Consider the following 115,343-nt stretch of genomic DNA (forward strand, 5'->3'; position numbering starts at 1 on the left):
GTCAAGATGAGGCTGATTAAAGGTGGTTATGCCTCTTCTGAGCATCTGGTAGGCGGCTGAAACGCTGGCGGGCGGTATATGCTCAACGGATGCGTTGCGTACGGTTCCATGCAAATCCAGCCGCAGCAGGTAATCCTGCGAATACCAACCCACATTCACCGCCGCCACTGTTCCCGAAGTGAACCTTGCCAAACACATGGCTGAATCCTCAAAATCCATCCCGTAACGGTGCCCAAACTGGCCTCTAATGTCTACGACTTCGCCTAGGAGCATGCGCATGAGGTTGATTATGTGGCAGCCTAAATCGATGAAGGCGCCTCCGCCCGTCTGTTTAGGGTTGAACCACCAGTCTGGCACGGGCGCGGGGGAGTGGCCGTCGGCGCGGTGCACAAACGGGCCAGCGCAAACGTAGGTTGCATGGGCGTTTTCTACGTCGCCGAGTACCCCGTTTTCTATGTCTTGTTTTAGTTTGAGGAAGTGCTTGTTGAAGCGCATAGGGTACCCAAGCATCAACTTCACCGAGTTTTGTTCTGCAGCGGCGATTACTTCTTTTGCTTCTTCGACGGTGGCGGAGATGGGTTTTTCGAGGAAAACATGCTTTTTTGCCTCTGCAACGTCTCTGGCGCATTTCAGGTGTAGATGTGTCGGTAAAGCGATTATTACTGCGTCAAGCTCTGGTGTTTTTAGCATTTCTGTGTAGTCGTTGTAGGTGTTTTTGACTCCGAGGGCTTTGGCTGCTTGCAGAGCAGATTTCGACGTGTCAGCCACACAATAAACCTCAGCGTTTCCAAGGCGAAGGGCATGTTTGAGGTGTAGCTGCCCGATGCCGCCTACACCGATTATACCCAGCTTAATTTTCATCGGCAATCTACTCCAGTCCCATCCTTGCACCGAGCCCAACTGCAACCAAAGTCCGCTTCACCCGCCTCTTTGTTTGCATCCTAAAAGTTGGCTTAGGATACAGCGACCTAAACGCTTCAAGCGGTTCGCCCACAGCCACGTACGCCCGTTTGCCGACGCCTTCCTTCTCCGCCAGTTTGAGGTAGGGGATTTTGTTGGGGTTTAGCCCCGCGATTTTTGCCGCCGCCGAGTCAAGGGCAACGGGGTCTTGGCTCGCCATAACTAATCCCATTTTTCGGGGTTGAACGCCTGCGGCGATGTTGTTGTCGATTAAGTGGAGGTTAAAAGGCATAGCTTTGTTTAGTGCCACGATTGCTTCCCCGAGGTAGGGGTGGTACTTGAATTTCTTCTGAATGGGGTTGCAGCCAAAAATGTTTTTCATCGCACAAGTCAACTTTACGGGGTCAATGGTGTATTTGATGTGGGCTACGTTGATTTTCAGGTCTGCTTGGCTGATGATTTTGGGCACTGAAAAAGTGTAAACGTTCCCGTCGAGCCCTACGTCTACGCTTGTGCTTTCTTGTTCAGTGAGGTTGATGAGTTGGACGTTTTTTTCTTTGGCGAGCTTCTCGTAACCCAGCATGCGAAACGCGTATTTGCATCGCATAGCCGAAGCATCTGACTCTACGACTGCAATTTCCACTTCGGGGGAGGTTTGCACGCGGATTAAGTCGATGAGTTCTGAAACGAACTGCGGCGAGGTCGTCTGCCCTGTAGTGTGGTCCCAGTAGTAGCACAGGTTGGGTTTGATGACTACTTTGCGAGCGGTTGGGTTGAATCTGTAGTCGACTCGTTGGATGGCCTTAGTAATGGCTTCTCTAAATGGGTATGAAGAGGCTGAGGGGATTTTCACAAGACTTACAAGACTCACAAAGTTAGCCTCCTATCGTAGCTATACTGTTATAGCGCGCTCGTAGCGCCGAACCGCTGAAGCGAAACATTCATCGCTCAACTTGGAAGGGATTAGGTAAAGAGCTAAGGGGAGGTTTAGGCGCTCAAACCGCGCCTTCAAGGCCTCAGGGGAGATTTGTGTTGCCCTCCAATGGGTTTGCCTGTTCCGCCAAAGGTACTTCAAGTTGCCAAGCCCCCACAGTAACCCACGAAGGTTGGCGTAAACGACGGGCAAATTCCGTTTTTTCAGCGCTAACAACGAATTGATTGCGGTGTTGGTAAAGTTCACAAAAGCCGCCCCCACCAACTCTCTCAACTTGAAATAAACGTCAAACATTAGACAGATTTTTGCCTTCAAAAGGTTAAAGGTCGTCCGCTCCAACGTCCACACGCTCGTCGCCCCCATCATGTGCCTGATCTGAGAGTTTTCTACTGTGACGATGCGTTTGTTTGCTAGCCAAACCTTAAACGACAGCAGCGTGTCGTCGTAGAAGAAGGGAATTTTGGCGTCAAACAACCCCACTTCATTGATGAGTGCACGTCGTGTAATCATGCTTGTACCAGAAGCCACCGAAACCTCAAAGGTCGACTGGAAAACTATTTTTTGGTCTCTGTTTTCGCCCACTGCCTGCTTACGAACCAGATAATTGCTAAAAAGCCAACCTGCACACTGAATTTTTTCGCCGTTTATCATCAGGATTTTGCTCTGCGCCAAACCAATCGACGGGTCATCTTCCATCGCCTCAATCAAGTTGACAAGCCAATCCCGCTCGACCACGGTGTCGTTGTTCAAGAAAACCACGTATTCGCCTTGAGAGTGCTCGAAACCGATGTTGTTGCCGCCACTGAAGCCGAGGTTGACGGAGTTTTGTACGGTTTTTAGGCGGGAGTTGCCCCCGAAGCGTTGCTGGACTGTTTTGAAGCTGTCGTCGGTTGAGGCGTTGTCGACGAGTATGACTTCAAAGTTTTCGTATTCGTTTGCCAAAACGGATTCTATGCAGTTGGCTAAGTAGTCTTTGCCGTTATAGTTCAACACGATCACTGAGGCAAGCGGAGCAGAAAAACCAACCAACTCCATGCTATGCTTTTTGGAATCTCGCCAAATCAGTCAGCGGCGAATATTCACATCCCAGCAGTTTGTAGAGCATCCACTTAGCGCCAATAATGTTGCCCAGCAGTATGCCTTCGAGTTTGCGAAGGTTATATGGTACATTAGAGGGCAGATACTTCAAGCTGTGCACCAGGCGGAGTAGGTCAGATTCCAATTTGCTAATTACAGAAAGCTGCGGTTCGTCGTGGTATAGACGGTAGAACAGTAACTCCGCTTCCACTGACCATAAAAGGTCTGTTCGAGGCATCTGGTAGTCTCGGCTGGATGTTCTGCCATGAACGATGTGGTAGACTTTCACGTTTGGGCTGTAAATCATGCGGTACTCTCGCCGCCAAAGCTGCCACCCCAGCACCATCTCCCAAGCACAACCCAAAAGCCAATCCCCATTCAAATGCACACCACGCAGGACATCGCCCCAAACCGCCATCGACGGCCCCCGAAGCAACGCCTTTGCCGCGCCCCGATTTCGCCAGTAAGCGTTGTTGCCTCTTTCATAGATGAAACCTGAGTCTGCGATACAGTTCTTGTAGTCTTCAAGCCCCCGAAGAGGACGACCAAACAGGGCAAAATCGAGGTGTGTATAAACGGTTGGGGCTTCGTTTTCTTTTAGGATTTGGAAGCCGTCTCCGTTTAGCAGAACGGGGTATGAATCGCCAGTTACGCCTGTGACTTGCTGTGTCTGGAAGATTTTCACGGTTTGCATTAACCAGTCGTCGGCGGGGATTGCGTCGTCGTCAAGCAGGGCAACTATGTCGCCTGCTGTGTGTTTTATGCCCAAAAAGTAGGCGTCAACTATGTGTCCATGGGTCTGTTTTATCTGGGTTAAGTTGAGTTCTTTTTTGGCTTTTTCAAGGAGTTCTTCGGTGCCGTCTCCTGAAGGCTTAACAACGAAAACCACGTCAAAGTTTCGGTAAGTCTGGCGACGCAGCCCTGAAAGCAGGTGTGGCAGAATTGTGGCTCTTTTGTAGGTGGGAATAACCACCGAAACCGTCGGCTCGCCACGTTTTGTCGCCAATTAGCTCCCCACTTTTCGGTTCTTGATGAAACCCTCTTCACCGTTTAGCCACTTAACTAAGTCGAGGTATTTTTCGTATCGACGGTTACGCGTCGAATCATAAACATGCACTTCACAAGCATAATCCTCCACAAACACAGTGCAACTCGACTTTGGGCAGGGTTTTGATGAGAAAAAAATTTTGCGCTCAAAAGGCAGCCGCTCAAACCTCTCCAAAAGGTCGTCGTGGTATTCTTCGCCGTCAGAGAACATCACAAACAGGTTGCCTCTGTTTACGCGTTTTAGTCGGTTTGTCCATTTTTCTTGTGCTTGCTGCTCGGTGCGGTAGTGCATGAAGTGAATTTCTACGTCGCTGCCTAAGACGCCGATGGGGTATCTGCGTTTTGTTGCTTCATAGTGTTTGTGTGCCATCGGATGATGTGTTTCTGTTTTGAACGTTAGGGGTTGGTTTAGGTACCAGTCGAGCTTCTCTAAAAAGCGCAGGTAATCGTCAGGAAAAATGTAAGTCCAAACGGTTGGAGTGCGATATTGCAAGCCGAACTTGTGGTATATGCCGCCTGCGAAGCAGTTGTTGCCGATGATGGAAAAGTCGCGGTTCCTAAGCTTAGACCTCGGAATCCAAGAGAAGTATCGGTCGATTAGGTTCCATTTTAGTGGAGATTCGATTTTGTCGGCGTAGAATGCCTTTATGTAAGCTTTGACGCCCACAGAATTCACCGAATCGGAACTTGGTAGACGCTCGTTCCGCCATTTGAGTAGATTACATCGGTTTGGTTGACGTGTCTGGGCATGGTGCCGTTTGATGATTGCAACTCGTAGTTTATGCTGATGTAACTTAGAAACACAAATTCTCCTGACCGAAGGTACGTGTCTGGCAAGAGTTCACGCATGTAGCCTCGGTAGATTGGTCCGTAAGCTGTTAGCGAAGTGTAAAACGCGTTGTCAGCGGAAAGGTTGAATTTGTATGGAACGTTAAGTGCGGTCCACTGGGCGCCGTAGACGCTATAGGAATCAATCAATCCATACAAACCATACAGTTGGGTGGGGCGCATTCGGTAGCCGCTAAGGGGAATTGACCAGCTTTCTGTTCCAGCAACTTCATAAACCCAGTTGGTTTGGAAAAGGAAATACGGAACCAACACGCCGATGGCAAGCACTACAAACGCTGTTTCTCTTTTGTGCTTTGACAGATAATCCGCTGTTAACCATATGCCGACGACGCAGAATGGTGCTAGAATCATCAGCAGAATGTGGTAGAAGCGGGTCATTGAAAGGGTATTAGCTAAACCGGGAATCAGTGTGAGAAACACTAGAAAAATTGCGGTTATTATGCTAAAGACGATGTAGTCACGTCCGAATCGGAACGGCAGCTTTTTGGTGAATAAAACAATTACGCCTATTACGATGAAGATTTCGGTTAGGTAAGCAAAACCTCGACTGACTGTGTTAAGCATGGAAGGTGATTCAGCGAGTCCTAAGCCAGTGAGTACCGCTTGACCACGCGAGGCAGGATTAAAAAAGTCACCTAACTGACCAGCTATGTAACCTGTAAACGACATAAAACTCTCAAACACCACCGCGCCTGAAGTGTAGATGTACCACAGAAACATCGAAACAAAAAAGAATAGAATCATGCTGAGCTGCAAATTGAAGCTGGGACGTTTGAGGTAGAATTTTGAGGCAGCCCACGCAGCAAATATGAGAAAAAGAAAAATCTCTGCTAGCGCGTAGTGGCTGAAAATTAAGCCGAAACTGAGCAACGCGAACGTGATGAATTTGGTTTCTCTGCCGATTTTTTTACTTAAAATCGTCAACAATAACAGAACAAAGAACAGTTCACCGATCATCTGGCGGTTTAAGGCCAGCATTTCTGTGAAGAAGGTTGACTGAGCCATGAAAAAGAAGGCGGCGATGAAGCCCAGTTTTAAGCCGATGTAGGGTTGCCACAGCAAGAATAATGCCACGGGCACTACGGCGAATATCAGGGGGTAGATGATTTTGAAAACCCATGTTGGCTCTAACCCCAGCATGTTTGAGTAAACCGTGGGCAGAATTGTGATGCTGAGCATGGCGTTGTATCTGCCGTATGCTTGGTCGGAGGGCACCATGAAAACGGGTTCCCAACGCGAGTTGACTTGGGCGTCTTGGAACACGTAGAGCTCAACGGGTACATCGCCACCGTAGGGAATGATATAGCTGGAAACGAGCGATACATGCAGCAACAGCGCAAGTCCAATCATCAAGATGACAAGAGCGTAGGTTTTGGCCGGTTTCTCCCCTCTAGCAACGGCGAAAACGAACAAACCCGCCACCGCCAAAATCATCAGCATCAAAATCAAGTTGTTGCCTGTTGAGTTAACAAAAAACGCGCCCATAACGCTAAGTATTGGAAGCAGCACCAAGAGCAAAGTCGAGGGGTTCAGCGAGGGGCGCTGGTTTGGGGGTGGCTGTTGGGGTTTGCCTTGTCGTAGATAAGCAACAGCTGCGCCGACGAGAACAACTGTGTTTATAAAAAGGGAAAGCGGTAACGTCGCAAGCGGGAAGTTTAAACCGACAAGGTACCCGAATTGGTTGATGATCAACCCCGCAATCATTAAGAAGGCGACGCTGAACCCAACCGCGTACACAGCCGATTCAAGCTGACCTAACTTGTCCAGTTTAAGGAGTTTTACAAGAACTAAACCTGGAATAACTGTCAGGTAAGCGGTGCCGATTACGATTCTGGCTAAGGGCAAATCGAGGAACAGTGAAAGGTACATTACGACTTGGAGAATCACCACTATAGCCAAGAAATGACTGGAAAAATACTGCTGGCTCATTTTTATCCGCTGAGTTATTGGTTAGTTACTTGTTGGTAGATTGCCGACATTTTCGGTGCCACCGCGCCAATGTCGTAGTCCTGTACTGTTTTTGCGCCATTCAAAGTGAGGCGTTCGCGCAGCTCTGTATCTTTGATGATGCGTAACAGGTTAGACGTTAAGTCCTCTAGGTTGTGGGGTTCAAAAAGCAGCCCGTTATGTTCGTGGATGACGGTTTCTTTCATGATTCCGAACTCGGGTGCAACCACCGCCAACCCCGCTGCCCAAGCCTCCAAAGTTGCTATGTAGCCAAAGTTGGTTGCCACAAATACGTCGCTGCCCCATAGGAAGTTGCGCACATCAGTTTGCTTGCCCGCCATGTTGACGCAGTCTTCCAAGTGTAGCTCTTTGATTAAGAGCTTAAGGGTCTCGTTCATTCGTCCATAGCCGACCATCGTTAGCTTTGCGTTAGGCATTTCGTCGTGAACCCGTTTGAAGGCTTTGATTACCAAGTCAGGGGTTTGGAGCGGCTCGAACCTGCCGACATAGATAAGCGTTAAATCGTGGGGTTTGGCGGGGTTTGGGTTTTTGAATTTTGATGCATTAACAAAGTTGGTTACAAGGTGGCTTTTTTTGCCTACACCCAAGTCTTCAAGTGCGCCCAGAATCTCTTTGGAGTAAGTCGTTACTGCAGCCACGTCATCTTCCAGAATCGCCTTAACGCGGGGAGAATCCAAAGGCATACCCCCATGCACTGGGTTGCCGACGAAGCCGCCGTGCAAGGTCAACACTAACGGCTTACCGAAACGCCTGCTTAGGTAAATGCCTAAATCGATGTATTCAAGGTCGCTCCATATGCCGTGAATGTGGAAGACGTCAGCGGATTTGGCGCATTCTAAGCTGCATGCTTCTTGGTATAGGCTTGTGAACTTCATTTTCTGCAGCAGCATAGGCGCAGTAGTGGAGTGCGACGCATACAGGTAGGCACCGTTTAAAACATCAACAGGGTTTGGGCCCAGTCGGTACACTTTTAGGTAGCCTGAATCTTCGAATTTTTTGATTTTTCTCGGTATCCAGGTTAGTTTGGCGCGGCCTGTGATGAGCGAGAAATCTATGGCTTGCTTCTTTGCCAGATACGTGGATAACCAGAGGATGTAGCGTTCTAATCCACCTATTTCTATGGGCCAAAAACGTTCCCAGACATGACATACCTTCAAGAATCTAACCTCTCCAAACTGTTTTAGTTGCATCCAAAATACTGGTTAAATAGCGTCATAAACCGCAGAGAAAACTTTTCCAAAGAAAAACCTGCTGCAATCTGTTTTGCTTCTTCGCTTTTTTCAGGCGACCACGCAGCCATTTCGCTTGAGATTTTTTGCGCTGCCACTTCGATGGTGCTGTATCGGTATTGCTCTGGAACGAATTCGCGCATGCCGCCAGAATCGTGAACTATGGGCACGCATCCCAACGCCATGGCTTCGACGATGGAGATGCCGAAATGCTCCCCCACCATAGTGTGCAAGTAAAGTTTTGCTCGCTGCAGCAAACTGATTTTTTGTTCGGCTGAAGCGTTTGGGTAAAACTTGACGCGGTCAGCTAAGTTCAATTTTTTTACCAGCACCTGCAGACGTTCGAAGGTGTTTTGGCTGCATAAGCGTCCGATTACTGCGAAGTGTATGCTGCTGTCTGTTTGGTGGGCTATGTAGGGTATTCTTTTGAGGAGTTTGTTTTCATCTAAACGGGAGGTTGTGACCACAAGGTTTTCTTGAGGTTCTTTTGTGGTGTTTTTGCCGATTTCACCTATTTTGGATGCAAACGGGGGATACAGCACCTCAACGGGTTTCCCTGAGAACCTCTGAATTTCCTCTGCAGTGTAGTTGCTGTTGGCAAGCACCAACCGTTTACTGTAGTCAACCAAGTTTTTTTCCAGCAAAACCTCAGGGAAAGTGCCTGCTTGGGTGAGACGGGGGTGGCTTAAGTAGGGGAACTGCGGGTTGAAGGCGCTTCGGTTTAGGTGGGGGTAGTGTATGTAGCTGACATTTGTCCAGGGGTATACGCAGTTTGAGAAGGCGTCGATGAGGGTAGTGCATTTGTTTTTGGCGATGTATGAGTGGAGGATGGTTTGGTAGAAGTCAAGCAAGCCGCGGGGGGCAAAGCGGGTGGGTTGCTGGATGGTGCGGATTTTTGGGTGAAGTGGTTCACCGAAGAAGTTTCTGATTTCAACGGGTGCTATTTGGGTGCTGGAAAAGACTGTGACGGGGTGGTTGTGTTGGGCGAGGGTGTTTGCGATGGCTAACGCGACGTATTCTCCGCCTCCGTAGACGTTTAGGGTGGGGCAGAACACTCCGATTTCGTGGTTCATGGCTTTCTCGCCTGTTGGGCTGAAAAACAAACGGTATTTTGATTTAAGGCATGATTTTGCCTGAATTTGTAGCTGAATTGCTTGCAAACGCGACTTTGCAAGGTGCTTTATTTCGGTTTTCAAAAGCCTATAAAAATGATGCATCCCAGTAGGGTTTTCAAAATTCAGGAAGAGAGAGAAATGAATACATATGCAACAGCAAACAGACTGCACTCCCTAAACCGCAAACTAAAAAAGCCCACCGCACTGTTCATCGTCGCGCTTTTCGCCGCAGGCATCCTTTCAGCGTTTTCAGTGACGTCGGTTAGTGCAGCAACATCAACTTCTGCCCTCCACACATCAGGGTCCTATATCCTTGATGCAGATGGCAACGTCGTCTACTTGCGTGGTATGGGTCTCGCCGGTATGGTGCCTGACCTGCTTTTGTGGGGTCAAGGCCAAAGTGACAATTGGGGCAACCAATGGAACTACAACCCCACCTCTGTCATGGATCAAACCTTCGCGGAGATGAGAGACAAATGGCACATCAACATGATCCGCGTCTTCATCTACCCAAGCTGGTACTACCGAGACAACATCGTACCCGCACAGGAAGACCCCGCCAGCTACGGTTCATCGACAACGCCGATAAGCGTCAAAACTTACTTGCGAACGCTATGTCAAGAGGCAGACAAATACGGCATCTACGTAAACGTCGTTCCTTACATGCTGACGCCGTCAAGTAGCTCGTTTGGAGCTGACCCCTACGCAAGCAGTGGTTACGGATGGCAAGGAATGCCCATGTGTGGTTGGGATGAACCTGCACAAAGGTTCCTACGAGACGCAGGTTACGGCAACAACGAGTTAGGCTTCTGGAGCTGGTTCTGGACCGACATGGCAAACACATTAAAAGACTACCCCAACGCGATCTTTGAAGCTTGGAATGAACCAAACCTCGGCAGCGACGTAGACCCCATACCATCTGGATACATGTCCTACCTAACAACCATGTACAACGCTATCCGCTCAACGGGCGCAACTAACCTGATTATGATGCAGTGGCATATGGGTTGGTTCCCTAACGGTTACGGCAACGACCTCAGCTGGTGCAAACAAATCGCCACCGCCATCCCAACAGCAACCAACCTCGTCTACACCACCCACCTCTACTACTACGCGCCAACAGACTTAACATCGTACTGGGCAAAAGACTACGCTGGCCTCAAAGCGCAACTGCAAGCAGGCATCGCAACCATGGGCATCACAGCACCCTTAGTCATCAACGAAGAAGGCTCATGCCTACAGCGCTCACCCAACATACAAAACGACGTAAACTGGTGGACAAACCTACTCAAAGCACAATACGACCTCGGTGTCGGCGCATGCGCATACTACTGGCTTAGTGATTCAGGACTAGGCGGAGTCTACGCGGGAGAAACCATGCTTAGCAGCGGCTACACACCAAACGACATGGGCACCGCATTCATAAACGCCTACGTGCCTCAACAGAAAACCACCGTTGTAACCCCAACACCTACACCAGCACCCATAGAAACTCCTGAGCCAACTCCTGTAGCAACACCTGAACCGACTGCTGAACCAACCGCAACCCCCCAACCAACTACTGAGTCAACTTCAACCATTACGCCAGAACCCGCACAAACCAGCACCGCCACAACATCATCATCTGCCCCGAAACAAACCGCCACCTCTACACCAACCCCCTCGCCTCAGCCAACATCGACGCCGACTCCAACACCAGAGCCCACCGAATCAACCCAGCACAGAGACCCTGAACCCGCAAAGGTGCTGCAACCCACTTTCGAGTTTACCTACAAAAACTGGTTCATACTCTACTGGCCAAGGTTCAACATGTGGTTTGCATACCGCTACTGGTAAACCTGCAACAACCCTTTTTCTTTTTTTTTCAGTTAAGCTTTTAGTTGTCCTTTTATGAAACCCGCCGTCCACGCAGCATGCTTAAACCCGTAATGAAGCGGCAACAGAAACAGCTGTTTTTGACCAAGAAACCTGTAAGCGGGAAACGAGTACAGAACCCCCGTAATCAACCCCGCAAGAGGGGACATACGCAGAAAAGAGTACGCACCCAAAGTTTTCTGGAAACACTTTTGGCAGCCATATCCATACCAAAAATATTTCCGCCACAACCCTTCAGGCGACGACAACCCTCCATGCAACTCGTAGAATTCGGCGGTGTTAGGTTGAATAAGCCACCCCGCCCTCTTTATCCGCAGAACCAAATCCATATCTTCACCTGCACCGCTGATGCTCTCATCAAAGCCCTTAACCTGACGAATTGCTTCAACGCGAAACGTGGAGCCGCCTGTGCCGATGAGTTTCTCTGTTTTCCACACAAAACTCTTTGGTTTGCCATAGCTTTTTTGGTTAACGATGTGGGGGGCGACTTCAAGGTTGAGGATAAAGTTGTGTGGAACCGTTTTGAAGACCCCTGCGGTTACGCCAACTTTTGGGTTACCGTTTAGTGTTTGGACTTGTGTTTGGATATAGTTGGGTGTGAGGATTTCGTCTGCGTCTACAAAAAGGATGAATTCGCCGTCTGCTGAATCAACGACGATGTTTCTTGCGTGCCCCAGCCCTTGTCCATGCGTTTTGAAGGCTTTGGCTCGACTGTTGAGTAGGGTTGTGTAATGGCTGATTATTTGCGGGGTTCTGTCTTTGCTGCCATCATCAACGAATATGACCTGCGTTTTCTCTTTTGGGTAGTCTTGGCTTAGGATGCTTTCAACAGCGTTGGGCAACATGTTTTCGCCGTTTCGAACGCAGACCCCCACCGTGATAAGTGAACTCATCTTCAGCATCATCCAAAACGTTAACTTTCTCGCCTAAGCCATGCCCATAACCCCTTAGGTGAGCACGTAAAAAACCAACCAACCACGCAAGCCGCTTGTAAGTATAGTGAAAAGGCAAAAGAAAGAAAGACTTTTTATGAGTCAACAGGTAAGCGCCAGGCAGCCTCAAAACCCCTGCGATGAACCCCGCCATCGGCGACATCTGCAAGAGGTTTAATGAATTGGGGTCTTTATGAAAAATGAAATGCCCACCCTGGCCATACCATCCGTATTGGCTCCAAAGAGTCTGCCAGGTTGCGCGGGTTGCTTCAGTGAAGCTCTCTTTTGTAAAAGCGAGCGCCCATCCGTCGGCTTTAACCCTGTAGGCGATGTCGGTGTCTTCTGCGGCGCCGTTGATGCGGGTGTCAAAGCCGCCGACTCCTCTAACGGCGATAACACGGTAGATTGCTCCTTCGGCTCCAGGCAGGTACCCAAACTTAGAAACCTTACCGGGCTGCCCATAGATTGAATCTACAGCGTAAACGATGTTTTCTAAATCGGCCGCTAAACCGTAACCGACGTGGACGTTGAATTTTGCGCCTGCGATGCCTACTTCGGGGTGCTGCTCCATGAAGGCAACTTGGTTTGCTAAGTAATCGGTTGGGAGGGTCATGTCGGCGTCGAGCCAAACGATGTATTTTCCTTGGGCTTTCTGCACCACGGTTTGACGGGCGATTCCTAGGCCGCTGTTTTCTTTAATGAATTGGGTGTCTCTGAAGTTGCGTTTAAGGTTGTTTTTGATTACTTGGAGGGTGTCGTCTTGGCTGTTGCCGTCAACTACGAGTAATTCTATGTTTTCTGCAGGAAACGTTTGGCTGCATAAGCTGTCTACAGCGTTCTTGACAAGCGCAGCACCGTTCTTAACACATAACCCTACTGTGACAACGAAAGATTCAACCAAACAAACCAACTCCAACTGTTTCCATGGAAAACGCAACAGACGCCACGTTTTCACTGCGTTTGGATGCGTTTTTCTCCAACATAATAGGATGCAAATATCAGTTCTATGCAGAAACCTATAGGAGGAAGAGGACGCTGCGGCGAAACCGTGCGTTTAACGCACCGTTTGATCATTTTGGGCTTTATATAAGGGAGGGGAGGTCCGCTTTGAGACGTCGCGTGGTTCCAGCATGTGCGGATACGGAAGCGTATGCGCACCTAAATGAGAGGCCTATAGAAAAAATCGCAAGCCATTGCTCTTTTACTAAATCAACTGTTTTTCCCTTAACACTTCCTCACTCAACGTTGACCTTGATTCCTGGGATGGCTTCCAAAATGCAAAATTGCGCTTAGTAAAAAACGAAGACAACGCCGTTAGCAAGATAAGGTTGTTCTGTATGAGTTCAAGCGCCGTCACGCGAGTTTTTTTGGCAGCAAAAACTGCACCAACAAAAATCGCCATCGCCAACGCCAATAATGGATACTGAAACATCACAGCCACCGAAAAAACCGCGAAAACAACCAGCAGCACAGGATTGAAAATATGCAGCATTATCTCGGGGATAGCGATTCTTTTAGGCAGTGCCAATTTGCCGTGAACAAGCAGATTCAGCGAGCGCGCCCAAAGATGCTGCAAGTGGCTGGCACGCCGAACCTTAATCGCAACTTTGTTGACCCATTTTGTTGGGCTAAGAGTGAAAAAGCCAAGTTCAGGAATCAAAAGCGCTCTTCGCTTGGTTTGCACGATGTCTAATGCTGTTCCAGAATCGTCGGTGGCGTGATTGAACTCGGTTAGAGCACTTTTTTTGTAAGCCGCAAAGCCGCCTTGGAAAAAGATGGTTGAATGGATTTTTGATTCGCCGATTCTGACAGATTGAATGGTGCTGTCGTAGAATTGTTCACTAAGCGTCACCCACGTAGCCTGTGGATTAAGCAGCAACTCTCTTGCAGTTATGGCGCCGACGTTTGGGTCAGAAAGGTAAGAAACAGCTTTACTCAAAATGTCACTTGGCCAAAAACAATCCACATCAGAAATAATGACCACATCCGCATCAACGCCTTTCAGCGCATTGTTTAGGCAGCCTGCTTTGCCAAGGTGAACCTTGCTGTCGTAGAGGGAGATTTTCGGCGCGGAATGAGTAGAAACGTAGTTGTTAACCTCTTGTATGGTGCCGTCTGTGGAGCAGTCATTGATGACGGTGATTTGCATCTTGTCAGGTGGATAGAGCACTTTAGAAATGTTGTCCAGCTTGAGCCGAATCACTTTTTCTTCGTTATGCACCGGGATAAAGATGGCTGTTGAAGGCAAATAACTGCTATCTAAGTTTAGGTTCCAACCAGACTTAGCGCGTTTCTTCATGTACAAAAAGTACACTGCTGGAACACCAAAGAAAACCGCGCCGACCGCGACCCAAACAACCAAAACTAAACTCACACCTTCACCTCACTCAAAACAAAATCCTGCGGCAACTCGACAGAAGGTAGACCGCTTTTGAATAAGCGAAACGTCTCAGCAGCTTGTCGCTCCTTTGATACCCCAATCACCAATCCGCTTAAACCAGAAAGACCAGCCAGATAACCCACAGCCTCAGCAGGCTTAAGATAACCCGCGGCAAGAACACTCATGGCGATAACTTCAGCTTCGCAAGCGCGATTGAGGGCTTGTTCACATTCCAGCTTTGAGGGACACATCTGGAAGCCAACTTTGTTGAAGGCAGATGTCAGGGTTAGTTTGCTGAAATCTATGTTCCACTCTCTGAATTTGTTGACTAAGTAAGGGAAGTTGCGTGTTTCAAAACCAGGCCGAATGTTTCGTTCTTCAAGGAAATCAATGTAGGATTTGCAGAGACCCTCAAGGTTTAGGGCCAGCGCCATGTCCGTTACGAGTTCATGAAGCATAAACGATTCAAGAACCACGTTTCTCTTAGCCGCTGCCTTTATGCGGGAAAGCTCGTATGCCACATAGGTTTTTAGAAGCGCTGAAAGGTTCAACCTCAAAAGCCCAGCAACGTTCGACGCCACAACTTTGATGTTTGAGGATAAGAGTAGCTCTTTAGCTAAACTTTTAGCTAAACCCGAAACACCCCCGTTGTGGGTTGCTTTGCGCACGTACTCGTAAGCGTAAGGTGCAATCGCATACAAGCGGACGGGTTCACCGCTGTGGTTTTGGCTGACTTTTTCAATTATTGAAAGCGTGGTTTGATCAACGGAGAACATGAAGCCGTCCGCGCCGTTCTCCAAGCTAAGCGCCACCAAGTTCGCTGCGTGCTCGATGGTTTCTTGGTTTTGGTCAAAACGTGTGCGTGCTCTCTGCTGGGATAGGTGGCTGATTCCATGAAAAGGGTTGTCACCCACTAAAAGACTGAACTGAGCATTTGTCATCTACATTTCTCCCGTACTTGCTCTAAAAGATAATCGACTTTTAGGGCACTGCAGAAATCTGAAACGGCATGTTGACCCGAAGTCACCGCGTTAAAGAAGTGCAGGGTTTCACGGTAGTATTCTGGTCCGCCCAAGAGGAAGTCAACGTTGTCGTCCATGTCGTGACGATACCACTTTGCTGGCGGTGACTGGTTCAGTTCTAATCGCAGTTCATCGTCGTTTACATGCAAAGTACCCATCGTTCCATGTATGGTTAAGCCGAATTCGGGCATGCGATACCCACGTTTACGCCAAGACACCTCAAACTTGCCCTGCAACCCGCCAAAACCGTTCACATAAAAAGTTACGTCATCTTCCGAGAGGGGTGTGCATCGGTAATTGACGGTGGCAGACTCAACAGTTAAGTCTCCGAAAAGCCAAACTGCCATATCCACAACATGCGACCCCAAATCCTCAATTACGCCGCCTCGCAACATCGAAATTTTTGAGCCCTCAGGGATTTCAGCGAAATCAGAAGAGAACGCGTATGCCTCAAAAGAAACCAAATCGCCCAAAACGCATCTGTTTAGGAGTTCTTTGGCTTTGTTGAAGGTAACTGCGAAGCGTTTCATGTAGCCGACCATGTTAACGCCAAAATTATCTGCTGTTGCACAAAGCTCCTGAGATTGCTGAAAACTTGAGGAGAGGGTTTTTTCTGTGAATACGTTTGGCGCAATTTTTTGGTCGTATACTTCTTTGATTATTTGGTAGTGCACTGGTATGGGTGTGGCCACGTAAACCGCGTTAAGACTCAAATCGGCGAATCTGCCGAGGTCATCGGTGATTGTTGCGTTGGGGAAGGCTTTTTTTGCGATTTTCCGCATCAGGACGCTTTTGTCGCATAAAGCGGCAACTGTGATGTGCGGGAAGGTGTTTAGGATACAGGCATGCATAACACCCATTTTTCCTAACCCAATGACTCCGACCCTCAGTTTAGAACCATCAGTTGACATAACCTCCCTCCAAAAACATAGCTAGTTCCATTCCAGAAAATACGCATCCCATGACTATGTGTAGTTTAAAGTGAAACTCTCAGCCAGTATACGCTTCATTATCCCCAAACCATGCCGCAACTTGAGTTTTTTCTTCCCTAAACGATCACGATAATCAATCGGCACCTCAACGATTTGGTACCCTCTGCGCTCCACGATGGCGTTCATCTCCACTTCGACATCAAAACCTTTGCTCTTCGGCATCCAACCACGCAAAACCTCGCTGCGCACTACCCTCAAACCCGACAGTGGATCCTCAAGCTTAACCCCGTTCATTACTAACTGTGCGAACGCCAAAAGTTTGTTGCCTAAGTAGAAGGGGTTGGTGAGGGATTTTGAGTCGTTGTATTGACCTTTGAACCTGTTGCCGATTACCATGCCAACGTGGGGGTTTTGTTCCAGAACTTCAACCATGTGGGGAATGTATCCAGCTGGGTACGTGTAGTCAGCGTCAGTGAAAACCACGTACGGCGTCTGCAAATTAAGCATCCGTAACCCTTGGAACAACGCGTCACCTTTGCCTTTGCCTTCTTGGAACAAAACGTCTGCACCCCTGTTTTTGGCGATTTCAATGGTTCGGTCAACGCTGTTGCCGTCAACCACAACCATGTAGGGGTTGTTTAGGACGTGCTGCATCTCGTCGATTGTAGGTCCAATTCCTTGCTCTTCGTTAAGAGCCGCAATAACCACTGAAACATTAGAACGAAGATCAATCATCCCTAAAAACCGCCTAAAAACAAAGCAAGATTCTAGCGGTTCAAGCGTCTTTTAAAGCCCTAAGGAAGTTACATCTGGAAAACTTGGGCAGTAATATAGAACCTTGTTTTGTTTTTCTATAACTTTTGCCCCACAAAAACAAAGCGAAAGCAAACAATTAACTTAGTTTGCTACAGCAAAATAAGCCCTCAACAACTGCACAGTTTTTTCAACCACAAACAATGCGTCTTCATCGCACAGCGCAGCATGCATCGGTAACGTGATGGTTCTCGATAAAACGTCCTCAGCCACGGATAAGCTGCCAGCACCCAGTTTTTTGTAAACGTCCTGAAGATGGCAGGGCGGATAGAAAACCGTGCCTGTTTCTATGCCGAAATCCTCAAAAAGTGCTTGAGTAACTTCTTTTTTGTTTACTTTTTTGTCAAGAATCAAGGGATACTTGTAATAGCTACACCTGTTCTCTGTTGGGCAAGTTACCGTTTGGATGCCCTGAGTATCTCTGAACGCTTCATTGTAAATTTCAGCGATCTCGTTACGTCGTTTAATGAACTCTTCAAGTCGCCTCAACTGATAGATGCCCAAAACAGCCGAAACCTCAGGCAGCATCATATGTCTACCTAAATCTGCAAACTCCGTTTTTCCAAACCCTGAACCATAATATCGGTAGCGTTTAGCGAACGAGCACAGTTCACTGTTGTTTGTAACCAGCATACCGCCCTCGCCAGTCGTCAAAACCTTGGTTGGAGTGAAAGCAAAAACCGCCGCGTCACCGAAGCTGCCTACTTTCTGGTTGTTTACCTCTGCGCCGATGGCGTGGGTTGCATCCTCAATCAAGAACAGTTTGTGGTCTAGACAAATTTTTAGGATGGTTTTTAGGTCTGGGTTTGGAAAGCCTGCGATGTGCGTTACGATGACGCCACGCGTGTTGGGCGTTAGTTTTTGCAGGAGGCTCTCTGCAGTCATAGAGAGGGTGTCTGCTTTGATGTCTGCAAAGGCAACTTTACCGCCTGAATTGACTACACTGTTGGGCACGGAAATGAAGCTGTTGGTGCATACGACAACTTCCCCGCCAGATGGGTTGAAGAAGCGCAATGCGGTTTCGTATGCGCTGGAATCTGAATCAAAAGCCACTGCGCCGCCAACCCCGATGTAGTTAGCCACCTGCTCCTCGAAGGTTTTCACGTTTTCGCCGTTTCTAAACTGCCCTTCTTCGAGAATCCTGCGGATGTCTGCCAGTAATGGTTCTATGTCTTCTTGTGGGAAAAATGGTTTAGAGGAGCGGATAAGTTTGGGCATGATGGGTTCCTTTAGAAGTCATATCTCACAGTGAATAGGTGGAGTTTCTCGTCTAAAATTGCGTGTATGACTTGCCATGTCGGGTGGCGGTAGAGCTTGTGGAAAATGAAGCCCAACCGCAAAGAGGCTGAAGCACCTTTTAGGGGTTTTAGCAGCAGCTGATTTCTTTTTTTGAAAACAATCCAGCTGTGAACTGATTCACCATAAAAGAGTTCGTTGAGCCACGAGGGGCTTTGTATGTAGCCGTGCCGCGACACCCTCTTCATTTCATTAAACATAGTTCGTGGATACGCTAAATGTTCAATCAGGTAATAGCTGGTTACAAATTCAAACGCACAGTCCTTAAAAGGCAATGCGTAACAACTGCATAGAACAAACGGTTTGCCTGCAGTTTCAAGTTTTTTCATGCTTCTGTCTGGAACAGGCTCAACATAGAGGTCACATAGGACGTCGGCTTTGGGGAAAGGTTTTGCGCCGCAAGCAACATCCAAACAGAGACCAGCACCTTCTGCGCTCAAACCCACAACGCGATTGTATGCCTGTTTTCCGAATTTGAAACGGTCTAGTTCTGATTTTCGGATTGGACAACGCCTAAGCGGCAGGTTTTGCCCCTGAGCGGCAGTTCTGTTTTGGTTTTGCTGCATTAAACAGCACTACTTACCGAGATGGCTTCAAGAGGTAACTTGCTAAGTTTCGCTAAGAGCGCGTTTTTGATGTATTCAACGTTTTCTTTTGTTACGCCGCAGTGCATCGGCAAGCACATCACCTGCGGGAGCACCCGTTCCGCGGTCTGCAAATCCCCTGCTTTTTTACCGTAAGTTTCTTTGTAGTATGGGTGGAGATGGCAGGGAGGGTAGTAAACATGCCCTGTTTCTATACCGTACTGCTCCTTTAGGGTGCCTGCAAGTTTTATACGGTCGATTGTGTCTGCGAGTTTTATGGGGTACTTGTAGTAGCTATGCCTAAAGTTAGGTGGAGTATAAAACACCTCGATACCTTCCACGTCTGAGAGAGCTTCTTGGTACCAGCCTGCAACCTGATTACGCTTCGCAAGGAACTCGTCAAGGTGCGCCAGCTGATTTTTTCCCACAATCGCGGAGAGTTCACTCATGCGCCAATTGTGCCCAAGCATAACCATCTGCCGATCAGAGTTTTGGCCATTAGTACGGGTTATTCGTATTTCACTTGCGAGTTCGTCGTCGTCAGTTATGATCATGCCTCCTTCGCACGCGGTCATAACTTTAGTTGGGTAGAAAGAGAAGCAGCCTGCGTCGCCGAAGGTTCCAGCCTTCTTCCCGTCCAGCATTGCGCCATGGGCGTGTGCGCAGTCCTCGATTAGAAAGAGCCCTTTCTGCTGACAGAATTCTTTGAGTTCATGGATTTGGGGGCACACTAACCCTGCAATGTGAACTACAATGACGCCCGCCGTGTTGCTGTTAACTTTTCGTTTCACGTCTTCGACGTCTATTCCTAAAGTCTGGGCGTTCATATCAGCGAAAACTGGTTTTCCACCCGCAAAAATCACACCGTTGGGGGTGGCTATGAATGTGTTAGTTGGAACAATAACTTCTCGGCCATTAAGCTTAAAGTGCCGCAATGTTACATCAAGCGATGCTGAACCTGAACTTACCGCGATGGCATGTTTAGCGTTGTTGTATTGAGCAAATTTTTCTTCGAACTCTGCACCGTATGGGCCATCGGTTAATTTTCCGCTTTTTAACATCGCTTTGATTTCACGGGCGATTTCTTCTATGCTTTCTTCTGAAAAGTAGGGACAAGCCCCAGAGATGTTCATTTTTTACGCTCCTTTATGATTTTTTATTTCGTTACCGGTACAAAAAAGATAATCCACCACAGAGAGATTCGCAACAAACCCTCTGCGGGTCTGCGCATACACTGGGTGAGAAAAATTCTGAAAAACAAGTTTTATTCCTTCACGCTCAAACAACTGCTTGTCAATGTAGCCTTGACAGCCATTTCCCGCGAGTTGCGTGTCTGCCCCGACTTTTTTGCATTGCGCGACAATTAACTCTGATTTTTTTCCTTCCACGTTGAGCGATGAACTAAGGATTAAGGGGGTGTCGATTTTTAGAAACCGCATTAAGCCTTTTATGAGGTACATGTTGAGGTCGATTAAGTGGTTCCATTCCCGCTGATAAGTGTCCTCAAAGAAATCCGAGTAATCGCTCCAATAGGGTGCTTTGCAGTAGCCATGTTTGAGGGTTAACCAGTGTTTTCTGCCCCAATTTGGTTCTGCTTTGTTTGCGATTTTTACTTCGTTGATAAGTAAGGGTTTGTTTTCGTGTTCGATAGGCACAGTCAACCATCTCACGCCATCTGAAGTCAATATTCGATTCCTGTTAGTAAACCCTTGCCGCTCAAACTGAACATTATCCTCTATAATGAATACATCTGCACGTTTAATTTTATCGAAAAAGCCAAGGTAAGGCAGATAATTGGGTTGGTGACCAGCAACAATCATCGGCTAATCGCCGCTACAGGGGCAATCTTTCAACGTAACGCACAACTTCGAAAGCTTCAGCCGCAGGTAAACTAACTTGGCTACCTCGAAAAGAAGCCAAATTAACCATCGACTCATAGGTGATGTAACGTTTTGTTTTCTGCGAGAGATGGCACTTCAACGCTGACCATTTTTCATCGACACAATCGGAGATATCAACGAAGTATGTGGGGGAAAAAGAGGGGGTAACCCTCGGTGTTTCATACGCTAAGAGTTGAGGGGCGTTTCGGAAAGCCGAAATTGATGCCCAGCCAACTTGACGGTGATCCTGATGTATGTCGTTGACTGTGTGGGTGAGGATGGTTTCGGGTTTATGTTCGATGTAGAATGCTTCTAAGAAATCTATGGCTTTACTTGAACAAGGAATCTCCGTGTCGGGGAAATCTCCGAAGTGCACCTCTTTTGCGCCAAGCATTGTTAGGGCTGCGATGCTTTCTTTGGGTCTGACTTCGGGGTTACCGCTGTGTTCACCTTTTGACATGAAGACAGCTATGACTTTTTTACCCAGTTTAGATGCTACACGAACTGTTCCGCCGCAGCCTAATTCAATGTCGTCGGGATGGGCCCCTATGACTAAGATGGTGTTTGATTTAAGAACCAACTTTTTAGTCTCCAAAATTGTTGATTTAGAGGTTATTTTGATTGCTTGTTAGGTAGCCAACTTGAGCCACAACCCAACATATCTTTGATGATACTGGAAGGCACCTGTGGTCTCGTTAAGTCGCCAAAGCTCAAAAAACAAGTTCCCATAGAATCCAGCTTTAGCTATATCCCAATCGATTACGGTTGAATTATAACCTATAGTTACACCGTTTACTGTAACATTCTGCATGTTTAGGCGAAGAGGAATTTTGCGGTCAAGTTCATAACCTAAAGATATGTCCATTGGCAACTCGTATGTTTGGTTGTCGGCAACAAAAAAATTGAAGGCGCAAATCGAGGGTAAAGTGCTGTGTGTGTGGTTGAAGCTGTTGGGTTCAGATTGGGTTTGATTTCTGAATTTTACTTCCACACTGTAATAAGCGGACGAACCCAAATGATTGTTGACCACAACGTAAAGGCGCAAGTTTTCATCAGTTGTAGTGTTTGAGGGATACTCTACTTTATGGCTTGGTCCAAGTAGCCACATCTCACTGATCTTGTCGCCGACAGGAAAAACCAGCAGTTTCTGCAATGATGGCGAAGCTATAAGCAGCGACAGCGAAGCAGTAAGAACAAAAATAACTGTTCTAAACGAGTGTAGTTTCATGGCTGCGCCTCTTTTCTTGTTTGTTCAAAAAGGCCCAAACGCCTATGCCCGCAAAGAGAAACGAAACTGCGGCAGCTAAAGTCAAAAAAGTATGCAGATTGCTTTGTGAGGTGGCTATTAGGGTATCTTGCTGCAATTCAGATGCTTGTTGAGACACCCCGACGACTTTGCCTTGGCTTTGCTTTGCGTAACTGTAGGCTAAATCGTATTCTTTGCCTGCATAAGACAACTCAGCCTTAGACAACAAAACTGCAGCCTCGTTCAAGGGGGCTATTAATGATTTTACGTCTGCACCAGTGGATTCAGCTTGAGCAACCGCGCCGTAAGCGTTCAAGATTGCTTTTTTCGCTGCAATGATTGCTACTTGGGCGTTTTCTTGGCTTGCTAAAACCGAGGTAATAAAGAGAGTGCTGCACAACAGTGAAGCCAAAAGAAATCCCGCCGTTATGGTTAGTTTAGTCAAATTGTTTTACCTGCTACTTAGCAACTTTCGATGTAACCCTGAACTTGGACTTTGCTGGGACACAAGTTCTCCAGAATTTTACGTTTAACCGAGAAATCGTTTAGTCGTTTCTCCATGTTTTTGCTGCAACGTGCATAATCCTTGTAGGCATCTAAGTACTCGTGTCCTTTGCCTGTTAAGGTGTAGATTTGACTGTTGTCCTCAAACCGGATTAGTGATGCTTCAGCGATCTCGTTTAGGTAACGTTGGAGAACTTTGTAGCTTAAGTTAGCTTGATACATAATCTGCGTTTTTTTAGCTTCTCTAGCGACGACGTTTAGTATGTCTGCTATGATGTCTAGTCTATCACGATAATTTACCACGCCAAACAACTCACACGATTTAAAAAATTAAATGTGAAGCCAACCGCGGGTATTCTTTTTTATCTGTGGCGTTTCTTTTTTGGACTCTAAATACGCGGTTGCTCTTTTCTTGGTCGATTGTTTTGTTATGTTGTCTTTAACGAACTTTGTCCAGCCTCCAACTTTGGGGTCGGGGGGGATGTATCTTTCTGCGTTCATTACCTGATGTTGCTTTAAGATGTCTTTGAAAGTCAAAACTTTGAAGTCTCGAGTCGCATGGATTACGGTGCCTTTATCGATGAAAAGGGAGCTATAATCGTTTATAGCTATGCCTTCCGCGCGTACTTTATCGTCTATTCGTTCGCGCCAGAGACGTTTCCATTCAAGTTTTAGTTCATCGACGTATTCTTTTTGTGTTAGAGCCATAAATAAGTGGTCCCTTCCTGTTAGAAGAGGAGAAGAAAAACGGTTTTCGATGATTGTTCTCGTAAAATTAGTTTGAGGTTAGCCCTCAACTTATTACTGTCTTTTTTGGCTTATTTAAAGTGCAAGGATAAATTGTTCTAGTTTTAGCTATCACTAAAGAGGTTTTTCTGTATTACTTACAGGTTTAATTTGAATCAATTCCACCTTAGACATAGAACACGACGTTTTTTAGAATGCACAAAGTTTAGGTGGTTCTGCTTCAAAATCCACTAAACAGTTAATTGAGCTTTACTTAATAAGTGTTCAGAACTTTAGATGGCGTTTAACGTTTAAATTGTACTTGTGCCTATTGATTTGCAGTGAATTTTATGGCAGTATCCGCTACTGTTAAGGAAATCTATTCTCAGCAATTCAACACCGTGTTGGAAAACGATAGCGCATCTAGATGTCTAGAAGGCTTCAAGAAAGGATTGCCCCCTGTCTTAGCTGTCCTAGACGACCACGATAACTATGTGGGGATGGTAAGCCGCCGCTCAGTTCTACGCACAAGACTCGACTTAAGCCGCACCAAAGTCAAAAGTCTAATGACTGTTGCACCCGAGGTTAGTTTAGGCGATTCATTGAGCCGTGTTGCTAGATTAATGATTGGCAGCGGTGTACGGCAGCTTCCAGTTTTTGAAAAGAACAGAATAGTTGGTTTCGTGACCGACGAAGCGGTAATTCATGCAACGGTGGGTGCTGAATGGGGCAATAACCCTGTCGAGTCGATTATGACAAGGGCCCCTCACACCATGGACGCAAACCGAAGTGTGGGTGCAGTGTTGGGTTTGATGCGTGAATACGGCATATCTCATGTTCCAATAATGGAAAAAGGAAGGCTCGCAGGCTTGGTGAGTATTCAAGACATCATAGGCAACCTCTACTGGCCACTGCAACGTATAGGCAACACTGATGTCGTTGGTGAACGCATCGAAACTTTAGCGGTGCCCGCCAAAGGCATCATGAGTTCGCCAGTTATTACTGTTGAGCCAAAAAAGAGCTTGCGGGAATGCGAGCAACTGATGCATAAACATGACATCTCATGCCTCTGTGTTGTGGATTCTGACCGATTGGTTGGAGTGGTAACAAAGTTGGATTTCTTAGAGCCAATCAGCCAGATGGAAACCGCTGAACGCCGCTTGAGTGTACAGTTTGGAACAAAAGACGTGGAAATCAGTCCAGAGCAGCAGCAGTTTATGATGACCGAGTTCGATTCGTTTGCACGGCGCTTCCAAGACGCATTCCAGTTGGGGTCATTGTTCGTTTACATGAAAACCCACAAAGGCACCAACATGCGGGGAACACCCATGATTCACTGCAGACTGCAATTCCGTACAACAAAAGGAAGCTTCTTTGCCGCCAGCGAAGGTTGGGGTGTTGAACCCACATTCAAAGTGGCCCTAGATCGTTTGGAGCGCAGACTGCTTCGCAGTAAAGAGTTGCTTGCCTACAACCCGCGATTTGCAAAGGATTATCTGCGTAAAGTCGGGTTACCCCAAGAAGAAAGCTAACTCTCAAAAGGGGGCACGGGTTGCGTGTTCTTTCTTCTTATTTTTTTTTAAGTTAAAAGCATTTTTTCTTGAGTAAAGACTGGATGTTAAAGCGATAGTCTTAAAAGTAAAATCGGCGCCTAAGCTGTTAAGAGCGGCGTCTATGATCGAAAAATTACATCCATATGTAGTATTTCTTCCCATGGAGAAGAAAGACAAAATCCTAAGCGCAATATTTGGCTCCAAAGCAGGCGTCGACATACTACGCTTCTCTCTAAAACAAGGCATAAACAGAAACATCTACCAAAAAGACCTCGTGAACAAACTCAACTATTCCAATAAAACCATAATCGAAAACCTAAAGTCACTAACAGCCTTGGGCGTTTTGAACGAAAGCATGGAGAAAAACGAAAAAGAAGGCCGCATAATCTGGATTAAAGCCTACCAGCTTACCAACTTGGGCCGATGGTTTGCTCTGCTGCTTGCCGAAGAAGAGGAGATCACTGAAGCAGAAAAAACCGAGATACTTCAAAGCTTATTCCGCACCTACGTTAAGCAGGTTAAACGTTTAGCGGAAGAGATTGGGATTAACAAGAAGATGCTTGAGGAAACGTTTAAGGAAGAGATGAAAAATAACCCCTAAACGTGCTTTTGTTTAAGTTAGGTGGGTTTGAGGGTAATTTGGAAAAAATATTTTATACTACAACCCTGCATTGTTGGCGTTAAGTGAAAGAGGAGAAAAGGTCTTGAAAAACAAATTATCTGCATGTTTCTTATTACTGACCATTGTGTGTGGTTTATCACTGACTTCTTTTGGCGGGGTTTCCGCGCAAACCGAGAATGTAAGAATCATCAGCTACAGTTATTATATCGATATGTTGGGTAACTTGGTTGTTGTGGGCGAAGTTCAAAACGTCGGCAACACCGTTATCGATTATGTAGTGGTTTCTGGAGCGGTGACAGGTTCAGACGGCAGTTACGTAGAATCAGGCAACCGCGTCTGGGCACTCAACCTCATCCCTGGCCAGAAAGCGCCCTTCTACTTGGATTTCTTATCAAAATACACTAACAGCCAAACATGGTATGTCGGGGTCGCCGACGTAAGCCTAAGTATATACCAAGCACCTAGCACAACAAAATATCAGTATCAAGAAGTGAAAGTTTTAGATGACAAACCAGCACCTACTTCTGAAGGCGAATATTGGGTTAAAGGCAACCTAAAAAACAACGGTGCCCAAACAGCAACTGACGTAACCGTCCTTGCAACATTCTACAATTCTTCTGGAACTGTAGTTGCAATCGGGTACAGCACAACCATATCGAGTCTCGCAGCTGGAGCCACCACTTCCTTCAAAGTAGCAGCATTCGACCTAAACCAAACCCTCGTAAGCCCACCCCAAAAAATCGCGGGTTACAGCCTGCTTGTTCAAGTAAAATCTCCGATGCAAACAGGAACCGCGCCAGTTGCAAACACAACTATTATCCCTGTTCCGACTACAGCGCCCACAGCAAACAACTCCGATACAGAGGCGAACACTGACCAAAACGTGATCTACGTTGGGGTGGTGGTTGCGGTGGTTATTGCGGTTATCGTTGCATCTGTTCTGCTAAAGCGGCGTAAACCAGCAGATAAACCTGTTTCCCAAAAGCCATTGCCAAAAAAACAAAAACGCAAATGATTCAGGGGAGCGCGGCAATAATTTTTGGAAAATATTTTATACCCCCACCCTTGTTTTGTAGGCGTGAAGAAAACGAAGGGCATGTTAAAATGAAAAAAGCAATCGTTTGCATCCTGCTTGTTCTCGCCTTAACCTTACCTGCATTTGCAGTAACCCCCAACGCGTCAAGCCAAACGAGCGACGTAAAAATCCTTAGTTACACGTACCGTTTTGACTCCTCAGGCATACTAGTCGTGATTGGAGAAGTACAAAACCAGGGCCAAAATGTTGTTGGAACAGTAATCCTCTCAGGAACCGCCAAGTCAGGCTATGGCAACGAAGTGCTATCGGGCGACTTGGCTTGGGCTAACAATCTTCTACCTGGACAGAAAGCACCTTTTTACATGCAATTCCGCTCCAACTTAACTAGCAGTGGCGCTTGGACAGGCGGCATCTCAGAAATCAGCATAAGAGTAATTCAGGCAGAGCCAATAACGAGTTACCAGTACCAAGGCGTTGTTATTACATCTCACAAGGCTTCACAAACTTCAGGTACCTATTCTGTTAGCGGGGAAATCAAAAATACAGGTTCCCAAACCGCAACCAACGTCGCGGTAGTTGCGACATTCTACAACTCTGAAGGAAAACCGGTCGCGGTAGGTTACTCGACTAAGGAAGCCACGATGGCACCTGAAGGAATCAACTCTTTCACCCTTTCAGCCCTTAATTTTAACCAAACCTCTGCAGATGCAAGCAATAAAATCACTAAATACGAGTTGATGGTACAGGTAGAAGAACCCTTACTGACTGGAATGTTGCCTGCGGCTCCTGCGCCGGTAACTGGACCAGATTCTCAAATTGACACGCCGACGGGCAATAACTTGTCACCTGCTTTCATTGCAATATTTATTGTGGCGATTGTAGTTGTCATCGGTTTATGGGTTCTAATAAAACGGCGTAACTCTACAAAGATAAAGAGCCCCAAAAAATCAATCAAACATAACCATAATCGACGACGGCGACGGCGATAAACCAATTTAACGCGTTGCACTGTTGACAAAGTGGAGTTTGCGATTCTTTAAATATCTCCTGTTACCTCTGGATTGAGTATGAGTTTCAGATCACAAACAAGCCGCAAAGGTAGCGGAAGGCAATTTTCTAAAAACACCCATGAGAAAAAAGCCAAAGAAAAAAAGAAACGAACAGGCGCCAAATACCTCCAAGAAGAGAGCCCTGAGGTTTCCTCAAAAGATGTGGTTGAAAAAACCGTCACTGGATTAAACAGGCTTGGCAACCAAGTTTTTGCGCTTTCCCCATTTAGCCAATACTTTGACGATTGGCTTCTCAATCTTCGCCAAGTTGTCTCAGAATTCGAATCCCACCCAGCCATAACGATTGATGACCAATTCAGGAAAGAAAAGGAACAGATTTTCCTTGACGTCCAAGGGGCAATGGCAGAAAACAGACTCTCCGAATCAAACCTGACTCTGGAAGCAAAAGCCTTAGCAGACAATAACCACTTAATCGCGGATGCCGACAAAGAATACGCTGAGAAAACACGTGAATTAAGCAATAAACGAAACAGTGAAATCAGCCGGTTATCCAGCAGGGTCAACCAGGTAGAAGAAGAAATCGACGCATTGAAGAGTGTAAAATTCAAGTTCTACCAGATTAGCGAAAAAAAACGTAACCAAGAAAAACTTGAGCAAGCCCAAAAAGAGTTGGCAAAAGCTAAAAACGAGTTAGAAGTAACCATGCAGAATTTTACTGCTGAACAGGAAAAAATGCATGACAACTACGAAAAACGCAAACAAGAACTCACTGAAACCTCTGAACGCCTGCATAAAGAACTGGAGAAACTTGAAACGGACACGTCTGTGACGGCTAGACGAACTGCATGTGACGCGTTAATCGAAGCTATCCAAAGATTGATAACCAGAAACCCCCTACCAAACTAAGCTTTCCCCTTTTTTAGTTGATAGGCGCGAAATTTCAATCGGAATTAGAACTATATCTAATTAACAGTAAAGCGTAAGGAATATCGTGTGAAAATCAGATTGCTAAGTTTTGTTTGGGGCACCGTCGTTTTGGCCAATCAGAGTTTTAAGTGCTTTAATTTCGTCCCTTAAAGCCCCGACTTCGGTCTCTAATGTATTAGCTTTTGCATCTGCTTGCTTCTTAAGTCCTTCAAGTTCTGCTAAAAGATTCTTCTTTTCAGCCTCTAGATTTTTGATTTTTTCCATCGTATTTTTTAGGCTCATCCGATTTGTGGCTCCTTAGCTTTCATTAAGATGCGTGGTTTTTACACTTAAGACTTTTGTAGCTAAACTCAAAATTTACAATAAGTAAGCTAAATACTCGATAAATGCGCACGTGTAGGTCTTGGATAGATGCAGTTTTATATAGGAAAAAGCAGATTACTCTTAACTAAATTCGTCCGTATTATTGGATTGTGGCTAAATGCGGAAGACTATATTCAAAAAACTCGAGGCGCAGGGACTAATCGCCAACTATAACCGTCTACGAAAGAACCTGCCTCCTAAACTGCCTGACCGCGTCTTCATCTGGGATGAAACCTTCCGTGAAGGCATCAAAGCACCCACCGTCTATTTGACTTATGTTGAACAGGTTAGACTTGCAAAGCTGATGGATGAAGCAGGCGTCGAAGTCATCAACGTTGGTTTTCCAGCCTTGTCCGAGGATGAAAAACGCACTGTTAAACGTATAACCAATGAAAGTTTTAGCCACGCCAAACTAACCGCCTCAGCCGAACCTACAAAAAACAGCATAAATGCATGCCTTGAATGCGGCATAAAAGAAATCGTCGTAGAGTCACCCATAAACGGCTTGAATCTCCAGTATAAACTAAAAATGACCAAAGAACAGGCCATCCAGCGAATAACAGAATGCATCGATTACGCTAAAAAGCACGGAACAACCGTTAGCTTCACTTTAATGGATGGCACAAGAACACCGCTAGAAGACATAATTCAAGTTTTTGAAGCTGCAGTCGGCGCAGGAGCATCCAGATTGGCGATTGCCGACAGCGTTGGTTTCATAAGACCGCTCTCGATGCGTTACTTAATGTCACACGTAAGGGACGGTTTGCCTGAAGCGCTCAAAAAGAAAGCTCCACTTGGTATTCACTGCCACAACGACTTCGGTTTAGCCGCAGCCAACACGCTTGCAGCCATGGAGGAAGGTGCATCTTATCTGCATACGTGCATCGCTGGTTTTGGCGAACGCGCAGGCATCGCACCGTTTGAAGAAGTTGTAACTGCTGCTGAACTCCTCTACAACATCGACACAGGCATAGACATGGGCAAAATCTACCGTATCGCCCAATCGGCAGAAAAAGCCTTCGCCATGCCTATTCAATTCCACAAACCCATCATCGGAGAAAACATCTTCACCCACGAAGTCGAAAACGAAGTTGAAGAAATGATGCAGCAACCTCTGGTTTTCGAGCCGTTCCCGCCTGAAATCGTCGGTAGAGAAACGATGATTTTCATCGGTCGAAACACAGGACAAACCCTAATTCAGAAACTGCTTGAAAACGCAGGTATCCGTGCCTCACCACGCCAGATGGATGAACTCTTCCGCCGCATCAAAGGTCCACAGGAAAGCCTTGACAAAGGTGAAGCGCAAATGACTTACTATCAAGTCAAGAAACTCATGAAAGACCTCTTAAAGGGCTACACCATGGAGGAGTTTTGGCATTTAGCTGAGCAAGTCACAAGACAGAGACCAAAACTACCTAAAATAAACAAAAAACAAACCGCTGACCAACTAATAACCTAACAATGCCTTTGTTTTCCTAATTTCTTCTCCACTGAGCTTTTTGGGGTAGTTGTAGATGGGTCCGCTTGGTTTTTCATTGTAGTAGGGGCGGTTGCAGTGTGGGCATCCAGAAGTCTGGAACGGGGCGCCGCTTGCAATTATGGTTTCAAGGTCCGCACTTGTTAAGCCGAAGTGGACGATTCTTCCGTTGCCGTCAAAAGTCATGTTCTGCGGGGTTGTTTTGCCGTTGACGATGAGGTATCGGGCGAGTTGCAGACGCCTGTATGCTGCGAGTTCAGGGGGAGAATTGCGCTCCAAAGCAGTTCCACGCACAGGCGTAAACGCAAACAACGCAGGCAAAACACCCAAATCCACACATCGACCCACAATTTCAACCACTTCGCGTTCTGTTTCTCCTAAACCCACAATCACATGAGTGCTAACGTTACCCTCACCAAAAACCGCCAAAGCCTCCCTGAAAAGCCGAAACTGAGTCTCCCAACAATAACAGCCACCTTTGACTTGGTCAAACACTGCTTTAGTTGCACCATCCAAAGCAATGCCTAATCTGTCAACACCTGCCGCTTTCAATCGGGCAACGTTTTCTGCGGCTTGTGGTTGGCAAGAAACCGAAACTGGAACATCCATTAAACCCTTGATTTCAGATACAACAGCTTCAAGATGATCAAATACGTCTGGATAATTTAGGGTTTGTATGCAGACCCTCTGAATCCTTTTCTGCCCAACTGCTGTAGCGAGTGCCGCTATGACTTGTGCTGTTGGATAGATTGGCCATGTTACGCGAGAGAGAAGTTGAGCGCTACTTTTGCTACCTTTTGCTTGGGGACAAAAACCACAATTAGCCCTACACTTATCAGTTGAATAAGTCATTAGGTACGCTGTGGTTGGCGCCGCATCCAGTTTAGCCTCAGCAAGCCCAAGAACTACTGCGGTTCCTATAGAAACTCGAATTCGGTCGGGCAACGCATTAGGTTGAGGCATGCTACATAAAAACAGAATGACAGCCATATTTAGTTATGCAGAGTGCAGTTTGATTCGCTGCATTTCTCTTCGTATCAGCAGGTTTCTCTTGTAGCGGGCTGAAAGGCTGACTGTTCGAGTCACAAAACTGGCTACTGCAAAAACTGAAAAACCCACTTCAACCAGCAAAAAAACGGGTTCCGTTGGCGAGAGCAAGGTTAAGCCGATGGCGAGGTAGAGGACGCTGCCAATGTATTTTCCCAATGGATCGTAGAGTTTTTTGTGGAAACGGCTGGTTACGATAAACTGTGTAAACGACGCCACAATCAGCAGCAGAATCCAAGCGGAATAATAGTTGCTTAACGTGAAAGCCACAAATATGCCTGTAACTAACACGAAATCCGTTGCAGCATCAAAGTAAGCACCAAACTTCGAAGTGACCCCAAGCTTTCGGGCAACGTAGCCATCCACTAAATCCGTCAGCTGCGCAAACCCAAAAACAACGATGCAGCCTGCTGTGGCTCCGTTGGTAAAGAAGTAGAGAAAAAGGGGCAGAGCTACCAGTCGCAACGTGCTGATGCCTGATGGAACGAATGCTTTCTTGTTCATGGCTTAAGCCTGCGGTGATAGTTTACTTGCCTCTTCTTGAAGCAACTCAAAGTTACGTTGGCTTCTAAACATCGTCAACGATTGTACTACTGTACCGTTTGCGTCCTGCACTAACTGGTTCATTGTGTTTGACGCAGTAAAGGGATCTATGCCTCCGCCAATGGTGATGATGACGGTGTCGATGCCGTTTAAGTTTCCTATGCGGCTAAGGTGATTTGTTATGGTTGGTGCAGGGTTGAAGTCGTAGATTGCCCAGTTTAAAACCAGCAGCGAGTACTTGCTGATGTCTGTGGGTGCTTTGGGGTTTGCGGCTGCGATTTCTACGCGCCAACCGTTTGCGGCTAAACTTTCCGCGTAAGTGTAGGTTATGTTTTTTGCGAAATCGGTTAAGCCGGGGTGATAGATGACGAGCGCGGTTTTTTCGCCACTTGGGTTTAACACTTGCGTTTCAGTTTCGGTTTCATGGTACACGCTGTATTCTAAATAAGCAAACAAGCCAACGAGAACCGCCAAAGTCACAAGTAAGGTTGTCAGCACAGTTTTCTTCCACCTTTTCTGCGGCCAAAACCTCAACGCAGCTTCCTCCACACAAAAAAACGTCGCGTTGGATGTTTGGGTTTTTGGATAGTTCGGTTTTTTAAGTTATTTTCAAACATTTCTTTAACCACTCTTAGTTGACCATGGAGTGGTTCTGTGTATAAACGGTAACGCACTATAGCTATACACCAAAGGTGAACTCAAGTCTAGCCTTCTCATAAGGTGGCAACTAAAAATGGCACAATACTAAACTATAGAAATTAGTTTTTGTCTGCGACTGAACTTTCATCACTTAACTCAGCCATCAGTTTCTCCTCCAACGTGCTGAGGCGGTTTAGGCGTTTTTCCCATTTTCTAAAGAAGCGGTACTGGAAACTCATCAGGTAAATGCTGTAAACAAGAAACCCCGCTAAAATCCCCTCCAAGATGATGCCGCTCACAGTGAAGCCACGCGGAGCCAACTCATACGAGACTAATGCCAATAGCGCCAACATCACAGCGGAGATTATGATGCTGATTACTGCGCCGCGTTTGAACCGGTTGGTTTCATGTTCCACTTGGTAGAGGAACTCATGCATCGTCCTTACAGGGTACACTTCTTGGTTGTCTTTTTCTGTCATCACATTTCCTTCGTTTTTTCTTGTTATATAGGTGATTCACCAGTGGTGCAGCTTAAAGCAGCGAGGGCAACGCGTCTCGAAGGCTGATGTAGATTCTGCGTCCTTCAGCTGTAATCAGAATCTGTCCCTCCGCGGTTTCTTCTACAAAGCCCTTGTCTTTGAGGTAGCTGAGGTGTTTTAGGAAATCGTCGTATGAGGCGTCTGTTGCTTTCCTCCAGACATGGGTGCGCAGCTGGTTTTTGCCTGCGAAGAAGAGGTACTCTAAGATTTCAAAGCGTATTTGCACTGATCCCTTGCGTTTATCTGCCATCAATACACCGATTGCTGCCCAGTTTCCTGCTGAATGCTAAACTGTTGGAGGGTGTTTGCTTAAAAGCTTAAGGTTGTAGGGGTTTGTCTGTGGCGATTTTAGAGAGCAGACTGCTGGTTTCTGTTGCGATTTCTATAGGCTCCTCATTTAGAGCCGCATACGCTTCCGTATTCGCACATGCTGGAACCACGCGACGTCTCACATCGGACCTCCCCTCCCTTATATAAAGGCGCAAGGAAAGATTCAACTACGGGTTCACTTCAAAATATTTCCAGCAGCGTCCTGCCGCTTTCTCTATGACCGAGAGAGCTTCACAAATACGGTTTTGATTTCAAAGCTCAGACTCGATCTTTAATGACCGATTTTAGGGTGATTGTCGGTTTTCTTTTAGGATAGCTGCAACGGTTGCGGCGGTTCTTCGTCGCCGCTGAATAATCACTAAGAGCGAGATCACGATAACCAACACTACTGCAATTATAGCGATGGTTATCCAAGGTGTTGTTTCAGGAGTTATTACCTGCATGAAAGGTATCTGAACCACAAAAGTATGTACACTTTGACTGTATAGACAGCAGATAACCCATACGTCGTCTTCGGATTCGCTGCTAAACGCAATCGGCGCCCCGTCGATGTTTACTTTCAGCGCCTGAGCGTCACTTACCAAGGTTTTAGGGACAGAAACGTATACGTATCCAGTTGTGCTTGCGGTTCCATTCGTACTAAAACTGAGCTGTTGACTCGCTGCGTCGTAAGCTAACCCAGAGATGGACGAGTTTGACGCCACAGAAAAAACGTTACCCGCCCCATCCGATGCCAACGCCAAGTTTACCGTGGCGTTCATCCAGCGCAGGGTTTCGTTTCCTTCCCAACTGGCGCAGACCATGTAGTTGCCTGTGGTTTTAGGAGACCACAATGCACCAAAGCCGCCGTCAGCATTGGTTTTTACTAAAGTGAAATTCGTCCAGTTGTCTGCTGAGTTATCGCTGTAGCTGAGGTAAACTACTGCGTCGGGGATGCCTGTTTTGTTGTAGGTTAAGGTGCCTGTTACTTCGATTTTGAGGTTGTTTTGGGTTGCGGTGCTTGTGCAGTATAGTTCCATTGTGGGTTTAGCGGATGGCACGGGGCGGGGGGTTGGAACTGGAGTAGTGGTGGGTTGCGGAGTAGATGTTGGTGTTGGAAAAAGAGATTGTGCAACCACGCTAATAGGGGCAGAATCAATCAGAACAATACAATTCGATATTATGAAAGCTATTGCAAGTAAACCAAACAATCTTTTGTCCAGCATGCAATTCACCCTCTACCAGATCTACTTACATCATTCAATTGGTTATTGTTGAGGTGAAGATAAAAATTTTTTGAATATGTCCAATTAGAAAGCTTGCACACAAAACTTTGAATAGAAATAAAAAAGAGGGGGAAATACGAACCTTTATTTTCGTTTTTTAAGTCCCACTACTGCAACAGCGGCGACGACTCCTATCACCGCCAAGATTGCTACATAGATGAGCCATGGCATATCACTTGAGGGGGTAATTGGTTCTGTGTTGCCAAGGTTCATCGTTATCCTGTGTGTGCTGTGCAAGTATGTGAATAAGATTAGCCACGAGTCACCTTGTGATTGACTGTTAAAGCTTACTTGTTGGTCGTCGATGTAAGCAGTTAGTTGGGAGATGTCGCTGATTATGCTTTTTGGGATGTAGATTTCTACATATCCTGTGGTGCCAGAGGTGCCTGATGCAATGAAGCTCAGTTGGTTGCTGGTGGAGTTGAAAGCGAACTGGGTGATTGTGGAGTTAGAGTTTAGGGTGAAGATGCGGTTGTCTTCGTCGGGGGTTAGAGCGAGGTTTACGATTTTGCTGGCTTCATTCATGGTTGAGGTTTTTTCTGAGAATGCTTTTATGAGGTAATTTCCAGTAACGTCAGGTTGCCATACAGCTTTGAAAGCGCCGTTTGAAAGAGTTCTAACCATCGTTAGGCTTTCCCAAGTGTTTCCACCTGTGACACTGTACGACAATAGCAGGGGTGCGTCGACTAGTGGGTTGCCGTTTAGGGTTAAATCGCCGCTGATTTCAACTTTTAGGCTATTAGCGTTACCTGTACTTTTGCAGGATAAGTCGATTGTGGGTGTTGGCAAGTGAGTTGTAGGTGTCGGTTGGGGCGTGGATGTTGGGTTACTTGTCGGTGCAGCAGTGGGTGTTGGTGTAGGAGTTGTGGTTGATGTACCGCCAACGTTAATTTTGACAATCACTCTTGCCTGTGAATCTTCAACGGAAAGATAATGTTCACCAGAATTAGCTGTTGGAATTGTAACATAAGTTGAAAATGAACCCGTTGAACTGGCAGTGGTTGTGCCTATGATTTGAGCGTTTAACCATTCTTCACCTGTAACAGTTCCGACCACTGCGGCACCATCGAAACGGATGTAAACTACGCCCGGATGGTAGTTTCGTCCAGAGATTAGCAGGGAACCTCCAGGTTGAACGTTTACTGAACCGGCTAAGTTCGTAGAGTTGCCATAGAGGCCATATGCGGTTTGAGTTCCAATTTGTTTTAAGCCTCTCCAATACTGCGTGTATTCAACAAATGCACATGGTGAACCGTTAGCTTCAGTTCTGAAAGACATGGTTGTGCTTAATTCGCCTGAGTCTCCGCTGTATGTTGCACGGCCAAAATCTGGGATTTCGAAGCTAAAGTCGATGTTACCTGACGCGTCAGAGGTTGTTGTGGTCCATGACTTGTAGTCAGAGGTATTTGAAGTATAATATGGGTCCAAGTAAGATATTGAGACCTGTGTAGACGGCGGATATAGTGACCCAGTTAACCGTACTGTTGCGCCGCCTGGACCAGACGCAGGTGAGATTTGTAGGGTAGCAGATGAAACAAGGATTTTCACGATTACTCGTGTTTGCGAATCTTCAACTGCGACGTAGTGTTCTCCAGCAGCTATTCCAGAGGGAACAATGAATGATGTGCTAAACGATCCGTTACCGTTTGCGGTTGTGGTTTGGAGAATTTGAGCATTATTCCATTCTTCGCTTGTTACCGTACCTACAACGTTTGAGCCATCCCAACGTATGTAGATGACGCCGGGGTGGAACCACTTTCCTGAGATGCTGATGCTGTCGCCAACCATTGCTTTTACGCTTGAAACAAGGTTTGTTCCGTTGCCAAAGAGTCCATAAGCAGTCTGGTTTCCCACGGTTTTTAGGCCACGTGAGTATTCGTTGTAGTTTGCGTAGCTACATACTGTTCCATCTATTTCTGCTCTGTAAGAGATAGGAGTGTACGTTTCAGGGTAATCGTAAGCGTTGAGGGCTTTCTTTAAATCGGGTGCAACCGAGTTAACCACGATATTGCCCGATCCATCAGCGGTGGTTTGATTGAGATAATTCCAACTGCCCAATTCAGTGTCGAAGTAGAGTATTCTTACAGTAGCACCAGCCGGATACCCGGATCCAGTGAAAGTTATGGGTACACCACCGGGTCCAGCGTTTGGTGAAACGTTTAGTATCGAATTGTAGGTTGCGGGAGTAATTGTTATGTATGTGTCTGTTACAGCAACAGGTGAAGAAACTTGGTCGACTGCTTTTATGTAATAGTTACCTGGGGATATGGTTGAGGGTATTGAGCCGTTTATCCAGTTGCTTCCAACCGCCCAATGATTGTATCCACTTGTGTAAGTATGAATGGATGTAGTGTCGGCAACCTCGTACACGTTTATTACGGGTGTGTATACGGTTCCTGACAAAAGGTCTGTTGAGCCATCAGTGCTTAGAAACAGGTAAAGTTGGCTGCCTGACCAGGAAACCCCGCCAAAATAGAGGTTTACGTCGTTTCCTGCTTGTACTTGCTGGCCTACGGTGCTTGTCGTTTTGCTGTTTATTCTTATGCTGCCTGTTGATGAGGATACGAAAGTTGCAAATGAGGGAACTATTATTCCAATAATTAATAATCCGATTAGGGTTACGCTTACCTTACGACTTAACATTCTGCCCGACCCTAATCAAGTATTGTAGTTAGCACTTATTAATAATTCGATTAGAAAATTTCGAAAATACTAATAATCATAACTTTAAATTAATTAATTTAACATCGCCCATTACCTTTTTTGCGGCAATCAACAATAAATCGAATATCAGTCAAACAACTCATTTTCACAAAGACAAAACAACGTTTATCTTATAAATACATACAGAATTAAGCATATGAAAAAGAAAATCCTTGCTGCAACTGCCATTCTCATAATTACGATAATCTTGACTTCAGGGGTTATTGCATACAACTATTGGTTCACCAAACCAGAAAACAAAAACGTTTACGTCGGCGTTGCCTTCTGCGGGAATACCATTGCAGAAGGAAAACAACTCATCGACAAAGTCAAGGGATACACGAACCTTTTTGTTCTGCAATCGGGCTTACTCCAGAGAGATTTTGATAGCGTTAATGAGTTGGGTGATTATGCGGTAGAGGCAGGAATGTCGTTTCTGCCTTATTTTGGGAATTTTATTCAGGATTCTTTTTCCAGCTGGCTCGACTCGGCTAAAACGAGATGGGGCGATAAATTGTTAGGTGTTTACTATGGGGATGAACCAGGGGGTAAGATGCTTGACGACTACGTTCAATTTCAAGACATAGAAACTGGCGATTCTATCACAAAAACACGCTACGGAGACGTGGTCGTGCAGAAACCTAATGGGGTAATCATTAATTACCAATTTGATGGTGCTATCCGGTTATCCGAACCAGCACCAGTCAACAGCAACTCAGATATCAACAGCGAAAAAGTATTCTACCCTAACGGCACCGTAAAGGTTGTCAACGCAGCGCCCAATGGCTTTAGCTATCAATCATATAAGCAGCTAAACGATTCACGACCCTTCAAGAACACAGAAGATATTGCCCATAGTTTTTTTGAACGAGAAAAAGGCACTTTAGAATTTTTGAAGAATTCAACTGCCGTTTTTACCTCTGATTACGCCTTGTACTGGTTTGATTATCAGGCAGGTTATGATGTCGTTTTGGGGCAAGTGGGTTGGAATGTTAGTGTAGGTCCACAGTTGTCGCTTCTCCGTGGCGCTGCCAACATGCAAGAGAAAGACTGGGGCGTGTTTATCACTTGGAAATACCAGTCACCACCTTACCTTGATACGGGCAAAGAAATCCTCAATCAGCTAACAACGGCCTACGAATGCGGCGCAAAATACTATGTAATCTTTGATTATTATGAGGAAACTTCTGGTCCTTATGGGACGATGCAAGAAGAGCATTTTCAAGCGTTAAAAACATTCTGGCGCGAAGTCGTTGAAAACTCGCAGATCGAATGGAACACTGTTAAGGCGAATGTTGCCTTGGTGTTTCCGCAGAATTATGGTTGGGGTATGCGTTGGGCTGAAGACAAAATCTGGGGCATATTCGAGGCGGACGAGAAAACTCGTGATCTTTGGAACTTAACCAAAGCTGCTGCAGACGAGTATGGACTGAACATGGATATTGTGTACACTGACGTGGAACTTAACGCATCTTCAAGGTACCAAGACCTAATTTACTGGAACGAAATCTACCCTGAAAAAAGTTAACTTCAACAAGGCAACAATAAAACTTGAAATATAAAATTTTTAAAACAAAAGAGGTGAAAGGGTTTATGGACCCTTTTTGGTGATTTCTTTAACTGCGCCTGCTGCGACAGTTGTACCCATGTCTCGGATGGCAAAGCGGCCGAGTTCTGGGAAGTCGTTGAATGCTTCGATTGCGATGGGGTGGAGTGGTTCCATGCGTACCCAAGCTGCGTCTCCTGTCTTGAGGAAACCTGGGTGTTCTTCGCTGACTTGGCCTGTGCGTGGGTCGATCTTCTTGATTAGCTCGGTGAATTTGACTGCGATTTGACCGGTGTGGTAGTGTAGTACGGGAGTGTAGCCTGCGGCGATTGCTGTTGGGTGGTAGATGACGATGATTTGGCCGATGAATTCTTTTGCGACTGTTGGTGGGTTGTCAACTGGGCCTGCTACGTCTCCGCGGTGGACATCAGTTTTGGCGATGCCTCTGACGTTCATGCCGATGTTGTCGCCTGGTTCTGCCATTGGGATTGATGTGTGGTGCATTTCGATGGATTTGACTTCAGCGGTCTTGTTGGATGGCATAAAGATGAGGTTTGTGTTTGGTTTTAGTATGCCTGTTTCAACTCTGCCGACGGGGACTGTGCCGATGCCGGTGATGCTGTAGACGTCTTGGATTGGGATACGGAGTGGTTTGTTGGTTGGTTTTGGTGGGAGTTCTAGTAGGTCGAATGCTTCCATCAAGGTTGGGCCAGTGTACCAGGGCATCTTTTCGCTCTTCTTGACCAAGTTGTCGCCTGTCCAACCTGAAACGGGTATGAAGTTGATTTTTTCAATCTTGTAACCGATGGTCTTGAGCATTCTTGAGATTTCGTTCTTCATTTCGTCGTAGCGTTCTTTGCCCCAGTTTACTTGAGCGTCATCCATCTTGTTGATGGCAACGATTAGTTGGCGGATGCCTAAAGTGAATGCTAAGAATGCGTGTTCGCGGGTTTGGCCACCTGGACCGATGCCTGCTTCGAACTCGCCTTTCTTGGCTGAGCTGAAGAGGACTGCTGCGTCAGCTTGGCTTGCGCCAGTGATCATGTTTTTGATGAAGTCACGGTGACCTGGTGCATCGATGACTGTCATGTTGTATTTCTTGGTGGGGAATTGTAGGAATCGAAGGTCGATTGTGACACCGCGTTCGCGTTCTTCTTTTAGGTTGTCGAGAACCCATGCGAAGTGGAACGTGGCTTTGCCCATTGCTTCGGCTTCTGCTTTGTAAGCATCGATTGTTCTTTGGTCAATGACGCCGGCTAAGTATAGTAAGTGTCCTGTGGTTGTTGATTTGCCGTTGTCAACGTGCCCCATGATGATGATGTTTAGGTGGGGTTTATCACTTTTGCTCATGTTCATTTCCTCTATTATTCTTACCTAAATTTTGAAATTCGGTTAACACATCAGTCCTCCGCTTATTAAAAGTTTATGATAACCATTGTGCTTGGGGTATGACCACATTAGCGCTCAATTAACAACAACACTACATAGTTTATTACCTAAAGCAGCACTAATGCGTGATGTATGACCGCCAAAGAAGGCATATCGGTAGTTACAACCACTTGGAACGAGCGGGAGAACATCGAGGAACTTATCCGAAGAATCCGCCAAACCCTCAAAGATACACCGCACGAAGTAATCGTGATAGACGACAACTCATCGGACGGCACCTTAGAAGTCGCCAAACCCTTAGCTGACGTAGCCATCGGCAAATCCCGAGAGGGGCAAACCAAAGGTTTACTGTTCGGTGCAAAACAAGCCAAGTTTCCGACTATAGTTACGATTGACTCTGACTTAGAGAACAGCCCCGAATTAATTCCCGAACTTGTTGAGCAACTTGCCAAGTACGATGTTGTTGTGGCTTGCAGAACTCGGCTGCCGCGTTTCTCTGAGAAGTGGGCGGCTAAAACGTTGGGTAAAATCGTTGGGGTTTCAGATTTTTACTCTAATTTTAGGGCTTACAAAAAAGAAGCCATAGTGAACTTTGATTTGGGTGGGGGTGAAACTTTTGGTGGGGAACTTTTGATTTTGGCTAAGAAGAGTGGGTTTAGGGTTGGAGAGGTCAAGTATGATGCTCCGCCGCGTCGTGGGCAGCCAAGGATTGGGGGCGTGGTTAGGGCGAATTGGCGAATTTCTGTGGCATCTCTGAAGTGTTGGTTTATGTATTATTTATAAATCAAACAGTTAACCGCTTGTTTATTTAATAAATCAATATTTTTTAACATATTTTTTTGCTTTTACGACTAAGATTATTAAGCAGAAAAGTAATTGACGATAAGGGAGAACAGAGCATGCCAATAGAAGTCCCTCTGGACGGTTTCTGGCACTTCAAAGGCTACAAAGCCTGCGACGGGGAAGAACTAGGCGCACACACAACACAATGCCGACTCGATGACTGGCTGCTAGCCGAAGCCCCACTCACCGCCCACACCAACCTACTAAACCACAACCTCATCCCCGACCCCTTCAAGGGTTGCAACGAACGCGAAGTCCAATGGGTAAGCGAGAACGAATGGTGGTACCGCAAAGAAATAGAACTCACCCCTGAAGTAACCAGCAAAGACGCAGTGGAGCTTTACTTTGGCGGGTTAGACACTTTTGCCACCATATGGGTCAACGATTTTAAAGTGGGCGAGGCAAACAACATGTTCACGCCGTGGCGATTCAACGTAAAAAACATCGCTAAAGCAGGCAAAAACTTGATCGCCATACGATTCAAACCCGTCTGCAAAGTAGCCCGCGAACTTGAACAGCAACATAAACAGAAATACGCCTGCCTAAGCGCCGAAAACTTTAGCGCAAGACCATACGTACGCAAAGCGCAGTACTCGTTTGGGTGGGATTGGGGGCCCACGTTGCCGACGGCAGGCATCTGGCGGGAAGCAAAAATCTTGGCGTACAATAAGGCAAGACTCGGCTATGTTGCTGCGTCGCCACTTGAGGTTTCTAAGCAGAAGGCCAAGGTAAAGTTGTCCGCTGAAATTCACGCTTCGGAAGAATCTGATTTAACAGTAAATTTCGTTTTGGACGGTTTTGGGCAGAAGTACAACGTGGAAGTCCCCATAAAAGTCTCTGAGGGAAGAAACTTTGCGGACTACACCATCGAAGTGGCTGAGCCAAGACTTTGGTGGCCCAGAGGTTATGGCGACGCAGCCCTCTATGATGCAGCCGTAAAAATTTATTCAGGCCCAGAAGTACTGGATGAAGCAGCAGTCAAAGTGGGCATCAGAAGCATAAAACTCGTCGAAGAACCAGACGGGGAAGGCAAAACCTTCATCTTCCAAATAAACGGACAAAACGTGTTTTGCAAAGGTGCCAACTGGATTCCCGCTGACTCTTTTCTGCCAAAAGTCAACTTAGACCGATACACGCGCCTGCTGAGGTTGGCTACTGACGCCAACTTTAACATGCTCCGAGTTTGGGGGGGAGGGGTTTATGAAGCTGATGAATTCTACGATTTATGCGACAACTTGGGGGTAATGGTTTGGCAGGATTTTATGTACGTCTGCGCGGGATACCCTGAGGAAGAGTGGTTTCTCAGAGAAGCAGAACGTGAAGCCATGGAAGCGATTCTACGCTTGAGGCGGCATCCCTCGATTGTAGTTTGGTGCGGTAATAACGAGAACCAATGGCTTCACAGCGTCCTTTGGAAGGCACGGGATAAAGTAGACCGATTGTATGGGTCAAAAATCTATGAATCACTACTCGCGCGCGTCTGTCAAAGTCTCGACCCCACGCGACCCTACAGGCCCAGTTCGCCCTTTGGCGGCTCAGACTCAAGCGGTAGACACGAAGGTGACCGCCACAACTGGGAAGTTTGGAGCCAAGGACTCGACTACCCCACATACCTGCAAGATACCGGGAGATTCATCTCAGAATTCGGCTGGCAAGCACCACCCACCTTGGAACTGCTAACCGCATACCTCGAAAAAGAAGACCTCACCCCCAACTCCTACGCTTTTCGGGCACATGAAAAGCAAACAGGCGGGTTAGAGTTGCTCCGCGCATTGCTTGCCATACATTACCCTGTTCCAGATGACCTGCGCCTCTTTGTGCTCTACAGCCAGCTAAACCAAGGCGACGCCCTAAAAACAGCTGTCACACATTGGAGAAGTCGCATGTATAAAACCAGCGGGTGCCTAATTTGGCAGCTCAACGATTGCTGGCCCGTTATCAGCTGGAGCCTAATCGACTATGGGCTTAATCCAAAAGCAGCATACTACTACGTTAAGCGGGCGTGTCAACCAATCATTGCGCCACTAATCCTTAAACAGAACAGAATAGAAGGTTACGTCATTAACGAGACTGACACGAAATTGGATGGGACGTTTAGTTTTGAGCTCGTGACTTTTGGCGGCAAAGTCTTGCACAGCGTACACGCGGGTGTCTCCGTTCCCGCGTTTAGCTCGAAGTTGGTTTTTGAGAGTGAATTAAACAAAATTCCAAGAAAAGAAAACTGCATCTTAACCGCGACATTAAGAAACTCTGATGCTGTGCTTGCAGAAGACGCCAGAACGGTTGCGGAACCCAAAGACCTCAAACTGCCCCCGCCCCAAATCCAAGTTGCAGTCACCAAGGTTGGAACAAAAACCTTTGAAATATCCTTTCAGTCCAAAAACTATACCAAAGCACTCAAAATCGAACTGAGCGACCTAAAAGCCTCCCTCAGCGACAACTTCTTCGACCTTCTGCCTAATAGAAAAAAACAAGTCGCCTGTTACCTTGAGCGAGACATCACCGTGGAGCAACTCCAAAAAGCACTCAAATACCAAGCTTACCCCTACACCTAAACTGCCCTTTCAATGAGGAACTGGCTGGTGTTGGATGTGAAATGGGCTTTTGATGCCGCCTTTGAGTAGCGATTTTGCACCTATCCATTCAGCAAGCGGGTAACCGACGATGACTTGACTCCAAAAAGTCAACAACCGCGCTAAAGTGGTGGCGGCCCCAGCAATCACAATAGGAACCCCACACAGGGCAAACAGGTTTATCATTGTGACTTCAACTGCGCCCACAGGGATACCCGCCGATATGGTTTCCACTGTTGTGATTATGCAGTACACCGTTGCTAAGTCAACCAAAGAGATAGCTGTGAAGTTGAGCGAGTAGAAAATCATCAAGTAAACAACCAAATTTGAGACCCATGCCGCCACAGCGTAGAGTGCGGGTTTTACGAGTTGGTGTGGGTGGTCTTTGAAGGTTCGAAAGACGAGGCTAAACGAGCTGAGGCCATGATGGATTCTTTGGCGGATTGATTCTTGTTTTTGAGGATTTTTAATCACACGCTTTGTGATAAAAGAGATTATTTTTACGATTTTGTCAACTGCGCCCTCTTTGAAGGCAACTAAAAAGATGCACGCAATGACTGAAGCAGTTCCCAAAGTCACCAAGATAACGGGGGTAATTAGATAAACTGGCAGCTGACGCGTAAAGAGCAAAAGCAGAAAGCCCGCCAGTAAACCGCCTGAATAAACAACTGTGCTGATTAAACGTGAGCCGATGACGGTGGCGGCGGCTATGCCTGTGTCGTGTTTGGTTTCTTTTTGTGATAGGGCTATGCGGGCGACTTCTCCGCCTATGGTTGCGGCGGGTATGATTAGTTCGATGAAGTTGCCGATCCAGTTGTAGAGCACCAGTTTTCTAAGCTTGACTTTTACCGAGAGCACATCTAGCAGGCTATGCCAGATGAGGGAGTCGAAGATTACGGCTGCAAAAAGCGCAGCGACCGCTAAAGCCAAAAACAGGGAGTACTGGTAGAGGTTTAGTTGACTAAGCAAGCTGAAGAGGTCTTCGAAGCCGACGAAAAACCACAAGTACAGCATAAACGCTGCCAAACCAACGGACATTAACAAGAGGGTTTTTCGTCCAATCAACTTCAGTCTTTTTCCCACCTTCTAGCATGATAACCGTTACCCGCCAAAGAAAGCGTCAAGCCCAACTGTGCTGCTCTTTTGTGGGCATGAGCCAAAAGCTACGGCTCCTTGGGTTACCATGCCGTTTCCATGTAAACTTCGGTTCGGCTGCATATTAATCAAGTGGCAAGTAAAAGGCAGCAGACTAAGCCCGCACTTCCTTCAGGAGTTGAAGCAAGAAGATGGGCACTGACTGCTGAAACCACCTTGCGGCGAACCCGTAGTTGAACCGTTCATTGCGCCTTTATATAAGGGAGGGGAGGTCAGCTTTGAGACGTCGCGTGGTTCCAGCATGTGCGGATACGAAATAGCTATGCCCTGATTGTTTTCTCAAAAGCAGGCTTTAGGAAAAGTTGTTTAAAGTCTGAGCAGAACTGTGTCTGCTGACTTTTTTAGGATTTCAGCGAATTCCTGTAGCTTTTCAGGTGAATACGGTTTGATTGTTTTGAAGCGTTTGTCGAGTGTGTCGTTGGGTATGAACTGTTGAAGTGCAAGGGTTTTTGTGCCTTTGACCATTTCTCCTATGGCGGCTATGTCTTTTTCTGTTACGATTTCGGGGCAAACGGTGGTGCGGAATTCGTATGGAACTTTACCTGTTTTGAGCAACTCTATTGAACGCATTACACTGGCGGTGTCTGTTGCGCCGAGCAGTTTGTATTTTTCTGGGCTTGTTTTGACATCCATGGCAACGTAATCTACAGTGGGCAGGCATTCTTCAAGCACGTTTGGATAGCAGCCGTTTGTATCTATCTTCACCGTAAATCCGCGTTCTTTAAGTTTAGAGAGAAACTTGGGTAACTCTTTGTGCATGCAGGGTTCGCCGCCTGTGATGACCACTGCGTCCACGTATTTTTTTCGGTTTTCCAAAATTTGCAGTGCAGCGCCTTCTTGAAGAAAGGGTGGTTGGGGGTCGACGGCGATTTTGTAGTTGTGGCAGTATGGGCACCGCAGGTTGCAGCCAGGTGTAAATAGCACTGAGGCTACACGGTCAGGGTAATCTAGTAAACTGGTTTTTTGCAGTCCACTAAACTTCACTTTATGTGTTCACCTTTAAACTGTTAGAGGTACCGTTTGCAGTACTGTTGATCGGTCGAAGGTTTTTCGTATGGCGAATTCTGCTTGTTTGCCGTCGTTCCATTGGTCCACGGGGCGCAGGTATCCGACGACTCGGCTGTAGACTTCGCTTTTGGCGCCGCATGCGGGGCAGGTTTTGTGTTCGCCTGCGGTGTAGCCGTGTGTTGGGCAGACGCTGAAGGTGGGTGTCAATGTGAAGTAGGGCAGCTTGGAGTTCCAGCTGACTTTTTTGATGAGTTCAGCGGCTGCTTTCCAAGAGTTGAGCCGTTCGCCGAGGAATATGTGGAAGACTGTGCCGCCGGTGTAGAGTGTCTGGAGTGATTCTTGGTGTTCTAGCGCGTCGAAGAGGTCGCCTGCAAAGTCAACTGGCAACTGTGAGGAGTTGGTGTAGAAGGGTTCTGCGTGTTCTGAGATTATGTGTTTTTGGTTAGCGAAGACGATGTCGCGGTAGCGTTTTCTGTCTAAGCGGGCTAAGCGGTATGAGGTGCCTTCTGCGGGTGTTGCTTCAAGGTTGTATATGGCGCCTGTTTCTTCTTGGTAATCTGCTAAACGTTTACGCATAAACGTCAGCATTTTCACTGCGAAGGCTTGGCCGTCTTTTGAGGCGATGTTTGTTCCCAGCAAGTTTAGAATGGCTTCGTTAACGCCGACTATGCCGATGGTGGAGAAGTGGTTCTTCCAGAATTTACCATAGCTCTCCTTGACGTGGCGCAGGTATCGGCGTGAATAGGGGTACAATCCGTTTTCTGTGAAAGTCTCAAGCACTTTACGTTTCAATTCGAGGCTGGCTTTGGCGGTTTCCATGAGGTTGCTTAGTTTCTCAAAGAATTCATCTTCATCTTTGCTCAGGTAACCGATGCGGGGGATGTTTAGGGTGACTACACCGATGCTGCCTGTTAAGGGGTTTGCGCCGAAGAAGCCGCCGCCGCGTTTGCGCAACTCACGGTTATCAATGCGTAGACGACAGCACATGCTGCGTACGTCTTCGGGTTTCATGTCGCTGTTGACAAAGTTGCTGAAGTAGGGAACTCCGTATTTGGCGGTGACTTCAAAGATCGCCTGTGATACTGGTGAGTCCCAGTTGAAGTCTTTGGTAACGTTGTAGGTTGGGATTGGGAAAGTGAAAACACGCCCTTTTGCGTCGCCCTGCCTCATGCCCTCTGCGAATGCGAGGTTGAACATTTCCATCTCTTTGGTGAAATCGCCGTAAGTGTCGGATGTGACTTTGCCGTTGTAGATTACGGCTTCGTCTTTCATGAAGTCAGGTACATTCAAGTCTAAGGTTAGGTTGGTGAAGGGGGTTTGGAAACCGACGCGGGTGGGCACGTTCATGTTAAAGAAGAATTCCTGTAGCGCCTGCTCCACGTCTTTCTGAGTTAAGTTGTCGTAGCGAATGAAGGGGGCAAGGTAGGTGTCGAAGTTGCTGAATGCCTGTGCACCTGCCGCTTCTCCCTGCAAGGTGTAGAAGAAGTTGACGACTTGGCCTAGTGCGGTGCGGAAGTGTTTGGCGGGTTTGCTCTCGATTTTGCCTGCGACTCCGCCGAATCCTGAAAGCAAAAGGTCGCTGACGTCCCAGCCGACGCAGTAGGGTCCTAAAACGCCGAGGTCGTGGATGTGTATGTCGCCTGAGAAATGCGCTGCGGCGATGTCTTCAGGGTAGATGCGGGCTATCCAGTACTTGGCGATGACTGCTGAGGAGAGATAATTGTTTAGGCCCTGTAGTGAGTAGCTCATGTTGCTGTTTTCTTTTACTCGCCAGTCCTCCACCTCAAGGTATTGGTCTACCATGTCTGAGGAGCTCAGTAGCGCGGCGAGTTCCCGCATGTCAGTGTGCTGTTTGCGGTAGAGTATGTATGCTTTAGCTGTAGATGCGTGCCCATTTTCGATTAGTCGCTTCTCAACTAAGTCTTGGATTTCTTCTACTGTGGGGACGCCGTCGTCGCCGTAGATTTTTTGCAGTTCCGCTACGACTTCGTCGCTTATGCGTTTTGCTTGCTCTTTGTCTTTTCCGCCGACTGCTTTGGCGGCTTTCCAAATGGCTGTTGTAATTCTTTCTTGATCGAATGGTTCTAATTTACTATCACGTTTTAGGACAAACTTCATTGTTTCTTCACTTCCGAAAGTAACCGCCTGAAATCTTCAGGCTCTTCAAACTCTTTGTAAACTGAAGCGAATCGAATGTAGGCGATGCGGTCCACGGCTTTTAAGCGCTTCATGATTAAATCGCCGATGTCTCTGGACGCAACTTCTTGTGTGCCTTTAAGCATGAGGTCTTGTCGGACTTGTTCAGCTAGTTCGGTGATTTGACTCATGGTTACTGGGCGTTTTTCGCATGCTTTCTGGAGCCCACGTATGATTTTGTTGACGTCGAAGCGTTGTAGTTGCCCGTCTTTTTTGCGGACCATGAGTTCGATGGTTTCGAGGTATTCGTAGGTGGTGTAGCGTTTTCCGCAGGTTATGCATTCTTTGCGTCTGCGGGTGGTGTTCTCGGGGGAGTCTCGGGTTTCGAGGGTTTTTGATTCTTCAGAGTTGCAGTAGGGGCATCTCATTATATTATATACACTCGTGCTTGATTTTAAGCGTAGTGTTAGCAGGCTAATTCAGTACACTACAGTTAGCGCATATATAATAATTTTTTACATTAAAACCTCAAACAACCATAAACCCATCAAGTTAACTCCATGAAAAATACACAAAAAACTCAACATATAAAAACCCAGAAAAACGACTAAAACGGAAAAACAGCCCATTCTACGTAAATACATACATTGGTTAAAGATTGCGTAAACACTATAAATAAAAAACCCGCAACCCCCATAATACACCCCAAAATCAACAAACAAAAACCAAAAGAGATACGAAAATGACCCCAAAAATCGTGCGCGCCAACCAACCCCTCGAATACCTCACTCCTGAGAAGTGCTATATAGCTGAAAACCACAGCGACCCCGCCGTTTCAATTGCCCGCGCCACAATCAAACCGGGCGTAACAACCAAAGCACACCACCTAACCAAAGGAGTACAAGAAATCTACATCATAACAAGCGGCAAAGGAGTAGTCACCGTCGGCAACCTCCAACCCACAGAGGTCACTGTCGGCGATGTCGTTGTGATTCCCCCTCTAACTTCACAGAAAATGACAAACACAGGTCAAAAGGATCTAGTTTTTTACTGTGTATGCACCCCGCGCTTTACCGAAGACTGCTACGTCGATGAAGAAACCGATAAGCAGTGACATATTCCCAACTTGGAAATACGGGTTATAAGCAAAACCCGCCATACTTGTTTTGAGAAGGACAACAGGAGAAAAGCGAGGAGAAAGGAGAAACTTCTTACCTCTCCTTAAATTTAGCTTGTTTTTAAGTCATCCATGAACTCGCTTAAATCAACCGTTGAATTACCGTTTTCGTCTTTAAGCTGCTGCTTAGCTGGCGGAGTCTGCAAGTAGAAGGGTATGCGTTTAGCAAAGCGCTCTTGGAACGTGGGTTCAAGCGGGTTTTGGTAGAATACGCCTATGGGGATTTTGTCGCCCCATTCCTGAGCTTTTTCCATGCCTGCAACTTTCTTCTTAAAGATTTCATTTTCTTCTCGGACCAAGGGGTCAAACCCTATGTCTTGGAGTTTGTAGAGGCGGGGTTGCGGTTGACCAGTTAGGGGGTCTATGCGGTCTGCGCCTGCGTACCAGTCTTTAGTGTTAATATCATTGTACGGCGGGCAGGGCTGCAAAATCTCCACAAGCGCCAACCCTTTGTGCAAAATGGCCTGTTTGATGGTGTCTTTTAGGTGGATTATGTCAAACGCATATGAGCGGGACACAAAAGTGTAGCCAGATGTGATTGCTAACGCGACGGCGTTGATGCCTTCGTTGATGTTGGGTTTCGGCAGAGACTTAGTCTTTAACCCCAAACGCAAGGTAGGTGAGGCTTGTCCTTTGGTTAAACCGTAAACGCCGTTGTTATGTAGCAGATAAGTCAAATCGATGTTTCGGCGCCCCGTGTTCACGAAGTGTCCTGCACCGATGCCGAGACCGTCCCCGTCTCCACCCACTCCTATGACTTCGAGGTGGGGGTTTGCCGTCTTTATACCCATTGCAAAAGGCAGCAGCCTGCCGTGCAAAGTGTGGACGCCGTTGACTTTGACAAAGTGAGGAAGTTTAGCTGCGTTACCCACCCCTGAAACGATAACCACGTTGTGTGGTTCCAGTGCTAACTCTGCAAGCGCCATCTGCACAGCGGATACTATACCGTGGTCTCCACAACCGGGGCACCAGTCCACGTAGACGCTTGACTTGTAGTCTGAGGGTTTATGCGCCAAGCGTCAACACCTCCCGCTCAGCGGCTTTGTCATCTAAAACTGCTTTAATTGCTTTGTATACTTCGGTTGTCATCATGGGTCTACCTGTATATTTGAGGATATAATGTGTAGGTTTGATGGCTGTGTGCTCGGCTATTACGCCGCCGAGTTGGGCAGTCCAGTTATCCTCCACGTCAATTATCCGTTTTTTATCCTTAAGCAGCTGCTTTATGTAGGCAGAGGGAAGTGGATGAATCATGCGGACCTGCAAAAACCCTAAGCTGTAGCCTTCTTCTTTGAGTTGGTTTAGGGCTTCGATGATGGCGCCTTTAGGTGAGCCCCAGCTTAAGACGATGTTTTCTGATTTTTCGTCGCCGAAGAACTTCACTTTCAACTCCAAGGGCACATCTTTGTCGACCAATTCAAGTTTGCCGACTCGTTTGTCCATCATCTTGCGCCGCACCGTCGGCTCCTCGTTTATGTTGCCCATCTCGTTGTGTTCGTCGCCACTGTACCATTGTACAGCGTTCTTTGTGCCAAGGAACGCGCGGGGAGACACGCCGTTTTCTGTGAATTCGAAGCGTTTGTAGGTTTTACCTTCGAGGTCTTTTTCGCCGACGATTAAGCCTCGCTCAATTTTCACTTTGCTGTAATCGAAAGCAGGGTATGTTTGTGAAGAGTTCGCTAAACCCTTGTCGAGCAGATGAATGACGGGCATCTGGTATTTCTCAGCTAAATTGAAAACCTCTGCCGCGTCAAAGAAGCACTCCTCTATGTCGCCTGACGCAAGAATAATTCTTGCGAATTCGCCGTGAGCTGCGTGCATAGCAAACCGCAAATCCTGCTGACTGTGCCTTGTAGGCTGCCCCGTTGAGGGGCCACCACGCTGGTAGTAGGTTATGACTAAGGGAACTTCGTTGTGACCTGCCCAACCTAAACCTTCAGCCATCAAAGAGAAACCGGGTCCAGAAGTGCTGGTTGCAGCTCTCGCCCCAGTTAAACATGCACCTGAAGCAGAATTCACTGCCGCAATTTCGTCCTCTGTTTGGAGCACGATTACGGCTTCTTGGCTTCCGCCTTTGGTTTTGAGGATTTCGTGAGCTTCTATGTATTCGCTTTCGTCTGCAGCGGGTGTTATGGGGTAGTATGTTTGGACTCTGCAGCCGCCTAAGATTTTGCCCATTGCAACAGCTTGGTTGCCTGTTAGGAGTATGCGTGGTTCGCGGGCGGGTTGTTTTTCGAGTTTATGTTTGAAACCGTTTACATTGAAGGTTTTTTCGGTGTAGTTGTATGCGGTTTCGACGGCTGCTATGTTCATGGCGACGATTTTTTCGTTGAAGGTGGCTTTGATTGCGTCTTTAACGAGGTTACGGTCGTACTTTAGAAGCGCAAACGATACACCGATTGAAAGGACATTGATCATTTTGGATAGTGTACTTATTTTTTCGATGTTAAGTTGCTTGCCTATGTCTTGCAGCAAGTCCATGTAGGGCACAGGAAAAACATGGATCTGTTTTTCTTTGGCAAAGTTGAGGAAATCGTTTATGGTTTCGCCGACGCCGTTGTTTTTTTGGAATGCACGCACCACTGTCTTGTAGTCTTCGCTGAACGTCGCGATGTCACGTAAAACGTTGACGTTTAGGTCGCGGGAATCCACAATCACGCCGCCTCCACTCACGACTTCGCCGACATGCCGCACCACCGTCTCCGCATCAAACGCCGCCAACAAATCCACATCCGCAATGTTTGCAAGTGTAGGTTGCTTGCTGACGCGTTGATGGAAGTAGCTGTGCAGGGTTTTGATGTTTGAGTGGTATTCACGTCTGCCGTAAACGTAGAGACCACCGTATCCGCAGGCTCTGCCAAAGATAGTTGAAGCTGTATCTACGCCGCTTCCTTGCGGTCCACCCGCCATCCAGTTTATGCTTTCAATTACCATATCGCTTTCCCAGTTCAGAATTCTGTTTTGTGGCCTTTATCCGCCGCCGGTTGCTTTATCGGTGCCTATACAGCAAGTGCATTTCGCGGTTTCCCCGCAGTAGGGGCAAACACATTTGCAGTCGTCGATAAAGTTGCCGCAGTATGTGCAACGAGGCTGATCTTGTTTGCTCATCCTCTTCGCCTCTGCCACAAGTACTCTGGGCGTAACGGTGAATTTAAGGTTTCCCAGAAACCAAACAGACGTAGCGTAAACCAAAAAAGACCAATAAACCGTTTTCTTGGTAGTATTAGTTCCATTTGAGGTAGGGAGGGGAGGTAGCGCAAGAGAGGTCGCGTGACTTCAAAAGGGCGGAAGTACTCTTTCTCTTTTTTGGGTGGGCGCGCTTGGAGGCTATCAAAATGCGTGGCGGCTGCATTTTTGTGTTACCCTGGTTTTAGAAAGCAAAATGGTATATTGTGCTTCTGATATAGAGATTACTGAGAAGGTTTGGTTTGTATGCTAATCGAAACGTTTACCGTCGGAATGTTATCAACCAACTGTTACGTAGCAAGCTGCCACGACACAAAAGAAGCAATTATAATTGACCCTGGCTTGGATTACTATTCCGAAGCGCAGTCGATTCTAGACTACATTGAGCAGGCGCAGCTAAAAATCAAATACATAATCAACACTCACGGTCACAGCGACCACATAAAAGGCGACGAAATCTTTCAAGAAAAATTCAACGTACCCATATGCATCCATAAACTCGACGCCTACTTCATCGAAAGCCTACAAACAGACAAAACACCCGCCCCCATCCTGCTTGAAGAGGGCAGCCTAATACAGTTCGGCAAGGAAACCCTAAAAGTCATCCATACCCCCGGCCACACCCGAGGCTGCATATGTCTACTTGGAGACCACTTAATCTTCACTGGTGACACGTTATTTGCAGGCGGCATCGGCAGAACAGACTTCCCTGAAGGCTCAATGCTCGATATGACGCGGTCGCTGCGAAAACTGGAAGCACTGCCTGACGCACTCATCATTTATCCTGGCCACGGTGAAACATCGATGATGGGGGAAGAAAAAAGAGTTAACCCCTTCTTTGAGCACCGAAGCCCCGACTTACTCTACTAACTAGCGTTTTTGCGGAGTTCCTGTAATGCGCGGAGGCGTTTGATTATGTTGGGGTGGGTGGAAAAGATTTCGATGATGGCGTCAGTTTGAGTCGGTTTCTCTGAGAGTTTCTGTCGGAGCAGGTCTTGTTTGCTGTTCACTTGGTTGGCGTGGAGTTCTGCAGAGTCAACGTTGGCGCGGTCGGGGTCGGAGATGAAGAGGGCTTTGAAGGCGTTGTTGTTTTTGTTTTGCTGCTGGTTTGATCTGCCACTTCGTCTGCTTTCCTCGACTATGGTGACTAATCCAGTGGAGAGTTTTTCTGCGCCGTTTTCAACGATGGAGGCGCTGTGGCGGTCAGCGTAGTATTCGCGAAGTCGACTTAAGTATAGGGTGAACAGTGTGAGAACCCATGAGAAAGCCATGAATGCGATGCCGAGTAGGGCGTTGTTGCCGCCGCTGTCGTTTCTGCGGCTTCCGCCCAGCATGCCTGACCACATCATGGTCCAGCCGATGTAGTAGAACAGTGCAGGCAAGAAGGAGACGACCATCATGACTTGTACGTCTCGATGTTTTAGGTGGCCTAGTTCGTGGCCGATTACGGCTTCTACTTCTCCGTCATCGAGGCTGTTTAGTAATCCCTCGGTTACTGCAACTCTGCTGCCAGTTAGCGGTGAGCCATAGGCGAATGCGTTGGGTAGTTTGATTTGAGAGAGCATGACTTGGGGTTTTTTGATTTTGCTTTTCTTGCTTAATTCATCGACCATTCTGTGTATTTTGGGGTTGTCGCCTTCTTTTAATTCTTTAACGCGGTAGATGGCGCCCACCAAGTAAGGTGAGAGAAGCCACTGCACAACGTTTAGCACCACCACTAGCACTCCGACTGTTATTATGCTAAAGTACCCGACGTATAGCAACACAGCCGAGAAGACCAGTGTGGTTAACCCAAAGATGGCTGCTAAGGTGGCAACCATGGAAAAACGCAGTTTCCAAGCGTTCATGAAACTCACTTCCCCAGTGACTTCTTTTTAGGAACTTATAACTTTTTTTCCAAATTAAACAGAAAATGTTGTTTAACTTTTTGACTTGAAAATAAGTCTCGGAGAATATGCGGCGAATCTTTGCTCATCATAATCACCATAAACCTCCTCGACAGCAAACCCCACGCTGCCCAACAGTGCCTGCAACTTGCTTTTATCGTATAAACGGACGCGGTGCTCAAAATAAGCCAGTTTTCCAGTCGATTTTTCCCAAACCACCCACAAATCGCACAGCAAATCGTCACTGTGGCTTACAGTTCTCTTTTGGAGAAGACAAAAGCTCGGATACTCGCGCCATTTGAAGACTCGAAACAGTAGCCAGCGACTATGTAACTTCAGCATCAGGGGTAAGGCTGCCCATTTTAGACGCTTCAAAAGCCCCCTGTGACCATACTTGAGCGAGAGGTGTTCAGGGTTGAAGACATCCAACACCAAAACAGCCCCGCGCCCAAGCACGCGGTGGAGGTCGGCGAGGCTTTGTTGGTCGTCTTTTTCTTGGGGCAGGTAACCGAGGCTTGTGTCCATGCTGATGGCTGCAGTGGCGGCGTCTGTTTTGAAAGGCAAAAACCGCATGTCGCCTCTAACCAGTTGAGCAGAAGGCTGCCGCTGTTTAGCGATTCTTAGCAAGTTCGCGGAAGCATCCAACCCGACCATATCAAACCCAGCCTCGCTCAAAGTGGTAAGGTGGCGTCCAGTGCCGCAAGCAACATCCAAAACGACCCCTCCGCGTTTAAGGTGGTTTTTTAGGAAGCTGATTTGGCGTTCGGTGTGGCTTTTATCGGCTAGTTCTGCCCAGATGCTGCCCATGTTGTCGAAAACGTTTGCCGTTCACTTGGCCTCAAAGATTAATTTTGGCGGCGGGGTTTTTAGTGATTCTGTTTCGAGCCGCTTAAATATTCAACCGCTCATTGACTAATCCAGCGGAGACCTCTGTTTGACTGACAAAGCGGATTGGCAGCACCTCTATATGTTGCTTAAACTGGCTGAAATGGGCGCGTACAATCGGACCGCGAAAATCTCAACCGAGTACTTAGCCAAAAAACTTGGCTTCAGCCAGCAGACCGCGTCACGCTACCTTATCGAGTTGGAACGTCAGGGTTGGATTGCGCGCAAAGTTACCCCTGATGGAAGCTTGATTAAAATCGAACCTCAAGGAAATTGTGAACTCCAAAAACTGTACTCTAACCTCAAGGTACTTATGGAAAAATCGTATCCGCCCTCGGTAACTCTGGAAGGCACCGTTTTCACTGGACTCGGCGAAGGCGCATACTATGTATCGAAGCCTGACTACAGAAAACAGATAACTAAAAAATTGGGGTTCGAACCATACCCTGGTACATTAAACGTTAGATTATCAGATGACTACGACATAAAAACCCGCGCTGAACTCGAATCGTACCCCGCCATAGAAGTTATGGGTTTTCAAGGAGAAGGACGCAGCTATGGACTCGTCAGATGCTACCATGCAGTCATCGGCGGCAAAATCAAAGGCGCTTTGGTCACAGCTAAACGCAGCCACTACGACGCGTCGGTGCTTGAGTTGATTGCTCCTGTTTGCCTTCGCAAGCAGTTAGGGCTCAAAGACGGAAACAAAGTTAAAGTGGAAATCTGCACAGGCCTCTAAAAAGGCGTGTTTCTGTACTGGAACTGGTAGTTGATTTGCTGTTCAGGTTTGCGTCTGGACGCTATAACGTAACCGAGCAACAAACCAACCAGTAAGCCGCCTAAATGTGCAAGTATGTTTACGCCTTCGCCTGTGTTTATGAAAAACAAGAAAAACGCAAACACCACCGCCCCCAATATGGATTGCCGAACGGAGCGTCTATCGTAAATTAAACATGCCCCAAACATTGAAAATATGGCTCCTGAAGCGCCTACTGAGATAAAGTTGGGGCCAAACAAAAGTGACAGCAAGTTGCCTGCTAAGCCACCTAAAAAGTAGATGCCGAGGTATTCGGGTAACGAGAACATTTCTTCTCCGCGTAATCCAAAGATGAGCAGAAACAGCATGTTGCCGACGAGGTGGAAAATCGAGGCGTGGATGAACATGGATGTGAAGAGTTGCCAGTAAGCTCCTGCGAATACGAATGCGTTAACCTGTCCCCAAACCAACACGACACTGTCGCCTGTTTCTATGGCGTTGCCGCCCACGATGGCGCCTGCGATGTAGATAGCCACGTTTAAGGCAATTAGTATGTAGGTGGGCTTGTACTTGTCGCTCTTCATGGTGTTTACCGTTTGGCGAGTTTGTCGATTATTTGTTGTTTAATCTTTGTGGAGCTATCTAAAGTATTCTCCCCAAACTTGCCAATCCTAACAACAGCAACACCCAATTTATGCTGAGTTAGGTAGGTTTTGACTTCGTTTTCCATCTCTGCTTGGTCGTAACCCAAAGCGATTACGTCGGGTTTGATTTTCGCGAGTACCTCGCCGATGTCTAAGCCTTCATAACCCAAAACCGCTTCATCCACAACCTTAAGCGACTCCACAAGGGCGCGCCGCTGATCTTCGTTCATGATGGGTTTTTTTCCCTTCAACTTTTCTGCAGTGCTGTCTCTTGCGACGATAACGATTAATTTCGCGTGTGGTCCGCCTGATTTTTTTGCGTCCTCCAAGAAACGTACGTGCCCAAGGTGAAGTAGGTCAAATACGCCTGAGGCAAGGACTACTCTTGGTTTGGTTGTTTGGTTGGCCATTGGAAGTTCACTGCACCGATTAATCTTAATGCGTCCAGTAGCCCTTCACAGTAAGCTACAGACGTTAAGCTGGTTTCAAGCTTGCCCTGCTGCTTATAATACTTTGCATCGTTTAGGTAATCGGTTGCCCAACTCAAAACCGCCTCCACAGTCTCCTCGGATACGCTGATTGGGGTTGGTTTGCGTTCCAGTTCCGCAAAAACTTTCTCAGCTGAGGCGATGTATTTGGATGCGAGAAACTCGACGCTCATTTAGCCAGCCTCCTAAACTCGTCGGGTGCACCCGCAAAAGCGAGGAGCGCGTCGATTTCCATAAAATGCAAATCCCCCGGAATAATGAGGCTAAATGGTGGTTCCCCGAAGTCCCAGTCAACCAAATCCTTAACGAAACCCGCCTTTACGAGGGGGTTGTTGCTTCCTGCTCTGGCGATTCCAACGGCAACCGTCAATGGCGTGATGGCTTCCTGCTTCTTTTTCTCCTCCACCATCTGTAGTTGCTTAAGTGCATCTTTAATCGACAAGTACTTGCCCTCTGCGGCTCTTAAATCCAAAAGACACAATGTATGCAAACCCAACTTTTTGTTCTGTACTATGACGTTGTAGGGGGTTTCAGAGAAGTTATCTGCGAAGGGAACGGTGACGGTTTTGCCGAATTTGTAGTTATGCAAACCTGAAAGGCTCACTATGGCAGACATGATGGATATGCCGTGGACGACGCGGGTTTTTATCCCCATTTTCTCTGCGTCAATGCGCAACGTGACGTGGGTGGTAGCGATGAAGGGGTCGCCGGGCACCAAAAACACTGCTTTGCCGCTTTTGGCGGCTTGGAGGATGACTTTGCCGCTGTCTTCTTCGAGGTCGCTACGTGTGATAAGCTGAACTTTTTTGCCGATTTGCGCTTCGAAGCGTTCCAAGTTGAAGTCTGGCATGCGACTAGTGTATGTTTCCATAAACACGGCGGTTGCACTTTGGGTTTCTTCTAAGCCTTTAAGCGTGATGCCTTTGTCGTCGTTTAACCCTAACCCTACGAATACGAGTTCACTCAAATCTTAGCCCTAAACTAAGTTATCTGGCGTGGGGGGTTTAAGTTATTTTTCTTTAATTTCGCCCCTGTCAACCAACGTGTTGTAGTAGTATCGGCATGTTCCCATGGTTAAGCCGTGGCGTTCACAGAAGACAGTTAAAAGTTGCTCTATGGGTTGTTTGGGGTCTTTTTCTTTAACCATCTTTTTTAATTCTTCAATTTTGTGTTTATCGATTTTTTCACTCATCGCCTGCTCCCTCGGCAAAAGCCCATAAACAACATAGCTGCCAACCGAGATAATCCTTTTGCACAAACTTAACCGTTCAAGTCAGTCGACCAAACCTTTATATGATTTACGTTTAACAAAAGCATGTAATTTAGCGGCACAGGGAACACATGCAATGAAGCCTATTGAGAGTTTAGTCAGGGATAACATAAAAAACCTCAAACCCTGCCCACACGGCGCAGAGGTTTATGGTGCCGCAAAAGAAAGCGGGCTAAAACCGCAAGAGATTTTGGATTTCAGTTCAAGCGTCAATCCGCTGGGTCCCTCAAAGAAGGCTCTTGACGCCGCCAAAGAGGCATTTAACACGGTGGCGGCTTACCCGGACTCCAACTCTAACGCGTTACGGCAGGTTATTGCAAGCCACTTCAGCGGCATAACAAAAGACAACATAGTAGTTGGTAACGGTTCAACCGAGTTGATGTACCTTTTTGCAGAGGCTTTCCTCAAGAAAGGCGACAAAGCGCTTATGGCTGCACCGACCTTCGGCGAATACGAAAGTGCGGTCCGCAAAACAGGGGAAGCCCCGAAGTTCGTCAGGTTAAACAGCAGTTTCCAAGTGGAGACGGAGGCGTTCAAGCGGGAGATGGCGGGCTGCAAGATGGCGTTTCTCTGCAACCCCAACAACCCCACCAGCAAACTCATCCCAAAAGACACCTTGACGGACATCCTCGAAACTGCACTTTCAAATGACGTTTTGGTTTTTCTTGACGAGGACTTTTTAGAATTCGTAGACAACGAAAAAGACCTCACACAAATCAAAAACCTCGCCAAGTTTCCGAACCTGTTTGTTCTGCGTTCCTTTACCAAGATTTTCGGATTAACAGGGCTGCGAGTCGGCTATGGGATAACTTCCAAAGAAATCGCCAATGTGCTGTTGTGCGCCAAGATTCCTTGGAACGTTAACTGTTTAGCGCAGGCTGCTGCGGTCGCCGCCATAGAAGACGAAGAACACCTCTTGGTGACGCGGGAGTTAATCAAGAAGGAAAAAGCGTGGCTCCAAAGAGAACTTGCTGCAATCAAAGGCTTTAGTTTTGAGCCGCCCGACGCCAACTTCTTTTTCATAGACATCCGTAATGCCAACATAACCGCTAACAACCTCAAACACAGAATGCTCCAGCAAGGCATCCTCATCCGAGACTGCAGCTCCTTTGTCGGACTAAACGAATTCTACATAAGAGTCGCTGTTAAAACCCACGAGGAAAACGTGCGGTTAATCGAAGCGTTTAAGAGGGCGCTAAAGTCGGTTTGATTGTGCCATGTTCGCGTTTGACTTGTCATGGTTCACTGATTCCCTCTTCATCTTCGCATTAGCCTTCCTAATCGACCTTGCTTTAGGCGAGTACCCAGACAGAATCCACCCCACCATCGGTATAGGCAAACTCATCCTGTTTCTCAAAAAGAGAGCCAAACATCCAAACCCGCGCGTGGAGAAAGCTAACGGCGTCTTGATGGCGCTGGCGATTATGCTGATTGTTGCGGTTCCAGTTGGCGCCTTGTTGCTGTGGCTGCGGTTTTCTTTTGGCTCTATCCCCTACATCATCGTAGGCGCAATCCTGTTTAAGGCAACATTTGCAATCCGCGGCATGGGGCAATACACTAAACCCATCGCGGCAGCGCTCAAGAACAACGACATAGACGGCGCACGCAAATGGCTTCCCTACATCGTTCGACGTGACCCAAACAGCCTTAACGAACGACAAATCATCTCTGCAGCCGTCGAATCCATCGCGGAAAGCACAACCGACGGGATAACTGCACCCTTCACTTTCTTTGCCCTCTTCGGTGTCCCAGGCGCATTCGCTTACCGAGTCATTAACACGTTAGATTCTATGGTGGGTTACAAGAACGCGGAGTACAGAAACATCGGGTGGTTCAGCGCGAAAATGGACACATTAACCAACTATTTGCCCTCAAGAATTACTGCGTACCTGATGGTTGCCTCAGCCTTTTTGCTCCGTGAAGACTGGCGTGAATCTTGGCGCATCTTGCAACGTGACAAACACAAAACGGCAAGCCCGAACGCAGGCTTCACCATATCTGCCATGGCTGGCGCACTCAACATTCAACTCGAAAAGCAGGGTCACTACACTCTGGGCGACGACCACGGCCACATATCTCACGCGGACATAGGGAAAGCGTTGCGTGTTATGACTTTGACAGCGGCGTTGTTTGGCTTAGTGGTCGTGGTTCCAATTTTGGTTGTAAGGGTCTGGGTTGTTGGGTCACTGCGGCCTTTGATTCCATTTAAGTTTTAAAACTGTTTTAACCTGCAAGATTCAAAGAAAATTAATGGGTATTTTTGAGGTTTAGGTTTTTTGAGCCACAATCATCGCATGAGCCTTATCATAGGGGTCAAGCGGCACAATCTCCTTAACGTCGTAGCCTCTCTTGCGCAGTACCCGCGCTTCCTGCTGGTAAACCGCGTCAGGCGCCATCGTCACGTCTATGCTCTGTGATTTGCATGCAAGCATCACCCAACCGTCTGGTTTGAGGAAAACATCTGCGTTGTCGGCGAGAAGCTTGGCTTGCTCAGGCTGCGCAACGTCACAGTAGATAGTATCCACTTTTCCTGAGATGAACATGGCGTAGCGTTCGGGCATCCGTGCGTCTTCCAGCATCGGCGTTATGTTTGGGCGGTATGCTGCCACATTGTTAACTAAATCTCGTAGCGAACGCTGGGCAAATTCCACACAGTAAACGTGCCCTGACTCGCCGACGATGTCGGAAACGTGACTGGGGGTGGTTCCTGAAGCTGCACCCAAATACAAAACTTTTGAACCTGGCTCGATAGGCACATTCTGGAGACCTTTTATGATGGCGCCTGCGAGTTTGCTGCGAAAAGCATCCCAAACACGGTACTCGACGCCCCGAAATTTTACGAGACGTTCGCCGTAGACAGCTAAGCCGGGGGTAAGGTTTTTTGTGCCCAGCCGCTTCGAGCCGTCTTCAAGCAGTATCTGGTAGACTTCTTTGAATTTGTCGTTTGGTTTAACTCTGACGCCCACGCTTGTCTCTCCACTGTTTGCGTCTGCGTTTACCGCCTCTAGGTGGGCCTTCGCGGCGTGGTTTCTGCTGGAAAGGTCGTCTGTCGCCCTCTCGGAAAGGTTCACGCCGTTGCGTACGTTGCTCGCCTCCGCTGCCTTCGAATCGGCGTTCTCCGCCTTCTCTGTAACTGAAGCCGTCACGTTGTGGTTTAGGTTTTGCTTCTTTTTGCGGCGGGGGTTCTTTGTATTTCTCACGGATTTCTTCGATGCGTTTGTTTATTTCTTCTTTGAGTTGGTCGCCGATGTAGTGTTTTTCTCCAAACGCGTCAGCGCGTGCGGCTATGGCGAGTTTGCCTGCGATTACACGTGCGATTTTTCCTCGTTGCCAACGTTTTGCGTCGTGGAGCAGGGTGTGTTGGAAGATTAAGCCATGTTTAGGTGGCCTTGCGCCTGTTTTAAGTGAGCGGAATAGGGCTTTTTCTGCGCCTAAAACTTGGATTGTGCTGGCGGGTCGCATAGCTAGGTTCTGTAAGCCGCCTGCCATAGAAATCATGCGGGCACCAAGTAGTGCGCCTGCGACCGCGCGGACGTTTGGCGCCACTTCCTCCATGGTGCGGTCAACGTAGTCTTCCATGCTTTTTCGCAGGTTGTAGAACGCTAAAACATCTTTGGCTAAAGCTTGTACTTGCGCTAAATCTGATTCTGCAATGTCTGCGCCCATGGATGCCTCGGCAGCTTTTGCAACCAATTCTGTGCGTTCTTTGGGGATGTTTTCTGCTTCAAGAGTTTCTACGGTAAAGTTTTCTCGGTCGCCTATGTTCATGACGAGACGTGCGTAGGTTTCATGTTTCTCTATGAGACGGTCAAGTTCAGGGAAGTAAACGCCGTACCATTCGCGGAGTCTGCCCATAAATAGGTTAACTGTTTGGTCAAGGCTGTCAAGTGTTTGGATTCCTTGCGACACGATGAGATCGCGTTTTCCTGTGGCGCCTTTGATGCGCAGTTTTGAGAGTTCCATGCTGACGTTGCGGTTCCAGCTGTCAAGTTCAACTAGGCTTGCGGCGAAACCTGATTCTAACGCAATTTCGCTCATGCGCGCGTTTAACGCAGCGGATTCTGCGGGTTTAGCGACTTCACTTGTTACTTTGAGTCTGCGTTGGGCTTCCTGTGCCAAGTTTGCGTTGGCAAAAACAAAGGTTTCGTAGCCGCCGTTTTTGAGTAAGGTGATGAGTGATGTGATTTGGTCTGAAAGTTTCCCCTGCTCGGTGCGCAGTAAGCTTTTGGCTGCTTGCATGGCTTTTTTGGGGAACAGAGCCTTCTCTACTAGCTGGTTGTTCTCGTTGAAGGCTGCTACGCCGAAGGGAAACTGGATGATGTATACTTTCATTTTCTATGCCCCTATAAACTATGTTATGTATTGACCGCAGTCTGGGTTAATAAATAAATTGTTTGTTTCTCCAATCAGATACCGTGATTTTATTGTTTTTGACTATAGTTTTTAGATGGATTTTGAATTCATAAGCTATTATAAACTCGTCTACCGATGAATATCAACTTCCACCACTATGGAGAGTTAGGCTCACTTGAATTCAACAATTGAACAGGAAAAGATAGCTCAGCTTGAACAAAAAATCGAGAAATTAACAAAAGAAAATCAGGAACTAAAAGAACAGGACAAAAAAGTGGACTCTACGCAAAATACCTAGACAGCATCCCCTCCCCCGTAGTTGCTATAGACCAGAATCGCACAGTCACTTTCATGAACAAATTCGGTGCAAAACTAGTTGGTGAAACTGTCCTATCGGCAGTAGGAAAAAAATGCTACGACTTATTCAAAACTGGCGACTGCCACACAGACAAATGTGCCTGTGTACGGGCAATGAAAAACCGTGAAGTATCAACCTCTCAGACGACAGCTCACCCTGGAAACTTGGAAGTGCCTATCCAGTACGTAGCGCGACCACTCTACGACGAAAACAAGAACGTTGTAGGCGCGGTTGAAATCGTTACAGACGTAACACAAATTAACAATATCATTTCTAAGGCCATCGCGTCTTCTAAAAATGTGGCGGCAATAGCTGACAAAGTTAACGCCCAATGCCTCATGATGACTGAAATGGGTAAAAAAACCGCAGAAGTAGCCGCTCAAATGAGCATAGGAATGCAGCAAGTCATCACCGCAGCCCAGCAGGTTTCAACTGGTTCTCAGAAACTCGCTGAACTTTCTCAGGTAACAGCTAAACGAACGGAAAACCTCAAAAAAATCATGGATGAGGCAGGCGCAAGTGTTAAAGAAACCACCCTGATAGCTGACGAGGCGACACGTAAAGCCTTGGAGGCAAACGATAAAGGACAAAAAGGCATATTTGCCATAAACAGCATCCAAAGCGACATCATCAGAGTAGCTGAAGCCGTCAATAACATGGTAAACGCCGTTGACAAAGTCGGAGAACTCGCAAACTCCGTAGCAGACATCGCAGGCCAAACCAACATGCTTGCACTCAACGCTGCCATCGAAGCAGCCCGTGCTGGTGAAGCTGGCCGAGGATTCGCTGTCGTCGCAGACGCAGTTAAAGGCTTAGCTGGGCAGTCCAAAGAAGCCGCGGGCGGAGCAATCACGTTAGTTAAGGGTATAAAGGATTCTGGCACAGAAACAAACCGTATCACCGTAACTTCCAGAAAGGGTGCAGAAGAAAGCTCTAACGTTATTCAAAGTGCAATAAGGGAAACTGAAGGCATCGCACAAATCATGCAGCAAACCAACACCGAAATCCGTAAACTCGCAGAGAACATGGAGCAGGGTCTGAAAGAAATTGGAGAAGTCGTCAAAGCCATCGAGGAAGTTTCAAGCATCGCTGAGGAGAGCTCTTCCGCTTCTGAAGAAACCAGCTCTGCAATCGAGGAACAAGCAGCGGCGTCAGAACAACTAAAGGAAATCGCTAAAAACGTGCAAGTTGCAGCCACTGAAGCCGCTAAAGAGGCAGAGCGAACCAAAAAAGAAGCGGAAACACTAATTCAGCAACTCACAGCAACCAATTAAGCTGCACTGTGAGCCACTCAACTTCCTTTTTGTTACATAATTTTTTCTTATTTTCTATTTACGTTAACTTCCGCTTATGTCGCTAAGCTCCACTCAAAAAGTTAATACGTCAGCCGATGAGATATTCGACAAGGATGGTTCAAAAAATCAGCAAAAAAACCGCGTCGAACACTAAAGTATCAGTTGGGCTTATCCAAACCTCCGTCTCTGAAAATATAGCGGAGAACATGCAGAAAACCCAGCGGAAAATCATAGAAGCTACAGAAAAAGGTGCACAAATCATCTGTCTTCAAGAACTCTACCGCACACGGTACTTTCCGCAGCAGGAAAAAGTGGATGCTGCAGCCCTTGCTGAAACCATCCCCGGCCCATCCACCGATGCACTAACAAAATTAGCGAAAAAATACTCGGTAGTCATTGTTGCGCCGCTGTTTGAGAACGCTACAGACGGCAAATTCTACAACACTGCCGCCGTAATCGACGCAGACGGCGAACTCTTGGGCACCTACCGCAAAAACCACATACCCTACGACCCCTACTTCTACGAAAAAACCTACTTCGCAGAAGGCAACACCCCCTATCAAGTGTTCAAAACACGTTACGGCTGCATCTCCGCGCTTATCTGCTACGACCAATGGTTCCCTGAAGCTGCGCGCATCTGCTGCTTAAAGGGTGCTGAAATCATCTTTTATCCCACCGCCATCGGATACGTTAAAGGCTACACTTCGGCTGATGGCGACTGGCATGACGCTTGGCGAACTGTGCAGCGGGCACATGCCATAGCTAACGGCGTTCACGTGGCGGCGGTTAACCGTGTCGGCGAAGAGGATGAACTTGAGTTTTGGGGCGGCAGCTTTGTCTGTGATTCCTTTGGCAAAGTCCTCGTGGAAGCCAGCGACAAAGAAGAGATTGTAATTGCCCAAGTTGACCTCAGCAAGAATCAAAAAATTCAGGAAGGTTGGGGTTTTCTGCGCAACCGACGCCCCGACACCTACAAGCCCCTTGTGGAAAAACAAGTTGGAGACGACAAGCCATGAGCAGCAATAGTTCCTGTCGCGAACTGGGCTTTACTATGCCTGCAGAGTGGCAACCGCATACGGCGATTTGGCTTGCTTGGCCCTATGACCCAACCACTTTCCCCGACCGCGTCGAGCGAGTAGAGCAGACCTATGTGCAGATTGTCAAAGAAATTCATGAAAGCGAAGAAGTTAACCTCTTCGTGATTGATGAGCCCACCAAAAAGAAAGCTACAGCCATGTTTAAGGCGGCTGGCATAGACCTAAGCAGGGTTCACATTTACGTTTCTGACTATGCAGACGTATGGTTCCGTGACTACGGCCCAATCTTCGTCAAAAACCGGCGTCATGAGTTGGCGATGATTCACTGGGACTTCAACAGTTGGGGCGAAAAATACGAGACGTTGCTCAAAGATAAAGAAATCCCCGACGTCATAAACAAAGACATGGGGCTTAGATGCTTCAAGCCAGGCATCGTCTTGGAAGGCGGCTCCATCGACGTCAACGGCGAAGGCACCTTACTCACTACTGAGCAGTGCCTGCTAAACAGCAACCGCAACCCGCACCTAAACAAACAAAAAATCGAACAGTACCTCTCAGAATACTTGGGGGTTAGCCACTTCATCTGGCTCAAACGCGGCATCTTGGGTGACGACACGGATGGCCACATCGACGATTTAGCACGCTTTGTTAACCCGACCACTATCGTCTGCGCCTACGAAGATGACCCCAACGACCCAGATTATGAAGCTTTAAAAGAAAACTATGAATTGCTAACGAAATCCGTTGACCAAGACGGCAACCCCTTAACAATCATCAAGCTGCCCATGCCTAAAGTGGAAAGCGACGAAGGATACCGTCTCCCCGCAAGCTACACCAACTTTTACATAGGCAACACCAAAGTACTGGTACCCGTCTTTGATCACCCAAACGACCAAAAAGCGCTCGCGATTCTGCAAAAGCTTTTTCCAACTCGCAAAGTTGTCGGTATATGCTGCAAGGACTTGGTCTATGGCTTTGGCACCCTGCACTGCATCAGCCAGCAGCAGCCCTGCCCCACCTAAACAGGCGTTTACATGTAGAGCAGTTTCTTATGCCTCTGTTTTTTAGTTAAGTTTAAACTCTCCAGTGGAATAATAGGTACTTCCACAAAAATTTAGGAGCACAGAGGGGTAAAGGGCATGGTAAATCAGCAACCAATTCGCAGTCGCGGCGTAAAAGTGCTAAAAGCTGTCTCGTCACCCCTCAGACTACAAATCCTCAACCTGCTTTTTGACAAAAGCGCCCTTTCCTACACGGAGCTTATGAATGAGTTGAAGATGAATCCCAGCCGAGACGCAGGAAGATTTGCCTACCACCTCAAGTTTATGTTAAAAGCGGGGTTGGTTGAGGCAGATGTGGAAGCAAAAAAGTATTACCTCACCGACCTCGGCAAGATGGTGCTTGACGTCGCCGATCGCGTGGAGAAAAAAGCGGTTAAACCTCGCGGTATGATGGTGCGTACGTCGCATTTTACGGTGGAAGAGTTTGACGCTAACAAAATCGCCAATTCTCTCATCAAAGAAGCCAAGGTGCCTGCGGAACTTGCGCAGAAAGCTGCCAAAGAAGCAGAAAAACGTCTGATTAAGTCAAAAATAAAGTACCTAACTGCTCCGCTTATCCGTGAAGTCGTCAACGGTATACTAGTGGAAAAAGGCTACGAAGACTACCGCCACAAACTAACCCGTGTCGGCATGCCCATCCACGAAGTCACAGCGCTTATCGAGTCAAAAGAGATAGCGGCAGACGGAGATTCTGCAATCCGCATAGCAGGTCAAACCGTCATAGGCGAATACACGTTGCTAAACGTTTTTCCCCGCGACATCGCAGACGCGCATCTCTCAGGGGCAATCCACATCGACGGCTTAGGAACTTGGGTACTAAAACCCAACGACATAATCCACGACATCCGCTATTTCCTCCAAAACGGCATAAAACTTGAAAACCCCAAAATGATTTCACTAGAGCCGCCCAGAGACTTCAAAACCGCCTTATCCACTGCGTTTAACGTGATGCTTCACGCCAGTAAAGAAACCAACAGTTCACAGACGTTCAACTACTTCAACATCGCTCTCGCCCCCTACACACGCGCGGCGGACAAAGAAAAACTAAAAGGAAGCCTCAGAATTTTCCTCTTTAACCTCAACCAGCATGTGGAAGCCACGTTGGGGTTGGAGTTGTGTATTCCCAAGCCCACTGCAGAAAAAGAAGCCACAGGTCCAAACGGCAAAACAGGCAAATACGGTGACTACGCCCAAGAATGCTTGCTTTTGGCTTCGCTTATCCTCGAAATATTTCTCGAAGAAAGCGTCCACAAACCACTCTTAAACCCCAAACTGGTCATAAAAATCAACGATGCAGCCTTAGTCGATGAAGCAGCGAAAACGGTTCTGCTAAAGGCGCATCAACTCGCTGCACAGGGCGGCGTAGTTTACTTTGCTAACCTCACAAGAAAAGACGGAGAAAACGCAGCTTACTCTTCGTCGGGCATAAAATTCGCCTCCGACTTGACAGGCGACTGGGAAACTGACACCCTGCGCACCGGATGCCTCGGTTCAGTCACCATCAACCTGCCCCGCATCGCCATGGAATGCGAGAAGGACAAAAACAAATTCCTCGACCTCCTCAAAGAACGCCTAGAATTATCCGCCCGCGCTCTCACAATCAAATCCAACGCGCTAAAGCAATTCGGCAAAAACAACATGCCCTTCCTGCTACAGAAAGGCAACGGCGACACCTACTTCAGACTGGAAAACTGTTCGCGTATAATTGATTTGGCTGGGTTCCGTGAAGCAGCGGAAGCTTTCACTGGAAAAAGCGTCATGTCCGAGGATGGACGCAAGTTCGTCGAAGAAGTCATCGCCTGCATCTTGGCGTTCAAGCAGAAAGTGGGCAGAAAATACGGTAAACGCCTCCACATTGTGATGCTGGGAAACCGTGAAGCCGCCGAACGCCTCGCGCAGCTTGACATCGAACGTTACGGTGTGGCGAAAGTAAAGTTTTCGGGAACACGCGATAAACCCTACTATTCCACCGTTAAGCGTATCGGCATAAAACCCGCTCAGCCGCTGCTTGCACCTCAGGGCACCACCGACATGGCGCAGCTACTGCGGGGCTTAACTGCAGGCGGAAGCCTAGACATCTTCGAATTAGAAGGAGCCGAATTCAGCCCAGAAGCCCTACTCGATTTAACCAAACGCATAATCGAGAACGCCGCCAGCGAATTCTTCACCTACAACCGCACCGTATGCTACTGCAGCAACTGCAAGAAAAACCACTACGGCGCACTCCACAAATGCCCCACCTGCGGCTCAATGAGCACCCTAACCGTTTTTAACCGATTCGCTTCAACCTAACTATTCAACTGCACCCAAAACAAGCGAGAGCAACGCCATCCGCACCACGATGCCGTTCCAGACTTGCTGGAAGTACCGCGCCTGCGGGGTGTTGTCGACTTCGGGGGCGATTTCGTCCACACGAGGCAGCGGGTGGAGGATGATGAGGTCTTTTTTGGCTTTCTCTATGGCTTTTAAGTCGATGCGGTATGCGCCTTTCACTTTGGCGTATTCTGCGGCGTCGGGGAACCGTTCTTTTTGGATGCGGGTAACGTAGAGGACATCTATTTGAGGCATGATTTTTTCGAGGTTTGCGTTTTCAGTTACGGGGATTTTGCTTTTGATAGTTGACAAAACATCCTTGCGCATACGCAACGTTTCAGGCGAGACAAGGTAGAGTTCCACGTTGTAGAGCGCCAACGCATACGCCAACGAATGCACCGTTCGCCCATAACGCAAGTCGCCGACCAACGCCACTTTTAACCCGTCGATTTTGCTTCTCTCTTTGCGCATCGTGTAGAGGTCAATTAGCGCCTGCGTGGGGTGTTCTTCTGCACCTGTTCCTGCATTGATGATTGGAACTTTGCTGAACTCCGCCGCCAACTTCGCCGAACCCTCCAAACTGTGCCTCAAAGCGATTACGTCGGCGTAGTTTTCAACCGTCCGCACCGTATCAGCAAGGTTTTCGCCCTTACGTGCAGAGGAGACGTCTGGTTCAGCGAAACCGATGACGTTGCCGCCGAGTTTAAGCATGGCGCTCTCGAAGCTGAGCCTTGTGCGGGTGCTGGGTTCAAAGAAGAGTGTGGCTAGGATTTTGCCTTTGAGGAGTTCTGAGCCGCCTTTGGCCAGTGGCTCCATGGATTTGGCGACGTCGAGGATATGGTTGATTTCTGTTTGGGTGAAGTCTTCGATTGAAACTATGTCTCGCCCTTTGAACTCCAAGTCTTTGGCACCAAAGACAAGAAAGCCTCAAAGTGCTAAATAACACTTTGTGTCCACATCCACCGTTGTAGTTTGGGAGTTGTTAGGAAATGCAGCATATGTTCGGTGATTTTCATTACGTTACGTCGTCTAACACGCAGAGAGAACCACATTGGTCACTTAGCCTGCCATAACTAATGCAATCACGCGACGTCTCCAAGCGGACCTCCCCTCCCTTATATAAAGGCGCAATCGGTTTCAACATGCAACAGCTTTCAGTAGCGACCGCTTCTGTGAGCGAAATTTTGATAACAATAGACGCAAAAGATAGCCTGGAACAGAAATACCCATTTATCTCACATTGGAATCTATTTGTCCATAGTTCTTCATGGTACTGGGCGAACTGCGGCTATGGTAGAAAAATCCATCCAAGATCGGGGAAAAGAAACCCTCAAATGGATTCAAAAGGAACAGCGGACAACCGGGTTAGGTATGGTTGAAGCTGCTAAGGTTCCTGACCAGGGAGCGTTGCGTTTTCTTCTCCGAACAGGTGACGTTTATGAGCCGCAGCAAGGAATGATCAAGTCTTCCGTTGAGCCTGAACCCGAAGAGGCGGCTGCTTCCGAGTTTCCCGACCATGCACCTTGGGTGTGGAAGACCCCAAAACCCAAACGAAAAGGCGATGTACCAGAACCCTACGAGTTCCTCTCTTACCAAGATTGGAACATACTTCCCAGCGTCGTTGCAGAGGCACTTAGAGGCATGGGTTTCACAGGTGACCCCTTCCTCTATGATGGCTACAGTTACCGTAAGATGGCTGGTGGAGCGCTTCGCCGAAAAATGATCGGTACACACTCTAAGGAGGAGCTACTCGCGGAATTGAAGTTAACATGTGGCTCTGAAGAAGAGTGGGCAGATCTCAAACAGCAAATCGAGTGCAAAATCGCAGAGTACCGTGGGCGCTACAAGGAGTTCCCCGAAGTACAGGTTTGCACGGGCATAGTGTTTTATCCTAAGGACGGCAGTTTCCGCTTAACCCCAAAAGACACCTGACTGTTTGAGGACTTTGGGGTTTGCTGGTGGCTTTCTACAGTCACATATCGTAATAAGCAAGCGATTCCAACTAGAAAGCGAAGGTTCGCTAACCATTAGCGTCTATTTTTGAGGAAAGTGAAATAGTGAAGAAAACGTTTCTGTTTCTTGTTTTTGCGGTTCTCTTGATGACCACAGTCGGAGTTGCCGCGGTTATTTCCAATTTAGGCGTACTGACAGTGCATAACTCTGAGTCTACTCCTACTACTTCTCCTTCGCCCTCATCCTCGCCTTATTCGACGGCTCAGCCCACACCAAAACCCGTTATAGTTGCTCCGACGCCCACACCCGCCTTTACGCCGCTGGTCACGCCTTCTCCAACGCCATCACAAACTCCCAATCCGACTGCTACCTCTGCACCATCACCTACACCGACACCAACCAATCCGCCAACCACCCCCACTCCTACACCGTCGCCAGCACCGACTCCCTCTCCAACTCCGATTCCGACGCCAAGCCCAATGCCCACTCCAGACCCTGCCGCGATGGTTTTTAGCGACAAGTTCCAGTCAGGCGACTTCAGTGCATGGACATACACTGATACAAGCGGCGTCGAGTTAAGCGTCGAAAATTCTATGCTTAGATGCTCCACCAACACGGCTACGTCGCAGCATTGGGGTTACCTCTTCAAGTGGCTGGACAGAAACTACACTTCTATCTATTGGCGTTGGTACGTGTTCTTCGGTAACTTGCCCACAGCAGATGGCGATAACATAGGTGCAGGCGGCATATACAACTCTGCGATTGAAACCGACTTTAAACCAGAAAACCAGATCTGCAGCCTCAGCGTCGTTCGACAAAGTGGAGTCTGGCATTGGCAACTATCGTACAGCGATGGCGGAGTCCTCTACAACCTGACTTCCACCGAAACAGTTTCCGCGGGCACATGGTACCTTGTAGAGTTGCAAGGCATCCAAGGCAGCGGAAACGGAGAAGTCCACTTCTACTTAAACAACGCCGAAAACCTAAACGCTACAGGCTTAACAAACAACGCCAACCCAGGCATAGACCACGTCTCCATCGGCGGCGGCATAACCGCAAATCAACCCGTGAAGTGGTACTGCGGAGGCGCAGTTGCAGCAACCAAGTACGTTGGACCAGAACCATAATCCCCTGCCTAAGTCGCTTTTTGCGATTTAGGTTTTTTATGTGTGGTCGTGTTTGCTTAGGTCTTGGGTGGTTTTGCTGAATTTGCGGTTGATGAACTTGCGAATTTCCTCAGCAACAATCACCACGATAGGTAATGTAAGCAGATAGAGCCAGTCGGTTAAGCCCAATGCAGTGGTACCGAATACCTGCTGCAACAATGGAACGTAGATTATGACAGCTAAAATTGAGAGTTGCGCGGTTATCCCCCAGATTATCCATTTGTTGTGGGCTATGTTGGCTTTGAACATGGATTGTTTGCTGGTTCGGCTTGCCAACACGTTTCCTGCTTGGGCAACGACTATGCCTGCGAAGGTCATGGTGATTCCTTTGAGGTAATATTGATTGGGAATAACGCCTTCTTTTCCCCACACCCAGTCACTGGGTACAGGCATTCCAATATACCATCCCCCTTCTGCCCAAGCACTTAAGCAACCAATCATTGCGCCAGCGGCGATTATGACGCCGATGAACACAGAGCGGAATAGGACTTTGCGTGTGAACAGACGTTCTTTGATGCTGCGGGGCGGCTCCTCCATGATGCCTGGTTCGGGTGGTTCACGGCTCAGCGCCAAGCTTGGGATGACGTCGATGGCTAAGTCGATAGCTAACACATGCACTACAAGAAGTGGGAGGGGGAAACCCAATGCGGCGTAGAGGACGAAGGGAATAAGTTCCGCCCAGTTGTGGGCGAAGACGTAGACTATGAATTTGCGGATGTTCTCATAGATTGCGCGGCCTGACTCGACGGCTTTCACGATTGAGGCGAAGCTGTCGTTGAGCAAAACGATGTCTGCTGCTTCTCGCGCCACGTCTGTGCCTGAAGCGCCCATGGCGACGCCTATGTTTGCCTCTTTAAGTGAAGGCGCATCGTTGGCTCCGTCACCTGTAACAGCAACCACTTCGCCGCTCTGTTTTAGCACTTTGACGATGCGTAGCTTCTGCTCTGGCGCTACACGGGCAAAAATCACGTTGCCCTTTTTCACTTCATCAACTATAGCTTGGTCTCCGAGTTCGTCGAGGTCAACACCTCGGATAACTTGACAGCATTGCTTCTCAACTATGCCTACTTCTTGCGCGATGACTTGCGCAGTGGGTCCATAGTCGCCTGTGATTATGACTGTTTTTATGCCTGCCTGCTGAGCTTTAAGCACGGCGTCTTTGACTTCAGTTCTTGGCGGGTCACGCATCGCAGCTAAACCGACAAACACCAACTCTTTTTCGAGGTCGTCGCCTTTTTTGTACTCGGCTTTGGGCATGTGCCTGTAAGCCATGGCTATGACGCGTAAGCCTTCGTTTGCGAACTCGTGGATTCTTGCCTCTATCCAGTCTTCTGTTTCTTTGGTTAAGGCTTCCTCTTTGCCTTCTACGTACATGCGGTTGCAGAGGTCAAGGATGCTTCGGGGGGCGCCTTTGGTGTAAACCCAGACTTCGTCTTTGTATTCGTGTACGGTGCTCATGCGTTTGCGCTCGAAGCTAAACGGCAAAATGTCGATAGTGGGTTTCTCATTTACGATTTCATCGATAACTTGACCATACTTGAGTGCGGCAACGAGCAATGCGCCGTCTGTGGGGTCGCCTATGACGCTCCAGTTGCGGTTCCGATCCGATGGCGGGTCAACTTTGGCGCCGTTGCAGAGCGCGGCGATTTCAAGCAGTTTATCCAGCGATTTAGTTTCTCCAAGCTTAAGCGGTTCGCCGTCTATGGTGAAGTCGCCTACTGGCATGTAGCCTAAGCCTGAGACTTCGATGACGCGGTCTTTAACCCAAAGCTTGTTGACGGTCATTTCGCCCTTGGTGATTGTGCCTGTTTTATCGGTGCAGATGACGGTGACGCTGCCCAATGTCTGCACGGCAGAGAGGCGTTTAACCAGCACGTTTTGCTTAACCATCTTAAGCACGTTGATGGCTAACGCGCTGGAAACAGTAACCTGTAACCCTTCAGGGACACAGCACACCATGACGCCGATCATGAAGAAAATACTGGTGCCCAGAGGAACCTTGAGGAACAGAAAACTTGCCAAAAAGAACACGGCGCCCACAGCTAAGGCGATGAAGAAATCGTACTTTGCCATTAACCCGATTTCTTTCTGCAGCGGACTGTCTTCTTCTTGGATGGTCTGCGTTAAGCTGGCGATTCTGCCGAACTGTGTGCCCATGCCGGTGGCGTAAACGACGGCTTTGCCTTGCCCTTTTGCGACGCTGGTGCTCATAAAAACAAGGTTGGGCGAGTAGAGGTATGCTTTTTCCACGGTTTTTACAGTTTCCGCTTGACGCGGTTGGGGTTCGGATTCACCTGTTAGGGGAACGTTGTTGGTCCATAAATCGAAAGTTTCAATCAGACGGGCATCAGCTGGGACTCGGTCGCCCTCTTCGAGCAAGATGACGTCTCCGGGAACGATTTCTCTGACTGAGATTTTTTTAAGTTCGCCGTCACGCATGACTTTGGCGTATTCAGGCATCCAGCTTTTGAGAGTCTCCATGGCTTTTTCAGCGCGGGACTCTTGGAAGATGCTGACAAATATGTTAACGAAGACTACGCCTAAGATGATGACTGCGAGTTCGGGGCTGCCGCTTATGTAAGAAAGAATGGCTGCTACAAGGAGCAGTATGCCAAAGAGGTCTTTTAGGTTCTTGATGAATTTGTGGATGAAGGGGAGTTGTCTTCGTTCGGTGAGTTTGTTGTACCCGTATTTTTTGAGTCTAAGTTTAACTTCCTCGCTTGTTAAACCATTCGCTGTGGTTTGTAATTCTTCGAAAACTTTTTCGATAGGCTGAGAGGCAGCTTTTTCCAAACTTTTATCGCCAAACCCTAAAAGCAGCTTGCCCAAACGGTGTCCAGTGATAGATGAGCATGACTGCTGATAAACATTCCAGTTAAACCTCTTGTTTGAAGCGCTGACTCAGTGTTAAGAAACATTTGTATCCTCAGCGTTGTTGGTTCTTTTTTTGTGAGTTTAGTTTTTGGTTATTGGGTGATGTCTGATTTAAACCAATCGGGGATGAGGCTGCTTTTGGACGCGGCAAGCACGCTGTTAAACATGTATAGCCTCTGTTTGTTTGAGTATTCAACTTGAGTTTTCCTCTCCTTGAACTCCCTATTTCGCTTCTGCATAAAAGTCAGAGTGGATTTATTCCTTTTTGCAAACTCGACTTAACCATATTGCGAAGTACAATCAACCGCTTCCTCGCAGGCAGAGGGCTCTAGAAATGGCGCGGTTAGCGTTAAATCGACTTTTTGCGGTTCTTTTTTGCCCAATTGTTTCATAGAATAATGCCATAAAGTTAATAGGCGACAAACTCAATTTCCCTGTAGTCTCACCGAATTTCATGGTAGAGTAAATAATGCTTCAAATAATCAAAAAACAAGCATTTCAAAGTAAAATTTCAATCAAATTGGAGAAAGCATAGTTATGGCGCGATATAGACAAACAGAAGAAATTGTCAAACTGATGAATAACCCAAACATCATCCGCAACACCAGCATCATCGCACACGTAGACCACGGCAAAACCACCCTCTCAGACAGCTTACTAGCCCACGCAGGCATCATCAGCACCCAAACCGCAGGACAAAAACTCTTCTTAGACAGCTGGGACCTTGAGCAGAAACGTCAAATGACCGTTTTCGCTTCAAACGTCAGCTTAGTCCACACATTCAACAACCAAGATTACCTCATCAACCTCATCGACACACCCGGACACATCGACTTCTCAGGCGCAGTTACCAGAAGCCTAAGAGCAGTCGACGGAGCCCTCGTCGTAGTCGACGCGGTTGAAGGCCCTATGACTCAGACTGAAACCGTGCTCATGCAGGCTCTGCGTGAACGCGTCAAACCTCTTCTGTTCATCAACAAAGTTGACCGATTAATCAAAGAAATCAAGTTGACCCCCGCGGAGATTCAGAAGAAATTCGCAAAGATTCTTCTCCGCGTAAACAGCCTCATCGAAAAGTATGCTCCGCCAGAACATAAACAGGACTGGCAAGTTAAAATCGAAGACAGCCGCGTCGCCTTCGGTTCTGCACTTCACAAGTGGGGCTTAAACCTCAACCACATGAAACTAAAGAAAGTCAGCTTCCAAGACATCATCGACGCATACAGCGGTGAACCAGCAGACGTCGGCAGAAAAGTCGATGAACTAAGCAAAAAAGCACCCCTGCCAGAACCAATCTTGGACATGTTCTGCGAACACCTGCCCAGCCCAGTTACAGCTCAACCTTACCGTCAATCACAGATTTGGCCAGGCGACCCAAAGAGCGCAGTCGGCGTCGGCATGGCAAAAGTTGACCCCAACGCACCACTACTCATGTGCATATCCACCATTGAAGTTGACCCACACAGCGGCACAGTCGCCATCGGCAGAATCTTTAGCGGCGCCATCACAAAAGGCAAAGAAGTCCAACTCGTCAGCGCTAACCAGAAAGGCACCATCCAGCAGGTCTTCATGTCCATGGCCACCGACCGTGTCTTCGTTGACCGCGTTCCCGCAGGCAACATCGGCGCAATCTCAGGTTTACCTGCACTGCACGTCGGCGAAACTGTCGGCGAAGCAGGTGTAGAAATCCACAGCTTCGAAGGCTTACAGTACGTTTCTGACCCAGTCGTCACTGTAGCCGTGGAACCCGAAGACGTCAAAGACCTCCCATTGTTTGACAAAGTCATGCATAAACTCACCACCGAAGACCCCAACCTGCACTTCGTTATGAACAAAGAGTCAGGCGAATTCCTCCTCTCAGGTATGGGTGAGTTACACCTTGAAATCACTGCTTACCGTATGCAAGAAAGCGGCCTCAAAGTCAAACTAAGCAAACCCATAGTCATCTTCAGAGAAACCATCAGCCACGACTACCGCGGTCCAGCAATCATGGGTAAAAGCCCCAACAAGCACAACAAACTCTGGATAACCATCGAAAAACTCAGCCCCGAAGTCATCGAAGCTATCAAAGCAGAAAAAATCACCGACATGCAAAGCAAAGACGAACGCACAAAAATCCTACGTAACCTCGGCTGGGACGCTGACGACGCAAAGGGCGCAGTGGCAGTTGAAGAAAACAACATCCTTGTCAACCGCATCAAAGGACGCCAATACGTGGATGAAATCATCGACCACATAAAGACAGGTTTCCGCGAAGCCGTCCACACTTCTCCACTCGCAAAAGAACCCGCTTACGGACTCAAAATCAACCTTGAAGATATCACCTTGCACGAAGACCCAGTCCACAGAGGCCCTGCACAAGCGATCCCCATGACTTGGAGACCCATCTACTGTGCAATCCTACTCAGCGACCCCATCTTGCTTGAGCCAATGATGAGTTTCGAATGCAAAGTTCCAAGCGAATTCGTCAGCAGCGTAATCACGTTGCTCAACAAACGCAGAGGCAAAATCATCGACATGCCCAGCGAAGAAGACATGATCACAGTCAAAGCAGAAATGCCCGTATCTGAATCCTTCGGTATCGCAGACGAACTCCGCAGCAGCACACAAGGCCGAGCTTTCTGGGCAACACAGTTCAGCAGGTGGGCACCAGTCCCAGCACAGATGCAAGCGGACACCATCAAAAAGATTCGCGAACGCAGAGGCTTACCACCAGTTCCGCCAAAGCCAGAAGAATACTTCGAGAACGAGTAAAACCCACTTTTCTCCCCCAACTTTTCATTTATTTCTATTTTTGAACATTCAATTCTTGTTTTTAGCATTTCATATAATTGATTGCTGCAAATATCCAAAAGATCACCAGACTGAAAAATGGTGTGAGAACTCTATTCGGGGTAAGGCTTTAATGCAGACAAATGCTTAGTTTCTTGTGGTCTTTTTATGATTGTCGGAGTCTCTGGAAGCCCAAGAAAAGAAGCAACCGAATACGTCCTTGAGCAGGCATTAACGATGCTTAAAGAGAAAGGTTACGAAACCAAGTTTTGGAATGTCCGCGGCAAATGGATGGAATACTGCATCCACTGCGACTTCTGCCTAAAAAACAAAGTCTGCACCTTCCAAGACGACCTCGAAGACCTCTACGAACAATTCGCCAAAGCAAAAGGCATCATATTAGCCACACCAGTCTACAACGGCGGCGTCAGCGCCCAACTTAAAACCGTCATGGACCGCACCCGCTCACTGGTCGCGGCAGACAAAGACTTCTTCAAAGGCAAAGTCGGCATGGGCATAACCGTCGGCGGAGACAGAACAGGCGGCCAAGAACTTGCCCAGTGGCAAATCCACACTTTCTACCTCATAAACGGCATGATCCCTGTCGGTGGAGGACCCTTCGGCGCAAATTTGGGTGCAAACTTTTGGAGCAAAGACACCTTAGAGGGCGTAAAACTTGACGAAGAGGGCGCGCGGGGACTTAAAAAGACTGTGAAGCGGTTTGCGGAGTACATTGAATTGTACTGTAAAAAGTAATCGGTGAATTTTATGAGTGAAGTTAAACCTAAAAAATTAAAAGTTGCTTGGGGCATAACGGGTGCAGGCGACAAAATCGCTGAAATCATCGAAAATATGAAAGACCTAAAAAGTCAATGTCAAGACAAAGTTGAATTCGACGTTTACATCTCTAAAAACGCTGACACCATGCTCAAGTTTTATCGCCTCGACGAAGAAGTCAAAAAGAATTTCCCCAAAGTTTGGGTGGAAGCCAACTCTAACTCGCCTTTCTTGGCAGGGATGGTACAAAGCGGCAAATACGAATTCCTTCTGATAATGCCCGCTTCATCAAACACAGTGGCGAAAATCGTTAACAGCATAAGCGACACACTCATCACCAACGCGGCGCTTATGGCGCTCAAAGCATTCGTACCCGTTTGGATTATGCCTGTTGACTACAAGGAAAGCATCATCTACACCAAGCTGCCTAACGGCAAAGACATGAAGCTCCGCGTAAGAAAAGAGGAAGCCGAGCAGGTTCGCAAGTTGATGCAAACTGAAGATGTGCATGTGTTTGAGAACCCTGCGAAGGTGCGTGAGGGCTTTTTGGAGTGGCTTAAAACAGTCAAGACCTGATTTCTTCTCAGCTAAACTTTTTTTTATCCAATGCCCATTTTTGCTTAATTTTTTGTAGGTTGTGGTTGCACGAGTGAAACAACAAAGATTTTTATTGTATCCAAGTAACCCTTTTCGGTTATTAACGTGTTGTACATGGTTAATTGCCCCCATTGCGGTCAAAGCATTGCTAAACCCTTGCGAAAAATCGAGAACTCCGCGTTCTGCATTGAGCTCTACAGGTGCCCCAAATGCGGGAAAGAGTTTAAGCGCTTCATTTAGGCCTGTAAACAACTAAGCCGTTGGCGGAGTCTTTTACTGCTAAAGCGGTGTTTTTGCTACTTTACGGGCTACTTGTTTGTCATCTGCGTGGATGTAGCCCTCAGATAGGTCTTTTGGTTCTATACTATGTGGCATCCAAATGAAGCCCACAATCCCTTATATCGCCAATTCAGGTTACCTTTAAAGTGGAAAACGCAAGGGATAGCCAACACGTTAGGCGGGTCAGACAGCTGCCAAAGGAGAAGGCTTCTGCCCCAAACACTTTTTAGCATTCTTCTCTGACAGCACAAGGTTTGGTCCGCTTAACCTCACTTTTTAACGCCAAGACCATTTCACGCGACGTCTCAGCGCAGAGGCCCCCTCCCTTATATAAAGCCTAAATGAAACTTTAAAGGTTAAACCCAAATAATGGTTTATTGTGGTTGCCTGTGAAACTGGTTTTTTGGCTACTCGACATCAACCCCAAAGTAGATGAAGATACCTTTGAGCTGTGGCTTTGGGGGATCGATTCGGAGGGCAACCGTGTGCTACTTGTCGAGCGCAACTTTGCCGCTTACTTCTACGTCGTTCTCCACGGCGGAGCTAACCCCGATACCGTGATACAACAAATAACGGGGACAGCCGCGGTTGAGGTAGCTAAAACTGAAGTTGTTAGCCGCCGTTTCTTCGGCAAACCAGTCACCGCCATAAAAGTCACCTGCAAAAACCCCACAAAAACCGCACAAGTCGCCAAGGAACTCCGAAAACTTGACGGCGTCTCTGACTGCCTCGAAGACGATATACGGGCGGCGATGCGCTACTTAATCGACAACGGTGTTGTGCCCTGTGGGTGGCATGAGGCAGAAGTAGCAGAAGAACCAAACACCCAAAAGGTAAGGGTTGATGGGGTTTTTTCGCTTCTTTCTTCGCCTAAACCGCTTGACAACCCAAATGTGCCGCGCTTGAGGACGCTGGCTTTCTCTATTGTTTGCTACAGCCATGAAGGCACACCTAAACCTGACCGAAACCCCACAGTGTTAATTTCAACGGTCGCCAGCAACGGAGAAGAACACCAGTTCGTCGCAGACAAAAACAACAACGACAAGCAACTTCTCAACGACTTCAACGCTTACATCAAAAAATTCGACCCCGACGTCATCGTAAACTACGGCGGCAACGCAACCGACTGGACATACCTAAAAAGCCGAAGCCACAAACACAACCTGAAACTGGATTTTGACCGCGCAGGATTCGAACCCCACACCAGTGTTTACGGTCACGTCTCAGTAACTGGCATCGTGAATGTGGATGTGGCTGATTTTTCAGACATGTTCCCTGAGGTCAAGGTTAAGACGCTTGCAAATTTCGCTGAGCACTTAGGCGTAGGCGCAGCTGGAAGTGGGGTGGTTGAGGATGTTTTGGTCGCGGAGTACTGGGATAACCCGAAAAAACGTCCAGAACTGGAGCGGTTTTCGTTGGAGAGCGCTCGTAGAGTTTACGGCGTGGGGGAGTTGCTTGTTGATTTTGCCATGCAAATGGCGGGTTTAACCAGCCTCCCCTTGGATCATGTTATGACGGCCGCGACGGGGTTTCGCGTGGACTGGTATCTGGTTAAGTTGGCGCAGAAAATCGGAGAGTTAGTGCCAAGACGCCTAGAACAACAGTACATATCCTACGCTGGGGGGTTGGTGCTTTCACCCAAACCTGGTTTGCACGATAACATCGCGGTGTTGGACTTCAAATCCATGTACCCAAACATCATGATAACCTACAACATCTCCCCTGACACCTACATTGAACCCGACCAACCTGACCCCGAAGGCGGCTCATACAAAGCACCCGAAGTTGGTTATCGGTTCCGCAAGACGCCGCCAGGATTCTACAAAGAAGCCCTCACATACTTAATCAACATCCGCGGGGAACTACGCCAAAAAATGCTTGCACTTAACCCTAAAACTGTTGAATACCGCATCTTGGATGCACGCCAAAAAGCCGTCAAAATCCTCACCAACGCCATCTACGGCTACGCAGGATGGGTGGGCGCCAGATGGTACATTAAACCCGTCGCTGAAGCCGCTTCGGCTTGGGGGAGGCACATAATTTTGACGGCGTCACAGATGGCTCAACAGGCGGGGTTGGGTGTGGTTTACGGCGACACTGACAGTTTATTCATCAACTACGACAAAGCCAAAGTTGACCAACTTCAAAAAGGCATCAAGGTTGAACTCAAACTTGACGTAGAAATCGGCGAAGTCTACAAACGCATCTTTTTCACCGAAGCAAAAAAACGCTACGCAGGCTTACGTCAAGATGGCACCTTGGATGTTGTGGGTTTAGAGGTGATTCGGGGTGACTGGGCAGAAGTCGCTAAGCAAGTGCAAGAGCATGTGCTCGAAATTATCCTCAAAGAGCAGACGCCCAAAAACGCCGTCGCCTACGTGCACTCGGTGGTGTCTGATTTACGACACAGAAGACTACCACTGGATAGCCTTATTATTTGGAAGACTCTGACTAAGCCGCCTGAGCAGTATGCGGTGAGAGCTCCTCATGTAGAGGCGGCGAAACTGCTGCTTGAGAAAGGCTGGCGATTGGGAAGCGGCGACAAAGTAGGCTATGTGGTTGTAGCTGGGAAAGGGGCGCTTAACCGCCGCGTTAAACCACATGTTTTTGCTAAACTCGACGAAATCGACGTTGACTATTACGTGACTAATCAGGTTTTACCTGCGGCAGCGCGGATACTGGAATTCTTTAACGTAACCCAAAAAGACTTAGAGAAAACAACAAAAGAAGAGAAAACAAAGAGCCTAAGTGAATACTTTTAGGCTGGGGGAATTGCCTGCTGGAAGGTTATCAAGTCAACGTTGAGTGCAGGTTTTACTGCTTCAGAGATGCGTGAGGCAACGATGCGTTTGATGGATTTGTCTGCTGCGATGTCCACGATGCGTTGAGTTATGATGCCGTCAAAGACTATGGTGTCTACGCCTGTTACCTGTTGAAGTTTCTCTGCGAGTTGGCTAACGGGAAGGCGCTCGATTAATTCGAGTTTTTCGTTTAGCAAGACTGCTTCGAGGGTGCCTACGAGTGCTTTGGCTGCTTGGCTTATGGTGTCGGGCACTTGGATTTTGGGGGGTTGAGGAATGGATACTTTTTTGGGTGCGGGTGGCTGCGGTGGGGCTTGCGGTGGTTGTTGTTGCTGTTGTTGGGGTTTGCCTTCTTTGAGTTCAGAAACTGGAACTTTGCCTTCTATGGCGTCGTTGATTTCTTTGCAGTTGCATTCCTCGATTTCTTTGCCTCTTGGAGCGCGACCGACAAATTTGACGTTGGTGACTTGCAGGAGTTCTTTTTGGATTAAATCTCCGCCTCTATCGCCGTCAAGCAGTGCGGTAGCATTGCGTTCTTTGGTGATTTTCTTGATGGAATCAGGAATTTTTGCGCCTTCAAGTGCAACCGTGTTAAAGATGCCGCAACGCATGAGGTTTATGATGTCTGCCCGGCCTTCAACTATGAAGATGTCTTTTGCGCCTTCTAAGCCGGGGCCTGCAGGTAATTCTTCAGGTCCGTATTTTTCGACTTTGCCGACTTTCATGGTGTCGCTGATTTCTTTGTAAACTTCGTCGACGCTAGGCATGGATTCTATGTTCCATCGGTGGAGGATTTCTTTGGCGCGGTCGATGATGACTTTTCGGCGGGCTTCGCGGATGTCTTCGATGCGTTCAAGGTTGACTTTGGCGCTGCAGGGTCCGACGCGGTTTATGCTTTCGACGCTTGCAGCTATGAGGGCTGTGGATACGCGGTCGAGGCTGGTGGGTATGGTGATTGAGCCTGTTGTGCGGTCATTTTTAGAATGCAGGTCGATTTCGATTCTGCCGATGCGTCCTGTTTTTTGCAGTTCGCGCAAGTCGAGTTCTGGACCAAAAAGGCCTTCGGTTTGCCCGAAAACTGCCCCTATGACGTCGGGTTTTTCTACGACCCCTTCAATATCAAATTTAGCGTGTACAACGTACTTTATCGTAAAGGTTTGGGATGCTCCCGTAAGTGTGACTCTCCTGTGAATTATTTATGTTTAGGTTGATTATGTAATCGCATTATGCGATTTTACTCGCAATGATGAGATTAGGTTAACTGATTAAGAATTAGGGTGCATTGCGTCTAATAATACTTGTGGTGTACCCGTCCAACGTACATTAAGCATCAAATCTGGCTGAGGCACGCTCAAAAGACCGTTTACCCTTTAACTTAAATAATTATTCACACAAAGAGAAAGCGACAAACATGAGCCTTCACTTAAACCCCGAATACGACAAGCTCCTGCCCCGAATGTCAGAAGAAGAATTCGCTGAACTCAAACGCTCCATTCAAACTGAAGGTCAACATTACCCCATAATCGTAAACGGAGACCTCGAAGTCCTAGACGGCCACCACCGCTTCCGCGCCTGCACAGAGTTGGGGATAGAACCCGATTTTGAAGTTAAACACTTTGAAGATAAACTGCTGGAGAAAAAGTTTGTTATAGAAGCCAACTTGCGGCGTAGGCACCTAAACAACTTTCAACTTGTAGAGTTAGCTGTTCCGCTGCTGGAGATAGAGAAAGCCCTTGCCAAGAAAAGACAGCAGAAGGGCGGCAAAAACGGACGCGATGCACAGTTGGGGTTAGCGTCACAAGACGCAGAGCCGCTGTTTGAACCTGAAATCAAGGCAAAAGCAACAGAAATTGTGGCGAAAAAAGCTGGTGTTTCCACGCGGACTCTGGAGCGGGGGAAAAAAATCATAGAGAAAGCCAGCGAAGATGAAAAACAAAAACTCCGCGAAGGCAAAACCAGCATCTCAAGGGTTTATCAGGAAATAGTGAACGAAGAAAAACCCAAACCACAAGAGCCGCCAGCGCCTAAAGTGGAGTCTGAACGTGACTTGCACAATAAGGCGGAGCTTTTGTCTATTCTGGAGCGCCTGCTAAGCGAGGAATTATTCTGCCCCTCCTGCGGTAACGCCATGTTTGAATGTAGCAAATGCCACAAAACCCTAAAAGAACTACTCAAGGCAGCCAAAAATGAAAGCCATAATCAACCCTGAAAAATGCACTTGCTGCAAAAAATGCGCTGTAGCCAAAGCCTGCCCGATTAAGGCGGTTTTCCGTCTGGGTGAAGGGGAGCCCGTGGTGGTTGATGTGAGTTTATGTCACGGCTGTGGATTATGCGCTGCCGAGTGCCCTTCAGACGCGGTTGTTCTTAGAGAAAGCTAAAATTTGCTTTCGATTATCTGCTTGATTAGCCGCTGTTCAGCTTTGCGCAGGTGTTCAACGACCGTGGAGTTTACCAAGCCTATCTTTTTTGCGAGTTCCTCGGAAGTTATTTTTCGGGGGATGTCGTAGTACCCGTACTTGTATGCAGCAAGCAAAACCTCCCGCTGCTTCGCAGTTAATTGGCTAAGTGGCGAGATGGGTGAAAAGTTGGCGTCCGCCAACAGAACCACGCGGAAATGGATGCCTATTGCGTTAACTTTTTCCATGAAACTCTTAATCTGCTGCTCGTTGCCCAAAAAAGAAAAACGTACTTTGCCATCTGCAATTCCCAGCGGCGGAAACAGGTAGCCTCCTTCGATGCCTAAGTCGTTTAAGACGTTTTGTAGGGTGGGTGAGGCGGTGCGGGTGAAAAGTATATAGGCTCCGCTTTTTTCTTGTTCAATGATTTGTGCGTCTAAGAGTAAGCCTGAGTCTTTTAGATCTTGGATTTTTGTGGAGGGGTCGAGGAGTTCTATGCGTGAAATTGTGGCGAGTTCTTGGTCGTCTTGTCTTAGGAAGTAGAGGAGTTCGAGGGATTTTATTTTTTTCAGCGGTGGAAGTTCGATGCCTGCTTTTTGCAGTTCTTTCTCTGAGGCTTCAAGTATTAAGCGGCGCATACGTCTAATGTTGTTTGTACACATATATTTCTATTGAGAAGCCGAGTATATTCGGTACAATCTTAAAGAGACGCCCTGCCTTCCTAAAAAGGATTAAAATCACCATTCAACAAACGGAAGTGTTCATATTTGAGTAACGGAAATAACGCCTTCACAAAACTCGGCCACATAATAACTAAACGTAAGTGGGCAATAATCGGCGTCTGGATGCTGCTTTTGGCGATCATCTTGCCTATCGTGGTGACAGCGTCGGGTGTTTCCTCCTTAAACATGGAAGCATCAAGCGATAGCAACCAAGAATCCGCCATAGCAGAAGATATAATCTCTGCACAATTCAAGAAATCAGTATCCAACGATTCACTGGTCATCGTAATCTCCACCCGTGACGCATCGTCACTGGCAACTCAGCAATTTATAAAAGAATTAACAGACGCCATAAACGGCAGCTCCAGCATAACGGGAATAAAAAACATAACCAGCGTCTACACAATTTTAATCCCAGCGCTTAATCAAACCAACGAAGGAGTCTACGCTGCCTACTACGGCGGCAACTTGACTTATAATTTACTTTACAGCGTCTCCACTATCTACTCGAACGTCTGGTATCAAGCGTACAACACAGCCAAAGAACAACTATCCTCAGGCATAAACCAAACCAACCAAGGCGTTTACACACTACTGGAAAACGCCAACATGACATACAACCTACTTTATGGCGTCCCAGCCGCCTACAGCACAGTTTGGGCTACCGCCTACAACCAAACTCGCCTGCAACTCATCGAAGGCCTCAACCAAACCAACCAAGGCGTACATCTCGCATTACAAAACGCCAACTTAACCTACAACCTCCTCTACGGCGCACCAGCCATCTACCTAAACATTTGGACCCAAACATACAGCCAAACAGGCGACATCAACCAATCTAACCAAATCGCCTATCAACAAACCGCCACCATCCTACAGCAAACCGACCCAGAAGCATTCGCCCAGTACACCTCACCGTTGCTGGACGCCTTCTACGGGATATGGACTCAAAGTTTCTCAGACCCACAAACCGCCGCCTGGACACCGCTTGAACGCGCAGTCTACGCTTCAACTCAAACAAACCAACTCTACATCAACACCTTCCTAGCAGGCGACCCCACCAGCCAAGCGTTCGTCACAGCTTTAACGGGTGCATTGACCTTTGAGAACTATCTAACTTTTACTCAAGAACAAAACAACGCCGCATTAACCGCGTTTGCCATACAGACTGTGGTCGCGGGTTCAGGTGGGTTATCTTCAGCTGAATTCGTCACTGCAGCCTACAACTTGGGCGAAAACCCCTCGCTTTCAGCGTTGAGTACTTTGGCTGAGGCAATAATCGTTGACCCAGACACATACAACATGGGAACAAACTTCATCGCAACTTTTAACCAAGTTGCGTACACTCAAACAGCTGCCATACTCCAGCAAGCTGACCCCGCCTCATACAACCAGTACACTGCACCTTTGCTCTACGCGTTCAACGCTACTTGGGTGGGTACCTTCCAGAACCCTGAAACCCAAGCCTTACCCGTTATGGTTCGGGCATCTCTTGCTGCAAACATCACCAACCAGCAATACATCAACACCGCGCTTGCAGGCAACGCAACCATGAAAGCCTTCGTTACTGCTCTAACGCAAGCCTTCACGCTTGACAACTTTATGTACAACACTCAAGACCAAAACAACGCTCAACTCCAAGACTTCGCAATCAAATATGTTGCCAACCAAGCAAACTCGGCTGTTTCCTTCGTAAAAGCCGCTTACGACTTAGGAAAATCTCCTTCATCTTATGCTTTGTCTTATCTTGCCGACGAGGTAATCTGGTATCCAGACTTCTATGGCATGAGCAAACTAATACCCACCTTTAACAGCGTCTCTTATGAGCAAACAGAAAAGATACTAAAAGACCTCGACAAAGAAGCCTTCAACGATTACACGTCCCATCTCCTTAAATTCTTTAATGCTTCTTGGACAAAACGAGTTCCAACCCAACCAATATCTGGCGTAGCTTGGATAAACAGCACTGCCTCTATTGCCGCCGACGTAGCCAACACACAATTCATCGCCGCCTACCTAAACGACACCGCAGACTTCGCCAGCCAAATCGCTTCAAACCTAAAACTGCAGGACTACCTAAACGGCAACACCACTTATTCAAACGCCAAAATCAAAAACCTAACCATAAACTACGTCGCAGACGAATCTGGTTTATCCACAAAATTAGTTGAAGCCATCTACGATATGGGAGAAAACGCAACTGAAAGCGCGATTAGAGCTTTAGCTTCACAAGTTGTCTCTAACCCTGATGCCTTCAACATCGGGCAACCCTTCAAATCTTTAATCACCTCTTTCGTATCACCCGCAAAAGATGTTACTTTGGTTTCTATTACTTTTGAGAACTCAGATAACACTAACCTCTTAGCGATACGAGGAATCATCGCAGAAAAGTTAGTTCAAAACCCCGCCGACGTATCCTCAGCGTTAGTCACAGGAAATGACGCCTTAAACTACGACTTTGGGCAATCAACCAACGAAGACCTCGACCTCATTCTCCCCGTAACGATTGCACTTCTGGTCATTGCTACTGCACTGTTTTTCCGCTCCATCATCACCCCCATAGTCACCTTGGGCACTATCGGTGTGGGGCTGGGTGTTTCCCAGATTTTCCCCTACCTCGTGGGCACATACATAAACCAAGTGGACTACACCATCACCACGGTACTGTTAACTGTCCTCATAGGCGTGGGCACCGACTACAGCATCTTCGTCATAGCTCGTCATCGCGAGGAAAGAATCAACCAGTTGCCCCTCTTTGAGGCAATCAAGAAATCCATCACATGGGCAGGCGAAAGCATCGTAACCAGCGGCGCCACAGTTATAATCTCTTTCCTTGCACTTTCAGCCACCTCGATGGTTTTCATGCAAACCATGGGCATCATCGTAGGTTTAGGCGTCATCGTCACGTTGCTTGCCTCCCTAACGTTTGCCCCTGCCCTAACCGCGATTTTGGGCGACAGAATCTTTTGGCCCAACTCAGGCGAACGCTTTGAACGCTACGCAAAAGGCATCACAGAGAAGAACAACCGCAGAGGCGGCTACTTCGCCAGAAGTGGGGCTTTCTCGGTGAAACACGGTAAAGTAATCATTCTGTTAGCGGTCTTAGTTACAGTGCCTGCTTTCTATGTCTATGCAACTACTACGCCGACATACAACCTCTTAGGCAGTGCATCTGAAAACTTGGAGTCTGTTGCTGCGTCTAACACCTTAACGGACTCCTTCGGTGGGGGTAGATTAATGCCGACATACGTTGTCGTTACCTTCGCCAACCCCATCATCAATAACGGCAGCCTCAACACAGGAGAAATGGCGACGCTGCAAAGAATCGCTTCAGACATCGCGGACAGCGAAGGCATCCATCAAGTTACAGGACCAACGATGCCGTATGGCGAAACAGTCGATTACAAAACCATAACCAACGAAACCGACTCAACCACCTACAGCGCCATACTGGACACTATAGGTGAAGACAACAAGTCAGCGTTAATAACCGTGCAGTTCAACGTTGACCCGTACTCAACGGAAGCCATGAACTACGCTCAGGCGCTACGTGAATCTCTCCATGCAACCTATGACGACGCAGCTAACGTAACAGGCATCTATGTGGGTGGAACAACAGGCTCCATCCTTGACACCAGAGTTTCCTTCCAGAACCAGTTTAACCAGATTCTGCCAATCGTAGCAGTAGGCGTCGGTTTGGTGTTGTTCTTCGTGTTGGGTTCACTGATTCTGCCCGTCTTCGCGGTTCTTTCAGTGCTAATGAGTATCGTCTGGACCCTTGCACTTACCATGGTGGTTTTCCAAAGTGTATTCAGCTACGGCTTGCTCTTCATAACCCCCTTGATACTCTTTGTGTTGCTGCTTGGTTTAGGCATGGACTACAACATATTCATCCTAACCCGCATACGTGAAGAAGCAGCTAAGGGTCAGAGCCTAAACGACGCCATCGTACACGCGGTTCAACAAACAGGCGGCATCATCACCGCTGCAGCCGTCATCCTCGCAGGGTCGCTTGGAGCGTTGATGCTTTCAAGCAACATGATGATGAAAGAGATGGGTTTCGCATTCGCCTTTAGCATCTTAATCGACGCATTGGTGGTGCGAACTTACCTTGTGCCCGCGGTGATGTCAGTGTTTGGCAAATGGAACTGGTACAACCCCATAAAACGTCTGCAACGCATAAAACACTTCGAAGACAACCAAACCCCAGAGCAGCCGCCAACAGCGCAAAAAGCTGACTAAGCTATTATGGGAACGTGTTTGTTCCCTAACAATCTTTTTATAAATCCCCTGCCTTTTTAGCAAAAAATTCCCAATCAAGCTCAGATGACTAAATTTATGGTACAATACAAGTGGGTGGCACTTTCAAACACAACCCTTGGCATGCTGATGGCATCCATTGACATGACCATCGTTTTGATTGCTTTGCCGTCGATTTTTAGAGGCATAAACATTGACCCCTTCACCAGTTTCCAGTATCTGCTCTGGGTCATGTTTGGCTACAGCATCGTAACCGCGGTGCTGCTGGTAACTTTCGGGCGACTCTCAGACATCTACGGCAGAGTGCGCCTCTACAACTTGGGCTTCGCCATATTCACCGCAGGCTCCATCCTGCTATCCATCACACCCCACACGGGAGACGCAGGAGCCATCGAACTCATAGTATTCCGCATCATACAGGGCGTCGGCGCAGCCTTCCTCTTCTCCAACAGCGGAGCCATCATAACCGACGCCTTCCCAGAGAACGAACGCGGCAAAGCGCTGGGCATAAACCAGTTGGCGTTCCTTGCAGGTTCACTCATCGGCTTGGTTTTAGGCGGTGTCTTGGCTGTTTACGATTGGCGTCTGGTCTTCTTGGTCAGCGTCCCCGTCGGCGTAGTTGGCACCGTTTGGTCTTACTGGAAACTAAAAGAGCAACACGTTATCCGGAAGAAACAGAAACTCGACGTCTGGGGCAACTTATGTTTCGGCGGCGGCTTAACCCTGATACTGCTGGGCATAACTTACGGGTTGACGCCTTACGGTGACTCGCCGATGGGTTGGGGTAACCCGTTCGTTGCTGCCTCTTTAGCGGTCGGCGCCGCGTTGTTGATGGCGTTTCCCTTCATAGAGCGCCATGTAGAGGACCCGATGTTTCGTCTTGACCTCTTCAAGAACCGCACCTTCGCCGCAGGCAACATAGCCACCTTCCTGAGTTCCATGTCACGAGGCGGCGTAATGATTATGTTGGTTGTGTTGCTGCAGGGGATTTGGCTGCCTCTGCATGGCTACAGTTATGAAGATGCACCCTTCTGGGCGGGCATATTTATGATACCCCTCTCCGTTGGCATCGCAATCACTGGTCCGCTGAGCGGTTGGCTCTCTGACAAACACGGCGCAAGAGTACTCGCAACAGTCGGCATGATAATCACAGGCATAACCTTCTTAGTCTTCACCTTGCTACCCGCTAACTTTGACTACTTACCCTTCGCGCTCATACTGCTCATAATGGGCCTCGGTAACGGCATATTCATGTCCCCCAACATGGCATCCGTCATGAACAGCTGCCCCGCTGAGCACCGAGGAGCCGCCTCAGGCATGCGGTCCACACTGCAAAACTGCGGCCAAACCATCAGCCAAGCCGTATTCTTCAGCATCATAATCATATCCCTAAACGCAACCCTGCCTGAAGCGCTTTCCACAGCTGTTGCAAACGCAGGCGCATCGCAGCAACTCGCCGACGCATTTAGCACTACGCCTGCTTCAGGCGCGCTTTTCGCGGCTTTTTTGGGGTATAACCCCATTGGCACACTGCTTCAAAGTATGGGTCCACTTGCAGCGGGGTTGCCCGATGCTTCCCGGGCGATTCTGGAAGGACAAACTTTCTTCCCCAACGCCATCGCCGCGCCCTTCATGTCAGCCTTAACCCTTGCATTCATCATCGCTGCAGCGCTATGTTTTATCGCAGCCGCTTTCTCTGCGTTGAGAGGACCAAAAAACCAGAACTGTGGGTCGCCAGCTAAAGGCAATTAGCTTCTGCGTTTCAGAACAGCCACTGTCAAGATTAAAGCTGACGCAAACATTAAGAAGAAAACGATTGGGGCGTTGAGTTCTGGAATTGCAGGTGTCGGCTCACTTGTGGCCTGTGGACTCTGCGTCGGAGTGGTCGAATCCATCTGAGAGCTGAACTGAACCGCTTGGAGCGTCACCGTGCAGCTAGCAATGGTGGAGAGGCCTGCGTTGTCTAAGAATTCCACGTAGACGGTTTTTGTACCCACATCACTTGAGATAGTCCATGCTTTCTGTGTGGTATACGGCTCCCAACTTGACCAGTCTTCATCTTCGTTTGCGAAACGCATCAACCAAACGCCCGAAGTTGCGTCACTTGCAGAGACTGTTAAAATTATGCTCGTTGAAGTTGTTGTGGGGTTAGTCCAAACACTACCTGTCGGCGGCGTCTTGTCAAGTTTAATCCCGCTAAGAGTTACATGGGGCAATTCGACGATTGTTTCCTCAGATGGGTTCCATGTACTCCAATACTCCAACGTGTTGCCTGCACTCTCTGTGGTTATTAATGGTTGACCGTGGGCAGTTACGTTGAGGATGTCGCCTTCGTTTAGGCGGTAGAATGTTTCAGTCACTTCCCCATCTGAAGTTAAACTGACCGCGAAATCCGCCGTTTGCCATCCAGCCACATAATCGTCTACTGTACGGGGCGCACACGTTACATTTACCGACAGATTCACTGCTCCGTCACTGACTGTTAAAGTGTGTTTACCGATAGATGTATCAAAAACGGTTAATGTCGCCGAAAAAGAACCTGCCCCGTCAACCAACCAATTTCCTACTTCGGTGCCATCCCAAAAAATGGTTACAGTACCAGCTCGGAATCCATTTCCAACCACAGTGGCACCAACGCCTCTTTGAATAAACGCCTTCTGGGTTAAGTCTGTGTTGTTACCGTATACACCTTGGGCGGTTGTGGTTCCAACCTGTTTTAAGCCTCTGCGGAGTTCTTTGAATGTGGTGTAGTAGGATTTTCCGTCGCTGTTGTCGGTGGCTCTAAAGACTACGTTGTCGGATAGTTGTGTGTTGTCGCCTGCGGGGTTGCATGCTAAGAGGTCAGGTGCATTCGTTGAGAAGGTAAAGTTGCCGTTCACTGTTGCAGTGTTATTAGCTATCGAAATCCAAGACATATTCAGAGGGTTCTGGTAGGATATGTTCACTGAAGCCCCAGCGAAACCTACTCCACTAAGTGTAATTGCGCCTTCAGCTGGACCAGAATCGGGTGAAACCGATAGTTGTGTACCAAAATTCAACGTTAAGGGGCTGCCTAAACCCGTAACGAGATCGTAACCCACGGTCGCGCTGTACTTGTAGTTAGCTCCAGAGGTGATGTCTCGGAAGTATGATGAATAAGAGTTTTTTGCAGATGTGTAGAGGTTAGTGTTGGTTGCAGATTGCCCAAGCGCATGGATACCTGCCCATTGCGGGGCCCCCGCGCTGGTTCCACCCACCTTCCACCAAGTTCCGTTATAAACCGCTACGCCTGTTGTGACGTTGGCGTTGTAGGAGACGTCGGGAACGGCGCGTCGGGCGTAGGTTAATCCATAGTTGGTTTGGTAGCTGGGTCTGCTTAGGTATTTACTGACTCCCCCGCTACTACCTTGCCAAGCGGTTTCAGAGATAACAGTTCCGTCAGGATTAAGCTTAAGGGTAGTTCCACCCACACTCACAACATACCTTGAGACTGCAGGCCAATTCACAACAGATCCATCGTCACCTGAAGCAACGAAGTACTCTATTCCCGATTTACTAAAGTAGCTCTCGTAATAGCCTTCACTTGCAAATTCTTCGCCACCCCAACTCATCGAAACCGCCACCACTCCAGGATAGTTAGATGCATAATCCACCGCTGAAAGCAACGCAGTATTACTCGCATCTACCGCCTCTACCAGCAGGATTTTCGCTTGAGGCGCTATGGCATGAGCCCACTGGACATCCAAACAGGCTTCCAGGGACCAATCGCTGCGGACTTCAATGTTGGATGCCATTTGGTGAACAATAAAGTTAGCGGACTCTGAACTGTTAACAGGTAAACCGAATTCTAAAGAAAACGTGTTAAAGTATTCCTCTATGTTGGGCGTGTGGTAAGCTATTACTACGGCTATGGTGGTTCCGTTTCCCCCGCTGGAAGGCAAGTTGTACGCCGTTCGAACCTGCGTTGGCGTGTAACCTATTGGGTTTGGTGCGCCCGCAAACGGTGAAATATGCATGGGGTGAGCTACCCAATCGTCGTCATCTGGAAGGGCAGAAATGGGCACTGTGAAACAGGAGACCATCATGCCTACCAGAAACAATACTATCACGATGTGTGGGAGAATTTTTTTCCCATTCAACCTATCCACATGTTCCCTAAGATTTAACCGCTAAGCCCAAATTAACGATTGATGGATATTTAAAGGGGCGGCTTCTTTTATGGATTGTTACCGCTAAATCTACATGTAGAACACTATCCAAAAATCAACATCCTCAGCGCCGCCAAAGCGCAAATGATATAGGGACACCAAACAGCAACATTAACAAAGTGAAACTCATGCAGCGTTCATACTCACGTTTACTGGGCGTAGTGGGCAAGCCAAACACGGGCAAATCAACCTTTTTCTGCGCAGCAACCCTTGCAACCGTAGAAATCGCCAACTACCCCTTCACAACCATCAAACCCAACCGCGGCGTCGGCTACGTCCGAACCCCCTGTGTCCACGAAGAATTCCACGTCAAAGACAACCCCAAAAACAGCCTCTGCCTAGACGGCTCCCGCATGGTTCCCGTGGAACTAGTAGACATCGCGGGCATAGTGCCTGGAGCTTGGGAAGGACGCGGGTTAGGCAACCAGTTCCTTGACGAAATCCGCCGCGCAGACGCACTTATCCACGTCGTGGACGCTTCAGGCGGCACCGACTGTGAAGGCAAAAGCTGCAAACCCGGCGAGCACGACCCACTTGAGGATGTGCAGTTTCTTGAAAAAGAAATCACCATGTGGATGGTTACGATTCTAAAGAAGGATTGGCCTAGAATCGCACGGACTGCTGAACAGGACAAAAAAGGAATCGCACATCACCTCGAAGACCGCTTAACAGGACTGAGCATAAAGAAACAGTACGTTAATGAAGCTATACGAAAAGCAGGCTTAAGCGTCGATAAACCAGCAACCTGGAGCGATGACGACTTTTACCGCTTCGTAGACACACTGAGACGTATCTCAAAGCCAGTGCTGATTGTAGCTAACAAAGTTGACCTACCAACAGCGCAAGCCAATGTAGAACGGTTAAGGAAACTTGACTACATTGTTATCCCCGCCAGCGCCGAAGCGGAACTTGCACTCCGCAGAGCTGCAGAAAAAGGCTTAATCGAGTATAAACCAGGCGACAACGACTTCAAGATAAAGCAGCCAGAGAAACTCTCAGCGGGGCAGATACAGGCGCTTGAACGCATCAGAGAAAAAATTGTTAAAACCAACGGAACCACAGGCGTCCAAGAAGCCATAAACACCGCATACTTTAAGCTACTTGACATGATAACCGTCTACCCAGTGGAAGACATAGAGCACCTATCCGACCACAACGGCCGCGTACTGCCAGATACGTATCTGGTTCCAAAGGGCATCACTGCTCATCAGTTTGCCTACGTGATCCACAGCGAACTCGGAGACAACTTCCTCTACGCAGTAGATGCCAGAGATAAACGCCGAATCGGAGAAGACGCCATCCTAAAAGACCGCGACGTTATCAGCATAGTCAGCGCCAAAAAACGGGCATAATCGCCCGATTTAGCCTCCATCCTCCATCTGTCACCCTAAATAATTGCAAATGCGTATCATCCAAACAAAAAACGCCACAACCACACGCTCACCCGCGACCCCTTTTGCACCCGCCAAGCAACCTAAGCCTAAACCAACACCTGCACAGTCTATATAAGGCAGGGGAGAGGGTGGCAGAGAAACATAAAGTGCGGTTTAGGTTCCGTAGCGGCGTTTGCGTTTCTGGAAGGTACGAATCGCTCTTAGCAGGTCGATGAAGCGGAAGTCAGGCCAGTACACATCCAAAAAGACCAGTTCGCTGTAGGCGGATTGCCACACCAGAAAGCCACTTAAGCGTTCTTCACCTGAGGTTCTTATAATCAAGTCAGGATCCTGCTTTGTCATGTGTGCTGTGTAGAGGTACTTTTCAACCGTGCTTTCTTGAATATCGTCTGGTTCAAGTTTGCCTTCTTTAACCAGTCTCGCTATTGCTTTTGCAGCGTCAACGATTTCGGCCCTGCCACCATACGCAAAAGCGAAATTAAGGAAATGGTTATCGTAGCCTTCGGTTGCCTTCTCGACGTCATGAATACGCTTTTGAAGGTCATCAGGAAGCATGTTGATTCGCCCCAACACCTTTACATGGACCCTGTTTTTGTGGATACGTTCATCTGTGAGCAGCTTTAGGAACCGCTCCCCCGCAATACGCATGATTTCCTCAACTTCTTTGGGGTTGCGCGCAAAATTCTCCGTTGAAAACGTATAAAGCGTGACGTATTTCACGTTTAGCTTTAGGCACCAATCGAGGAGTTTCTCAACGGTTTCTGCACCTTTCTCATGCCCCAACCAGGGGTTAATTTCTTTTTCAGAAGCCCAACGGCGGTTGCCATCCAAAATGATTGCTATGTGCTCGGGGGGCACACCGTTTTTAACTTGCCCCCATAACCACCTTTGATATGCCTTATAGATACCCAGTACCGAGAGGACTCTTGTAAGCACTAATTGAACCCCTATTGGATGTCGCGACAGATTAAATTCTAAAAACTAAATCCGAATGCTTCAATTAAAGCTTACTCATGTCTCAACAAGCCACCAAAAGCCAGTTTACGTTTTAGACTTCTTCGATTTTTTCTTCTTTCTTCTTAAAGAAACCCTTAGCCGACTTGTTAACGATGTATATTAGCAAAACAGAGGCAACACCGATGAGAATACCCACGATTATCGTGAACAGGAAAGTGGCGAAAACGGGGTCATTTAAGCCGACCACCGTGGACTGCCCCTTATAGTAGGAAATCATCAGTTTTGCAGTACCGTCAAGAATCATCCTAGACCATGCAACAGAAACTATCAAAGCAACGTTACGGAGCAGTTTCGAATCCCGCTCAAAATATAACCGTATACTTCTACCCAAAAGAACAATACATATACCTACTGTCAATAAGTCTTCAAAACCTAAAATAAAGCTTCCAGCAATGTTAGGAAGCGCACTAATCCAAGCGCCTACATCTGCGGGGAAAGGCTGCACGTTGATGTACACGTTCGTAACACCCAAATATATGCTCACAGCTACACAGAGAATCCCCGCGATGATTGTATAGTTGGAAATCTGAATAGGCAAAGCAGGTGGCTCATAATTCTTCGCCCAATTATAGAAATCTCTGCTGGCGCGATCAACACCGAAGCCTTTAAGCAGCAAAAACCCGCCTACCACTATCACAAAAGCGATGCCGAACAGGTAGATTGCGCCTGGGTAGATGCCTGAATTGTCTATTCCCCAAAGGACTCCGAAAATGAGAACCAAAATACCAGGCAAACCTAAAGCTATCCGAGCGTAACGCGGATTATCCACCAGTAAACGAACATATTTGGTAAAGACTGCAGCAGTTTCCTCGATGGATTCGCTGTGCTTAATCACAATGCGCCTCACAGAGGACACTGGAACGCGGGATTCCACAAGTGGCAAAACCGCTTCGTCAGAGAAACCGTCAGAGACCAATATGACCTCGTTGGCGCCAAAACTTTCCTGTAAACTGTTAAGTTCCGCAACAAGTTTACGGTCAGCACTAACTCCGCCTAAGTCGGTTCCAGAAATGGTGGCTACCTCAAAAACTTCGTCAGCTTGCTTATTAGCGGTTAGTCGATCGTAGAGGCTTACGGCTTCAAACATGGCGTTAGCGTCGGGTTCCTCTGAATCTTTAAGTGCCAACGCAACCGCAGCGTCTAAATTGGCGGTTCTTCCCAAAAGCGGCGTTTTGATGGCTGCTTTAGCTTCTAGATCGCCATCTCTATCAACACATAAAATTAAGATGCGCTTTTGCATCTGCTGATTCGATTCCCGCTTAGCCATCGAAATCTCTATCTCATTAATACAAGCACTTAACTTTAAGCTTACGTTTCAGCCTCGTCGTCCTCGCCGTCGCCCAGCATCATGGCGAACTCTTCCCAACTGACTTTCTCGCCGCGGCTGAGTTTCTCTCGAGCTTCAGACCCGATTTTTTCCTTGATGGCTGCTTCCTTAATTGCGCGTTCAGCTTGCTCCTGTTTGCGTTTCTCTTCTTGTTCTTTGCGGCGAGCTTCATTTTCCTGTCTTCGAGCCTGATACTGCTCCCGCATAGACGCACGGATACCCGTTGATTGGTTAATTAATTCCTTGATTTGCTCATAGATGAGGCTGTTCTGTTCCTTTGCTTTAATGAACGATTGATGGAGACTATCGGCTTCTGCGCGATCCCGTTTCATGGAGTTAAGTTTCTCCATCATCTGCGCATGTAAGTCTTGGCTTTTCTTGGCCAACTCCGTTAATTCCTTGTGATAAACGTCTGCTTGAGCGTCGAAGGTTTTACGGTGCTCAAGGAGTTCTTTAATTTTTTTACGTTGACTCTCGATTTTTTTGTATCCGCTGAGTTGAATCTCCAACTCTTTTACGTTTTCAACGAGCCGTTTCTCCTCTTTTAGATCCAACGTTGTAGTTGAAATCTTCCATTCGATGGCTTCTAACTCTTTTTTAAGTTCACGCTGGCTAATGCGGGGCAAGTTTTTCTTAAGAGCCTCGATCTTCTCGTTGAGGGCGTTTATTTCTTCCATAATAGGAGTGACATTAACCCTGACAGCATCGCGCTGTGCCTTTAGCTCTTTAACTCGGATGTTTAAGGCATCTCGTTCCGTTTTCAGTTGGTTAACTTCTTCACGGACTTTACGTACCTTCTCGTGAAGTTCATCTCTTTTTTCGATGAATTTTTTAATTTGGTCGTTGTTCTCTTGTATTTGCTGTTTTAGTTTGTTGATTTGAAGGTTGATGTTTGAAATTTGGCTTGGGTTTTGTTTCTCAGTCAAGAGTTAGCCTTCTGAAATGGGACTTATTACCTACGATGTAACAATCGAATTTATATTACTTACCTCTGGAGCCTACATAAAAAACATTGTTATTTTATGTGTGTTCTTATAATCTTAAATACATCCGAGTTCCCTTCATTGGGTGAAGTGGAAATATGAGCTTCAACTACGATGAACTGCTAAAACGTGCATGTGAACAAATGCCTGAAGTTCAAGCAAAAAAAGAGCGCTTAGAACTGCCCAGAATCCAAATTCAAACTGTGGGTATGCGCACAACCATAGCGAACTTTAAAGAAATCGCCGATGCACTCGACCGTGACCCTCAACATATTCTAAAATTCTTAACCCGTGAGATGGCGACGGCAGCTACATTCCACGATTCCCGCGCAATATTCCAAGGCAAATTCCGAACAGACAGCTTTGAACGGCTCCTACAGCGATACCTTGAAGCTTATGTTGTTTGTCCAGTGTGCAAACGCCCCGATACAAAAATCGCAAAAGAAAAACGATTGTCCTTCTTAGTCTGTAACGCTTGTGGAGCAAGATCGTCAATTAAACAGCTTTGAGCGGTAAAGAGATGGACGTTTACCTCAACCTGCAAAAAGTCGGTCAAAACGTGGTGCTTGCCGTTTGCGACTGCGATTTGTTGGGCAAAACGTTAAAGGAAGGCAAGATTGTTTTCCGAGTTAAAGAAAACTTTTACAAAGGCCGCAAAGCCACGCTAGAGGAAGCGGTAGGATTGATTAACAATTCAACTATCGTTAATTTAGTTGGCCAGAACTGTGTCGGGGAAGCCATCGCGAAGGGTTATGTTCACCCTGAAGCTGTACTGAAAATCGAAGGCGTGCCCCACGCGCAGATAGTGAAGCTTTAAGCAGCCTGCGCTAAACTTTGCGCTTGGTCAACGGTTAGCTGTTTTAAACCTAATTTTTCTGTTTGTGCAGTTGTTTCTAAGGAGCCACCTTTGAGGAGTATCTCTTTTGCGGCAGGTCCCACATTGAACAGCAAATCTATTATCGACATGTTGGATTGAAATCCTTCAAACCTTTGCTGATAGATCGGATGCATATAACTGTGGTATTGTACTTTGATTTTTGCTTCTGCAAAGAGTGCTTCGTTAACGTAGGTTTTTCCGCCTGAACCGCAAAGGTAGGTGTCTGCGCCTAAGAATTTGCACATGGAAACGAGTTTTTCGGTTTTTTCTTCTCCATCGTAGGGAAATTCTGAGGAACGTAACATCTGTACATCAATTTCTAGAACTTTGGCGATGGCTTTAATGAGGTGCATGTTTAGGTTCAATAGAAATTCATGGTTTTGGGTGATTGCCTCTTTTATGATTGGGAAATATTCTTTAAAGTATGGAGTTCTGTCGTAATACAATGTTATCTTATCAATTTGTCGATTTTTCCACTGGTTGTCGGCGATTTTTACATCTTTAATCGTTTGAGGATGACCATGCATTATGGGAACAGTAAGCCATTCCCATCCTTGTGGTGTTCTGATTCGGTTTCGATTATGGAATCCCCCATGCTGATACTGGGCATCATCGTAGATGACGTAGGTGTCGCATCTTGCAAGTTTATCAAAGAAGCCCAGCCATGGGATGTATTCCGGTTGATGAACAAAAACTCTCATCTATGCACTCCTCAAAGGGGGAAGCTGTATGTTTCTACGGTTGTAGCGGGCTTTTTTTGGATAGTTTGCTGAAACTGTGAGTTAAAATTCCCTGCAATAGCTTCATTCTGTGTCTAACAAGCAGCTTCAGGATAAAAAGGATAAAATCGAGATAATAAGGACTAGCTACACATGCATAACACCCACAATTTTCAAGGCATGTTAGCAGCTACGGTAGAAAGCAACTGCCTGTCTTATGGAGGTTTTTTCCAAAGTTCCATTTTCTCTTTCTTTAGTTCGGTGCGTTTGCGTTGCAGATACTTGTAAACTGTGTGATGCTGGCATCCGTCCACAATCATCTGAACGGCGTTGCGTGCCGTGTCTGCTTGCTCGAAGCTGCCGATGATTCCCACCGTGTGGCCGTAAACAACCACGTCTGCTTCGCTTAGTTCTTCGATGAGTTTGCGGGTTTTGCCCTCTGTGCCGATGATTCTTGCTTTGACGCGTTTAATGTCTGAATCGCTGCGCCCAAAAATTAAACGTAAATCCACCATGTCAAAGATGTCGTCTTCGTTTCGGATTAACCTGAAAGCGGTTTCAGGTGTGAAACCTCTGCCGATGGCTGTTGCGACATCCTTTGCTCTGAGCAGAACTGATGGATCTGATGCTTTTTCGGTTAAGGTTATGGTTATGCTGCCCTCTGTTTCTATGTCGAGGTTTACGCCTAGTTTTTCTTCTATGTACTGTTTGGTTTTGCCTTCGGGGCCGATGAGGATACCGACGCGTTCTTTGGGGATTCGAACAAAGGTGTCTGGTCCAGACATTATTTTCCAACAACCAATTTGTGTAATTCTTCGATTGGGACAATATCAACGTTTAGGCGACTAAAGAACCTATTTAGGTTCGTTAAGTCACGCCGAAGCATAAAGTCAGCCATCGGATGCTCAATCGACACTGACTGGGAAAGGTCAAAAATTAGCGGTTTACCCTTCCACATCATGATGTTGTATTCGCTGAGGTCACCGTGGACGATTTTTGCTTTCTGATAGAGCCGCTTCAGATAAGTAATAAGTAACTTGTAGACGCGCTGTGGATTCTCGGGCCACTCCTCCTTAAGTGAAGGTGCACTAACACCGTGCTCACCGATGAACTCCATAACAACGACGTTGCTCTTCACAGCGATGGGTTTTGGAACGGGCACCTTCGCCTCGGACGCTTCTCTTAGGTTGCGGAACTCTTTCTGAGCCCACAACGCCATAAGCGAACGTGTGTCGCGTTTAACGTTTTTGAAGCGTGGGTCGCCTTCAATGTATTTATACATGCCTTTCTTGAATTCTGCAGATGAGGTGAGGTAGATTTTTACTGCTAAGTCTTTGCCTTCCTTGTTAGTCGCCCAATACACTTTCGCTTCTTTGCCGCTACTCACTGCGCCGTTGACTTCGTAGAGAACACCGCTGTTTAGAAAGTCGAATACGACCATGCGGGTGGTTTGGTCGAAGACTTCTTCTACAGTGGCTCGCTCTTTTGCGCGGTCATGGATGAGCATTTTGTCTCGACGTTCCACTGCTTTTTCGAGGTGGTCAAGGCGTTCACGAACTTTATTAGGCATGTTTAGTCACAGAAAAGTTAGCCGTCGAGTATTTAAAAGCAATCAAACCAGAAATTTCACGTTTACAGATGCTACAATAAGTGAGGTTTAGAGGGTTAACAAACCCTTACGCCTCAAGGTTTCAGCCTGTGCATGGGTATAACGCCATGTAACGTCGCCGCGTGTGTCAGTCTGAAAATCCCAAGGAGAAACTATAACGATGTCACCTTCGCGGATCCATACACGTCGTTTCATTTTTCCGCGGATGCGGCAGAGACGTTCTGCGCCATCTTGACATTTAACCATGATACGGTCAAAACCCAGTAACTTCGTTACCACACCTAAGACTTCGCCTTGGCCGGGGTAGACCATTTCGCTTATTGCGCCTTCGCTTAACACTTTTTTCTTTCCCAAACAGATGCCTCATTATTCGGATTTGTTTACATTAGTTTCTACTTCCTTAAAAGCCTGTTTATCCAAACTTGTCTGTTGAGCTGTGAAATCTGGAGATAACTATGAAAAAGTGTCTGTTTTCTGTCGTGTTTGCGTTTTTTCTTTTTTGGGCAAGAGGGTTTTTTGGTTATCGCTGCTCGTTCGTTTGATGTAAGTTTAAATCTCAACTCAAAATATTACTTCTCAGGTGTCCATCAAAGTGTCCTTTATCTTCAACATACCCTATCGTGACAATTTAAAACTTAAGCAAGTTATGGAGAAAGTCAAAAAAGACAAAAAACTCCAAACATACTGGAAATGCTCAAACGTTATGGCGATTGAACGCATGGGCTACACCGACCACGGACCAACCCACGTTAAAATCGTCGCCAACATCGCGTTACGTCTTCTACGTATTTTGGTGGAAAAGAAACTAATCACACCAAGCATCGTGGAAGATTACAAGATGAACAACGACGACGCCGAAGTGGTAGTCGTGTTAGGATCAATACTGCATGACTTAGGCATGATTGTCCAGAGGTTAAACCACGAAAAGTACAGCGCCACACTTGCCCTCACAGTTTTAGATAACCTCCTTTCACCCACCTACAACGAGGAAGAACGCGTCATCATAACCTCCGAAGTACTTCACGCCATTGTCTGCCATGAAGAGCAACCCAACAATGAGCCCTCCAACCGAATCTTAACCAAAGAAGCAGGCATCGTAGGTATTGCGGATGCGTTGGATATGGAAGCGGGCAGAGCAAGGATTCCGTTTAATGCAGGAAAAATCGACATCCACGCCGTCTCAGCACTCAGCATCGAAAAAGTCGAAGTAGAAGTAACAGAAGGCACACCTAAACCCATCACCATAAAAATAAAAATGTCTAACTCGGCAGGCGTCTTCCAAATCGACGAACTCCTCAAACCCCGCATCGTCAAATCTGGGCTGGAAAAATTCTTCCACGTAACAGCCGAAATCACAGGCGAAAAAGAAACACGGATAATAGAAAAATTCGAAATCTAAACTTTTGAGGAAAAACATGATCCACCAGTACGATGTTGTGGTAATCGGTGGCGGAATCGCAGGGCTCTACACTGCTTTGACTGCGGCGCAGGGCAACTGTCGAGTTGCAGTTGTAAGCAAGGTTCATGTTATGCGTTCGCACTCGGTTGCTGCACAAGGCGGCATCGCGGCAAGCTTAGGCAACGAAGAAGAAGACCACTGGGAATGGCACTTCTACGATACCGTAAAAGGCAGCGACTATTTAGCTGACCAAGACGCCGCAGAAATCCTCGCAAAAGAAGCCCCCGCCAGCATCTATGCACTTGAACATTTAGGTGTGCCGTTTAGCCGAAACGCTGAAGGCAAAATTGAGCAGCGCCGATTTGGAGGGCACACCAAAAATCAAGGTCAAGCCCCAATAAAACGTGCATGTTATGCGGCAGACCGCACAGGCAGAACCATCATGGATGCCCTTTTTGATAGATGTCAACAGAAAGGCATAGCTTTCCACAACGAAGTCTTCATCCAGCATCTGCTTTTTTCATCCAACCACTGCTGCGGCGCCTCAGGATACGACCTTGCAGCCACTAACCCACAGGTTTTCCATGCTAAAGCAGTCGTGCTCGCGACGGGCGGATGCGGCAAAATCTACAAAACCACCAGCAACTGTTTTGCGTCTACAGGCGACGGATTCGCGCTGGCTTTGGATGCTTTGTTGCCGCTTGAGGATTTGGAGTTTGTGCAGTTTCACCCTACAGGCATCTACGGTTTGGGCATATTGATCAGTGAAGCAGCAAGGGCAGAAGGAGGCGTTTTGCGTAACGGTTCAGGTGAACGTTTCATGGAGCGGTATGCGCCGACTTTGAAGGATTTGGCGCCAAGAGACATAGTTTCCCGAGCGATTCTAAGAGAAATCCGCGAAGGCAGAGGCGTAGAAGGCAAAGACTATGTGCATTTGGATTTGCGGGGCATCGGCAAAGACCGCCTCAACCAGAAGCTTCCTGAAATCACTTCGTTCATCCAAACCTACTTAGGTATTGATCCTGCTGAATCGCTTGTTCCTGTTGCGCCGACATGCCACTACATGATGGGCGGCATCCCCACGGACGTGGATGGACATGTTTTATCTGATAATTTGGGTACTGCTGTTTCTGGCTTGTATGCTGTAGGCGAATGCGCCTGCGTTAGCGTTCATGGTGCGAACCGTTTAGGCTGCAACTCGCTCATTGACTTGGTTGTTTTTGGTAAACGGGTTGGTGAAAGCATTTTGCGGGAAACAAAAAGTAACGACTTGCCGCCGCTGCCTCAACAAGCTGAAAACATAATTGCCGATGAAATCTCAAAGCTACTTGAAAACAAAGGAACTGAGCGCGTGGCTGAACTGCGGGAAACCATGCAGCTCCTCATGACTCAGAAAGTTAGCGTTTTCCGCGAAGCCTCAACCCTAAAATCCGCCCTCACACAGATTCGCCAGTTACGTAAACGCAGCCAAAACTTATGCTTAAACGACAAATCCAGAGTTTTTAATTACGAATTGCAGGAAGCCTTTGAACTTGCCAACATGTTGCAGGTCGCTGAAGCCATCATTTACTGTGCCATTAAACGCAGAGAAAGCCGCGGAGCACATTACCGACAAGATTTCCCTGAACGCAACGATGCAGAATGGCTAAAACACACCCTCGTGAAAGCTTCGCCTCAAGGGCTGGAAGTAACCTACAAACCAGTTAATGTAACACGATTGGCGCCTCAAAAACGGAGCTATTAACATGCAAATCACCCTCAAAGTTTACCGTTTCAACCCCCAAACCAGCCCGCAACCGCACTACGATACCTTTCAAATCGAAGCCGAACCCACCGAGCGTTTGCTGGATTGCCTCAACAGAATCCGATCTAATGTTGACAGTTCGCTTTCGTTTCGCATGTCCTGTGCGCATGGAGTCTGCGGTTCGGATGGTTTAACCATAAATGGGCAACCTGCTTTGGCCTGCCAAAAACTCATTAAAGACTATGATTACAGCAAAGAAATAATGATTGAACCTCTTTTGGGTTTCAAAGTGGTTAAAGACCTGATTGTGGATTTTGAGCCCTTTTTTGAGCGGATCAAATCCGTAAATCCTCAATCGGTAGAAGTTGCCCCTTTTGTCCAGCCCGAAAAAGAGCGTATCCAAACAATCGAAGAACACAGCAACTACGCTGATTCATTAAAATGTGTCCTTTGCGGTTGCTGCTTTAGCGCCTGTCCAGTTGCCACAGTTGAAGACCCAGATTTTGTCGGTCCCGCCGCATCTTTGCGTTCGCAACGCTACCTATTTGACAGCAGAACCACCGACCGAAAAGAAAGATTGGAGCTTGCAGCTAAACCTCATGGTGTCACAGCCTGCAAAGGCTACTACAAGTGCACGCTTGTTTGTCCAAAGAAAATAAAGGTCACCCAAGCCATACTTAAGACCAAAAAACAAATTACACAAGAACAGCAACAAAGAGAGCAATAAGGCGACAGAGTTATGGCTACACGTAAAGAAGCTGACCCACTAGGCGAACGGTTAATCCCCAAAGACGCCTACTTTGGCATTCAAACGTTTAGGGCAACAGAAAACTTTCCTGTAAGCGGACTAAAAGCGCCCATCCAAATCATCAAAGCATACGTGCTTATCAAAAAAGCCGCCGCAACCGCTAACATGCAGGTGGGGTGGCTGGACGAAAAAATCGGCAAAGCTATCATAGCCGCCTGTGACGAAGTCCTCGACGGCAAACTCGTTGACCAATTTGTGGTGGATGTTTTTCAAGCGGGTGCGGGCACATCGTTTAACATGAACGTAAACGAGGTTCTGGCTAATCGGGCTCTGGAACTCTTGGGCAAAACTAAAGGTGACTACAAATCTATTAGCCCAAACGACCACGTTAACATGGCGCAATCCACCAACGATACATACCCAACCGCGCTGCATGTTTCGGTTTTGATGGCGCTTCAACCTCTGCTAAAAGCGCTCGACGAATTAGCCGCTGCTTTCGAGGAGTTAGGCAAAAAGAACGCGGACGTTTTGAAGTCAGGCAGGACACATTTACAGGATGCAGTTCCCGTAACGGTGGGGCAAGAGTTTTCTGCTTACGCTTCAGCCATCGCTCACGCTGCCGCTGAGTTGCGCAGGCGCCAAGAAAACCTCTACATGGTTGCTTTAGGCGGCACCGCCACGGGAACAGGCGCCAACAGCCACCCAAAATACAAGCGGCTTGCGGTAGCAGAACTCGCTAAACTTTCAGGGTTCCCCCTAAAACCCGCAGCAAACAACTTTGAAGCGCTCCAAAGCCACAGGGCTGCGCAAACGGTTTCCAGCGGCTTAAAAGAACTTGCTTTAGAACTTATCCGCATAGCTAACGATTTGCGGTTGCTTGCTTCTGGACCCACCACGGGTTTGAACGAAATTACTTTGCCGCCTGTGCAGCCTGGCTCATCGATTATGCCTGGCAAAGTTAACCCTGTGATGGCGGAGTGCCTAAACATGGTTGCTTTCCAAGTGGTTGGCTGTGACGCTGCGGTTTCTTTGGCGGTGCAAGCGGGGCAGTTGGAGCTTAACGTGATGACTCCTGCAATCGCCTACAACATGCTCTTTAGCATCCAAATCTTAAGCAACTATCTTCCAGCGTTCACCGAACGATGCGTCAGGGGTATAACTGTGGACGAGAAGCGATGCGAACAATACCTAGAGAAGAACCCTTCACTTGCCACTTTGCTTGCGCCCAAAATCGGCTACTTGGAAGCAGCAAAAATCGCAAAGCAAGCACAAGCCGAAAACCGCACCGTGAAAGAGGTCGCGCTCGAAAAGGGGCTGCCTAAAGCCGAGTTGGAGCGGATTTTTAGCCGCAAAAACCTCCTAAACGAACAATAACGACCTTTTTCATCCTGTTGCCCTTTTGGGTTCTATAACCCCATTATTTAGCGGCGCATACGAAATCGTATCCGCACCTGTTGGAAACCACGCGACGTCTCAGCAGCTACCTCCCCTCCCTTATATAAAGAACAAACGCGCTGCAAGAATACCCTTATTGGTAAAGTAACTCGATTGAAATTTGAAAGATGTTATTCCACCTGACACTAAGCTGAAGATTATCCCAACAAAACCCGAAGTTTGTTAGCTTTTCCGCTAAGTGCTCTTTCGCTCACAGTCAAAACCTTTCTAAAACATGAGTTACAATTATATCTCTTGCGTCATTGAGGTTACGCTTTGCTGTCAAACAGGAATGGGGCCTCTTAAGCTTATATCAGAGTTGTTCTCTAAAAAAATGTATTAACATATCCTTGTAAAAAGAACTATAACAAAATGTTCTGCAATTCAAAATTCATTCGATTTTATTCTTTAGTTTTTCTTTGTATTTGTCTACTTTATGTTTAATCTCCAACGTTGATGGCGTTTTTGCGCTGCTAAGTAAAAGTTGTTTTGTTATCTTAGCACAGGCTATGTTAAGTTTTTCCTCGTCAGGTAAAGATAAGTTCTCTCGAATACATTCATTTTGGACTTCTTGTTTGACAGTTTTAAAGACTAATAGAAATCTAAGTCCATCTTGGTTAAAATTGTCTGCGATCTTATCAATTACTGTTTTGTTAACCATGTTATCACTTTTTGCGTGTTTGCTCAGCAAGGAAATTACGTACGAAATCTACTTCCACGTCGGTTATTTTTTCAACCACTCGAGAAAAACAAGCTTTTACTTCTGGTTGCAAAGGTGCAGGGACTATTCTGCTTATCTGCGACCAAAAAATGTCTGTTTGGGCATCTGTAAGACAATCTTTCACTATATCAGTACCAATCACTTTTGCTAAACCATCGGGTCCTTTTTTGTCGTAAATACTATACAAATTAGAAATCAACGCCCAATTAGTCCACAAGAAATCAGCCGCGACGTATGCAGCATGTATTTCGTTAATTAAGGGTACTTGCCCAAGTGCATTAATGACGGTTGAAATTTTCAAGTTTTCCTTTTGCTGTAACATTTGCCTGTAATTTCTGGGTTGTACTGATAGTTCCCTAAGAACATTTTTACCTATTCTTGGGAGGTATTGTTTATTATATGAACCATATCCATACGAGTAGAAATGTCCACCAGTCTTTCTGTTTGTACGCCAACCTCCGCGTCGCATACTCTTATCCTAATTATCTATCTTAATAAAATTTTTTAAAAAGAAAGCGAGCGGGTTGTTAGATGAAACTAAAGAAAATAGCGAAAGCAGGAGGCGTATGATATTAATCAAATTGTAAAATAATTACTTTACAGTGGCGCCTTATTCTATTTGGGAATTGTGGGAACTTGATTTGTGGGTTGCAGTTACAAAAATGAGATGGAAATCAAAGCACTAATACTTCGCCGTCGCAATTTTGATATGTGAATGTTACACTTAGTCGTTAAGTTTCGGTGAAAAAACAAATGGTATTGTCTGCTGTTGATTTGAGAAAAGCTATCGAGCAGGGTTCGCTAGTAATTGACCCGTTGAGTAAGGACACGATTAGGGAGAATGGGGTTGATTTACGGTTTTCTGAGGAGATTGTCCGTTTACAGCCAACGGATAAGGTGCTGGATATTTCTGCGCCTTGCAGTGAGGGGTTGTATGTTAAGGAGAAAGTTACTGATTCATTTGTTTTAGGTAAGTACGAGAAGGTACTCGTCGCCACACTGGAGCGGGTAAAGTTGAGCAACGACTTCATGGCGTTCTGTCAACTTCGAAGCACCTTCTCAAGGGCAGGCGTCTCCATCCCCCCCACTGTGGTGGATGCAGGGTTCGAAGGTAACCTTACCATCCAAATTTCAGGTGGCCCCTTCCCCGTCAAAATCCCCACAAAAACGCGGTTCCTGCATTTGGTGTTTGCAGAACTCAAAACGCCGCTTGTGACGGGTTATGAGGGCAAGTATAAGCATGATAATGGTGTAGCGCCGCCTAAAAAAGACCGTTAGGAGCGCAGTACGTTTTTATCCGTATCCGTGCAGTGTGTGGTGAGGAATCGTGGACTTTACTTACCCTGCAAACGTTTGCTTCGAATGTAACGGTTGCGCGTTGTGCTGCGGCGACACAGACCATAAACTACGCCACATCCTGCTACTGGAAAGCGAGGCAGAGGAGATTTCGGCGGCTACTGGGCAACCCATCGAGGATTTCTGCAAAGACTCCAACGGCACGCAACCCTACATTTACGAGATGAAAAAATTTGAGGGGGACTGTGTTTTCCTAAAAGACCACAAATGCACCATCTATGAGCTTCGGCCGCTGATTTGCCGCTTCTACCCCTTCACATTAAAGTTCGATGCAGACAAAGACACCCACGTATTCACTGCGACTTCGGAATGCCCCATGATTGGGCAGGGCACACTGATGACACACAAAGATTTTGAAGCACTCTACAGGTTGGCTAAGCAGAGGCTGCCTTAAAGCTGTTTTAACACATCAGCCTTCTCGATAGATACACCGCAGTAATGGCACTTCAGCGAGAGAGGTTCTTCGTTTTTTACGTGGAATTTGGATGAGACGGGTTCGCCGCTGTTGCTTACGCAGCAGGGGTTAGTGCATTTTATGATGCCCTCGATGGTTTTGGGCAACTCCACTTCCTGCTTCGCCACAACCGCGTAGTCGTGGATGATGTTTATGGATGCATGCGGCGCCACCAACGCGATACGGTTGACTTCCTGCGCACTAAGAGCCATACCTTCGATTTTGATGATGTCTTTAACACCGAAGCGTTTGCTGGGAACATTAATCGCGATGGTCATGACACGTTTTTCTTGACCAGTGATTCCCAATATGCGCACAACGTCAAGCGCGTAGCCGCCTCGGATGTGGTCGATGACTGTGCCGTCTTTGATTTTAGTTACCCGCAGCTCCTTCTCACTCATAGCATCCCTGCAAGGCTATTGCTGGCGGGGCAAATAAGAATTATCTCCAAAAAACACAGGAAACTTTAGGAGCGCAGGTCAATCACGGTGGTGCCAGCGAACTTGTCAAAGTAACGCATAAACGCCTGATTCTTAATCCGCCACCCAATCAGCAAATCAAAAGGCAACAGCGGCAGCACTTTGCCAAAGTTGCGCACAGCCGCGTGGTCATAGCTCATTTTTTTGCCGTCGGTGCGAACCACTTTTAGACCGATGACGCGTTTGCCGATGCTTTGCCCGTTAAAGCCCTCAAGCAACGTGGAGTACAGCCACAGCAACCCGGTGGTGATGAAGATTATGGTGCTGATTTCGGCGCCGAGGCTAATCTCAGACAACGAAAGCAACTGGGGCAGAAGCGTAATCGCTAAAGTAATGGCGAAGATCAAAGCGAAATCGATGAGAAACGCGCTTGCCCGTTTCCTAAAACTGGAAAGCGGCAGCGAACTGGCTTTGCCCTGCACATCAGCGGCTTCCGCCCAGCCCTCCACGTCGTGGATAACTCGGACGGCACTTTCCCCTGCGCGGCTAAGCTTGTATTTGCCGCTGGGCGTCTGCTCGATGAAGGGCGATAGGGCACGGAGGTGGAAGCTGAGCTTCCCAGTATCGACCTTAAGCAGGTTAAGCAAGTCTGTGAAAGACGACTCGCCGTTGTTGCTTAAGTCCAACAGTATGTCTCTTCTCAGCGGGTGGGATAGAACTGAGAGGACTTTAGAGACGTTGTCCTGATTGACCGCCATACCCTAAAACCTACGGTTCACTGATTTTTCCTTTCTTTTTGCACGCTTATGCCCATAATTGGGTTTACTCCAATATAAGCCAAACTCTAAAAAACCCTTTAATCTTAAGCTAACTCTAACCTAGACAAAACAGCCTATTAAAGGATTCATACATGTCAAGCGCTGAGGTAGCCGTCAAGGTTTTCCGAGAGTTAGAAAGCGAAGACTTCCGAGTGCTCCATATAATCGAAGCCGCCATGGCTAAACGTGAATTCGTACCCACAGAACAAATCCACAAGTACTCCAAAGTCCCCCTCGACCGCATCACCTACACACTGGGCAAACTCAACAAACTCGGCTTAATCTACCAAACCAGAGGCGCCTACACAGGACACACACTAAACTATGCAGGTTACGACTGCTTAGCCATAAACGCACTGGTCAAAGCAGGAGTCATTTCCTCGTTTGGGCATTCGCTGGGAGTCGGCAAAGAAGCAGACGTCTACGACGCGCTTAGCCCCAGCGGCAACCGCATAGCCGTCAAATTCCACCGCCTAGGACGCATCAGCTTCCGCCAAACCCGACGAAAACGCGGCTACATCCGCGAACACTCCACGTGGCTGTTCCAGTCGCATCTGGCGGCGGAAAAAGAGTTTCAAGCCATGAAACTGGTCTACCAACACGGCGTCTCGGTGCCTGAGCCGCTTAGCCACAACCGCCACGTGATCGCCATGGGCATGATTGAAGGCGGGGAACTATCCAAATACAAAGACATAGGCGAAGGGGAAAAAGTTCTGCGCGAAATCTTACAGAACGTCAAAAAAGCCTACACAGAAGCCCACATCATCCACGCGGACTTGAGCGAATACAACATCATCCTGCAACCCGATGGGCATGTTTTGATAATCGACTGGCCTCAAGCAGTTAAAACTGACCACGCCAACGCTGCCGAGTTGCTGGAGCGGGATTTGAAGAATGTGCTTACTGTTTTTAGCCGAAAATTCAACATAGAATTAGCGCTAAAAGATGCCGTTGCATATGTGGTTGGGGAAGCGAAACGCTTGCCCGTTTAGTGCTTGTTTGCGTCTAAGATAATGTAGAGTATGTTGTTTCCTCGGAGAAGCACGTTACCGTAGTTGGTCATAAGTTGGTCTTCTTTGCATTCGGTAGCGCCTTCCAAGAGTATGTTCATGTGTCCGTCGCATTTAATCATTTTACCCTTGTATTCGTAGCCGCTTTTGAGAACAACTTGGATGTTGCCGTGCAACTGTTTTATGAGAACGTTTAGTGGTTTTTTACTTGGTTCCATCATCGACATATGTTAGTCACTGACCATTCCGTTTATTATGCAACAACCCGCTACCAAATATAAAAGGCTTATGAAAACCAAGTAACCTATGGATAAACAAAAACTTGGTGGGTAAAGAAAAAAGAGGATAGGATCTACAGTTTAGCCAGAACCGACAGCGCCGCAACTACGAGGAAAGCTATGCCTGTCCAGAAAAGGTCGCCGCCTGTGAGGAACCAAACCACTATGGCTACGAGGATTGCGGGGATAAGCACTAAGAAGAGCTTGATTAGCACGATTATTATTAAGCCGATGATGACCAGTATTATCAGAAACGTCAGGTCTAAGCCGCCGAGCCCTAAACTGTCGAGAACCGAGTAGACGAACGCCATCAATAGTGGAAGAAAACTCATCATATCTCCTCTAAAAATGTAGGTTGTTGCATCATAGTAATATGTCTTTAGGAAACAGCGGTAAGCTGCTTAAGCCATCTTACCCCGAAGCTTAGTGAGCACTTCATCCTCAACCCATTTCTCGCCTTGCATGGTGAGTTTGAAGTCGGGTTTGTTGGGGTCAGGCTTGAAAACTTGCCCCCGTTTGGTCATCTCGTTTAAGCGGGCTGGAACCATGACTTTTATGCCGCTGGATTCAAGCAGCTTCTGCACCTGCGCCGCCGTGTTCCGCCTGTCGTCTGAGGCATACAGCACCAGCCCGACGGATTCGTAATGGGTCAGGTTTTCCCGTGTGACTATGACGGGCCCTTCCGTGGTGGGTTCAACGATGCCTTTTAGCTGTGCACCAGAGGGAGTTAAACGGTTGGCAACGAAGTCGGAGAGTTTCTCAGTAAAGTTTTCAGGCATGCTGGCGAGCATGTCAAGGATTTCCTGGGGGGTTTCACCTTCGATTACGACTTCGCCGAATCCTGTTTTTATTCGGGCTTCTATGCGTTTCATGGCGGTGCCTCAGTGGGGTATATGGGTGTTTTGGCTTTTTAGGATTTATGACAGGTTTACGGCAAAGAAGAAGGGCTATTTTAGCCGTTCACGCAGCAGCTTGTTGACGAGTTCAGGGTTGCATTTGCCCCTGACTTCCTTCATCGCCGCGCCCATCAGCATTCCGAAGGCGTTTTTGCCGAGTTTGTCAATTTGGGCTTTGTTGGCGGAGACGATGCGGTCGATGATCGGCGCCAAATCCTCTTCAGTCAACATCTTTAATCCTAAAGCGCATGTTGCGTCAGCCAGCGACTTGCCCTCATTTCGAGCAAACCAACTGAAAACGCCTGAAATTGCTTCTTTAGCAAGTTCACCTGCGCCCACTGCCCCAAAGATCGCGGCTATTTGTTCGTCGGTGACGTTCTCGGTGGGAACCCCATCACGTTTGAGCGACTTCACGGTTTCGGTTAGGAAGGCTGCGATTGTTGAGGCTTGTGTGCCGCTGGTTTTGGCGGTTTCCTCGAATATGGCGATGTATTCGGAGTCGATGAGTTGCTTGGCGAGTTTCTCGTTTAGGCTGTACTGTTTGATGAGGCGAGCGAGTTTCTTGTCAGCTGGCTCAGGCAGGTTGGCTTTGATTTGCGCTACGAGCGCCTTGGTGATTGGCTGAGGAGGTATGTCGGTTTCAGGGTACATGCGAGCTGCTCCGGGGCGGGGTCGCATGTAACGTGTGGTGCCGTCGTCTTTGGCTGTGCGTGTCTCCTGCGGGATACATTTGCAGGCGACTTGTGCACGGTCAACTACAGCTTTTAGGGCGTCGTGGGTGTTTTCGGCGGTGTCGGCTACGAAGACCACGGCGTCGCCTTCGCTGGCGCCAACTGCTTCCCGCAAGGCTTTTACCTCTTCTGGTGTGATGCCGTAGTTTGCCAAGACTTCGTCGGTGTGGAATATGCCGCCCACTCTGCCCCAGAATTTGGCGTAATCTGACAGTTCGCTGCCTAAACGGAAGCCAGGCATGAGTTCGCGTCCAGTTAAGCCTGCAAAGCCTGCGAGTTTGACGGCTAAGACGGTCTGTTTCTTGTCCACTGCTTTGCGGATGACTTTGCTCTTGGTATCCTTGAACAAACGGGTCACATCGACGAATTCGGGTTTTAGCGATTCGGGAGTTATGCCTCGTTTAGCAAGTTCCTCTTTTATCTCGATTAAACCCAACTGCCGCTTGACCTCGTACTCCACGACGGTTGAAATCAATTCGAGTTCCTGTACACCTTTGATTTCTATGAGTGCACCGTTGGGTATGGATACGTTTAGGTCCTGTCGAATGGTGCCTAAACCACGCATAACTTTGCCTGTATCACGCAGAATTCTGCCGATGGCAAACGCAACTTCCTGGGCCTCCTGTGGCGAGTAGATTACGGGTGCTGTGGCCACTTCGATTAATGGGATGCCGAGGCGGTCGATGCGGTAGCGGATGGTTTTACCCTCGTCCTGTGTGCCTGTTTTGCGGGCTGCATCCTCCTCAAGGAAAGCTGCCTGCATAGGAATGGTTTTTTCGCCAACTTTAATCCAGCCGTCTAGGGCGATGGTACAGGTGCGCTGGAAGCCCGTGGTGTTGCTGCCGTCTATGACGGTTTTACGCATAACGTGAACTTCGTCAACGGGTTGCATGTTCATCATAAGTGAAGCCGTCAAAACAACCTTCACCGCATCCAAGTTGATTGGGTGTGGGGGTTCCTCATCCATTTCTACGAGGCAGCTACTTTGGCGGTTGGCTTCGTAGAGGATTTTCACGCCCTTCTGGAATTCAAAGTAGGCTGCGGGGTCAACTTGGCCCAGTTCGCTCTGGGTCGGTCTCAGCCTGCGGAGGAAAGTGATTTCGGGGTCCTCCTTGAATAAGAGTGGGGGGCAGCTGCAGAAGAGTTTGCTGTTTACGTTTAATTGCTGATGGATTTCTAAGCCGCATTTTAAACCCACTTTTGCGTAGTCAATTGGAGTTTTGGACATTTAGTTACCTCCCTCGCAGGATAGTTTCTCTTCTTGTGGAAGCGTCCGAGGCGAGTATTCGCCTGCTACGTTAGCTTTCAGTAACGCGGTGGCTTCTTTGGGATCGCTGGTTTGTCCAAGCGCCCACATGAGCTTCACTAAACCAGTTTCGGGGAACATATCCTCCAATGGCACAACGCCGAAGGAAAGCAAGTCTCTTCCTGTGTCGTAGACGTTCATGTCCACTCTTCCCCAAATGCACTGGGAGGCAAGCGCCACTACGACGCCTTTGGCGGTGGCGCGTTTGATGGCGTCAAAGCAGAATTTGCTCACATGCCCAAGCCCTGAGCCTTCAAGCAGGATGCCCCGGAAGCCCTTGTCAACGTAGAAGTCGATTACGGCTGGGTCGAGTCCAGGGTAGAATTTGACAAGCGCCACTTTGTCACAGAAGTTTGGTTTGAGGAGCAATTTACGTTGGGGGTCACGTTTCTGGTAATTATCATCGTTCATTGTTACTTTTAGGTCTTGGACTTTGGCGATTGGGAACCCATTTATGGATTTGAAAGTGTCTCGGCGGCTGGTATGGCACTTGCGCACCTTTGTACCTCGATGTATGACTGTTGCGGTATCTGAGACGGATTCGTGCATGGCTAAACCGACCTCCGCAAACGGTGCTTCGCCTGCAGCTTTGACTG

The 115,343-nt window shown here is 47.6% G+C and carries 107 protein-coding genes and 1 pseudogene (2 of these 108 only partly in view); 38 read left to right on the forward strand and 70 right to left on the reverse strand.

The window, feature by feature from the left end; genetic code table 11:
- The 8 genes in view from NWE96_03570 to NWE96_03605 are tightly spaced (at most 23 nt apart) and all read right to left on the reverse strand, a layout consistent with a single transcriptional unit that may run on beyond the window.
- Positions 1-861 carry the 5' portion of a Gfo/Idh/MocA family oxidoreductase gene (locus NWE96_03570; protein ID MCW3983053.1) on the reverse strand. The gene continues 120 nt to the left of window position 1, outside the view, so the window shows 861 of its 981 coding nt (coding positions 1-861); the start codon lies at positions 859-861; the stop codon falls past the left edge of the window.
- 7 nt (positions 862-868) lie between these two features.
- Positions 869-1,771 (reverse strand): DUF362 domain-containing protein, encoded by a 903-nt coding sequence (locus tag NWE96_03575; protein ID MCW3983054.1) that lies wholly within the window; start codon positions 1,769-1,771, stop codon positions 869-871.
- 21 nt (positions 1,772-1,792) lie between these two features.
- Positions 1,793-2,869, reverse strand: coding sequence for a glycosyltransferase family 2 protein (locus NWE96_03580; GenBank protein MCW3983055.1), 1,077 nt, complete (start codon positions 2,867-2,869; stop codon positions 1,793-1,795).
- Between the two features lies 1 nt (position 2,870).
- Positions 2,871-3,917 (reverse strand): glycosyltransferase family 2 protein, encoded by a 1,047-nt coding sequence (locus NWE96_03585; protein ID MCW3983056.1) that lies wholly within the window; start codon positions 3,915-3,917, stop codon positions 2,871-2,873.
- On the reverse strand, positions 3,918-4,625 hold the full coding sequence (locus NWE96_03590; protein ID MCW3983057.1) for a DUF1919 domain-containing protein: 708 nt from the start codon (positions 4,623-4,625) through the stop codon (positions 3,918-3,920).
- A 5-nt stretch (positions 4,626-4,630) separates the two neighbouring features.
- Positions 4,631-6,736, reverse strand: a complete 2,106-nt coding sequence (locus NWE96_03595) for a DUF2206 domain-containing protein (GenBank protein MCW3983058.1) — start codon at positions 6,734-6,736, stop codon at positions 4,631-4,633.
- A 14-nt stretch (positions 6,737-6,750) separates the two neighbouring features.
- Positions 6,751-7,932, reverse strand: coding sequence for a glycosyltransferase family 4 protein (locus NWE96_03600; protein MCW3983059.1), 1,182 nt, complete (start codon positions 7,930-7,932; stop codon positions 6,751-6,753).
- A gap of 23 nt (positions 7,933-7,955) precedes the next feature.
- The gene (locus NWE96_03605) at positions 7,956-9,077 is read right to left on the reverse strand and encodes a glycosyltransferase (protein ID MCW3983060.1); all 1,122 of its coding nucleotides are present in this window, start codon (positions 9,075-9,077) and stop codon (positions 7,956-7,958) included.
- Positions 9,078-9,257: 180 nt separating this feature from the next.
- Between NWE96_03605 and NWE96_03610 the strand changes: the two genes are divergently transcribed.
- Positions 9,258-10,955, forward strand: a complete 1,698-nt coding sequence (locus NWE96_03610) for a cellulase family glycosylhydrolase (protein ID MCW3983061.1) — start codon at positions 9,258-9,260, stop codon at positions 10,953-10,955.
- Between the two features lie 32 nt (positions 10,956-10,987).
- On the opposite strand, the gene NWE96_03615 is transcribed toward NWE96_03610, so the two are convergent.
- The 15 genes from NWE96_03615 to NWE96_03685 all read right to left on the reverse strand — a co-directional run bounded on the left by NWE96_03615 (position 10,988) and on the right by NWE96_03685 (position 23,291).
- Positions 10,988-11,887 (reverse strand): glycosyltransferase, encoded by a 900-nt coding sequence (locus tag NWE96_03615; GenBank protein MCW3983062.1) that lies wholly within the window; start codon positions 11,885-11,887, stop codon positions 10,988-10,990.
- Complete coding sequence (locus tag NWE96_03620; protein ID MCW3983063.1) at positions 11,820-12,827, reverse strand: glycosyltransferase; 1,008 nt, start codon at positions 12,825-12,827, stop codon at positions 11,820-11,822. The genes NWE96_03615 and NWE96_03620 overlap by 68 nt, the downstream gene beginning before the upstream one ends.
- 303 nt (positions 12,828-13,130) lie before the next feature.
- Positions 13,131-14,300 (reverse strand): glycosyltransferase, encoded by a 1,170-nt coding sequence (locus NWE96_03625; GenBank protein ID MCW3983064.1) that lies wholly within the window; start codon positions 14,298-14,300, stop codon positions 13,131-13,133.
- Positions 14,297-15,247, reverse strand: a complete 951-nt coding sequence (locus NWE96_03630; GenBank protein MCW3983065.1) for a hypothetical protein — start codon at positions 15,245-15,247, stop codon at positions 14,297-14,299. Before NWE96_03630 ends, NWE96_03625 begins: the two co-directional genes overlap by 4 nt.
- Positions 15,244-16,239, reverse strand: a complete 996-nt coding sequence (locus NWE96_03635) for a Gfo/Idh/MocA family oxidoreductase (GenBank protein MCW3983066.1) — start codon at positions 16,237-16,239, stop codon at positions 15,244-15,246. The genes NWE96_03630 and NWE96_03635 overlap by 4 nt, the downstream gene beginning before the upstream one ends.
- A gap of 54 nt (positions 16,240-16,293) precedes the next feature.
- Positions 16,294-16,995, reverse strand: coding sequence for a glycosyltransferase family 2 protein (locus tag NWE96_03640; GenBank protein MCW3983067.1), 702 nt, complete (start codon positions 16,993-16,995; stop codon positions 16,294-16,296).
- Positions 16,996-17,157: 162 nt separating this feature from the next.
- Positions 17,158-18,291, reverse strand: coding sequence for a DegT/DnrJ/EryC1/StrS family aminotransferase (locus NWE96_03645; protein MCW3983068.1), 1,134 nt, complete (start codon positions 18,289-18,291; stop codon positions 17,158-17,160).
- A gap of 11 nt (positions 18,292-18,302) precedes the next feature.
- Positions 18,303-18,935 carry a class I SAM-dependent methyltransferase gene (locus NWE96_03650; protein ID MCW3983069.1) on the reverse strand — a complete coding sequence of 211 codons (633 nt, stop codon included), beginning with the start codon at positions 18,933-18,935 and terminating at the stop codon, positions 18,303-18,305.
- Positions 18,935-20,086 (reverse strand): DegT/DnrJ/EryC1/StrS family aminotransferase, encoded by a 1,152-nt coding sequence (locus tag NWE96_03655; GenBank protein ID MCW3983070.1) that lies wholly within the window; start codon positions 20,084-20,086, stop codon positions 18,935-18,937. Before NWE96_03655 ends, NWE96_03650 begins: the two co-directional genes overlap by 1 nt.
- A 3-nt stretch (positions 20,087-20,089) precedes the next feature.
- Entirely contained in the window at positions 20,090-20,773 is a 684-nt protein-coding gene (locus NWE96_03660) for a WbqC family protein (GenBank protein MCW3983071.1), read from the reverse strand.
- Positions 20,774-20,786: 13 nt separating this feature from the next.
- Complete coding sequence (locus NWE96_03665; protein MCW3983072.1) at positions 20,787-21,413, reverse strand: PIG-L family deacetylase; 627 nt, start codon at positions 21,411-21,413, stop codon at positions 20,787-20,789.
- 48 nt (positions 21,414-21,461) lie between these two features.
- Positions 21,462-22,061, reverse strand: coding sequence for a DUF1616 domain-containing protein (locus NWE96_03670; GenBank protein ID MCW3983073.1), 600 nt, complete (start codon positions 22,059-22,061; stop codon positions 21,462-21,464).
- Entirely contained in the window at positions 22,042-22,524 is a 483-nt protein-coding gene (locus NWE96_03675) for a hypothetical protein (GenBank protein ID MCW3983074.1), read from the reverse strand. The genes NWE96_03670 and NWE96_03675 overlap by 20 nt, the downstream gene beginning before the upstream one ends.
- A 17-nt stretch (positions 22,525-22,541) precedes the next feature.
- A complete protein-coding gene (locus tag NWE96_03680; protein MCW3983075.1) occupies positions 22,542-22,886 on the reverse strand; it encodes a winged helix-turn-helix domain-containing protein in 345 nt (114 codons plus the stop codon).
- Between the two features lie 27 nt (positions 22,887-22,913).
- Entirely contained in the window at positions 22,914-23,291 is a 378-nt protein-coding gene (locus NWE96_03685) for a hypothetical protein (GenBank protein ID MCW3983076.1), read from the reverse strand.
- A 368-nt stretch (positions 23,292-23,659) separates the two neighbouring features.
- Here NWE96_03685 and NWE96_03690 point away from each other — a divergent pair, with 368 nt between their 5' ends.
- The 5 genes from NWE96_03690 to NWE96_03710 all read left to right on the forward strand — a co-directional run bounded on the left by NWE96_03690 (position 23,660) and on the right by NWE96_03710 (position 28,436).
- Positions 23,660-24,841 (forward strand): CBS domain-containing protein, encoded by a 1,182-nt coding sequence (locus NWE96_03690; GenBank protein ID MCW3983077.1) that lies wholly within the window; start codon positions 23,660-23,662, stop codon positions 24,839-24,841.
- 142 nt (positions 24,842-24,983) lie between these two features.
- Complete coding sequence (locus NWE96_03695; GenBank protein MCW3983078.1) at positions 24,984-25,463, forward strand: hypothetical protein; 480 nt, start codon at positions 24,984-24,986, stop codon at positions 25,461-25,463.
- A gap of 103 nt (positions 25,464-25,566) precedes the next feature.
- Positions 25,567-26,499 carry an FxLYD domain-containing protein gene (locus tag NWE96_03700; GenBank protein MCW3983079.1) on the forward strand — a complete coding sequence of 311 codons (933 nt, stop codon included), beginning with the start codon at positions 25,567-25,569 and terminating at the stop codon, positions 26,497-26,499.
- A gap of 89 nt (positions 26,500-26,588) precedes the next feature.
- Positions 26,589-27,509, forward strand: coding sequence for an FxLYD domain-containing protein (locus tag NWE96_03705; protein MCW3983080.1), 921 nt, complete (start codon positions 26,589-26,591; stop codon positions 27,507-27,509).
- Between the two features lie 78 nt (positions 27,510-27,587).
- Positions 27,588-28,436, forward strand: a complete 849-nt coding sequence (locus NWE96_03710; GenBank protein MCW3983081.1) for a hypothetical protein — start codon at positions 27,588-27,590, stop codon at positions 28,434-28,436.
- 102 nt (positions 28,437-28,538) lie between these two features.
- Here the strand turns inward: NWE96_03710 and NWE96_03715 are convergent, their stop codons facing one another.
- Complete coding sequence (locus NWE96_03715) at positions 28,539-28,739, reverse strand: hypothetical protein (GenBank protein MCW3983082.1); 201 nt, start codon at positions 28,737-28,739, stop codon at positions 28,539-28,541.
- Positions 28,740-28,938: 199 nt separating this feature from the next.
- Here NWE96_03715 and NWE96_03720 point away from each other — a divergent pair, with 199 nt between their 5' ends.
- Positions 28,939-30,279 carry a hypothetical protein gene (locus tag NWE96_03720; protein MCW3983083.1) on the forward strand — a complete coding sequence of 447 codons (1,341 nt, stop codon included), beginning with the start codon at positions 28,939-28,941 and terminating at the stop codon, positions 30,277-30,279.
- Here the strand turns inward: NWE96_03720 and NWE96_03725 are convergent.
- From NWE96_03725 to NWE96_03760, 8 genes are all read right to left on the reverse strand, one after another.
- Entirely contained in the window at positions 30,268-31,260 is a 993-nt protein-coding gene (locus tag NWE96_03725) for a radical SAM protein (protein ID MCW3983084.1), read from the reverse strand. The two genes, NWE96_03720 and NWE96_03725, sit on opposite strands and share 12 nt — an antisense overlap.
- Before the next feature lie 33 nt (positions 31,261-31,293).
- Positions 31,294-31,848, reverse strand: a complete 555-nt coding sequence (locus NWE96_03730; protein MCW3983085.1) for a CDP-alcohol phosphatidyltransferase family protein — start codon at positions 31,846-31,848, stop codon at positions 31,294-31,296.
- 3 nt (positions 31,849-31,851) lie between these two features.
- On the reverse strand, positions 31,852-32,385 hold the full coding sequence (locus NWE96_03735) for a hypothetical protein (protein MCW3983086.1): 534 nt from the start codon (positions 32,383-32,385) through the stop codon (positions 31,852-31,854).
- 260 nt (positions 32,386-32,645) lie between these two features.
- A complete protein-coding gene (locus NWE96_03740; protein MCW3983087.1) occupies positions 32,646-33,005 on the reverse strand; it encodes a hypothetical protein in 360 nt (119 codons plus the stop codon).
- Between the two features lie 52 nt (positions 33,006-33,057).
- Complete coding sequence (locus tag NWE96_03745; GenBank protein MCW3983088.1) at positions 33,058-33,315, reverse strand: winged helix-turn-helix domain-containing protein; 258 nt, start codon at positions 33,313-33,315, stop codon at positions 33,058-33,060.
- Positions 33,316-33,382: 67 nt separating this feature from the next.
- The gene (locus NWE96_03750; protein ID MCW3983089.1) at positions 33,383-33,517 is read right to left on the reverse strand and encodes a hypothetical protein; all 135 of its coding nucleotides are present in this window, start codon (positions 33,515-33,517) and stop codon (positions 33,383-33,385) included.
- 162 nt (positions 33,518-33,679) lie between these two features.
- The gene (locus NWE96_03755; GenBank protein ID MCW3983090.1) at positions 33,680-34,600 is read right to left on the reverse strand and encodes a hypothetical protein; all 921 of its coding nucleotides are present in this window, start codon (positions 34,598-34,600) and stop codon (positions 33,680-33,682) included.
- Positions 34,601-34,744: 144 nt separating this feature from the next.
- Positions 34,745-37,303, reverse strand: a complete 2,559-nt coding sequence (locus NWE96_03760) for a hypothetical protein (GenBank protein MCW3983091.1) — start codon at positions 37,301-37,303, stop codon at positions 34,745-34,747.
- Between the two features lie 217 nt (positions 37,304-37,520).
- Here NWE96_03760 and NWE96_03765 point away from each other — a divergent pair, with 217 nt between their 5' ends.
- Positions 37,521-38,891: a hypothetical protein gene (locus tag NWE96_03765; GenBank protein MCW3983092.1), complete on the forward strand. Its 1,371-nt coding sequence runs from the start codon at positions 37,521-37,523 to the stop codon at positions 38,889-38,891.
- Positions 38,892-38,954: 63 nt separating this feature from the next.
- On the opposite strand, the gene tuf is transcribed toward NWE96_03765, so the two are convergent.
- Entirely contained in the window at positions 38,955-40,259 is a 1,305-nt protein-coding gene (gene tuf / locus NWE96_03770; protein ID MCW3983093.1) for a translation elongation factor EF-1 subunit alpha, read from the reverse strand.
- 171 nt (positions 40,260-40,430) lie between these two features.
- Here tuf and NWE96_03775 point away from each other — a divergent pair, with 171 nt between their 5' ends.
- A complete protein-coding gene (locus tag NWE96_03775; protein ID MCW3983094.1) occupies positions 40,431-41,081 on the forward strand; it encodes a glycosyltransferase in 651 nt (216 codons plus the stop codon).
- A 116-nt stretch (positions 41,082-41,197) separates the two neighbouring features.
- Positions 41,198-43,696, forward strand: a complete 2,499-nt coding sequence (locus tag NWE96_03780; GenBank protein ID MCW3983095.1) for a glycoside hydrolase family 2 protein — start codon at positions 41,198-41,200, stop codon at positions 43,694-43,696.
- Positions 43,697-43,705: 9 nt separating this feature from the next.
- Here the strand turns inward: NWE96_03780 and NWE96_03785 are convergent, their stop codons facing one another.
- The 4 genes from NWE96_03785 to nrdR form a co-directional block, all read right to left on the reverse strand.
- On the reverse strand, positions 43,706-44,797 hold the full coding sequence (locus NWE96_03785; protein ID MCW3983096.1) for a flippase-like domain-containing protein: 1,092 nt from the start codon (positions 44,795-44,797) through the stop codon (positions 43,706-43,708).
- A 378-nt stretch (positions 44,798-45,175) separates the two neighbouring features.
- Positions 45,176-45,853 (reverse strand): anaerobic ribonucleoside-triphosphate reductase activating protein, encoded by a 678-nt coding sequence (locus NWE96_03790; protein MCW3983097.1) that lies wholly within the window; start codon positions 45,851-45,853, stop codon positions 45,176-45,178.
- A gap of 15 nt (positions 45,854-45,868) precedes the next feature.
- Positions 45,869-47,995 (reverse strand): ribonucleoside triphosphate reductase, encoded by a 2,127-nt coding sequence (locus tag NWE96_03795; protein ID MCW3983098.1) that lies wholly within the window; start codon positions 47,993-47,995, stop codon positions 45,869-45,871.
- Positions 47,992-48,441 (reverse strand): transcriptional regulator NrdR, encoded by a 450-nt coding sequence (gene nrdR / locus NWE96_03800; protein MCW3983099.1) that lies wholly within the window; start codon positions 48,439-48,441, stop codon positions 47,992-47,994. The genes NWE96_03795 and nrdR overlap by 4 nt, the downstream gene beginning before the upstream one ends.
- A 314-nt stretch (positions 48,442-48,755) precedes the next feature.
- Between nrdR and NWE96_03805 the strand changes: the two genes are divergently transcribed.
- Positions 48,756-49,127, forward strand: coding sequence for a cupin domain-containing protein (locus NWE96_03805; protein ID MCW3983100.1), 372 nt, complete (start codon positions 48,756-48,758; stop codon positions 49,125-49,127).
- Positions 49,128-49,240: 113 nt separating this feature from the next.
- On the opposite strand, the gene NWE96_03810 is transcribed toward NWE96_03805, so the two are convergent.
- Genes NWE96_03810 through NWE96_03820 form a run of 3 tightly spaced genes read right to left on the reverse strand, consistent with a single transcriptional unit; the run spans position 49,241 to position 52,298 of the window.
- A complete protein-coding gene (locus NWE96_03810) occupies positions 49,241-50,206 on the reverse strand; it encodes a 2-oxoacid:ferredoxin oxidoreductase subunit beta (protein ID MCW3983101.1) in 966 nt (321 codons plus the stop codon).
- Entirely contained in the window at positions 50,196-52,124 is a 1,929-nt protein-coding gene (locus tag NWE96_03815) for a 2-oxoacid:ferredoxin oxidoreductase subunit alpha (protein MCW3983102.1), read from the reverse strand. Before NWE96_03815 ends, NWE96_03810 begins: the two co-directional genes overlap by 11 nt.
- A gap of 36 nt (positions 52,125-52,160) precedes the next feature.
- Complete coding sequence (locus tag NWE96_03820) at positions 52,161-52,298, reverse strand: hypothetical protein (GenBank protein ID MCW3983103.1); 138 nt, start codon at positions 52,296-52,298, stop codon at positions 52,161-52,163.
- Positions 52,299-52,622: 324 nt separating this feature from the next.
- On the opposite strand from NWE96_03820, the gene NWE96_03825 reads away from it, so the two are divergent.
- Entirely contained in the window at positions 52,623-53,246 is a 624-nt protein-coding gene (locus tag NWE96_03825) for an MBL fold metallo-hydrolase (protein MCW3983104.1), read from the forward strand.
- Here NWE96_03825 and NWE96_03830 read toward each other — a convergent pair.
- Both NWE96_03830 and NWE96_03835 read right to left on the reverse strand, forming a co-directional pair.
- A complete protein-coding gene (locus NWE96_03830) occupies positions 53,243-54,223 on the reverse strand; it encodes a zinc metalloprotease HtpX (GenBank protein ID MCW3983105.1) in 981 nt (326 codons plus the stop codon). The two genes, NWE96_03825 and NWE96_03830, sit on opposite strands and share 4 nt — an antisense overlap.
- A 72-nt stretch (positions 54,224-54,295) precedes the next feature.
- The gene (locus NWE96_03835) at positions 54,296-55,069 is read right to left on the reverse strand and encodes a class I SAM-dependent methyltransferase (GenBank protein ID MCW3983106.1); all 774 of its coding nucleotides are present in this window, start codon (positions 55,067-55,069) and stop codon (positions 54,296-54,298) included.
- 127 nt (positions 55,070-55,196) lie between these two features.
- Here NWE96_03835 and NWE96_03840 point away from each other — a divergent pair, with 127 nt between their 5' ends.
- Positions 55,197-55,886 (forward strand): CTP-dependent riboflavin kinase, encoded by a 690-nt coding sequence (locus tag NWE96_03840; protein MCW3983107.1) that lies wholly within the window; start codon positions 55,197-55,199, stop codon positions 55,884-55,886.
- Here the strand turns inward: NWE96_03840 and NWE96_03845 are convergent.
- Genes NWE96_03845 through NWE96_03865 form a run of 5 tightly spaced genes read right to left on the reverse strand, consistent with a single transcriptional unit; the run spans position 55,883 to position 58,228 of the window.
- Positions 55,883-56,488 carry a rhomboid family intramembrane serine protease gene (locus NWE96_03845; protein MCW3983108.1) on the reverse strand — a complete coding sequence of 202 codons (606 nt, stop codon included), beginning with the start codon at positions 56,486-56,488 and terminating at the stop codon, positions 55,883-55,885. The two genes, NWE96_03840 and NWE96_03845, sit on opposite strands and share 4 nt — an antisense overlap.
- Positions 56,489-56,493: 5 nt before the next feature.
- The gene (locus NWE96_03850; protein MCW3983109.1) at positions 56,494-56,958 is read right to left on the reverse strand and encodes an FAD synthase; all 465 of its coding nucleotides are present in this window, start codon (positions 56,956-56,958) and stop codon (positions 56,494-56,496) included.
- Positions 56,928-57,209, reverse strand: coding sequence for a DUF357 domain-containing protein (locus tag NWE96_03855; GenBank protein MCW3983110.1), 282 nt, complete (start codon positions 57,207-57,209; stop codon positions 56,928-56,930). The genes NWE96_03850 and NWE96_03855 overlap by 31 nt, the downstream gene beginning before the upstream one ends.
- Positions 57,206-58,003, reverse strand: coding sequence for a diphthine synthase (gene dph5, locus NWE96_03860; GenBank protein ID MCW3983111.1), 798 nt, complete (start codon positions 58,001-58,003; stop codon positions 57,206-57,208). Before dph5 ends, NWE96_03855 begins: the two co-directional genes overlap by 4 nt.
- Positions 58,004-58,045: 42 nt before the next feature.
- The gene (locus tag NWE96_03865; GenBank protein MCW3983112.1) at positions 58,046-58,228 is read right to left on the reverse strand and encodes a hypothetical protein; all 183 of its coding nucleotides are present in this window, start codon (positions 58,226-58,228) and stop codon (positions 58,046-58,048) included.
- A 154-nt stretch (positions 58,229-58,382) separates the two neighbouring features.
- Here NWE96_03865 and cobD point away from each other — a divergent pair, with 154 nt between their 5' ends.
- Both cobD and NWE96_03875 read left to right on the forward strand, forming a co-directional pair.
- Positions 58,383-59,516 (forward strand): threonine-phosphate decarboxylase CobD, encoded by a 1,134-nt coding sequence (gene cobD, locus NWE96_03870; GenBank protein MCW3983113.1) that lies wholly within the window; start codon positions 58,383-58,385, stop codon positions 59,514-59,516.
- Positions 59,517-59,523: 7 nt separating this feature from the next.
- A complete protein-coding gene (locus tag NWE96_03875; protein MCW3983114.1) occupies positions 59,524-60,522 on the forward strand; it encodes a cobalamin biosynthesis protein in 999 nt (332 codons plus the stop codon).
- A 51-nt stretch (positions 60,523-60,573) separates the two neighbouring features.
- Here NWE96_03875 and NWE96_03880 read toward each other — a convergent pair whose 3' ends face one another.
- Positions 60,574-61,272: a fibrillarin-like rRNA/tRNA 2'-O-methyltransferase gene (locus NWE96_03880; protein MCW3983115.1), complete on the reverse strand. Its 699-nt coding sequence runs from the start codon at positions 61,270-61,272 to the stop codon at positions 60,574-60,576.
- On the reverse strand, positions 61,256-62,638 hold the full coding sequence (locus NWE96_03885) for a C/D box methylation guide ribonucleoprotein complex aNOP56 subunit (protein ID MCW3983116.1): 1,383 nt from the start codon (positions 62,636-62,638) through the stop codon (positions 61,256-61,258). Before NWE96_03885 ends, NWE96_03880 begins: the two co-directional genes overlap by 17 nt.
- A gap of 252 nt (positions 62,639-62,890) precedes the next feature.
- On the opposite strand from NWE96_03885, the gene NWE96_03890 reads away from it, so the two are divergent.
- The 3 genes and pseudogenes from NWE96_03890 to NWE96_03900 all read left to right on the forward strand — a co-directional run bounded on the left by NWE96_03890 (position 62,891) and on the right by NWE96_03900 (position 68,702).
- Positions 62,891-64,291 (forward strand): methyl-accepting chemotaxis protein, encoded by a 1,401-nt coding sequence (locus NWE96_03890; protein ID MCW3983117.1) that lies wholly within the window; start codon positions 62,891-62,893, stop codon positions 64,289-64,291.
- Between the two features lie 134 nt (positions 64,292-64,425).
- A pseudogene (locus NWE96_03895) lies at positions 64,426-66,371 on the forward strand (agmatine deiminase family protein).
- 117 nt (positions 66,372-66,488) lie between these two features.
- Positions 66,489-68,702: an ArsR family transcriptional regulator gene (locus NWE96_03900; GenBank protein ID MCW3983118.1), complete on the forward strand. Its 2,214-nt coding sequence runs from the start codon at positions 66,489-66,491 to the stop codon at positions 68,700-68,702.
- Here NWE96_03900 and pyrB read toward each other — a convergent pair whose 3' ends face one another.
- A complete protein-coding gene (gene pyrB / locus NWE96_03905; GenBank protein MCW3983119.1) occupies positions 68,703-69,623 on the reverse strand; it encodes an aspartate carbamoyltransferase in 921 nt (306 codons plus the stop codon).
- A 351-nt stretch (positions 69,624-69,974) separates the two neighbouring features.
- On the opposite strand from pyrB, the gene NWE96_03910 reads away from it, so the two are divergent.
- The gene (locus tag NWE96_03910) at positions 69,975-70,655 is read left to right on the forward strand and encodes a hypothetical protein (GenBank protein ID MCW3983120.1); all 681 of its coding nucleotides are present in this window, start codon (positions 69,975-69,977) and stop codon (positions 70,653-70,655) included.
- 125 nt (positions 70,656-70,780) lie between these two features.
- Positions 70,781-71,803: a hypothetical protein gene (locus NWE96_03915; protein MCW3983121.1), complete on the forward strand. Its 1,023-nt coding sequence runs from the start codon at positions 70,781-70,783 to the stop codon at positions 71,801-71,803.
- 36 nt (positions 71,804-71,839) lie between these two features.
- Here the strand turns inward: NWE96_03915 and NWE96_03920 are convergent, their stop codons facing one another.
- Entirely contained in the window at positions 71,840-74,635 is a 2,796-nt protein-coding gene (locus NWE96_03920; protein ID MCW3983122.1) for a cation-transporting P-type ATPase, read from the reverse strand.
- Positions 74,636-75,253: 618 nt separating this feature from the next.
- Here NWE96_03920 and NWE96_03925 point away from each other — a divergent pair.
- The 4 genes from NWE96_03925 to NWE96_03940 all read left to right on the forward strand — a co-directional run bounded on the left by NWE96_03925 (position 75,254) and on the right by NWE96_03940 (position 81,903).
- Entirely contained in the window at positions 75,254-77,470 is a 2,217-nt protein-coding gene (locus NWE96_03925) for an elongation factor EF-2 (GenBank protein ID MCW3983123.1), read from the forward strand.
- A gap of 186 nt (positions 77,471-77,656) precedes the next feature.
- Positions 77,657-78,244: a flavodoxin family protein gene (locus NWE96_03930; GenBank protein MCW3983124.1), complete on the forward strand. Its 588-nt coding sequence runs from the start codon at positions 77,657-77,659 to the stop codon at positions 78,242-78,244.
- Between the two features lie 12 nt (positions 78,245-78,256).
- A complete protein-coding gene (afpA, locus tag NWE96_03935) occupies positions 78,257-78,841 on the forward strand; it encodes an archaeoflavoprotein AfpA (protein MCW3983125.1) in 585 nt (194 codons plus the stop codon).
- A 689-nt stretch (positions 78,842-79,530) separates the two neighbouring features.
- Positions 79,531-81,903 carry a DNA polymerase II gene (locus NWE96_03940; GenBank protein ID MCW3983126.1) on the forward strand — a complete coding sequence of 791 codons (2,373 nt, stop codon included), beginning with the start codon at positions 79,531-79,533 and terminating at the stop codon, positions 81,901-81,903.
- On the opposite strand, the gene dnaG is transcribed toward NWE96_03940, so the two are convergent.
- Positions 81,900-83,090, reverse strand: coding sequence for a DNA primase DnaG (gene dnaG, locus NWE96_03945; protein ID MCW3983127.1), 1,191 nt, complete (start codon positions 83,088-83,090; stop codon positions 81,900-81,902). The two genes, NWE96_03940 and dnaG, sit on opposite strands and share 4 nt — an antisense overlap.
- 263 nt (positions 83,091-83,353) lie before the next feature.
- Here dnaG and NWE96_03950 point away from each other — a divergent pair, with 263 nt between their 5' ends.
- Together NWE96_03950 and NWE96_03955 are read left to right on the forward strand one after the other, a co-directional pair.
- Positions 83,354-84,151 (forward strand): ParB N-terminal domain-containing protein, encoded by a 798-nt coding sequence (locus NWE96_03950; protein ID MCW3983128.1) that lies wholly within the window; start codon positions 83,354-83,356, stop codon positions 84,149-84,151.
- Positions 84,129-84,320 (forward strand): 4Fe-4S dicluster domain-containing protein, encoded by a 192-nt coding sequence (locus NWE96_03955; protein MCW3983129.1) that lies wholly within the window; start codon positions 84,129-84,131, stop codon positions 84,318-84,320. The genes NWE96_03950 and NWE96_03955 overlap by 23 nt, the downstream gene beginning before the upstream one ends.
- On the opposite strand, the gene NWE96_03960 is transcribed toward NWE96_03955, so the two are convergent.
- Entirely contained in the window at positions 84,317-85,000 is a 684-nt protein-coding gene (locus tag NWE96_03960) for a helix-turn-helix domain-containing protein (protein MCW3983130.1), read from the reverse strand. The genes NWE96_03955 and NWE96_03960 overlap by 4 nt on opposite strands.
- A gap of 105 nt (positions 85,001-85,105) precedes the next feature.
- On the opposite strand from NWE96_03960, the gene NWE96_03965 reads away from it, so the two are divergent.
- On the forward strand, positions 85,106-89,302 hold the full coding sequence (locus tag NWE96_03965; protein ID MCW3983131.1) for an MMPL family transporter: 4,197 nt from the start codon (positions 85,106-85,108) through the stop codon (positions 89,300-89,302).
- A 96-nt stretch (positions 89,303-89,398) separates the two neighbouring features.
- The gene (locus tag NWE96_03970; protein ID MCW3983132.1) at positions 89,399-91,072 is read left to right on the forward strand and encodes an MFS transporter; all 1,674 of its coding nucleotides are present in this window, start codon (positions 89,399-89,401) and stop codon (positions 91,070-91,072) included.
- Here NWE96_03970 and NWE96_03975 read toward each other — a convergent pair.
- The gene (locus tag NWE96_03975; protein ID MCW3983133.1) at positions 91,069-93,438 is read right to left on the reverse strand and encodes a S53 family peptidase; all 2,370 of its coding nucleotides are present in this window, start codon (positions 93,436-93,438) and stop codon (positions 91,069-91,071) included. The genes NWE96_03970 and NWE96_03975 overlap by 4 nt on opposite strands.
- A 197-nt stretch (positions 93,439-93,635) precedes the next feature.
- Here NWE96_03975 and NWE96_03980 point away from each other — a divergent pair, with 197 nt between their 5' ends.
- Positions 93,636-94,859, forward strand: a complete 1,224-nt coding sequence (locus NWE96_03980; protein MCW3983134.1) for a redox-regulated ATPase YchF — start codon at positions 93,636-93,638, stop codon at positions 94,857-94,859.
- 195 nt (positions 94,860-95,054) lie between these two features.
- On the opposite strand, the gene uppS is transcribed toward NWE96_03980, so the two are convergent.
- The 3 genes from uppS to NWE96_03995 all read right to left on the reverse strand — a co-directional run bounded on the left by uppS (position 95,055) and on the right by NWE96_03995 (position 98,171).
- Positions 95,055-95,837 (reverse strand): polyprenyl diphosphate synthase, encoded by a 783-nt coding sequence (gene uppS, locus NWE96_03985; GenBank protein ID MCW3983135.1) that lies wholly within the window; start codon positions 95,835-95,837, stop codon positions 95,055-95,057.
- 112 nt (positions 95,838-95,949) lie between these two features.
- Positions 95,950-97,185, reverse strand: coding sequence for a DUF373 family protein (locus NWE96_03990; protein ID MCW3983136.1), 1,236 nt, complete (start codon positions 97,183-97,185; stop codon positions 95,950-95,952).
- A gap of 41 nt (positions 97,186-97,226) precedes the next feature.
- The gene (locus NWE96_03995; protein ID MCW3983137.1) at positions 97,227-98,171 is read right to left on the reverse strand and encodes a hypothetical protein; all 945 of its coding nucleotides are present in this window, start codon (positions 98,169-98,171) and stop codon (positions 97,227-97,229) included.
- A 155-nt stretch (positions 98,172-98,326) separates the two neighbouring features.
- Here NWE96_03995 and NWE96_04000 point away from each other — a divergent pair, with 155 nt between their 5' ends.
- Positions 98,327-98,737 (forward strand): translation initiation factor IF-2 subunit beta, encoded by a 411-nt coding sequence (locus tag NWE96_04000; GenBank protein MCW3983138.1) that lies wholly within the window; start codon positions 98,327-98,329, stop codon positions 98,735-98,737.
- An 11-nt stretch (positions 98,738-98,748) separates the two neighbouring features.
- Positions 98,749-99,045: a DUF424 family protein gene (locus NWE96_04005; GenBank protein MCW3983139.1), complete on the forward strand. Its 297-nt coding sequence runs from the start codon at positions 98,749-98,751 to the stop codon at positions 99,043-99,045.
- Here NWE96_04005 and NWE96_04010 read toward each other — a convergent pair.
- The 4 genes from NWE96_04010 to eif1A all read right to left on the reverse strand — a co-directional run bounded on the left by NWE96_04010 (position 99,042) and on the right by eif1A (position 101,787).
- Positions 99,042-99,806 carry a WbqC family protein gene (locus NWE96_04010; GenBank protein ID MCW3983140.1) on the reverse strand — a complete coding sequence of 255 codons (765 nt, stop codon included), beginning with the start codon at positions 99,804-99,806 and terminating at the stop codon, positions 99,042-99,044. The two genes, NWE96_04005 and NWE96_04010, sit on opposite strands and share 4 nt — an antisense overlap.
- Positions 99,807-100,039: 233 nt before the next feature.
- Positions 100,040-100,609: a KH domain-containing protein gene (locus tag NWE96_04015; protein ID MCW3983141.1), complete on the reverse strand. Its 570-nt coding sequence runs from the start codon at positions 100,607-100,609 to the stop codon at positions 100,040-100,042.
- A complete protein-coding gene (locus NWE96_04020) occupies positions 100,609-101,394 on the reverse strand; it encodes a serine protein kinase RIO (protein MCW3983142.1) in 786 nt (261 codons plus the stop codon). The genes NWE96_04015 and NWE96_04020 overlap by 1 nt, the downstream gene beginning before the upstream one ends.
- Positions 101,395-101,481: 87 nt before the next feature.
- Entirely contained in the window at positions 101,482-101,787 is a 306-nt protein-coding gene (gene eif1A, locus NWE96_04025; protein ID MCW3983143.1) for a translation initiation factor eIF-1A, read from the reverse strand.
- 238 nt (positions 101,788-102,025) lie between these two features.
- Between eif1A and NWE96_04030 the strand changes: the two genes are divergently transcribed.
- From NWE96_04030 to NWE96_04045, 4 genes are read left to right on the forward strand one after another with little or no spacing between them, the layout of a single operon-like run.
- On the forward strand, positions 102,026-102,832 hold the full coding sequence (locus tag NWE96_04030) for an HD domain-containing protein (GenBank protein MCW3983144.1): 807 nt from the start codon (positions 102,026-102,028) through the stop codon (positions 102,830-102,832).
- A gap of 16 nt (positions 102,833-102,848) precedes the next feature.
- Positions 102,849-104,576, forward strand: coding sequence for a succinate dehydrogenase flavoprotein subunit (sdhA, locus tag NWE96_04035; protein MCW3983145.1), 1,728 nt, complete (start codon positions 102,849-102,851; stop codon positions 104,574-104,576).
- A 1-nt stretch (position 104,577) separates the two neighbouring features.
- Positions 104,578-105,303 carry a succinate dehydrogenase iron-sulfur subunit gene (gene sdhB, locus NWE96_04040; GenBank protein MCW3983146.1) on the forward strand — a complete coding sequence of 242 codons (726 nt, stop codon included), beginning with the start codon at positions 104,578-104,580 and terminating at the stop codon, positions 105,301-105,303.
- A gap of 12 nt (positions 105,304-105,315) precedes the next feature.
- On the forward strand, positions 105,316-106,698 hold the full coding sequence (locus tag NWE96_04045) for an aspartate ammonia-lyase (protein MCW3983147.1): 1,383 nt from the start codon (positions 105,316-105,318) through the stop codon (positions 106,696-106,698).
- Between the two features lie 451 nt (positions 106,699-107,149).
- Here NWE96_04045 and NWE96_04050 read toward each other — a convergent pair whose 3' ends face one another.
- Both NWE96_04050 and NWE96_04055 read right to left on the reverse strand, forming a co-directional pair.
- Complete coding sequence (locus NWE96_04050) at positions 107,150-107,419, reverse strand: hypothetical protein (protein MCW3983148.1); 270 nt, start codon at positions 107,417-107,419, stop codon at positions 107,150-107,152.
- 4 nt (positions 107,420-107,423) lie between these two features.
- A complete protein-coding gene (locus tag NWE96_04055; protein ID MCW3983149.1) occupies positions 107,424-107,948 on the reverse strand; it encodes a hypothetical protein in 525 nt (174 codons plus the stop codon).
- Positions 107,949-108,232: 284 nt separating this feature from the next.
- Here NWE96_04055 and dcd point away from each other — a divergent pair, with 284 nt between their 5' ends.
- On the forward strand, positions 108,233-108,757 hold the full coding sequence (gene dcd / locus NWE96_04060; GenBank protein ID MCW3983150.1) for a dCTP deaminase: 525 nt from the start codon (positions 108,233-108,235) through the stop codon (positions 108,755-108,757).
- Positions 108,758-108,806: 49 nt separating this feature from the next.
- Positions 108,807-109,229: a YkgJ family cysteine cluster protein gene (locus NWE96_04065; GenBank protein MCW3983151.1), complete on the forward strand. Its 423-nt coding sequence runs from the start codon at positions 108,807-108,809 to the stop codon at positions 109,227-109,229.
- Here NWE96_04065 and pyrI read toward each other — a convergent pair.
- Both pyrI and NWE96_04075 read right to left on the reverse strand, forming a co-directional pair.
- The gene (pyrI, locus tag NWE96_04070) at positions 109,226-109,690 is read right to left on the reverse strand and encodes an aspartate carbamoyltransferase regulatory subunit (protein MCW3983152.1); all 465 of its coding nucleotides are present in this window, start codon (positions 109,688-109,690) and stop codon (positions 109,226-109,228) included. The two genes, NWE96_04065 and pyrI, sit on opposite strands and share 4 nt — an antisense overlap.
- Positions 109,691-109,755: 65 nt before the next feature.
- On the reverse strand, positions 109,756-110,466 hold the full coding sequence (locus NWE96_04075; GenBank protein ID MCW3983153.1) for an RDD family protein: 711 nt from the start codon (positions 110,464-110,466) through the stop codon (positions 109,756-109,758).
- A gap of 152 nt (positions 110,467-110,618) precedes the next feature.
- On the opposite strand from NWE96_04075, the gene NWE96_04080 reads away from it, so the two are divergent.
- Positions 110,619-111,518, forward strand: coding sequence for a serine/threonine protein kinase (locus tag NWE96_04080; GenBank protein ID MCW3983154.1), 900 nt, complete (start codon positions 110,619-110,621; stop codon positions 111,516-111,518).
- Here NWE96_04080 and NWE96_04085 read toward each other — a convergent pair.
- From NWE96_04085 to gatD, 5 genes are all read right to left on the reverse strand, one after another.
- Entirely contained in the window at positions 111,515-111,763 is a 249-nt protein-coding gene (locus tag NWE96_04085) for a ribonucleoprotein (protein MCW3983155.1), read from the reverse strand. The two genes, NWE96_04080 and NWE96_04085, sit on opposite strands and share 4 nt — an antisense overlap.
- A 125-nt stretch (positions 111,764-111,888) precedes the next feature.
- Positions 111,889-112,146, reverse strand: coding sequence for a hypothetical protein (locus NWE96_04090; protein MCW3983156.1), 258 nt, complete (start codon positions 112,144-112,146; stop codon positions 111,889-111,891).
- 69 nt (positions 112,147-112,215) lie between these two features.
- On the reverse strand, positions 112,216-112,686 hold the full coding sequence (locus tag NWE96_04095; protein ID MCW3983157.1) for a hypothetical protein: 471 nt from the start codon (positions 112,684-112,686) through the stop codon (positions 112,216-112,218).
- Between the two features lie 75 nt (positions 112,687-112,761).
- Positions 112,762-114,669 carry a Glu-tRNA(Gln) amidotransferase subunit GatE gene (gene gatE / locus NWE96_04100; GenBank protein ID MCW3983158.1) on the reverse strand — a complete coding sequence of 636 codons (1,908 nt, stop codon included), beginning with the start codon at positions 114,667-114,669 and terminating at the stop codon, positions 112,762-112,764.
- On the reverse strand, positions 114,670-115,343 hold the 3' portion of the coding sequence (gene gatD / locus NWE96_04105; protein ID MCW3983159.1) for a Glu-tRNA(Gln) amidotransferase subunit GatD. It continues 673 nt past the right edge of the window; 674 of the gene's 1,347 nt are visible here — the last part of the coding sequence; its start codon lies off the right edge, out of view; the stop codon is at positions 114,670-114,672. It lies immediately after the preceding gene.

The sequence above is a fragment of the Candidatus Bathyarchaeota archaeon genome, from assembly GCA_026014685.1.
GTDB lineage: Archaea > Thermoproteota > Bathyarchaeia > Bathyarchaeales > Bathycorpusculaceae > Bathycorpusculum.

Excerpts from the sequence above, each read along its gene's own strand:
- NWE96_04055 (MCW3983149.1), bottom strand. The coding sequence starts at position 107,948 with ATGCGACGCGGAGGTTGGCGTACAAACAGAAAGACTGGTGGACATTTC.
- NWE96_03670 (MCW3983073.1), bottom strand. The coding sequence starts at position 22,061 with ATGAAACTACACTCGTTTAGAACAGTTATTTTTGTTCTTACTGCTTCG.
- NWE96_03720 (MCW3983083.1), top strand. The coding sequence starts at position 28,939 with ATGCGGAAGACTATATTCAAAAAACTCGAGGCGCAGGGACTAATCGCC.
- NWE96_03715 (MCW3983082.1), bottom strand. The coding sequence starts at position 28,739 with ATGAGCCTAAAAAATACGATGGAAAAAATCAAAAATCTAGAGGCTGAA.
- NWE96_03855 (MCW3983110.1), bottom strand. The coding sequence starts at position 57,209 with ATGAGCGTCGAGTTTCTCGCATCCAAATACATCGCCTCAGCTGAGAAA.
- NWE96_03850 (MCW3983109.1), bottom strand. The coding sequence starts at position 56,958 with ATGGCCAACCAAACAACCAAACCAAGAGTAGTCCTTGCCTCAGGCGTA.
- NWE96_04090 (MCW3983156.1), bottom strand. The coding sequence starts at position 112,146 with ATGAGTTTTCTTCCACTATTGATGGCGTTCGTCTACTCGGTTCTCGAC.
- NWE96_03795 (MCW3983098.1), bottom strand. The coding sequence starts at position 47,995 with ATGAAGTTTGTCCTAAAACGTGATAGTAAATTAGAACCATTCGATCAA.
- NWE96_03705 (MCW3983080.1), top strand. The coding sequence starts at position 26,589 with ATGAAAAAAGCAATCGTTTGCATCCTGCTTGTTCTCGCCTTAACCTTA.
- NWE96_04075 (MCW3983153.1), bottom strand. The coding sequence starts at position 110,466 with ATGGCGGTCAATCAGGACAACGTCTCTAAAGTCCTCTCAGTTCTATCC.
- NWE96_03955 (MCW3983129.1), top strand. The coding sequence starts at position 84,129 with ATGAAAGCCATAATCAACCCTGAAAAATGCACTTGCTGCAAAAAATGC.
- NWE96_04085 (MCW3983155.1), bottom strand. The coding sequence starts at position 111,763 with ATGTCGATGATGGAACCAAGTAAAAAACCACTAAACGTTCTCATAAAA.
- sdhA (MCW3983145.1), top strand. The coding sequence starts at position 102,849 with ATGATCCACCAGTACGATGTTGTGGTAATCGGTGGCGGAATCGCAGGG.
- NWE96_03925 (MCW3983123.1), top strand. The coding sequence starts at position 75,254 with ATGGCGCGATATAGACAAACAGAAGAAATTGTCAAACTGATGAATAAC.
- NWE96_04020 (MCW3983142.1), bottom strand. The coding sequence starts at position 101,394 with ATGCCTAATAAAGTTCGTGAACGCCTTGACCACCTCGAAAAAGCAGTG.
- NWE96_03690 (MCW3983077.1), top strand. The coding sequence starts at position 23,660 with ATGGCAGTATCCGCTACTGTTAAGGAAATCTATTCTCAGCAATTCAAC.
- NWE96_03745 (MCW3983088.1), bottom strand. The coding sequence starts at position 33,315 with ATGGCAGATAAACGCAAGGGATCAGTGCAAATACGCTTTGAAATCTTA.
- NWE96_03615 (MCW3983062.1), bottom strand. The coding sequence starts at position 11,887 with ATGAGTTCACTTATCACGGTGGGGGTCTGCGTTCGAAACGGCGAAAAC.
- NWE96_04010 (MCW3983140.1), bottom strand. The coding sequence starts at position 99,806 with ATGAGAGTTTTTGTTCATCAACCGGAATACATCCCATGGCTGGGCTTC.
- pyrI (MCW3983152.1), bottom strand. The coding sequence starts at position 109,690 with ATGAGTGAGAAGGAGCTGCGGGTAACTAAAATCAAAGACGGCACAGTC.
- NWE96_03635 (MCW3983066.1), bottom strand. The coding sequence starts at position 16,239 with ATGTCAACTGATGGTTCTAAACTGAGGGTCGGAGTCATTGGGTTAGGA.
- NWE96_03825 (MCW3983104.1), top strand. The coding sequence starts at position 52,623 with ATGCTAATCGAAACGTTTACCGTCGGAATGTTATCAACCAACTGTTAC.
- NWE96_03900 (MCW3983118.1), top strand. The coding sequence starts at position 66,489 with ATGGTAAATCAGCAACCAATTCGCAGTCGCGGCGTAAAAGTGCTAAAA.
- NWE96_03875 (MCW3983114.1), top strand. The coding sequence starts at position 59,524 with ATGTTCGCGTTTGACTTGTCATGGTTCACTGATTCCCTCTTCATCTTC.
- gatE (MCW3983158.1), bottom strand. The coding sequence starts at position 114,669 with ATGTCCAAAACTCCAATTGACTACGCAAAAGTGGGTTTAAAATGCGGC.
- nrdR (MCW3983099.1), bottom strand. The coding sequence starts at position 48,441 with ATGAGATGCCCCTACTGCAACTCTGAAGAATCAAAAACCCTCGAAACC.
- NWE96_03655 (MCW3983070.1), bottom strand. The coding sequence starts at position 20,086 with ATGAACATCTCTGGGGCTTGTCCCTACTTTTCAGAAGAAAGCATAGAA.
- NWE96_03820 (MCW3983103.1), bottom strand. The coding sequence starts at position 52,298 with ATGAGCAAACAAGATCAGCCTCGTTGCACATACTGCGGCAACTTTATC.
- NWE96_03780 (MCW3983095.1), top strand. The coding sequence starts at position 41,198 with ATGCCAATAGAAGTCCCTCTGGACGGTTTCTGGCACTTCAAAGGCTAC.
- NWE96_03815 (MCW3983102.1), bottom strand. The coding sequence starts at position 52,124 with ATGGTAATTGAAAGCATAAACTGGATGGCGGGTGGACCGCAAGGAAGC.
- NWE96_03755 (MCW3983090.1), bottom strand. The coding sequence starts at position 34,600 with ATGCTGGACAAAAGATTGTTTGGTTTACTTGCAATAGCTTTCATAATA.
- NWE96_03580 (MCW3983055.1), bottom strand. The coding sequence starts at position 2,869 with ATGGAGTTGGTTGGTTTTTCTGCTCCGCTTGCCTCAGTGATCGTGTTG.
- NWE96_04050 (MCW3983148.1), bottom strand. The coding sequence starts at position 107,419 with ATGGTTAACAAAACAGTAATTGATAAGATCGCAGACAATTTTAACCAA.
- NWE96_03730 (MCW3983085.1), bottom strand. The coding sequence starts at position 31,848 with ATGAACAAGAAAGCATTCGTTCCATCAGGCATCAGCACGTTGCGACTG.
- NWE96_03950 (MCW3983128.1), top strand. The coding sequence starts at position 83,354 with ATGAGCCTTCACTTAAACCCCGAATACGACAAGCTCCTGCCCCGAATG.
- NWE96_03650 (MCW3983069.1), bottom strand. The coding sequence starts at position 18,935 with ATGCAGCAAAACCAAAACAGAACTGCCGCTCAGGGGCAAAACCTGCCG.
- NWE96_04015 (MCW3983141.1), bottom strand. The coding sequence starts at position 100,609 with ATGTCTGGACCAGACACCTTTGTTCGAATCCCCAAAGAACGCGTCGGT.
- NWE96_03775 (MCW3983094.1), top strand. The coding sequence starts at position 40,431 with ATGACCGCCAAAGAAGGCATATCGGTAGTTACAACCACTTGGAACGAG.
- NWE96_04045 (MCW3983147.1), top strand. The coding sequence starts at position 105,316 with ATGGCTACACGTAAAGAAGCTGACCCACTAGGCGAACGGTTAATCCCC.
- NWE96_03760 (MCW3983091.1), bottom strand. The coding sequence starts at position 37,303 with ATGTTAAGTCGTAAGGTAAGCGTAACCCTAATCGGATTATTAATTATT.
- NWE96_03685 (MCW3983076.1), bottom strand. The coding sequence starts at position 23,291 with ATGGCTCTAACACAAAAAGAATACGTCGATGAACTAAAACTTGAATGG.
- NWE96_03640 (MCW3983067.1), bottom strand. The coding sequence starts at position 16,995 with ATGATTGATCTTCGTTCTAATGTTTCAGTGGTTATTGCGGCTCTTAAC.
- NWE96_03845 (MCW3983108.1), bottom strand. The coding sequence starts at position 56,488 with ATGAAGAGCGACAAGTACAAGCCCACCTACATACTAATTGCCTTAAAC.
- NWE96_03835 (MCW3983106.1), bottom strand. The coding sequence starts at position 55,069 with ATGGGCAGCATCTGGGCAGAACTAGCCGATAAAAGCCACACCGAACGC.
- NWE96_04095 (MCW3983157.1), bottom strand. The coding sequence starts at position 112,686 with ATGAAACGCATAGAAGCCCGAATAAAAACAGGATTCGGCGAAGTCGTA.
- NWE96_03740 (MCW3983087.1), bottom strand. The coding sequence starts at position 33,005 with ATGACAGAAAAAGACAACCAAGAAGTGTACCCTGTAAGGACGATGCAT.
- NWE96_03605 (MCW3983060.1), bottom strand. The coding sequence starts at position 9,077 with ATGAACCACGAAATCGGAGTGTTCTGCCCCACCCTAAACGTCTACGGA.
- NWE96_03865 (MCW3983112.1), bottom strand. The coding sequence starts at position 58,228 with ATGAGTGAAAAAATCGATAAACACAAAATTGAAGAATTAAAAAAGATG.
- NWE96_03930 (MCW3983124.1), top strand. The coding sequence starts at position 77,657 with ATGATTGTCGGAGTCTCTGGAAGCCCAAGAAAAGAAGCAACCGAATAC.
- tuf (MCW3983093.1), bottom strand. The coding sequence starts at position 40,259 with ATGAGCAAAAGTGATAAACCCCACCTAAACATCATCATCATGGGGCAC.
- NWE96_03980 (MCW3983134.1), top strand. The coding sequence starts at position 93,636 with ATGCAGCGTTCATACTCACGTTTACTGGGCGTAGTGGGCAAGCCAAAC.
- NWE96_03645 (MCW3983068.1), bottom strand. The coding sequence starts at position 18,291 with ATGCCCAAACTTATCCGCTCCTCTAAACCATTTTTCCCACAAGAAGAC.
- NWE96_03830 (MCW3983105.1), bottom strand. The coding sequence starts at position 54,223 with ATGAACGCTTGGAAACTGCGTTTTTCCATGGTTGCCACCTTAGCAGCC.
- dcd (MCW3983150.1), top strand. The coding sequence starts at position 108,233 with ATGGTATTGTCTGCTGTTGATTTGAGAAAAGCTATCGAGCAGGGTTCG.
- NWE96_03885 (MCW3983116.1), bottom strand. The coding sequence starts at position 62,638 with ATGAAAGTATACATCATCCAGTTTCCCTTCGGCGTAGCAGCCTTCAAC.
- NWE96_04005 (MCW3983139.1), top strand. The coding sequence starts at position 98,749 with ATGGACGTTTACCTCAACCTGCAAAAAGTCGGTCAAAACGTGGTGCTT.
- NWE96_03630 (MCW3983065.1), bottom strand. The coding sequence starts at position 15,247 with ATGACAAATGCTCAGTTCAGTCTTTTAGTGGGTGACAACCCTTTTCAT.
- NWE96_03970 (MCW3983132.1), top strand. The coding sequence starts at position 89,399 with ATGGTACAATACAAGTGGGTGGCACTTTCAAACACAACCCTTGGCATG.
- NWE96_03990 (MCW3983136.1), bottom strand. The coding sequence starts at position 97,185 with ATGGCTAAGCGGGAATCGAATCAGCAGATGCAAAAGCGCATCTTAATT.
- NWE96_04080 (MCW3983154.1), top strand. The coding sequence starts at position 110,619 with ATGTCAAGCGCTGAGGTAGCCGTCAAGGTTTTCCGAGAGTTAGAAAGC.
- NWE96_04000 (MCW3983138.1), top strand. The coding sequence starts at position 98,327 with ATGAGCTTCAACTACGATGAACTGCTAAAACGTGCATGTGAACAAATG.
- NWE96_03610 (MCW3983061.1), top strand. The coding sequence starts at position 9,258 with ATGAATACATATGCAACAGCAAACAGACTGCACTCCCTAAACCGCAAA.
- NWE96_03595 (MCW3983058.1), bottom strand. The coding sequence starts at position 6,736 with ATGAGCCAGCAGTATTTTTCCAGTCATTTCTTGGCTATAGTGGTGATT.
- cobD (MCW3983113.1), top strand. The coding sequence starts at position 58,383 with ATGAAGCCTATTGAGAGTTTAGTCAGGGATAACATAAAAAACCTCAAA.
- afpA (MCW3983125.1), top strand. The coding sequence starts at position 78,257 with ATGAGTGAAGTTAAACCTAAAAAATTAAAAGTTGCTTGGGGCATAACG.
- NWE96_03765 (MCW3983092.1), top strand. The coding sequence starts at position 37,521 with ATGAAAAAGAAAATCCTTGCTGCAACTGCCATTCTCATAATTACGATA.
- NWE96_03960 (MCW3983130.1), bottom strand. The coding sequence starts at position 85,000 with ATGTGTACAAACAACATTAGACGTATGCGCCGCTTAATACTTGAAGCC.
- sdhB (MCW3983146.1), top strand. The coding sequence starts at position 104,578 with ATGCAAATCACCCTCAAAGTTTACCGTTTCAACCCCCAAACCAGCCCG.
- NWE96_03725 (MCW3983084.1), bottom strand. The coding sequence starts at position 31,260 with ATGCCTCAACCTAATGCGTTGCCCGACCGAATTCGAGTTTCTATAGGA.
- NWE96_03660 (MCW3983071.1), bottom strand. The coding sequence starts at position 20,773 with ATGATTGTTGCTGGTCACCAACCCAATTATCTGCCTTACCTTGGCTTT.
- NWE96_03695 (MCW3983078.1), top strand. The coding sequence starts at position 24,984 with ATGATCGAAAAATTACATCCATATGTAGTATTTCTTCCCATGGAGAAG.
- NWE96_03805 (MCW3983100.1), top strand. The coding sequence starts at position 48,756 with ATGACCCCAAAAATCGTGCGCGCCAACCAACCCCTCGAATACCTCACT.
- NWE96_03710 (MCW3983081.1), top strand. The coding sequence starts at position 27,588 with ATGAGTTTCAGATCACAAACAAGCCGCAAAGGTAGCGGAAGGCAATTT.